97 protein-coding genes, 3 tRNA genes and 1 riboswitch (1 of these 101 running past the window's edge) are annotated in these 115,343 nt (G+C 56.2%); of the genes, 9 read left to right on the forward strand and 91 right to left on the reverse strand.

Features of this window, described 5'->3' with window-relative positions; genetic code table 11:
• Positions 1 to 226: 226 nt before the first annotated feature.
• From ACO5R6_RS00645 to ACO5R6_RS00755, 23 genes are all read right to left on the reverse strand, one after another.
• Positions 227 to 315, reverse strand: a tRNA-Ser gene (locus ACO5R6_RS00645).
• Positions 316 to 372: 57 nt separating this feature from the next.
• Positions 373 to 458 (reverse strand) — tRNA-Ser (locus ACO5R6_RS00650).
• 170 nt (positions 459 to 628) lie between these two features.
• A complete protein-coding gene (gene ispD, locus ACO5R6_RS00655; protein ID WP_485625244.1) occupies positions 629 to 1,321 on the reverse strand; it encodes a 2-C-methyl-D-erythritol 4-phosphate cytidylyltransferase in 693 nt (230 codons plus the stop codon).
• Positions 1,322 to 1,358: 37 nt separating this feature from the next.
• The gene (gene tsaD / locus ACO5R6_RS00660; protein ID WP_485625245.1) at positions 1,359 to 2,390 is read right to left on the reverse strand and encodes a tRNA (adenosine(37)-N6)-threonylcarbamoyltransferase complex transferase subunit TsaD; all 1,032 of its coding nucleotides are present in this window, start codon (positions 2,388 to 2,390) and stop codon (positions 1,359 to 1,361) included.
• 30 nt (positions 2,391 to 2,420) lie between these two features.
• A complete protein-coding gene (locus ACO5R6_RS00665; protein WP_485625246.1) occupies positions 2,421 to 3,350 on the reverse strand; it encodes a ribonuclease Z in 930 nt (309 codons plus the stop codon).
• Positions 3,344 to 3,880: a ribosomal protein S18-alanine N-acetyltransferase gene (rimI, locus tag ACO5R6_RS00670; protein ID WP_485625247.1), complete on the reverse strand. Its 537-nt coding sequence runs from the start codon at positions 3,878 to 3,880 to the stop codon at positions 3,344 to 3,346. Before rimI ends, ACO5R6_RS00665 begins: the two co-directional genes overlap by 7 nt.
• 38 nt (positions 3,881 to 3,918) lie before the next feature.
• Positions 3,919 to 4,653: a tRNA (adenosine(37)-N6)-threonylcarbamoyltransferase complex dimerization subunit type 1 TsaB gene (gene tsaB, locus ACO5R6_RS00675; RefSeq protein WP_485625248.1), complete on the reverse strand. Its 735-nt coding sequence runs from the start codon at positions 4,651 to 4,653 to the stop codon at positions 3,919 to 3,921.
• Positions 4,650 to 5,081 carry a tRNA (adenosine(37)-N6)-threonylcarbamoyltransferase complex ATPase subunit type 1 TsaE gene (gene tsaE / locus ACO5R6_RS00680; protein ID WP_485625249.1) on the reverse strand — a complete coding sequence of 144 codons (432 nt, stop codon included), beginning with the start codon at positions 5,079 to 5,081 and terminating at the stop codon, positions 4,650 to 4,652. The genes tsaB and tsaE overlap by 4 nt, the downstream gene beginning before the upstream one ends.
• 29 nt (positions 5,082 to 5,110) lie before the next feature.
• The gene (locus ACO5R6_RS00685) at positions 5,111 to 7,435 is read right to left on the reverse strand and encodes a Tex family protein (RefSeq protein WP_485625250.1); all 2,325 of its coding nucleotides are present in this window, start codon (positions 7,433 to 7,435) and stop codon (positions 5,111 to 5,113) included.
• Positions 7,436 to 7,471: 36 nt separating this feature from the next.
• Complete coding sequence (glpK, locus tag ACO5R6_RS00690) at positions 7,472 to 8,983, reverse strand: glycerol kinase GlpK (protein WP_485625251.1); 1,512 nt, start codon at positions 8,981 to 8,983, stop codon at positions 7,472 to 7,474.
• A gap of 94 nt (positions 8,984 to 9,077) precedes the next feature.
• A complete protein-coding gene (locus ACO5R6_RS00695; RefSeq protein WP_485625252.1) occupies positions 9,078 to 10,271 on the reverse strand; it encodes a homoserine dehydrogenase in 1,194 nt (397 codons plus the stop codon).
• 69 nt (positions 10,272 to 10,340) lie between these two features.
• Entirely contained in the window at positions 10,341 to 10,784 is a 444-nt protein-coding gene (locus ACO5R6_RS00700) for an ACT domain-containing protein (RefSeq protein ID WP_485625253.1), read from the reverse strand.
• A 91-nt stretch (positions 10,785 to 10,875) separates the two neighbouring features.
• Positions 10,876 to 12,015 (reverse strand): peptide chain release factor 2, encoded by a 1,140-nt coding sequence (gene prfB / locus ACO5R6_RS00705; protein ID WP_485625254.1) that lies wholly within the window; start codon positions 12,013 to 12,015, stop codon positions 10,876 to 10,878.
• Positions 12,016 to 12,059: 44 nt separating this feature from the next.
• Entirely contained in the window at positions 12,060 to 13,262 is a 1,203-nt protein-coding gene (locus tag ACO5R6_RS00710) for a S41 family peptidase (protein ID WP_485625255.1), read from the reverse strand.
• A 111-nt stretch (positions 13,263 to 13,373) separates the two neighbouring features.
• Positions 13,374 to 14,264 (reverse strand): permease-like cell division protein FtsX, encoded by an 891-nt coding sequence (gene ftsX, locus ACO5R6_RS00715; protein ID WP_485625256.1) that lies wholly within the window; start codon positions 14,262 to 14,264, stop codon positions 13,374 to 13,376.
• On the reverse strand, positions 14,257 to 14,943 hold the full coding sequence (gene ftsE, locus ACO5R6_RS00720) for a cell division ATP-binding protein FtsE (protein ID WP_485625257.1): 687 nt from the start codon (positions 14,941 to 14,943) through the stop codon (positions 14,257 to 14,259). Before ftsE ends, ftsX begins: the two co-directional genes overlap by 8 nt.
• The gene (locus ACO5R6_RS00725; protein WP_485625258.1) at positions 14,943 to 16,031 is read right to left on the reverse strand and encodes a PucR family transcriptional regulator; all 1,089 of its coding nucleotides are present in this window, start codon (positions 16,029 to 16,031) and stop codon (positions 14,943 to 14,945) included. The genes ftsE and ACO5R6_RS00725 overlap by 1 nt, the downstream gene beginning before the upstream one ends.
• 718 nt (positions 16,032 to 16,749) lie before the next feature.
• A complete protein-coding gene (locus ACO5R6_RS00730; protein ID WP_485625259.1) occupies positions 16,750 to 17,979 on the reverse strand; it encodes a C40 family peptidase in 1,230 nt (409 codons plus the stop codon).
• Positions 17,980 to 18,237: 258 nt separating this feature from the next.
• A complete protein-coding gene (locus tag ACO5R6_RS00735; RefSeq protein ID WP_485625260.1) occupies positions 18,238 to 19,071 on the reverse strand; it encodes a CvfB family protein in 834 nt (277 codons plus the stop codon).
• Complete coding sequence (locus tag ACO5R6_RS00740) at positions 19,053 to 19,811, reverse strand: acyl-[acyl-carrier-protein] thioesterase (protein WP_485625261.1); 759 nt, start codon at positions 19,809 to 19,811, stop codon at positions 19,053 to 19,055. Before ACO5R6_RS00740 ends, ACO5R6_RS00735 begins: the two co-directional genes overlap by 19 nt.
• A gap of 1 nt (position 19,812) precedes the next feature.
• Complete coding sequence (gene yfbR / locus ACO5R6_RS00745) at positions 19,813 to 20,430, reverse strand: 5'-deoxynucleotidase (RefSeq protein ID WP_485625262.1); 618 nt, start codon at positions 20,428 to 20,430, stop codon at positions 19,813 to 19,815.
• A 59-nt stretch (positions 20,431 to 20,489) separates the two neighbouring features.
• Positions 20,490 to 20,561, reverse strand: a tRNA-Gln gene (locus tag ACO5R6_RS00750).
• Between the two features lie 57 nt (positions 20,562 to 20,618).
• Complete coding sequence (locus ACO5R6_RS00755; RefSeq protein ID WP_485625263.1) at positions 20,619 to 21,266, reverse strand: YigZ family protein; 648 nt, start codon at positions 21,264 to 21,266, stop codon at positions 20,619 to 20,621.
• A 105-nt stretch (positions 21,267 to 21,371) separates the two neighbouring features.
• Here ACO5R6_RS00755 and ACO5R6_RS00760 point away from each other — a divergent pair, with 105 nt between their 5' ends.
• Positions 21,372 to 23,972, forward strand: a complete 2,601-nt coding sequence (locus ACO5R6_RS00760; RefSeq protein ID WP_485625264.1) for a transglycosylase domain-containing protein — start codon at positions 21,372 to 21,374, stop codon at positions 23,970 to 23,972.
• Positions 23,973 to 24,094: 122 nt separating this feature from the next.
• Here ACO5R6_RS00760 and ACO5R6_RS00765 read toward each other — a convergent pair whose 3' ends face one another.
• The 16 genes from ACO5R6_RS00765 to ACO5R6_RS00840 all read right to left on the reverse strand — a co-directional run bounded on the left by ACO5R6_RS00765 (position 24,095) and on the right by ACO5R6_RS00840 (position 43,469).
• A complete protein-coding gene (locus ACO5R6_RS00765) occupies positions 24,095 to 26,224 on the reverse strand; it encodes a glutamine synthetase III family protein (RefSeq protein WP_485625265.1) in 2,130 nt (709 codons plus the stop codon).
• A gap of 159 nt (positions 26,225 to 26,383) precedes the next feature.
• Positions 26,384 to 27,247: a class II fructose-1,6-bisphosphate aldolase gene (fba, locus tag ACO5R6_RS00770; RefSeq protein WP_485625266.1), complete on the reverse strand. Its 864-nt coding sequence runs from the start codon at positions 27,245 to 27,247 to the stop codon at positions 26,384 to 26,386.
• A 179-nt stretch (positions 27,248 to 27,426) separates the two neighbouring features.
• Positions 27,427 to 28,326 carry a glycosyltransferase family A protein gene (locus ACO5R6_RS00775; protein ID WP_485625267.1) on the reverse strand — a complete coding sequence of 300 codons (900 nt, stop codon included), beginning with the start codon at positions 28,324 to 28,326 and terminating at the stop codon, positions 27,427 to 27,429.
• Positions 28,327 to 28,703: 377 nt separating this feature from the next.
• Positions 28,704 to 29,612 carry a diacylglycerol/lipid kinase family protein gene (locus ACO5R6_RS00780; RefSeq protein ID WP_485625268.1) on the reverse strand — a complete coding sequence of 303 codons (909 nt, stop codon included), beginning with the start codon at positions 29,610 to 29,612 and terminating at the stop codon, positions 28,704 to 28,706.
• Positions 29,596 to 29,853 (reverse strand): HPr family phosphocarrier protein, encoded by a 258-nt coding sequence (locus tag ACO5R6_RS00785; RefSeq protein WP_485625269.1) that lies wholly within the window; start codon positions 29,851 to 29,853, stop codon positions 29,596 to 29,598. Before ACO5R6_RS00785 ends, ACO5R6_RS00780 begins: the two co-directional genes overlap by 17 nt.
• 23 nt (positions 29,854 to 29,876) lie before the next feature.
• Positions 29,877 to 30,758: a DNA-binding protein WhiA gene (gene whiA / locus ACO5R6_RS00790; protein ID WP_485625270.1), complete on the reverse strand. Its 882-nt coding sequence runs from the start codon at positions 30,756 to 30,758 to the stop codon at positions 29,877 to 29,879.
• Position 30,759: 1 nt separating this feature from the next.
• Positions 30,760 to 31,635 (reverse strand): RNase adapter RapZ, encoded by an 876-nt coding sequence (rapZ, locus tag ACO5R6_RS00795; RefSeq protein WP_485625271.1) that lies wholly within the window; start codon positions 31,633 to 31,635, stop codon positions 30,760 to 30,762.
• Positions 31,635 to 32,543, reverse strand: coding sequence for a UDP-N-acetylmuramate dehydrogenase (gene murB, locus ACO5R6_RS00800; RefSeq protein WP_485625272.1), 909 nt, complete (start codon positions 32,541 to 32,543; stop codon positions 31,635 to 31,637). Before murB ends, rapZ begins: the two co-directional genes overlap by 1 nt.
• Positions 32,544 to 32,595: 52 nt before the next feature.
• Complete coding sequence (locus ACO5R6_RS00805) at positions 32,596 to 33,990, reverse strand: aminopeptidase (RefSeq protein ID WP_485625273.1); 1,395 nt, start codon at positions 33,988 to 33,990, stop codon at positions 32,596 to 32,598.
• Positions 33,991 to 34,061: 71 nt separating this feature from the next.
• Positions 34,062 to 34,997 carry an HPr(Ser) kinase/phosphatase gene (hprK, locus tag ACO5R6_RS00810; RefSeq protein ID WP_485625274.1) on the reverse strand — a complete coding sequence of 312 codons (936 nt, stop codon included), beginning with the start codon at positions 34,995 to 34,997 and terminating at the stop codon, positions 34,062 to 34,064.
• A gap of 53 nt (positions 34,998 to 35,050) precedes the next feature.
• On the reverse strand, positions 35,051 to 36,925 hold the full coding sequence (gene uvrC / locus ACO5R6_RS00815; RefSeq protein ID WP_485625275.1) for an excinuclease ABC subunit UvrC: 1,875 nt from the start codon (positions 36,923 to 36,925) through the stop codon (positions 35,051 to 35,053).
• A gap of 103 nt (positions 36,926 to 37,028) precedes the next feature.
• Entirely contained in the window at positions 37,029 to 39,206 is a 2,178-nt protein-coding gene (gene ftsH, locus ACO5R6_RS00820; RefSeq protein ID WP_485625276.1) for an ATP-dependent zinc metalloprotease FtsH, read from the reverse strand.
• Between the two features lie 271 nt (positions 39,207 to 39,477).
• The gene (locus ACO5R6_RS00825; RefSeq protein WP_485625277.1) at positions 39,478 to 41,016 is read right to left on the reverse strand and encodes a sodium/proline symporter; all 1,539 of its coding nucleotides are present in this window, start codon (positions 41,014 to 41,016) and stop codon (positions 39,478 to 39,480) included.
• Positions 41,017 to 41,153: 137 nt separating this feature from the next.
• Complete coding sequence (locus ACO5R6_RS00830) at positions 41,154 to 41,897, reverse strand: amino acid ABC transporter ATP-binding protein (protein WP_485625278.1); 744 nt, start codon at positions 41,895 to 41,897, stop codon at positions 41,154 to 41,156.
• Positions 41,887 to 42,621 (reverse strand): amino acid ABC transporter permease, encoded by a 735-nt coding sequence (locus ACO5R6_RS00835; RefSeq protein WP_485625279.1) that lies wholly within the window; start codon positions 42,619 to 42,621, stop codon positions 41,887 to 41,889. Before ACO5R6_RS00835 ends, ACO5R6_RS00830 begins: the two co-directional genes overlap by 11 nt.
• Before the next feature lie 71 nt (positions 42,622 to 42,692).
• On the reverse strand, positions 42,693 to 43,469 hold the full coding sequence (locus ACO5R6_RS00840; protein WP_485625280.1) for a basic amino acid ABC transporter substrate-binding protein: 777 nt from the start codon (positions 43,467 to 43,469) through the stop codon (positions 42,693 to 42,695).
• Positions 43,470 to 43,682: 213 nt separating this feature from the next.
• Between ACO5R6_RS00840 and ACO5R6_RS00845 the strand changes: the two genes are divergently transcribed.
• From ACO5R6_RS00845 to ACO5R6_RS00870, 6 genes are all read left to right on the forward strand, one after another.
• Complete coding sequence (locus ACO5R6_RS00845; RefSeq protein ID WP_485625281.1) at positions 43,683 to 44,354, forward strand: response regulator transcription factor; 672 nt, start codon at positions 43,683 to 43,685, stop codon at positions 44,352 to 44,354.
• Between the two features lie 3 nt (positions 44,355 to 44,357).
• Complete coding sequence (locus ACO5R6_RS00850) at positions 44,358 to 45,578, forward strand: sensor histidine kinase (RefSeq protein WP_485625282.1); 1,221 nt, start codon at positions 44,358 to 44,360, stop codon at positions 45,576 to 45,578.
• A 123-nt stretch (positions 45,579 to 45,701) separates the two neighbouring features.
• Positions 45,702 to 45,819: riboswitch (FMN riboswitch) on the forward strand.
• Positions 45,820 to 45,967: 148 nt separating this feature from the next.
• Positions 45,968 to 46,612: an ECF transporter S component gene (locus ACO5R6_RS00855; protein ID WP_485625283.1), complete on the forward strand. Its 645-nt coding sequence runs from the start codon at positions 45,968 to 45,970 to the stop codon at positions 46,610 to 46,612.
• 200 nt (positions 46,613 to 46,812) lie between these two features.
• A complete protein-coding gene (locus ACO5R6_RS00860; protein WP_485625284.1) occupies positions 46,813 to 47,571 on the forward strand; it encodes a VTC domain-containing protein in 759 nt (252 codons plus the stop codon).
• Positions 47,555 to 48,244 (forward strand): DUF4956 domain-containing protein, encoded by a 690-nt coding sequence (locus tag ACO5R6_RS00865; protein WP_485625285.1) that lies wholly within the window; start codon positions 47,555 to 47,557, stop codon positions 48,242 to 48,244. Before ACO5R6_RS00860 ends, ACO5R6_RS00865 begins: the two co-directional genes overlap by 17 nt.
• Positions 48,231 to 49,904, forward strand: coding sequence for a carbohydrate-binding domain-containing protein (locus ACO5R6_RS00870; RefSeq protein WP_485625286.1), 1,674 nt, complete (start codon positions 48,231 to 48,233; stop codon positions 49,902 to 49,904). Before ACO5R6_RS00865 ends, ACO5R6_RS00870 begins: the two co-directional genes overlap by 14 nt.
• Before the next feature lie 169 nt (positions 49,905 to 50,073).
• On the opposite strand, the gene ACO5R6_RS00875 is transcribed toward ACO5R6_RS00870, so the two are convergent.
• The 11 genes from ACO5R6_RS00875 to ACO5R6_RS00925 form a co-directional block, all read right to left on the reverse strand.
• Positions 50,074 to 51,336 carry a sensor histidine kinase gene (locus ACO5R6_RS00875; protein WP_485625287.1) on the reverse strand — a complete coding sequence of 421 codons (1,263 nt, stop codon included), beginning with the start codon at positions 51,334 to 51,336 and terminating at the stop codon, positions 50,074 to 50,076.
• Positions 51,333 to 52,046, reverse strand: coding sequence for a response regulator transcription factor (locus ACO5R6_RS00880; protein WP_485625288.1), 714 nt, complete (start codon positions 52,044 to 52,046; stop codon positions 51,333 to 51,335). Before ACO5R6_RS00880 ends, ACO5R6_RS00875 begins: the two co-directional genes overlap by 4 nt.
• A 181-nt stretch (positions 52,047 to 52,227) precedes the next feature.
• Complete coding sequence (locus tag ACO5R6_RS00885) at positions 52,228 to 53,424, reverse strand: DUF975 family protein (protein WP_485625289.1); 1,197 nt, start codon at positions 53,422 to 53,424, stop codon at positions 52,228 to 52,230.
• 98 nt (positions 53,425 to 53,522) lie between these two features.
• Positions 53,523 to 55,010: a tetratricopeptide repeat protein gene (locus tag ACO5R6_RS00890; RefSeq protein WP_485625290.1), complete on the reverse strand. Its 1,488-nt coding sequence runs from the start codon at positions 55,008 to 55,010 to the stop codon at positions 53,523 to 53,525.
• Between the two features lie 11 nt (positions 55,011 to 55,021).
• Positions 55,022 to 55,168: a hypothetical protein gene (locus tag ACO5R6_RS00895; RefSeq protein ID WP_485625291.1), complete on the reverse strand. Its 147-nt coding sequence runs from the start codon at positions 55,166 to 55,168 to the stop codon at positions 55,022 to 55,024.
• A gap of 21 nt (positions 55,169 to 55,189) precedes the next feature.
• Positions 55,190 to 57,841 (reverse strand): valine--tRNA ligase, encoded by a 2,652-nt coding sequence (locus ACO5R6_RS00900; RefSeq protein WP_485625292.1) that lies wholly within the window; start codon positions 57,839 to 57,841, stop codon positions 55,190 to 55,192.
• Positions 57,842 to 58,286: 445 nt separating this feature from the next.
• Positions 58,287 to 58,448 carry a FeoB-associated Cys-rich membrane protein gene (locus ACO5R6_RS00905; protein ID WP_485625293.1) on the reverse strand — a complete coding sequence of 54 codons (162 nt, stop codon included), beginning with the start codon at positions 58,446 to 58,448 and terminating at the stop codon, positions 58,287 to 58,289.
• Between the two features lie 58 nt (positions 58,449 to 58,506).
• Positions 58,507 to 60,807 (reverse strand): ferrous iron transport protein B, encoded by a 2,301-nt coding sequence (gene feoB / locus ACO5R6_RS00910; protein WP_485625294.1) that lies wholly within the window; start codon positions 60,805 to 60,807, stop codon positions 58,507 to 58,509.
• Between the two features lie 10 nt (positions 60,808 to 60,817).
• Positions 60,818 to 61,039, reverse strand: a complete 222-nt coding sequence (locus ACO5R6_RS00915; RefSeq protein ID WP_485625295.1) for a FeoA family protein — start codon at positions 61,037 to 61,039, stop codon at positions 60,818 to 60,820.
• Between the two features lie 98 nt (positions 61,040 to 61,137).
• A complete protein-coding gene (locus ACO5R6_RS00920; protein ID WP_485625296.1) occupies positions 61,138 to 61,335 on the reverse strand; it encodes a FeoA family protein in 198 nt (65 codons plus the stop codon).
• A gap of 36 nt (positions 61,336 to 61,371) precedes the next feature.
• Entirely contained in the window at positions 61,372 to 61,626 is a 255-nt protein-coding gene (locus ACO5R6_RS00925) for a heavy-metal-associated domain-containing protein (protein ID WP_485625297.1), read from the reverse strand.
• A 265-nt stretch (positions 61,627 to 61,891) separates the two neighbouring features.
• On the opposite strand from ACO5R6_RS00925, the gene ACO5R6_RS00930 reads away from it, so the two are divergent.
• Complete coding sequence (locus ACO5R6_RS00930; protein WP_485625298.1) at positions 61,892 to 62,266, forward strand: metal-dependent transcriptional regulator; 375 nt, start codon at positions 61,892 to 61,894, stop codon at positions 62,264 to 62,266.
• 180 nt (positions 62,267 to 62,446) lie between these two features.
• Here ACO5R6_RS00930 and pyk read toward each other — a convergent pair whose 3' ends face one another.
• From pyk to ACO5R6_RS01105, 35 genes are all read right to left on the reverse strand, one after another.
• Positions 62,447 to 63,889 carry a pyruvate kinase gene (pyk, locus tag ACO5R6_RS00935; RefSeq protein ID WP_485625299.1) on the reverse strand — a complete coding sequence of 481 codons (1,443 nt, stop codon included), beginning with the start codon at positions 63,887 to 63,889 and terminating at the stop codon, positions 62,447 to 62,449.
• Positions 63,890 to 63,932: 43 nt separating this feature from the next.
• A complete protein-coding gene (gene arcC / locus ACO5R6_RS00940; RefSeq protein WP_485625300.1) occupies positions 63,933 to 64,865 on the reverse strand; it encodes a carbamate kinase in 933 nt (310 codons plus the stop codon).
• A gap of 199 nt (positions 64,866 to 65,064) precedes the next feature.
• A complete protein-coding gene (locus tag ACO5R6_RS00945) occupies positions 65,065 to 66,693 on the reverse strand; it encodes a S1C family serine protease (protein ID WP_485625301.1) in 1,629 nt (542 codons plus the stop codon).
• Between the two features lie 188 nt (positions 66,694 to 66,881).
• The gene (locus ACO5R6_RS00950; RefSeq protein WP_485625302.1) at positions 66,882 to 68,795 is read right to left on the reverse strand and encodes a DUF6020 family protein; all 1,914 of its coding nucleotides are present in this window, start codon (positions 68,793 to 68,795) and stop codon (positions 66,882 to 66,884) included.
• Complete coding sequence (locus ACO5R6_RS00955; protein ID WP_485625303.1) at positions 68,785 to 69,321, reverse strand: GtrA family protein; 537 nt, start codon at positions 69,319 to 69,321, stop codon at positions 68,785 to 68,787. The genes ACO5R6_RS00950 and ACO5R6_RS00955 overlap by 11 nt, the downstream gene beginning before the upstream one ends.
• Entirely contained in the window at positions 69,321 to 70,409 is a 1,089-nt protein-coding gene (locus ACO5R6_RS00960; RefSeq protein WP_485625304.1) for an LCP family protein, read from the reverse strand. Before ACO5R6_RS00960 ends, ACO5R6_RS00955 begins: the two co-directional genes overlap by 1 nt.
• 14 nt (positions 70,410 to 70,423) lie before the next feature.
• On the reverse strand, positions 70,424 to 72,232 hold the full coding sequence (locus ACO5R6_RS00965) for a glycosyltransferase family 2 protein (protein ID WP_485625305.1): 1,809 nt from the start codon (positions 72,230 to 72,232) through the stop codon (positions 70,424 to 70,426).
• Between the two features lie 45 nt (positions 72,233 to 72,277).
• Entirely contained in the window at positions 72,278 to 73,312 is a 1,035-nt protein-coding gene (locus tag ACO5R6_RS00970; protein ID WP_485625306.1) for a glycosyltransferase family 2 protein, read from the reverse strand.
• Between the two features lie 65 nt (positions 73,313 to 73,377).
• Positions 73,378 to 74,316: a glycosyltransferase family 2 protein gene (locus ACO5R6_RS00975; protein WP_485625307.1), complete on the reverse strand. Its 939-nt coding sequence runs from the start codon at positions 74,314 to 74,316 to the stop codon at positions 73,378 to 73,380.
• Positions 74,317 to 74,373: 57 nt separating this feature from the next.
• Positions 74,374 to 76,203, reverse strand: a complete 1,830-nt coding sequence (gene glmS, locus ACO5R6_RS00980; protein ID WP_485625308.1) for a glutamine--fructose-6-phosphate transaminase (isomerizing) — start codon at positions 76,201 to 76,203, stop codon at positions 74,374 to 74,376.
• A 16-nt stretch (positions 76,204 to 76,219) separates the two neighbouring features.
• Entirely contained in the window at positions 76,220 to 77,443 is a 1,224-nt protein-coding gene (locus ACO5R6_RS00985; RefSeq protein WP_485625309.1) for a UTP--glucose-1-phosphate uridylyltransferase, read from the reverse strand.
• Positions 77,444 to 77,535: 92 nt separating this feature from the next.
• Entirely contained in the window at positions 77,536 to 78,894 is a 1,359-nt protein-coding gene (locus tag ACO5R6_RS00990; protein WP_485625310.1) for a hypothetical protein, read from the reverse strand.
• Positions 78,895 to 78,904: 10 nt separating this feature from the next.
• Complete coding sequence (locus ACO5R6_RS00995) at positions 78,905 to 79,951, reverse strand: EpsG family protein (protein WP_485625311.1); 1,047 nt, start codon at positions 79,949 to 79,951, stop codon at positions 78,905 to 78,907.
• A 2-nt stretch (positions 79,952 to 79,953) separates the two neighbouring features.
• Positions 79,954 to 80,694: an ABC transporter ATP-binding protein gene (locus ACO5R6_RS01000; protein WP_485625312.1), complete on the reverse strand. Its 741-nt coding sequence runs from the start codon at positions 80,692 to 80,694 to the stop codon at positions 79,954 to 79,956.
• A gap of 14 nt (positions 80,695 to 80,708) precedes the next feature.
• The gene (locus ACO5R6_RS01005) at positions 80,709 to 81,488 is read right to left on the reverse strand and encodes an ABC transporter permease (RefSeq protein ID WP_485625314.1); all 780 of its coding nucleotides are present in this window, start codon (positions 81,486 to 81,488) and stop codon (positions 80,709 to 80,711) included.
• A gap of 160 nt (positions 81,489 to 81,648) precedes the next feature.
• Positions 81,649 to 82,656 (reverse strand): glycosyltransferase family 2 protein, encoded by a 1,008-nt coding sequence (locus ACO5R6_RS01010; protein WP_485625315.1) that lies wholly within the window; start codon positions 82,654 to 82,656, stop codon positions 81,649 to 81,651.
• Positions 82,653 to 83,465: a glycosyltransferase gene (locus tag ACO5R6_RS01015; protein ID WP_485625316.1), complete on the reverse strand. Its 813-nt coding sequence runs from the start codon at positions 83,463 to 83,465 to the stop codon at positions 82,653 to 82,655. The genes ACO5R6_RS01010 and ACO5R6_RS01015 overlap by 4 nt, the downstream gene beginning before the upstream one ends.
• A complete protein-coding gene (locus tag ACO5R6_RS01020) occupies positions 83,466 to 84,944 on the reverse strand; it encodes a sugar transferase (protein ID WP_485625317.1) in 1,479 nt (492 codons plus the stop codon). It abuts the gene before it with no gap.
• A gap of 41 nt (positions 84,945 to 84,985) precedes the next feature.
• Complete coding sequence (gene glf, locus ACO5R6_RS01025) at positions 84,986 to 86,143, reverse strand: UDP-galactopyranose mutase (RefSeq protein WP_485625318.1); 1,158 nt, start codon at positions 86,141 to 86,143, stop codon at positions 84,986 to 84,988.
• A 142-nt stretch (positions 86,144 to 86,285) separates the two neighbouring features.
• Complete coding sequence (locus ACO5R6_RS01030) at positions 86,286 to 86,570, reverse strand: HPr family phosphocarrier protein (protein WP_485625319.1); 285 nt, start codon at positions 86,568 to 86,570, stop codon at positions 86,286 to 86,288.
• 53 nt (positions 86,571 to 86,623) lie between these two features.
• Complete coding sequence (locus ACO5R6_RS01035; protein WP_485625320.1) at positions 86,624 to 87,859, reverse strand: CdaR family protein; 1,236 nt, start codon at positions 87,857 to 87,859, stop codon at positions 86,624 to 86,626.
• On the reverse strand, positions 87,849 to 88,799 hold the full coding sequence (gene cdaA, locus ACO5R6_RS01040) for a diadenylate cyclase CdaA (protein WP_485625321.1): 951 nt from the start codon (positions 88,797 to 88,799) through the stop codon (positions 87,849 to 87,851). The genes ACO5R6_RS01035 and cdaA overlap by 11 nt, the downstream gene beginning before the upstream one ends.
• Positions 88,796 to 89,740 carry a hypothetical protein gene (locus ACO5R6_RS01045; RefSeq protein WP_485625322.1) on the reverse strand — a complete coding sequence of 315 codons (945 nt, stop codon included), beginning with the start codon at positions 89,738 to 89,740 and terminating at the stop codon, positions 88,796 to 88,798. The genes cdaA and ACO5R6_RS01045 overlap by 4 nt, the downstream gene beginning before the upstream one ends.
• Positions 89,737 to 90,132: a hypothetical protein gene (locus ACO5R6_RS01050; protein WP_485625323.1), complete on the reverse strand. Its 396-nt coding sequence runs from the start codon at positions 90,130 to 90,132 to the stop codon at positions 89,737 to 89,739. The genes ACO5R6_RS01045 and ACO5R6_RS01050 overlap by 4 nt, the downstream gene beginning before the upstream one ends.
• A 65-nt stretch (positions 90,133 to 90,197) precedes the next feature.
• Entirely contained in the window at positions 90,198 to 90,953 is a 756-nt protein-coding gene (locus ACO5R6_RS01055; protein ID WP_485625324.1) for a ComFC family protein, read from the reverse strand.
• A gap of 77 nt (positions 90,954 to 91,030) precedes the next feature.
• Positions 91,031 to 93,256: an SF1B family DNA helicase RecD2 gene (recD2, locus tag ACO5R6_RS01060; RefSeq protein ID WP_485625325.1), complete on the reverse strand. Its 2,226-nt coding sequence runs from the start codon at positions 93,254 to 93,256 to the stop codon at positions 91,031 to 91,033.
• A gap of 133 nt (positions 93,257 to 93,389) precedes the next feature.
• Complete coding sequence (mreB, locus tag ACO5R6_RS01065; RefSeq protein ID WP_485625326.1) at positions 93,390 to 94,388, reverse strand: rod shape-determining protein MreB; 999 nt, start codon at positions 94,386 to 94,388, stop codon at positions 93,390 to 93,392.
• A 309-nt stretch (positions 94,389 to 94,697) separates the two neighbouring features.
• The gene (gene eda / locus ACO5R6_RS01070; RefSeq protein ID WP_485625327.1) at positions 94,698 to 95,330 is read right to left on the reverse strand and encodes a bifunctional 4-hydroxy-2-oxoglutarate aldolase/2-dehydro-3-deoxy-phosphogluconate aldolase; all 633 of its coding nucleotides are present in this window, start codon (positions 95,328 to 95,330) and stop codon (positions 94,698 to 94,700) included.
• Between the two features lie 133 nt (positions 95,331 to 95,463).
• Positions 95,464 to 98,307 carry an excinuclease ABC subunit UvrA gene (gene uvrA, locus ACO5R6_RS01075; RefSeq protein WP_485625328.1) on the reverse strand — a complete coding sequence of 948 codons (2,844 nt, stop codon included), beginning with the start codon at positions 98,305 to 98,307 and terminating at the stop codon, positions 95,464 to 95,466.
• Positions 98,308 to 98,377: 70 nt separating this feature from the next.
• The gene (gene uvrB, locus ACO5R6_RS01080) at positions 98,378 to 100,408 is read right to left on the reverse strand and encodes an excinuclease ABC subunit UvrB (protein WP_485625329.1); all 2,031 of its coding nucleotides are present in this window, start codon (positions 100,406 to 100,408) and stop codon (positions 98,378 to 98,380) included.
• A gap of 198 nt (positions 100,409 to 100,606) precedes the next feature.
• A complete protein-coding gene (gene secA, locus ACO5R6_RS01085; protein WP_485625330.1) occupies positions 100,607 to 103,171 on the reverse strand; it encodes a preprotein translocase subunit SecA in 2,565 nt (854 codons plus the stop codon).
• Positions 103,172 to 103,932: 761 nt separating this feature from the next.
• Positions 103,933 to 104,802 carry a methionyl aminopeptidase gene (locus tag ACO5R6_RS01090; protein WP_485625331.1) on the reverse strand — a complete coding sequence of 290 codons (870 nt, stop codon included), beginning with the start codon at positions 104,800 to 104,802 and terminating at the stop codon, positions 103,933 to 103,935.
• 97 nt (positions 104,803 to 104,899) lie between these two features.
• Positions 104,900 to 105,763 carry a glycoside hydrolase family 78 protein gene (locus ACO5R6_RS01095; protein WP_485625332.1) on the reverse strand — a complete coding sequence of 288 codons (864 nt, stop codon included), beginning with the start codon at positions 105,761 to 105,763 and terminating at the stop codon, positions 104,900 to 104,902.
• 153 nt (positions 105,764 to 105,916) lie between these two features.
• Positions 105,917 to 107,158 (reverse strand): coiled-coil domain-containing protein, encoded by a 1,242-nt coding sequence (locus ACO5R6_RS01100; RefSeq protein WP_485625334.1) that lies wholly within the window; start codon positions 107,156 to 107,158, stop codon positions 105,917 to 105,919.
• Positions 107,159 to 107,170: 12 nt separating this feature from the next.
• On the reverse strand, positions 107,171 to 107,419 hold the full coding sequence (locus tag ACO5R6_RS01105) for a Veg family protein (RefSeq protein ID WP_485625335.1): 249 nt from the start codon (positions 107,417 to 107,419) through the stop codon (positions 107,171 to 107,173).
• A 286-nt stretch (positions 107,420 to 107,705) separates the two neighbouring features.
• On the opposite strand from ACO5R6_RS01105, the gene ACO5R6_RS01110 reads away from it, so the two are divergent.
• The gene (locus ACO5R6_RS01110; RefSeq protein WP_485625336.1) at positions 107,706 to 108,557 is read left to right on the forward strand and encodes a lysophospholipid acyltransferase family protein; all 852 of its coding nucleotides are present in this window, start codon (positions 107,706 to 107,708) and stop codon (positions 108,555 to 108,557) included.
• On the opposite strand, the gene ACO5R6_RS01115 is transcribed toward ACO5R6_RS01110, so the two are convergent.
• From ACO5R6_RS01115 to ACO5R6_RS01140, 6 genes are all read right to left on the reverse strand, one after another.
• On the reverse strand, positions 108,533 to 109,237 hold the full coding sequence (locus ACO5R6_RS01115) for a GTP pyrophosphokinase (RefSeq protein ID WP_485625337.1): 705 nt from the start codon (positions 109,235 to 109,237) through the stop codon (positions 108,533 to 108,535). The genes ACO5R6_RS01110 and ACO5R6_RS01115 overlap by 25 nt on opposite strands.
• A gap of 37 nt (positions 109,238 to 109,274) precedes the next feature.
• Positions 109,275 to 109,544 (reverse strand): hypothetical protein, encoded by a 270-nt coding sequence (locus ACO5R6_RS01120; protein ID WP_485625338.1) that lies wholly within the window; start codon positions 109,542 to 109,544, stop codon positions 109,275 to 109,277.
• Positions 109,541 to 110,335 (reverse strand): TrmH family RNA methyltransferase, encoded by a 795-nt coding sequence (locus ACO5R6_RS01125; protein WP_485625339.1) that lies wholly within the window; start codon positions 110,333 to 110,335, stop codon positions 109,541 to 109,543. Before ACO5R6_RS01125 ends, ACO5R6_RS01120 begins: the two co-directional genes overlap by 4 nt.
• Positions 110,336 to 110,474: 139 nt before the next feature.
• On the reverse strand, positions 110,475 to 111,449 hold the full coding sequence (gene pfkA / locus ACO5R6_RS01130; protein ID WP_485625340.1) for a 6-phosphofructokinase: 975 nt from the start codon (positions 111,447 to 111,449) through the stop codon (positions 110,475 to 110,477).
• A gap of 57 nt (positions 111,450 to 111,506) precedes the next feature.
• Positions 111,507 to 115,034, reverse strand: a complete 3,528-nt coding sequence (locus ACO5R6_RS01135; protein ID WP_485625341.1) for a DNA polymerase III subunit alpha — start codon at positions 115,032 to 115,034, stop codon at positions 111,507 to 111,509.
• A 12-nt stretch (positions 115,035 to 115,046) separates the two neighbouring features.
• A protein-coding gene (locus ACO5R6_RS01140; protein ID WP_485625342.1) for a CPBP family intramembrane glutamic endopeptidase crosses the window boundary here: on the reverse strand, positions 115,047 to 115,343 show its end. It continues 624 nt past the right edge of the window; only the last 297 of its 921 coding nucleotides appear in the window; the start codon falls outside the window, past its right edge; its stop codon occupies positions 115,047 to 115,049.

A 115,343-nucleotide genomic window follows, 5' to 3' on the forward strand; every position in this document is an offset into this window, starting at 1 on the left:
GATTCTCTTAGAATCTTTCAAGGTTGTTTCATTGTTCAGTTATCAAAGAACTTGTTTGCACTCGCCAGAGTTACAACTTTAGAAATATATCATAGCTGCTATTCTCTGTCAACAAAAAGATTCTTCTGTTGAGAGAACGCTCTCGCGCAGTGCATCGACTATAGTATCACCCGTTCATTTCATTGTCAACGATGTTTTTGACAAATCTATGGTGATTTCAGTCGAGCGGAGATGGAGAGATTTGAACTCTCGCGCCGCGTTAACGACCTACTCCCTTTCCAGGGGAGCCCCTTCGGCCAGCTTGGGTACATCTCCAAGAACATGATCGATTCATCAACCATATGTACTTGTCGGATCTTAAAAATCCGCCAGCGGAGAGGGTGGGATTCGAACCCACGCGCCCTTGCGGACAAACGGTTTTCAAGACCGCCTCGTTATGACCACTTCGATACCTCTCCGGATATCTGTGCCTTAACAGCACGAAAGTTATCATATCACAGCATTTTTCAGAGTGTCAACTAAGAAACGTGATTTTTATCGCCTTTTTGCGCAGCTACTAGATCCTGTGGTCTCATCCCACCAGATCCTGCATGAGCGTCCCCCCTTCTCGTGCATTTTGCCGGGAAAATCACGCCCGGGTCCACCCGCGCCTGCCCAGGATGGTCTCTGCCAATATGAGGTCCTCCTCCGTCGTGATTTTGAAGTTCTCGTAACTCCCCTCGATCATAGAGACCTTCTTGCCTGTCATCTGCTCGTAGATCATGGCGTCATCGGTCGCCCCGCTTCTTCCCTCGCCCAGGTATTTCGCATAGGCCTCCCGAATCTCCTCTCGAAAGAAGCACTGAGGGGTCTGCACCTGCCAGAGCCGGCTTCGATCCGGGGTGCGGACGACCAGCCCGGCCTCGTCCACTTCCTTGATGGTGTCCTTGACGGGCATGCCCACGACACAGGCTCCCCCTGCACTTAAGGCGTCCACCGCCGCATTGATCTCCTCTTCTTGAATCAGGGCTCTGGCCCCGTCGTGGATCAGGACCGATCCTCCGCTGACTGCCTCGAGACCGGCGTAGACAGAGTCGTAGCGCTCCCTGCCTCCTGTAACGATCGCAGCAAGCTTCGTCATTGGATACCGGTCCAGGATCGCATCCACTCGCGCCCGGTCCGACGGATCAATCACAAGGACCATCCGGTCCACGGCCGATTTCTCATAGGCCATGAGACTGTACACCAGGAGAGGTCTCCCGAGGAGGGGCAGGTATTGCTTGGGAATCTCGCTTCCCATCCGCCTGCCCCTGCCGGCAGCAAGAATTATTGCGCTTACCATTCTCTCACCTCCTCTTGGAAGGAACGCCAAAAGGCGGTCATCTCTCTCCCAACTTCAAGCCCGGAACGGCGTTTAAGTCCCAGCCGCTCCGAGCCCCTTTTGCAAAGTCATAATAGGCGGCGGCTCCGATCATAGCCGCGTTGTCCGTGCACAGGAGGGGGGACGGGCGATAGAACTTGACTCCATGGCGATCACAGGCCTCCCGCATCGCCTCCCGCAGGGCCCTGTTGGAGGCAACGCCGCCGGCGATCGCGAATTTCTTGAGGTCATACCTCTCCATCGCCATCTCGGCATGGTCGACCAGGGCCCCCACAACGGCCTTCTGGAAGGAAGCCGCAAGATCAGCCCGGTTGACCTCCTGTCCCTGCATCCGCATCCGGTTTAAGTAGTTGAGGACGGCGGATTTGAGCCCGCTGAAGGAGAAATCATACTCGCTTCCGCTGACATGGGCTCTGGGAAATAAGATTGCGTCCGGGTCTCCCAGACGAGCCTCCTTCTCAAGCTTTGGACCGCCGGGATAGCCGAGCCCGATCGCCCTGGCCACCTTGTCGAAGGCCTCCCCGGCCGCGTCATCCCTGGTCATTCCAAGGATCTCATATGCCCCGTAGTCCTTGACCCGGACAAGGTGGGTGTGGCCGCCGGAGACGACCAGGCAGAGGAAAGGCGGGGCCAGGTCCGGATTCTCAATGTAGTTGGCGCTGATATGCCCCTCGATGTGGTGCACGCCCAGGAGGGGAAGCCCCCTGGCAAAGGCCATGGCCTTTGCCATAGACACACCGACCAGAAGCGCCCCGACCAGGCCGGGTCCGTAGGTCACGGCGATTCCGTCCACCCCGTCCAGATCCGTGTCTGCCTCTTTGAGCGCCCGGGCAACCACCTGATTGATCCGCTCCGTGTGAGCCCGGGAAGCGATTTCCGGCACCACGCCCCCGTAGAGGGTATGAATGGGGATCTGGGTGCTGATGATATTGGAGAGCACCCGGCGGCCATCCTCGACAACCGCCGCCGCGGTCTCGTCACAGGAACTCTCGATGGCCAGAATACGATGAATTTCTTTCTTCTCAGACATGATCTCTTCTTTCCGTATGCAGTCCGACCCTCAGATCGATTCAGCTGCGGTCTCCTCGGGGAAATCCAGACTGCAGGACCTTCCGTCTTTGCCCAGACTGGCATTGGGGAAAATCTCTGTCAGCTCGTCCATAAAACGCCCCGGTCCCACCAGAGAGGGGGAGAAGTGGGTCAGCCACAGCTCGCCCACCCGGGCCTCTCTGGCCAGCTCTGCCGCCTCCTGAAAGGTCATATGCTTCTTCTTTCTCGCCTTGGCCTCATCACAGGGATCTCCGTACATGCCCTCGCAGATAAAGAGGTCGGAACCCGCTGCCGCCCTCGCAATCTCCGGGACAGGCCTCGAGTCCGTGCAGTAGGTCAGCTTGATCCCCTTTCGCTCTGGGCCCATGACCATTTGGGGCCGGTAGACCTTCCCGTCCATCTCGACAATCTCCCCCTTCTGCAGGCGGCTCCAGGCCTTAAGCGGAATCTCCTGCCGCCTGGCGGCCTCTGCGTCGAAACGGCCGGCCCGGGGAATGGAAATAGAATAGCCGTAACAGGTCACATTGTGTTTGACCCGAAAGGCCTGAATCTGATAGCCGAAATGTTCTTCCTCCCAGCTCTGCCCCTCGATTTCTATCATCCGAATCTCAAACGGAAGCTCCGGGGCAATGGTCCGGAGAGCTGTCACGACCCGGACCAGACCTCTTGGACCGATCAGGGTCACCGGATCGGTCCGGTCGGCATTGCCCATGGAGAGGAGGAGGCCCGGAAGGCCAGAGATATGGTCGGCATGATAATGCGTAAAACAGATGATGTCAATGGGATTGGGGGAGATCCCCGCCTCCTTCATTGCAATCTGGGTGCCTTCTCCGCAGTCAATCAAGAGGCTATGACCGTTAAATCTTGTAATCAGCGCTGTCAGCCAGCGCCGGGGCAGGGGCATGGTTCCGCCCGTTCCCAAGAGACAGACATCTAACATGTACTCTCCTTCTGCTCTGCTATCGTCAACCGCAACAAGAGGGCATCCTCTCTTGGGTCCCGATAGAAATCCGGCCGCCGTCCCACGGGCACAAAGCCGGTCCTCTCATAGAACTTCCTGGCCGTCCGGTTGCTCCTCCTGACCTCCAGAAAGATCTTTGACAGACCGAGCTCGCTCGCCCGCTTCCGAAATGCCGCCATGAGTTCTGTGGCAAGCCCCTGTCTTCTCGCCCGGGGCCGGCAGGCGATTGAGACAATCTCCCCTTCATCCGCCGCAAAATAGCAGACCAGATAGGCGAGCACGGTCTGCCCCTCCCGGTCCGCTTCTCTCGTCGCCCCTCTCATCCGGGACTTCTCTTCCGATGGATCCCCGGATTCTTCCTCGGTCAAGAGCAGGAGCAGGGCCTGCCTGTTTGCCAGGGCCTCCGCAAAATCCGCTCCGGTCCAGCCGCCGGGGATACTGACCGCCTCAATCGCCGCCATCTGGTCCAGGTCTCTCTCTTCCGCCTCTCGGATCCGCCATTTCTGCATATTTGATCACACATCCTCTGCGCCGACAGGCCGGTCCGTCACTCGTCCTTCCCGGATATCCGCTTGTCTTGAGCCGCCAGCTTCTCCTTCCGCTCCCGCTCGGCCTGAGACAGGCGCAGATACTCGGGGCGAAATTCCTCCGCCGATACGATTTCCCCCATCCCGGCGTAGACACAGGCCAGGGCGGCCAGGCTGGAAGCCCTCTGCAGGGCCATGTGGGAGGGTGCGAAGTTACAGTCGACCTCACACCGGTCCCCGATGGCCTGTCGAAAGACCGGAACACCGTCCCCCAGAAAGGTGACCGGCCGCTTTATATCATTGACTTTCCTGATTATCTCATCGATTCCCATGGCCGTCTGGTCCATGAGGACCGCAAGTCCCCCGTCACGGAAGCGATAGAGTCCGGTGTATACCTGCTTTCTTCTGGCGTCCATGATAGGACAGATCAGCCTGTCAGACCCCCAGCAATTGTAAGCGATTGCCTCCAGGCTTGCGACCGGAATCAGAGGCTTATTAAGTGCCTGTCCCAGTCCCTTGGCCGTGGCTGCCCCGATGCGAAGACCGGTAAAGGATCCCGGTCCGGCCGTCACCGCTATGGCGTCAATCGTCTTTAAGTCCAGATCAATCATAGCCGCCAGCTGATCCAGCATGGGCAGAAGGGTCTGCGAATGTGTCTTCTTATAATTGGTCGTATACTCTCCGATCAGGCGATCGTCTTCTGTGACAGCGACAGAGGCCACCAGACCGGAGGCGTCAATGGCAAGGATCTTCACTCCTCTACCTCCTCCACTTGAATGCTTCGATAGTCTGACCCCCTGGACAGGTCTTTTCGGATCCTGATCTCTGTGCGGCCCTTGGGCAGGATCTCCTCGATGATGTCCGCCCACTCAATCAGGCAAACCCCCCGGCCGTAGATGTAATCATCGAAGCCGATCATCTCCATCTCGTCCGGATCCGAGATCCGATAGGCGTCAAAATGATAGAAGGGAATTCTCCCTCCCGCATACTCCTGGACAATGGTGAAGGTGGGGCTGTTGACCGGTTCTCCGATGCCAAGGCCCTCAGCAAAGCCCTTGGACAGGACGGTTTTACCTGTCCCCAGATCCCCAACCAGGGTAAAGACATCGCCGGGCCTGGCCTGGTCGGCCAGCTTGCGGCCAATCGCCCGGGTCTCCTCCGGACTCCTTGTCTCATACATCATGGCGATTTCCTCTCCCCTTCAGACAGTCTTTACAGCTTGATCTTGGCCAGCGCCTTCTGCAGATCCGAATTGACCGGTTTACTCTTCTCCCTGGCCTGGTCTCTTCTCCTTTTCCCGCGGTCTCCCCGCCCTCCGGCAGAGTTCCTCTTTCGACCGGCTTTCTTCTCCCCGGAAGATTCGACCGTGGGCTTGCCCGCCTGATCCACGTCTCTTCCGATTCGCATGGAAAGGGCAATCCTCTGCTTGTCAAGATCAAGGTCCACCACCTGTACATCGACGATATCTCCCACCGAGACAGCCTCCAGCGGATGCTTGATGAAGCGATCGGACATGCGGGAAATATGCACCAGGCCGTCCTGGTGCACGCCGATATCCACAAAGGCGCCGAAATCAATTACATTTCTGACGGTTCCTTTTAATACCATCCCGGGCTTCAAATCCTTCATGGAGAGGACGTCCTGCCTTAGGATGGGCTTTGGCATGTCCTGGCGGGGATCTCTGCCGGGCTTGGCAAGCTCGGCCAGGATATCCTCCAGAGTCATCCGGCCCAGGCCAAGCTCCTCGGCCATCTTCTGAAGATCCCTCACCTCCTCGGCGATTTTCGCGATTCCGCCGTGGCTGATCTCCTCCGGCTTATGGCCCAGCCTGGTCAGAAGTTCCTCTGCGGCTCCATAGGACTCAGGATGCACGGAAGTAGCATCCAGGGGATTCTCTCCCTGACGGATGCGAAGGAAGCCGGCGCACTGTTCAAAGGCCTTGGGGCCTAACTTCGGAACTTTCAGGAGTTGCTTTCGGCTGGTAAAAGAACCGTGTGCATCGCGATAGTCCACGATGTTCCTGGCCACCGTCATAGAGATACCTGCCACATAGGCCAGGAGGGAGGCGGAGGCCGTGTTCAGATCAACCCCCACCTTATTCACACTGTCCTCAACCACGCCGCCTAAGGCCTCTGACAGCTTCTTCTGGTTCATGTCGTGCTGGTACTGTCCCACACCGATTGACTTGGGATCAATTTTAACCAATTCCGCCAGAGGATCCTGGACCCGCCTGGCAATCGAGGTCGCGGACCGCTGCCCCACATCAAAGTTGGGGAATTCCTCGCTGGCCAGCTTGGAAGCCGAATAGACGGATGCACCAGCCTCGCTCGTGATGATATAAGAGACCCTCTCAGGTATTTCTGCCAGGAGGTCCACAATGATCTGCTCTGACTCGCGAGAGGCTGTCCCGTTGCCCACAGAGATCAGACTGATCCCATATTTCCGAATCATCGCGGCGACGATCTTCTTGGACTCCGCAACCTTATTCTGAGGCGCGGTTGGGAAGATCACCCTGGTATCCAGAACCTTGCCCGTCGGATCCACGACTGCCAGCTTGCAACCGGTGCGAAAGGCCGGGTCCCAGCCCAGAACTGTCCGGCCGGCGATGGGCGGCTGCATCAGAAGCTGCTGTAAATTCTTGCCGAAGACCCGGATGGCCCCATCCTCCGCGGACTCTGTCAGGGCGCTGCGAATGTCCCGCTCGATGGCAGGCGCGATCAGGCGATGGTAGGCGTCCGACAGGGCTGCTGCAAGAAGCGGTCCCGCGCAAGTCTGATCTGGTGAAATATAGCAACCCTCGATCAGACGGAGGATATCCTCTTCCGGAGCATCGATCCTGACGGTCAGAATTTTCTCCTTCTCCCCCCGGTTGATTGCCAGGATTCGGTGGCCGGGCAGACCCTTGAGGGGCTCGCAAAAGTCATAATAGTGCTCATAGACGGTCTTTGCGGTCTCGTCCTTGGCCACAGACCGGATCCGTCCCCGGTCCATCGTCATCTGGCGGATGGACATGCGAAGGTCGGCGTTGTCGGATACCTCTTCCGCGATAATGTCCGATGCGCCGGCCAGAGCCTCCTCGACAGACGAGACGTCCTGATCCAGAGCGACATAGGCGGCCGCCTCAAGCCGGGGATCTCTGGCCGGATCCTGGGCCAGGATGACAGCGGCCAGGCCCGCAAGCCCCTTCTCCCGCGCGATCATAGCGCGGGTTCTCCGCTTGGGCCGGTAGGGCCGGTAGAGATCCTCGACCATGACCAGGGTCTTGGCAGCTGCGATCTTGGATCTTAGCTCCTCGGTCAGCTGCCCCTGTTGCTCGATACCGGACAGAACGCTGGATTTCTTGTCCTCCAAATTGCGCAGATAGCTGAGGCGTTCATCCAGATTTCTGAGGACCTCGTCATCCAGTCCTCCGGTCGCCTCTTTTCGGTAACGGGCGATGAAGGGGATGGTATTTCCCTCGTCAATCAGCTTGATCGCCGCTTCGACCTGGCTCTTTTTGACCCCAAGCTCCTCTGTGAGTTCTAAAGCGATATCCAATCCACTTACTCCTTTATTGTCCTGTCTCTTGGGCGGTCACTCCTCCTCGTCCTCGGATTCTTTGGCCCAGCCAAAAGCGTATTTGACAGCCTTATTCCATCCCTTCCGCTTCTTGGCCCTCTCCTCCTCCTCAATCTGGGGAAGGAAAACCCGGTCCAGCTGGATGTTTTTGACCACTTCCTCCTTGCTGGACCAGAAGCCGACGGCCAGCCCGGCCAGATAAGCCGCGCCCAGAGCCGTAGACTCGACGCAGGAGGGCCGGTTGACCGGACGATCCAGCATATCCGCCTGGAACTGCATGAGGAAGTTGTTGGCAGAAGCTCCTCCGTCTACCTTGAGAGAGCGGAGGTCGATGCCGGAATCCGCCCGCATGGCATCGATGACGTCACAGACCTGATAGGCGATGGACTCCAGGGTAGCCCGAATGATGTGATTCTTGTTGGTTCCCCGGGTGATGCCGACGATGGTGCCGCGAGCGTACTGATCCCAGTGGGGGGCTCCAAGGCCGGTGAAGGCAGGAACCACATAGCATCCATGGGTGCCGCGGGCCTTGGTCGCCCAGTACTCGGAGTCCTCTGCGGAATCAATCAGACGCATCTGGTCCCTGAGCCACTGAATGGAAGCGCCGGCCACAAAGATAGACCCCTCCAGGGCATAGTTGACCTTGCCGTCCAGGCTCCAGGCAATGGTTGTGACCAGGCCGTTCCTGGAGAAAACCGGGGTCTCTCCCGTATTCATCAGAAGGAAACAGCCGGTCCCATAGGTGTTCTTGGCCTCGCCATCGGCATAGCAGGCCTGGCCGAAGAGTGCCGCCTGCTGGTCTCCGGCCGCACCGGCGATGGGAATCTCCGCCCCCAGGAAGGAGGGGTCCGCATAGCCGTAGACCTTCGAAGACGGCACCGGCGTCGGGAGCATGGAAGCCGGAATATCCAGTTCCCTCAGGATATCTTGATCCCATTCCAGACTGTTGATGTTAAAGAGCATGGTCCTTGAGGCATTGGAGTAATCCGTCACATGAACCCTGCCCCCCGTCAGCTTCCAGATCAACCAGGTCTCGACCGTTCCGAAGAGCAAGTCCCCTTTCTCTGCCCTTGCCCTTGCGCCGGGCACCTGGTCCAGGATCCACTTGATCTTCGTAGCGGAGAAGTAGGCATCGATCATCAGTCCTGTCTTCTGACGGAAGCTCTCCTCAAGCCCTCTTTCCTTGAGCTGGTCCGCAATGGCGCTGGTCCTGCGGCACTGCCAGACGATGGCATTGTAGATGGGCTCTCCCGTATTCTTATCCCAGACAATCACCGTCTCGCGCTGGTTCGTGATGCCGATGGCCGCAATATCGGCCGCCTTGGCCCCGATCTTGGACATAGCCTCGACCGCTACCCCCAGCTGCGTGGACCAGATCTCATTGGCATCGTGCTCCACCCAGCCGGGCTGGGGGAACATCTGTCGAAACTCCTTCTGGGCCATGGAGCAGATCCGCCCCTCGGAGTCAAATAAAATACAGCGGTTGCTGGTTGTCCCAGCGTCCAAAGCCATTACATACTCTGCCATGTATACCTCTCTTCCCCGATCACCGGCTCCCCCATGAAACCGGCTTTGTACTCCTTACTCTTCTTTTGCTTTTTTAGTCATCCAAACAGGCCGTTCAGCCCATGCGAATCATGGATATCACATCGATTGCGGCGGCCTTATCCGCAAAGGATTTCTCGCTCAGGGGCTCCGTGACAAAGGCGTGCTCCCCCTCTTTCTGGGCCTCAATCAGAGAAAGCTGCCCAAAGAGGTCTTCAATCCGACGCATGGGAGAAGTGGACCGGACAAAGAACCGGCCGACCGTCTCCCCGGGATCCCCCAGCCGAAGCGGCTTTGACTCCCACGCAATCGGCAGGTTCTTGTCCAGATTCCTAGCCATTTCGACCAGGTCCGCGACAAGGGCGGATGCCGTTGGCAGCTTGCCCGCGCCCGAGCCGTAGAACATCCCGTCGCCAAGCATATTGCCGCGAACGAAAATGGCATTGAAGACGCCATCCACCTTGGAGAGAGGGTGGGTCTCCGGGAGGAGATAGGGCGCCACACGGGCGACATATGTGTCCCCCCGTTTGCGGCTGCTCGCCAGAAGCTTGATGTGCCTCTTTAAGAGTCTGGCGTATTTCATGTCCGTCGCGCTGATCCCCCTGATTCCCTCCGTGGGAATATCCTGATAGTTTACCTGGCGGCCGGCAACCAGAGAGGTTAAGATGGCGATCTTCCGGCAGGCATCGTATCCCTCGATATCGGCCGTGGGGTCCTTCTCCGCAAATCCCCTGTCCTGGGCTTCCCTCAGGACTTCATCGAAGTCCGTGCCATTGGCGGACATCTCTGTCATCATGTAGTTCGTCGTCCCGTTGACAATCCCTGTGATCTCCTCGATCACATCCCCGGTCAGGCATTCCAGGAGGGGGCGGATAATGGGGATGCCGCCTCCGACAGAGGCCTCAAAGAGGAAATTCACCTTGTGGTCCCTGGCAATCCGAATCAGTTCCGCCCCCTTGTCCGCAACCAGAGCCTTATTGGACGTGGCCACGTGTTTCCCCGCCTCAAGCATGGTCTTGACGAAGCGGAAAGCCGGCTCAACACCGCCCATGGTCTCCACCACAAGGTCGACCTCCGGATCTGAGGCGATCCTGAGGTAGTCCCGGACCAGGAGTCTTGCGATCTCCGGATCCTCAAATTCACGCAGGTCCAAGATATACTTGACGTCAATCGCTTCCCCGATCCGCCTTGCGATCGGATCCCGGTTGATCTTCAAGACCTCGTAGACCCCTGAACCTATTGTTCCAAAACCCATAATTGCTGCTTTCATGGATACCTCTTTTCCTTATCCGGATCGCCCTCTCCGGCCGCAAGCGCCTGCCCGAATCCTGATCGCTTCCTATTCCCTGGCCAGGATCTTGACATAATTGATCCCGTTTGTGCGCTCAATCGTACTGATCATATCCGAGAGATCCAGGGTCTGTGGCAGGACCTCGACACTGAGGGTGATTGATGCGATGTTATTGACCGGAATCGACTGGTGCACCGTCAGAATATTGGCCTGGTACTCAGCCACAATGCGGATGACCGCGGACAAAAGCCCCGGCGCATCCTCCAGGGAGATCATCATGGTAATGGTCTTGCCCCGGTTGTTCTCATGGAATCTGAAAATATCGTCTTTATACTTATAGAAAGAAGACCGGCTGATCCCGACCTTGCCTGTCGCCTCCTGAATGGAGTTGCAGCGGCCGGAATCCAGCAGGTTCTTGGCCTTTACAACCTTAAGCAGGACTTCCGGCACCGCCTTCTCCCTGAGGACATAATAAACCGTCTTGTCAGTCATGATAAGAACCCCCTGTCCTTGTCTCATGCACACCTGTGTCACCCTGACGATACTATCACAGTCCGCCGTATCCACGGTCCTATCTGAGGAATCAGTCCTCTGACATGGCATTCCTGTCCGGGCAGCCCAAGGAGAGCCAGCGGAGATAGGCGTTGATGAAGGGGTTGATGTCCCCGTCCATAACGGCTGAGACATTGCCGGTCTCCTCTCCCGTGCGCAGGTCCTTGACCATGGTATAGGGTTGGAAGACGTAGGAGCGGATCTGGTTGCCCCAGGCAATATCCGTGACTTCCCCCCGGATTCCCTCGGCCTTGGCCCTCTGTTCCTCCAGCTTAAGCATATAGAGCTTGGCCTTGAGCATCTGCATGGCCTTGTCCTTGTTCATGTGCTGCGACCGCTCGTTCTGGCATTGAACCACAATGCCGGTGGGGAAGTGGGTGATTCGGATGGCTGATGAGGTCTTGTTGATATGCTGGCCGCCGGCGCCGGAGGACCGGTAGGTGTCGATCCGGATATCCTCATCCCTGACCTCAACATCCAGGTCCTGCTCCAGCTCCGGCATGACCTCGCAGGAGGAGAAAGAGGTCTGTCTCTTTCCGTTGGCATTAAAGGGGGAGATCCGCACCAGCCGGTGGACTCCCTTCTCGCTCTTGAGATAACCGTAGGCATTCTCGCCATTGACCTGGAAGGTGACGGACTTGATCCCGGCCTCATCCCCATCCAGATAGTCCAGTTCCTCGACCTCAAAGCCCTGGGCTGCTGCCCAGCGGGTATACATGCGGTAGAGCATGGCCGTCCAGTCACAGGCCTCTGTTCCGCCGGCCCCGGCATGAAGGGTGACAATCGCATGATTTGCATCGAACTCGCCGGAGAGCAGGGTCTTGATCCGAACCTTCTCGAAATCCGCCTGCATCCGGTCCATCATGAGGCGGATCTCCTCCACCATATCGGCGTCATCCTCCTCATTGGCCATATCAATGAGCATGCCGATCTCCTCCATATCGCTCTCCAGCTTATCGGCAATCTCAACATCATCCTTCAGGGACTTGAGCTCCTTCATCTTTCTGGCAGACAGGTCCGCATCATTCCAGAAGTCCGGCGCCTCCATCTCCCGGTTCAACTCCTCAATTTTCTGGTGCTTGGACTCCAGGTCCAAGGCCCTGGTCACCTCTGCCAGAGGCTCCCGGTAGCTCTCCAGCTCCTGTCTCATGGGATCCAATTCTATCAGCATAACTATCCTTCCGTCGGCCTGTGCCGCTTATCTGCGCGCTTGGTCTATTTGGTCTCCTTCTGCAGGGTTTCAACCGCCCTGGTCACTTCATTGTCCTTCAGTATATCATAGCTGTCCGCATCAATCCCCTCCTTGTGCGTATCCTCCATGGGAATATCCGGACTGATTCCCTTCTTGTGAATGGACTCCCCGCTCGGGGTGTAATAGCTGGACGTCGTGATCTTGATGGCAGATCCGTCGATCAACTGCATGGTCTGCTGGACAATCCCCTTGCCAAACGTGGTCTGACCGATCAGGGTTCCCTTGTGATAGTCCCGGATCGCCCCGGCGAAGATCTCCGCGGCAGAGGCAGAATTCTTGGAGGTCAGGACGGCAGCGGGCATGTGCAGCTCATCTCTTCCGTCCGCCCGGTAGTCCGTTCGCTTGCCTCTCTTGTCAATGATGTAGACGCTGATTCCCTTGGGCAGGATGTGATTTAAGATATCTGTAACCGATGTGACCATCCCCCCCGGATTATTGCGGACATCATAGACAACCCCCTTCATCCCCTGCCGTTTCAGGTCATCCATGGCCGCCAGATACTCCTTCAGCGTGTTCTCGCCGAACTGGCTGATCCGGATGTAACCGATTCCGTCCGTGATCATCCGGTGCGAGACGGTCGGGATCTCGATTTGGCGCCGCTCCACTGAGAGCGTCTTTTGGCTTCCATCTGCCCCCCGCAGGGTCAAGTCCACCCGGCTTCCCTCCCGGCCCCGACAGCGGGCGACGATCTCCTCTAGGGAGAGGTCTGAGATATCCTGTCCATCCACCTGCTCGAGGATGTCTCCGGCGACAATGCCGGCCTCCTTGGCCGGAGAATTGTCATAGACCGTGAGCAGCTTGATCTCTCCCCCCTCCGTCTTGATCATGCCAACCCCAATCCCAACGAAAGACCCGGTCAGGGAGGACATCAGGTCCTTGTACTCCTTTTCCGTGTAGTACTCCGTATAGGGGTCTCCCATGGACTCCATGATCCCCCTGTACATCCCCTTCTCAAGAGCGGCCCGATCCACATCCTGGTAGTAATAGCGGTTGATCATCTTCTCCAGGGCCGCCAGCTTGATATAGCTGGCCGGATTCACTGCAGTCCCCCTGCTGCCAAGTCCCCAGATGACGAGACAGAGGATCAGAATCGTCGCCAGGACTCCTGCTAAGATGCCCTTCAGGAAGGAGCCCCTCTGATTCTTCTTCTCAAACATATTGTCCATGGAATTTTCCTCCCAAGCACAGAAATACATCCCCCGAGAGAAACGGGCGATGTATTTCCCATGATTGCTTCCAGGAAGAGGCGTGCGAACCGTCTCCCTCAACCGCTTCATTTATACCTTCAAGTGCCGTCTTACCGTCATGCGGCTTCCCAGATATCCGATTCCCACACCCAGAATCAGGGATACCGGGACCAGAATGCGGAAAATATCCATGATGGGAATGAAATTCATCATGCCGCTCAAGAAGGCAAACTTACCGGACACATAGCGGATGATTCCCTGGTACATAAAGAAGAGGGCGACTAAGGGGATCAGGGCCCCGAGAAAGCCGATCACCACCCCTTCTACCACGAAGGGAGACCGGATGAAGCGGTCCTTGGCCCCGATCAGCTTCATGATGCTGATCTCCTCCTTGCGGACGGAGATTCCCACGGTGATGGTGTTGTTGATCAGGAAGATCGCCACCGCGATCAGGATGGCCACGACTCCCACTGACACGTACTTTAGAAGACGGTTGAAGTCGGACAGGGTCTTGGCGGCCACCTCTGACTGGTTGACCTGGCGGACTCCATCGACCGTTGTCAGATACTCGACCAGGGACCCCTGCTCGGAGACATCATTGAGGAAGACCTGGTAGTTGGCGGAATTCGCCAGAGGGTTATCCTCCTTGAAGCCATCCGCCAGATTCTCATTGTTCTTAAAATAGTTCTGCTTGAAAGAATTCCAGGCCTCGTCCGCAGAGACATAGCGATAACTCTTGACTTCCGGCCTGCTCTTGATGGCCGCACCGATGGCGCTGACCTGTTCCTCCTTGATCCCATCCACGAAGAAGACCGTGACGGCGACCCCCTGCTCCGCCTGTCTGACCATCTGTGAGAAATTGGTCACCAGGGAATAGAAGACCCCGAAGAGGAAGATGGTGGCTGCCATCGTCGCGATCGATGCCAGGGAGAACATCTTGTTGTTCCAGATATTTCGAAAACCTTGCTTGATATTATACATGCTTTGGACCAGTCACTCCTTCCACATCGCTGACCAGGCAGCCGCGCTTGATGGTAATGACGCGCTTCTTCATCGCCTTTACGATCTCAATGTTATGGGTTACGACCACCACGGTCGTCCCGTCCTGATTGATCTTCTCCAAAAGCTGCATGACCTCCCAGGCATTCTTGTTGTCCAGGTTTCCGGTGGGCTCGTCAGCCAGAATCAGATTTGGGCTGTTGACAATCGCGCGGGCAATGGCCACCCGCTGCTGCTCGCCTCCCGAGAGCTGCCTGGGAAGAGATTTGTACTTGGAGGCCAGGCCGACCAGGGTCAGGACCATGGGCACCCTCTTTTGAATATCCTTCTTCTTGGACTCCGTAACCCGCATGGCAAATGCCACGTTCTCGTAGACATTGCGGTCCTGCAGGAGGCGGAAATTCTGAAAAATCGTCCCGATGCGGCGGCGGAAGAGGGGTACCTGGCGGTGCCGCATCTTGTTCAGATTCTGTCCTCCCACCGTAATGGTCCCCTTGCTGGCCCTTAATTCATTCAACATGAGCTTGATCAGGGTAGATTTGCCGGAACCGGATGCGCCGGTAATGAAGACGAATTCCCCCGGCTTGATGTGAAGACTGATATCATCCAGGGCAGGCACGCCGGCCTCATAGGACTTGCTCACATGTTCTAAAGTGATCATTAGTAGTTCTGCTCCTCCATATATTTCATGTACTTCACGACCATCAGGGCAATCTTGAAGGTGATTGCGTCTGAGAAGACGCGAAGATCAAGACCGGTTGCCTTCTCCAGCTTATCCAAACGATAGACCAGGGTATTGCGGTGGATGTATAGCTGCCGGGAAGTCTCGGATACATTCAGGCTGTTCTCGAAGAATTTATTGATGGTGACCAGGGTCTCCTCGTCGAAGTCCTCCGGGGACTTGTTGGCGAAAATCTCCCGGATGAACATCTTGCAGAGGGGAATCGGGAGCTGATAGATCAAGCGGCCGATGCCCAGCTTTGAATAGGCGATGACCTGGCTCTCCGCAAAGAAGATCTTCCCCACATCAAGGGCCATGCCCGCCTCCTTGTAAGACCTTGAGGCGTCCTTGAGCTCCCCGACAATCGTCCCGTAGGAGACCCTGACCTGCTTGTTCCCGTGCTCCCGGAAGGAATCGATAATCATTCGGGCCGTCTGCTCGATATCAGGGTATCCCTCGTCATCGGCGACTTCTCTTAAGACAACCACATTGCGCTCATCCACAGCGGTGACGAAGTCCCTGCTGTGACCGGAGAAGATAGACCGGACCCGGTCCAGCTCATCACCCTCCTCGCTCCCGCTGGTCTCCACAACCATGACGACCCGGCGGGCGCCGGTCTCAATATGCAGCTTCTTGGATCGATTATAAATATCAACCAGGAGCAAATTGTCCAGGAGGAGATTCTTGATGAAGTTATCCTTGTCAAAGCGCTCCTTGTAGGCCACCATCAATTCCTGAATCTGGAAGCTGGCCATCTTCCCGATCATAAAGACGGCTTCATCATCCCCTTGCAGGATCACGATAAATTCCAGATGCTGTTCATCGAAGACCTTGAAGAAATGACAGCCCAGCGCAATCTGGCTCTCTGCCGGAGAGGCGGCGAATTCCCTGGCCGCCGGAATATAATTCTCCACTTCCTGGATGGTTGTCGCAAGAACACCGCCCTCCGCGTCTATAACGGCCATCGCATGCCTGGTAATCTGCTGCAGGCCGTCGATGGTAGACTGCAGGATTTGATTTGAAATCATCTCTTTCTCCCTCCGCACCTATACAATATGTACAAGTGAAGCCGAAATTTTTATGCTGATTGCATATACACATTCCAAGTCTAATATAAAGTGCGCAGATTGGGAAGATATAGATCGTGCTTTTTTATGCACATTCACAGGGATTTCATTCCTCGGAAATTTCCAACATCTCTTATCCTATGAAGTCAAGTTCAAAAATCCATACTCCCCTTTTTTGACTACTTTCACAAAACAACTGTTTGTTTTTGCCTGATCTGCAGGCCCCCTTTCCGGCCCCTTTTTTGTGGATAATGTGGATAAGTCCGTGTATAAGTCCATTTTTCGGCTTTTTCGTCGCCTGCTCCTGTGGATAATTTATCCGCCTTGGGAGAGGACCCCTCCCTATTTCTCATCATCCCCTCCTCTTCTTGTGCATGCTGATGATTTGACGCTTCAGACCCGCCGAGGCTTGACAGATTGGATGCAATCGCACTCGACTTTTGCCGGGAAGACCTCCTTTTTGTCCTGAATTGCCCTCCCCGGCAGGGGACATTCCTGCGGGCTTTCGGATCTTTTTTCGGATCTTTGGCTCTTAACGATCCGCCTCTTTGGGCAAAGAAAAAAGGGGGCTGTGAAATAGACAGATGCCGGCTGTCTCATGTCGCATCTACATCAAACCTGTATCTGCGCTATGAGGCAGCTGCACCCACATCCTTCACAGCCCCCGGAAAAACTTCTCTTACAATACGCGGCGAACAGCCAGAATCGGCGCATAGTTCACATTGGTGTAAGTAATTCCCTTGCTGGGATTCAAGGCATTGATAATCTTGCCGCCGCCGGCATAGATGCCGACATGACCGCTGTAGCACACGATATCGCCCACCTGCATATCGGACTTGGACACGGCCCGTCCCACACTCCTGTCTGCCGCGGAAGAATGAGGAAGGCTGACTCCGAAATGCTTATAAACAGAGAGGACGAAGCCGGAGCAGTCTGTGCCGGAGGTCAGGCTGCTTCCCCCCCATACATAGGGGTTCCCGACAAACTGTGCCGCGTAGGAGACAACCGCGGATCCGCTGGCGGATGCCTCGGAGGCGGTGGAGACAGCTGCCTGGTTCTCGCTTGCCGCAGTCCCCTGACTTGCTGTTCTCTGTCTGTTTCCTCTCCTGTACGCAGTTCTTCTGGCCTCTGCCTCGGCAGCCTTCTGCGCTGCTTCCTGCTCTGCCTTCTGTCTGGCAACAACGGCATCCACCGTCTCTCCATAGTTGTAATGGGTATCGACATCGACATAGTCATTCGACACGAATCCCTCGGTATCCTGCCCATTCACCTTGGCGCGGACTTTGACCCAGCCCTCTGCCCGCTTGGAGAGATCGACCCCGGTCAGGACGGTGTCCTTGGCAAATCCGGTCAGGATCTCCGAATCAAGGCTTGCGTCAGCCCGAAGGCGAAGGCCTGTCTCTCTGACCTTGACATCGGTTGTCTGCGCATTCTTACAGGTCTGCTCGTCTCCAACGGTAATCCCGTCGGTTCTCACATAACCGTTCACGTCTCCGGAACTGATGTGAAGCCAGCCGTTCTCCTCAGAATCGACCGTCATGGCATTGTTGTCATAGAGATAGCCGACCAGACGGGCGTTGTCGTCTGCGCTCTCTCTGACATTGATAGCTGAATCCGTGTGAGCAACGCCGACCTTGGCATAGAGCGTCTTGTTGACTGCGGAGCCCGCTACCATATCGGTCTTGTTGTTGCTGACCGTAGCCTCTGTAGATGTAGAAAGAATATTGGCCAAAGATGAAGATACCCCGGACAGATTGCCCTCATTGGACTCCTTGCTCGCCTCCATAGCCCGATCTACGGACGTGTCCTGCAGCGTTGCCGCCTGAGAGTTGATCCCTGCGCCGGCAACAATTGCGGATCCTGCGGCAACAATTGCCATCGTCTTCACCGTCTTGCGATTTGCATTCATCTGTATAACCTCACTTTAGACCATCATCTTCTGATGCTTCCTGAAATGCTATAAATGTTACATTTATATTACGCACATGCCTTATTATAAGAGGCAGCTTTTACCCTGTCAAGCCCCTTTCTCTCTCTTGGAGCAATCCCATTGACTCGGCGGAAATTCGGCGTTTTAAGCACTTTTCCAGAATTTTTCTCTCTTGCTTTCTCATAAGACCGCCCTTTTGTTCTTGTGAAAAAGCAATGAATTATTTGTTACATTTCTCTAGATTTTCCGAATCTTCCCGCCTTCCAAGCTGATTCTCCCTTCTTTATAAAGGTGTCCGATCGCCCGCTTGAAGGCATTTTTCGACAGGCCCGTCTCCCGGCGGATCACCTCCGAAGATGCCTTCTCGCTGAAGGGCAAGACACCTGCATAGGCCTCGATCAGCTGCAGGACAGCCTCTGCGTCTTTGTCAATCACCTGGTAGGACTTGCCGCGGATGGAGACATCTAATTTGCCGTCTTCCTTAATCCCGGTCACCCGGCAGGGGACCCGGTCGCCGATCCGAAGCTGCCGGGTGTCCTCATGGCGGGGAATCATTGCCGAGTAGAGATCATCCACTGCGACAAATGTTCCGAAGTCATGGCCGAACTCATAGACCCGGGCGGTTACCTCATCCCCGACCTGATAGGGGGCATCGGTGCGCAGCATCCGGTAGAGGCCTTTCATGGAGGCTGCCAGGCGTTCAGACTTATCCACATAGACCCGGGCAAGGATCTGATCCCCCTTTTCCACCCGGCCGAGCATCTGCCGGTATGGAAGGAGGAGGTCCTTCTCCAGGCCCCAGTTCAGAAAGGCCCCGATCCCGGTCACTTCTCTGACCTCCATGGCGGCATACCGGTCTACCATCGCAAGAGGCCTCGCCATCGTCGCAATCAGGCGGTCGTCGGAATCTTTATATAGGAAAACATCCAGTTGATCTCCGATCTTTGCGCCGGCCGGGACCTGCTTCTTTGGCAGGAGGACCCGCTCATCGCTCTTGGTGCTCTCGGCAAGATAGACTCCGAAATCCACCTCTTTCGCCAGGACCAGCCGGTTTATCCTTCCCAATTGCATCTGTCTTCATCCTTTCTGCGGTCAAATTCCAGGAGGCAGCAGACATCTCCCTGATGAGATGTCATGACCACCTGGATCCGGTCTTCTCCTCCATCCCGCCCGGGGACACAGCTCATCTTCATCCGGAGCCGGTCTCCAAGCATGGCCTGCTTCTTATATTCCACCCGAATCAGCCCCGGTTCAAAGCCCTCCGGGAGCTGTTTCCAGGCAGCCGCCACAAAATGCGTGTTATTCATATGGCCATTGCTGTCTAACTGCAGGGCGGTCACCGTAAATGCGGCGCACTCGGTAAAATCTTCCAGCGGCTTGATCTTTCGGGCCGGCCAGGGATAATCCAGAGCCGGTTCCAGGCCATAGTCGGCAATCATCCGGTCCGGGATCCGGGCCGGAAGCATGCGGCGCAGATCCATATAGACCCAGATGCTGTTGACCCTGGCATAGATACTGCCGTCCTCCCGCAGAACCAGCATGTTGCGCATTCCGAACATCCCCCGAAAGCGATAGCCCCAGGTCTGCAGGCGCAGATGATCCCCGATATAGGGAGTATCCTTCTCAAGCGCCAGCTGATAATCTGTGACGAACCAGCCGCAGCCAACCTCCTTCAGATAGCGGATGTCGTAGCCCAGGTCCTGGGAGTGGAAGGTAGCCACGTCCTGCAGGAGATCAAAGAGGGCCGGCAAGGTCAGATAGCCCTCCCCGTCCACCTGTGAATAGCGAACTCTGGTGCTCATCTCATACATATCATTCTCTCCCCAGAAGCTGATCCAGCGTCTTCCCGTAAGAGGGGAGGAAGATGTCCACGAAGTCCGCCACTTCCGGATACCTGGCTGCATATCTGTCCACGGCAGCCCGGACGGACTCCCTGGCGGTCCGGAACTCCCGATTTCCGGCCTCCTCCTCCTCGATGCACTTGATCAGGGCGGAGAGCTTGTCCGCCGCCTTGACCAGGCCGCGCATATAGGCCTCCTCCCCGTCGCCGGCTCCAAAGAAGAGGTCCTCATAGTCTTCCCGCAGATCCTCAGGGAGAAGGTCTAAGAGCCTGCGCTCGGCTCGGGCCTCCACATCCTTGTATGCGTCCAAAATCCGTTCATCCCCATACTTAACCGGGGTCGGCATATCTCCGGTGATGATCTCTGAGGCGTCATGATAGAGGCCTAGCAGGGCCGCCTTTTGGGCATCTGTCCTGTGGCCGTGACGGCGGTTGGCCAGGATGCAGAGTGCATGCGCGATGATCGCGACATCCAGGCTGTGTTCACTTAAGGTCTCCTCCCGGGCATTTCGCATCAGAGCCCAGCGATCAATGTACTTCATCCGGGATAAAGTCGCGAAAAAGTGGGATTGTGTCTTCTCTGCTTCCATTGGATCCTCCTCTAGCGAAAAGACCTCGCCGATGCAGATCGACGAGGTCTTACATAAAGCTGGCCCACAAGGATTCGAACCTTGAAATGACGGAGTCAGAGTCCGCTGCCTTACCGTTTGGCTATGGGCCAATATCTGAGCTCTTGGAAACTCAACAATGGATATGTTACCGAAGAGGCCCAAAGAAGTCAAGTGTTTTTAGGAAAAACCAATGTCCCATCGACGAGGCCATAACTTATGAGATCTCCCCTTTTCATTCCGGCCCGTCCGACGGTGATATCCAGGATTTTCTCCTCCAGATCCGCTAAGGAATCCGGATCCACCAGAAGCTCCAGCTCTACGTCACAAGCGAAGGTCTCAGACAGGACCGGAAGATTTCGCTCTGCAAGCAGGTGGCTGAGTTTTCCATAGCTGCTGTAGTCGAGAATCAGCGCTAGGGGGATCCCCTGCCGCTTCTCCATAAGGCGACTGGCCCTTAATCCCGCTCTTGCGGCATCCGTATAGGCACGCACCAGGCCGCCGGTGCCGAGCAGGGTCCCCCCGAAGTAGCGAGTTACAACCAGGCATACGTTGGATACCTCTTCGGCCAGGATCAGATCCAGCATGGGCCGCCCTGCCGTCTGAGCCGGCTCTCCGTCATCGGAGCAGTGCATCAGGGGATTCTGATCTCCGATGACATAGGCAGAACAGTTATGTCTGGCATCCCAATATTTTTTCTTGGTCTCTGCAATGAAGGCCTGTGCCTCCTCTGCAGATGCCGCCGGCGCCACATGGGCGATAAAGCGCGACTTCTTCCGCTCGATTTCTGCCTGCCCGCCCCTGTAAATCAGCTTCATAAGATCATTTTCTTTCTGATATAATAGAACTACTTGTGAACTCGATTTATCATAACAGGGGGGGTATCGGCTGACAAGGCGTCTCCCTCCCCATGAGGTGACCCCATGAATTATGGCAAGAAAGAGACACCCGCGCGAATCCAACAGATCTCTGAGAAGAAGGGCCGTGCCGCCCATCACTTTCTCCTGGTCTTCGGCCGCACCATCCTGATCAGCTTTCTTATTTTCCTCCTGATTGCCGGCATCGGCAGCGCTCTCTACATTAGAAATCTGATCCGCAAGCTGCCCGACGCGAGTTCTGTCAACATCAGCCCCAGTGGCTTTAAATCTGTAATCGTGGACCAGGAGGGGCGGGAAATTGACAGTCTGGCTGCCTCCGGTGCCAACCGCACCTATGTGACATTGGACAAGATCCCCGACTCCGTTCAAAAGGCGGTCATTGCCATTGAAGATGAGCGCTTCTACAGCCACCACGGTGTAGATTTCCAGGGGCTCTTGCGCGCTCTTGTCACAGGAATCCTCTCCGGAGGGTCAAGAAGACAGGGCGCCTCCACCATTACCCAGCAGCTCTTGAAGAACAACTATTTCACCGGCTGGACCGCGGAGCGTTCCTTCAAGGACAAGCTGGACCGGAAAATCCAGGAGCAGGTCCTTGCGACCAGAATCGAACAGGTCCGGGACAAGAACACCATCCTGGAGAACTACCTGAACACCATCAATCTGGGACAGAACACCCTTGGTGTCGAGGCGGCGAGTCGGCGCTACTTCGGCAAATCCGTCTCTGACTTGAACCTGTCTGAGAGCGCAGTCCTCGCAGCAACGACACAGAACCCCACCCGCTATAATCCCATCTCAAATCCCGAGCAAAACGCCGTTCGCCGCAAGCGGGTCCTGGACTACATGCTCAAGGATCATTTCATTGATAATGAGGCCTATAAGGAGGCCATCGCAGACACGGACAATGTCTACACCCGCATCGCTGATAACAATGCCTCAGCCACGGCAGCCAATAATGTCAGTTCTTATTTCACGGATGCCCTGACCGACCAGGTGATCCAGGACCTGATGAACCAGGCCAACTACTCCGAAGCCGATGCCTACAAGCTGCTCTACAGCGGAGGGCTGACCATTTACTCTACCCAGGACGCCTCCATTCAGAAGATCGCTGATGAGGAGGTCAATGACAGCTCAAACTATGCCGGCAAGCCCAAGTACTCCTTCTCCTACCGCCTGACAGTGACCAGGGCGGACAAGACCACCCGCAACTTCTCCGATCAAACCATGCTCTCCTACTACCGGTCCGCGAATCCCAACTACAGCCTGCAATTTGCAAGCAAGGAGGCGGCCCAGGCAGCCATCGATCAGTACAAGAGGGACATCATGGAGGAGGGCGACAGCATAGCTGATGGAAACGAAAAGCTGACCTTCACCCTCCAGCCCCAGGTCGCCGTCACCATCATGGATCAGTCGGACGGGAGGGTCCTGGCCCTGGTGGGCGGCCGCGGTGACAAGACGGCCAGCAAGACCCTAAATCGCGCCTATAAGGTCACCCGTCAGCCCGGTTCTACCTTCAAGATTCTCGCCGCCTTCGCCCCGGCTCTGGATGCCGCCGGTCAGACTCTGGCCACGGTGCAGGACGACGCCCCCTATAAGTACAAGAACGGCGCCTCCCTGCAGAATGCCGACCGGACCTACCGGGGTCTGACCAGCTACCGCCAGGCGATCGTCCAGTCGGTCAACATCGTGACCGTCAAGGCCCTGACCGCCATCGGCACGGATCTGGGCTTCCAATACGTCAAGAAGTTCGGCTTCACTACGATCTCAGACCAAGACAATACCCAGGCCCTCGCCATCGGCGGCCTCACCTACGGCGTCACCAATACGGAGCTGACTGCCGCCTACGCCGCCATCGCCAACAAGGGTTCCTACAACCGGCCCCACTTCTACACCAAGGTCCTGGACCACGACGGCAAGCTTCTCCTGTCTCAGGAGGAGGCCTCTCCCCGGGAGGTCATCAAGCCATCTACCGCCTGGCTTCTGACCAGCGCCATGCAGGACGTCATGACAAGAGGCACCGGCACAGACGCCAATGTCAGGGGAATCACCCTGGCCGGTAAGACCGGTACCACCAATGACGAGAGAGACTATATCATGGAGGGTTACTCCGGCTACTATACCGTCGGACTCTGGGGCGGCTACGACGACAACTCCCCCCAGACTTCCTCCGCATACAGCAAGGTGATCTGGAGAAAAATCGTAAAACGGATTCACGAGGGCAAGGCCGACCGGGCCTTTGAGATGCCCGGGGATATTGAGCAGGCGTCCGTCTGCTCCGTCTCCGGCAAGCTTCCGATCCCCGGGCTCTGCCATGCCGACCCCAGGGGAAGCAAAGTCGTAAAGGAGTACTTTGCCAAGGGAACCGTACCGACCGAGACCTGTGACCGCCACGTCAAGATCGACATTGATATTCGAACCGGCCAGATTGCGGCACCCGGGACGCCCGCCGACCAGATTGTCAGCGGCATCTTCATCAAGGATGGCTCCGCGCATACACCGGATGCCCCCTACTCCGTCTCCTCTGCAGCCATCAATAGGACTGCCCCCTCTCCCAAGTTCCGATTTGAGATGCCCAAGCGGCCGGAAGAGGAGAGACAAGAAGAAGGATCATCCTCCCCTCCCTCTGACGGGACGGCAGACCATGAATAGGTCATATCACTTGCTCGACAGAGATCCCCCTCTTGGGCCCTTTTCAATTCACGGCGACCCAAGAGGGGGATCTCTCTGTCCTTATTTCTGATGATGCTCGGCCCTGCGGCCGGGCCCGCGGCTTATACTTCGAAGATCAGATCTCCGTAAGAGGGCATGGGCCAGAGGTCCTTGTCTACAATCATCTCCAGTTCATCCACAGGCTGGCGCAGGGCATCCATCCTGGCCATGACTGTCTCATGGAAATACCTGGCCCGCTTCTCGCTTCCCTTCTGCCGGTTGGCCTCTCCGATGGCCTCCTCCAGATTCTTTAGCGCCTTCTGGGTCTTGACCAGAAGTCTGGAGCTATCCTTTAGAATCTTGCACTGCACGGAAGTGTCCGCCTCTGCACAGGCAGAGGAGACCTGATTGATCGAGTCTGCCAGCCTGGTCGAATAGCGGATGACCGCCGGAACGATGGATTTGGATGCGACGTCAACCATCGTCTTCGCCTCGATGTTGATCTCCTTCGCGTACTGGTCATACTCAATTTCCACCCGACTCTTTAATTCCTCCCGGGTGAATACATGAAAGCGCTCAAAGAGGGCCACGGTTGTCTCACTCGCCAGGGCAGGAATTGCGTCGACCATGGAAGTAATATCCGCCAGACCGCGGCGGGCAGCCTCCTGCCGCCATTCTTCGGAATAGCCGTTCCCGTCGAAGACGATCCTCTGATGTTCTGTCATCAGGTCCTTGATGATCTTCTGAACTGCGGCATTCCTGTCGGTGGCCTCTTCCAGCCGGTCGCAGACGTCCGCAAACTGCTCCGCGACGATGGTGTTCAAAACCACATTGGCCTCTCCGATGGAGTCCTGCGAGCCGCACATACGGAACTCGAACTTGTTCCCGGTGAAGGCAAAGGGGGAGGTCCGGTTGCGGTCCGTCGCATCTTTGGCGAAATCGGGAATCGACTTGACCCCGGTCTGCATTTTCGTTCTCTTCTTGGAGTGGGTGGCCTCTCCTGTAGCCAGGACCTGCTCCATCACATCCGCCAGCTGGTCGCCCAGGAAGACAGAAATCACACAAGGGGGGGCCTCATTGCCTCCCAGGCGCTGATCATTGCCGATATCGGCCGCAGACTCCCGGAGGAGGTCTGCGTGTTTGTCCACTGCCGCCAGAATGCAGGCCAGGGTCAGGAGGAAGAGCGTATTCTCATGAGGCCGCTTGCCCGGGTCGATCAGGTTGATCCCGTCATCTGTCACCAGAGACCAGTTGTTGTGCTTGCCGGATCCGTTGACGCCGGCGAAGGGTTTCTCATGAAGAAGGCACTGTAAATTATGCCGGATTGCAACCTTCTTCAAGGTCTCCATGACCAGGTGATTCTGGTCGACGGCCACATTGCACTCCCCATAGATCGGGGCCAATTCATGCTGGGCGGGAGCGACTTCATTGTGCTGGGTCTTGGATGGAACTCCCAGCTTCCAGAGCTCCTCATTGACGTCCTTCATGAAAGACTCAATTCGCTCCGGAATCGCCCCGAAATAATGGTCATCCATCTCCTGACCCTTGGGAGGCATGGCTCCGAAGAGGGTGCGGCCGGTGTAGATCAGATCCTTGCGCTTTAAGTAGTTGTCCCGGTCCACGAGAAAGTACTCCTGCTCTGCGCCCACAGAGGGGATGGCCTTCTTGGAAGTATTGTTGCCCAGGAGCCGAAGGAGGCGGATGGTCTGTTCACTGATGGCCTCCATGGAACGAAGGAGGGGCGTCTTCTGATCAAGCGCCTCCCCTGTATATGCGCAGAAAGCCGTTGGAATACAGAGGGTCGCCCCTGCCGCATCCTGACGGACAAAGGCATTGGAGGTGCAGTCCCAGGCCGTATAACCCCTCGCCTCGAAGGTAGCCCGCAGACCCCCGGAGGGGAATGAGGAGGCGTCCGGCTCTCCCTTGATCAGTTCCTTGCCAGAGAAGGACATGAGGACCCTGCCATCGGGCATGGGGGCCGTGATGAAGGAATCGTGCTTCTCCGCGCTGACCCCGTTTAAGGGCTGGAACCAGTGGGTGTAATGGGTCGCCCCCTTCTCGATCGCCCACTCCTTCATCTCATGGGCTACTACGTCCGCGGTCTCAATATCAAGGTCCCTTCCCTCCCGGATGGTTTGCTTGAGCTTCTGGTAAGTCTTCTTGGGAAGGCGCTCACGCATCACAGTGTCATTGAATACATTCTCTCCGAATATATCTGTGACACTGCAGTATGTCGTCTCTTTCTTGTCCATGCCTTATCCTCCTGTCGGACTGACATCCCTCGTATCAGCACTGGATTGCGGCTGATACACTCGCAAAAAGGGCCATTCCGAAAAATGTACGGAACGCCCCTTTGCATCATAAATCAGCGGCACGCCATTGCGCCATGAAATCATTCTTCAACGGAAATCTCACGCCTTGCCTACGCAGCCGAAGACTTCACTTCTCTCGCGGCAGACTCTCTTGATGGCCTCAGCGCCGGGAGCCAGGAGCTTACGGGGATCAAAGCCCTTGCCGACCTTGTCCTTGCCCTGCTCAATGTACTCGCGGGTCGCGTCGGCAAATGCCCACTGGCACTCAGAGTTGACGTTGACCTTGGCCACGCCCATAGACACAGCCCTGCGAACCTGATCATCGGGAATTCCGGATCCCCCGTGGAGAACCAGAGGCATGTCGCCCGTCTTCGCCTTGATGGCCTCGAGCACCTGGAACTGAAGTCCTGCCCAGTTCTCGGGATAGGCGCCGTGAATATTACCGATTCCTGCCGCCAGCATATCCACGCCCAGGTCGGCAATGATCTTGCACTCCTCCGGATCCGCGCACTCACCGGTAGAGATCACGCCGTCCTCCTCGCCGCCGATACCGCCGACTTCGCACTCAATGGAGATACCGAGCTTGTGAGAGACAGCGACCAACTCCTTTGCCTTGGCCAGGTTCTCCTCAAAGGGAAGAGAGGATCCATCGAACATGATGGATGTAAAGCCCGCCTTGATGCAGTCATAGGCGGCATCGTAGTTGCCGTGGTCCAAATGAAGGGCTACCGGAACCGTAATCCCCAGGGAGTCGTGCATGGCATAGACCATAGCGGCTACCGTCTTGTATCCGCCCATGTACTTGCCCGCGCCCATGGATACGCCTAAGATCACGGGAACCTTCAGTTCCTCGCAGACGGTCAGAATCGATTTGGTCCACTCCAGGTTATTGATGTTGAACTGAGGTACTGCATAGTGGCCCGCAACGGCTTTTTGAAGCATCTCCTTGGCTGATACGATCATAATTTCCTCCGTTCTTGCTTATCGCAATGACCATGAAACGAACAGCGGTCCGCCTGAAATTCACACCGGCCGCATCTAACCGCATTATAAAACATGGCCCTGTATCTAGCAAGTTTCATTTCCGGCATGGTCCGACCGATTTCTCCCGTCAATCGCCCCGAATCTCAGTGCTTGAAGACCTATGCCTCCTCCAGCAGGGCCGCATCCAAATAGATCCGGGCGAGCGGATCTTCCAATACCGTGAGGGTGCCGGCAGCCGCGAGCAGCTTCACATTTGTCCGGATTCCCGACAGGGTCAGCTCTTCTTCCATCTCCTCCTCTGTCTCAAGACAAAAGGGACAGGTCCCCTCTCTCTCTATGAAGTCCATGGCAGAGGCCTTATTGGAGGCCGGGATCAAAAGGCCCTCCTCCTCCACTTCCTCCATGACCTCCCGCAGGTCTTCCGGTCCCCCATAGACAGGGTCCTGATGGCCGACCCGATAGGCTCCTCTGGCTTTGGGGGACAGCCTGTCCTCGTAGAGAGGATCCGGTTCCATCGCCCGGTCCTCCCTGAGGTCTGTGGGACCTGCCTCCTCTCGGTAGAAAGCGGTCGCAATCGACCGGATGTCATAGTCTGCCGCCTCTCCTCTTACGTCGACAAAATCCTCCTCCATCCCATAGATAATCAGGTCCGACTTCTGCCTTCGTATGGAGTCCGCCAGACAGGACAGGAGCTGGTCGTCATAGCGATACATGGGCTCCAGCAGGAGAAAGTAAGCCGGCCGCCTCCGGCCCTGTCCCAATTCCGGATCCGGTCCCATCTTGGCCCAGCAAGCTCTTGCCATAGCGAAGAGATCCTCTTCTGTAACCGGCGCTCTTGAAGCCGGCTCTGATTTTCTCGTAGAAAGGCCAGCAATCCGGTCCGGGAATTTCCGGCTCCAGGCCCTTGCAATACCAAGGCTCTCATCCTCGGAACTCAGGTCTATGATACAGAGCTTCCAGTCTCCCCACGTCTGGTCCAGCAGGTCCCGGATCGCATCCTCCATATAATCCGCTCCATGATTGACCGGCATCAAAATCAAGAAAACTGGCTCCGCCATCGATGTCACCTCATAAACTTATTCCCCGGAATCTCTTCCGACCGACCGGGTCTTTTTTCTGTAGCCGTCTTCCGGCTGAAACAGGCCCCTTAAACTGCCGCTTTCGATCCCCAGTATAGCATCCGGCCTTCCCTCCTCCAAGACGAGAAAACCCTGTCCGGATCACCGGAACAGGGTTTTCTCTGCATCTATTAAGTTACAAAGGAGTTCTCTTATGTATCTAACAGGTTAGATTTATGGGAGTTTATCGTTGGCATACGATATTTCGATACATAAAGGAACCAACAGGATGGTTAGGTTTCCCTAACTGATGTATATGTTAGACGTTGCTAACTGATTTGTCAATAGCCTTTTTAAAATTTCTTGGGAAAGATTTTCTATGGCAGGATGATCTTGAGGGCCTGCGGCATGTTTTCCACAAGAGCTTCCTTGACCTGACCGCCGAATTCTCCGTCCAGAGTCCAGGAAATGGGCCTGCCGCAGGAGAATCGAATCCGGCTGCTCTTGAGACTGTAAATCATATCACATTGCTTCCGTCTTCCGGTCAGATATGCGATGATCTCATTCAGCTCTCGCGGATTCCTGGGCCGTCGGATCAGGCTGACCTCGAACTTGCCGTCATCCAGATCCACCGGGCGATTGATCAGTCCCCGAAAGCCCCCCACAGAGAGAGCGTTGGTCACCATGCCGTAGATAAACTCATCAAAGATCCGATTCCCGTCGCAATCCAACTGAATATAATAGGACGGCACATCCGTCAGCTCCCGCATCCCCTCCAAGACATACGCCGCATGACCGAAGATGTTCTTCAACTCCTGGCTGGTCTGGTAGGAGGCTCCCGTAAAGAGACCGAAAGCGGCCACATAGACGAAATACCCGTCATTGAATTTGCCGATATCACAGGCAAAAGGGTGCCCTGAGACAGCAATCCCTGCATTCTCCTTCATGTCCTGCGCGAGCCTTAAGGAGGCCGCGAAATCATTGCTGGTTCCGGCCGGGATATATCCGACCGGAATCTCATAGCCTCCCCGCATGATCCCGGATACAACCTCATCCAGGGTTCCGTCTCCGCCGGAACAGACAATCCGGTCGAATTCTCCTCCCCCGGCAAAGGCCTTAACCTCGGCGTCTCCCGGGCACTGGGTCGCATAGATGCTGACCTCATAGCCGGCTCTGCACATAATATCGACAATGTCTGGCAGATTGTCCCGGATCTGCCCTCTCCCGGAGTGGGGATTGAAGATAAAGAGCAGCTTCTTGCCGCTTTTCTCATGCCCCGGCTGCAAGGAAATCCTCTAGGCGCTGAACCGCCTCGAGTTCATCGTCTCCGTCTGCGGCAATCGTGACCTGATCGCCGCTGGTCAGGACGAGACTCATCATCCCCATAATGGACTTGGCATTCACCTTCTTATTTCCGTCCATCTCAAAATAGATGGAGCTGGAGAACTGATTGGCCAGCTGCACGAGGTGGGCAATCGGTGTCGCCTCCATGCTGTGTGGTATTGATACAACTACTTCCTTACGCATATACTCACATCCTCTAAAGTGCTTTAACGCAGACCCTCCGCGATTTCACCGATACGGCGCAGTCTGTGATTGACCCCGGATTTCCCCACCGGCGGATCCAAGAGAGCTCCCAGATCCTTGAGCGACATATCCGGGTATTCCAGACGAATCAGGGCTATTTCCTGCAGGTTCCGTGGCAGATGAGAGAGCCCGATCCGGTCCCGGATCAGGCGGATGTCCTCAATCTGGCGAACGGCGGCATGGACTGTCTTCTCAATATTGGCCGTCTCGCAATTGACCTGCCGGTTGATGTCATTGCGCATCTCCTTGACAATGCGGGCGTTCTCATAGGCCATATATGCCAGAGGCGCGCCCATATAGCCCAGAATCGTGACAATCTGCTCTCCCTCCTTCAGGTAGATCACCCAGTGTCCCTTGCGGGAGATGGTCTTAGCCTCAAGTCCTATGGAGCGCATGATCTCCGCGATCTGTCCTGCCTTGGCCCTGCTCCTGCAGACAATCTCAAAGTGATAGGCCTTGCTCGGATCGCTGACCGAACCCGCGCAGACGAAGGCGGCCGCAAGAAAATACTTCTTGCAGCAGTCCTGCTGAAAGAGGAGGGGGTTTGCCGTCTCCATAGAAACCGCATGCCCGTCATACATCTTCAGCAGGGTCAGAAGCTGCAGGAGGTCCGGCCCGCTGATCTTATCTGCACCATCCCTCATGTTAGCGAGTTTTGCCAGGATTGTAAAGAAAATAGAACGACTTGTTTCATTTTCTGAGAGAAATGTCAGACTTACTTGATCTTCATTAACCAGAACCCGTCCGCCCATCATGAGCATGGCGGCGGCCATGGCCATCCGGTCATGTCTGGCTCTTGGAAGGTGGCGGGCCAGTTCCTCCTTGGTCTCGGATGAAAAAGACATCTTACTTCCCCCTGGCCCGGTCCTTGTCAATATCCCGGTGTTCCCTCTTGATCCCGTAGTTCTTGCCGTCTTTCAGCCGGTCATAGAGCTGGTTGGTCAGGCTGATGGACCGGTGCTTGCCCCCGGTACAACCGATGCAGATGACCAGCTGGTTGCGGCCCTCCTTGATGTAGTTTTCGATGAGGAAGCGGGCCATGTCCGTGAGCTTATCCAGGAAGACATGGGCCTCCGGACAATTCATGACATATTCCTGAATCTCGGGATCATTGCCCGTCTTGGGGCGGAGGGAGGCGACATAATAAGGGTTGGGCAGGAAGCGCACGTCAAAGACCAGGTCCGCGTCCGCCGGAATCCCGTACTTAAACCCGAAGGAGAGGAGGGTTACCATCATACTCTTGTAGTCGGAATCCCCCACAAGAATCTTCTCCATCTCCTGCTTCAGCTCCCGGGTCAGGAGATGACTGGTGTCGATGATGTAGTCCGCCCGACTGCGCAGATTGGACAGGGCCTCTCTCTCCCTTGCGACCCCGGCGGCGATCCTCTGCGACCCGGATAGAGGATGATTGCGCCGGGTCTCCTTATAGCGCTTCAGGAGGGTCTGGTCATCCGCATCCAGGAAAAGGATATCCACCTTCTTTCCGTCCCGGTCCAATTCATCCAGGATGTTGGTGATACCCTCCAGATGTCCCTCACTTCGGATGTCAATGCCGACGGCGACCTTCTGGGCCCGCGGCATATTTTTGGCTGTCAGGTCGACAAAGCTCTTGAAGAGGGGGATGGGGAGGTTATCCACGCAGTAGTAGCCCATATCCTCCAGGAACTTGAAGGCCGTCGATTTTCCGGATCCGGACATGCCGGTCAATAAGAGTAAGTGCATCAGAATTCTCCCACAAAACGGACTTCCGGCTCCAGGTCAACCCCAAATTGTTCCTTGACCTTGGCCCGGACCTCTTCCATCAGCTGCCGGACCTCCGCCGCAGTGGCCCCGCCCCGGTTGACAATGAAGCCGCAGTGCTTCTCCGACACCTGGGCCTGGCCGACCCGATAGCCTCTCAGACCCGCATCCTGGATCAGCTTGCCGGCAAAATAGCCCTGGGGCCTCTTGAAGCTGGAACCGGCAGATGGCATGTTGAGCGGCTGTTTCTCCCTTCTGCGCCTTGTCAGCTCTTCCATAAGGGCGCCGATTTCCTCCCGGTCCCCGGGGCTGAGACGCAGGACTGCGGAGAGGACAATCCCCCCCTCCTCCGAAATGCGGGAATGGCGGTAGCTAAAATGCATCTCCTCCGAAGAGAAGTTCCGGACCTGACCGTCTTCTGTCAGGACCTCAACAGAGGCAACGACATCTGCCATTGCGCCCCCATAGGCGCCCGCATTCATCATAACTGCGCCGCCGAGGCTGCCCGGGATTCCGGCCAGAGCCTCCATGCCGCTTAAGCCGGCCATCCGGGCCTGCCCGGCGATCCTGGACAGAAGGGCTCCGGCCTGGGCTTTGATCTCCTCTTCTCTGACGGTGATCTCCGCCATATTCTCCCCGATTTGAATCACGGCGCCCCGGATCCCCCGATCTCCCACCAGAAGATCGGACCCGTTTCCGATCACCAGAAGAGGGGCTCCTGCCTCCCTTAGGGCCGCAAGCAGGGGAGCGACCTGGTCGCTTCTCGGTTCCAGGAAGAGGTCTGCCGGCCCTCCGATGCGAAAAGTAGTGTGAGCCGCCATGGGCTCATCCCTTCGAATTTGCTTCTCCTCCAGGACCCGCCCGGCGGCTTCAATCCAAGACTCCTGCATGCTGACCTCCTAAGCTGATCTTCTCTCTTGTCCGAATTCATCCTCCGGTGCCTTATCGCTGCGCGGCCAGGAAAGCCCGGTAGCCCAGCAGGGCCTCATAGAGGTCGACTTTGCTGACGATCTCCCAGGGGGCGTGCATATTGAGGACCGCAACTCCGCTGTCAATGACCTCCATGCCGTAATTGCCCAGGATATAGGCGATCGTTCCGCCGCCTCCCTGGTCGACCTTGCCGAGTTCCGCCGTCTGCCAGTACACGGACGCCTCATCGAAAATCCGGCGGATCCTGGCCATATACTCTGCAGAGGCATCATTAGAGCCGGACTTGCCCCTGGCCCCGGTGTACTTATTGATCACCAGTCCCCTGCCGAAATAAGCGGAATTCTTCTTCTCCATGACGTCGGGGTAATTGGGATCGAAGGCGGCGGACACGTCCGAGGAGAGGGCCATCGAGTTCATGAGGGCCCTCTTGGTCTTGATCTCTTCATAGGCCTCTGTCGCCCCAATCAACTCGGCCACCGTGTTCTCGAAGAAGAGGGACTGCATACCTGTGGCCCCCACCGAGCCGATCTCCTCCTTATCCACCAGGAGACAGGCCTGGGTCCTCTCCATGGGCTCTGCCGCAAGGATTGCCGCAAACGAGGGATAGGCGCAGACCCGGTCGTCATGTCCGTATCCCATGATCATACTCCGGTCAATGCCGTAATCTCTGGCATCCCCGGCCGGAACCACTTCGATCTCCGCCGAGAGGAAGTCCTCCTCCTCGATTCCGTACCTGTCCTCTAAGATGCGCAGAACATTGGCCTTGACCCGGTCCTTTAACTTGTCATCATCAAAAGACAGGGGCCGGCTCGCGATCAGAAGGTCTAAGGCCTCTCCCTCAACCACCTTGGCTCCCGGCTTCTCCAACTGCTTGGCTGACAGGTGGATCAGGAGGTCTGATACCCCCAGGACCGGATCCCCGGGATTATCTCCGATATTGACCTTGACAAGGGTCCCGTCCTTCTTGGCGACCACCCCGTGCAGGGCAAGGGGCAGGGTCACCCACTGGTACTTCTTGACACCGCCGTAGTAGTGGGTGTCCAGAAGGGCGAGCTCGCTGTCCTCATAGAGGGGATTCTGCTTTAAGTCCATGCGGGGGGAGTCGATGTGGGCTCCCAGAATATTCATCCCCTCCGCCAGGGACCGGCTTCCTATCACAAAGAGTGCCAGGGTCTTTCCCATATGCTGGCGGTAGACCCGGTCTCCGGCCTTCAGCTTCCCGCCGCCGGCGAGGATCTCATCCAGGTTCCTAAAACCCGCCTTCTCCGCCTCCTCGATAAAATAGGCGGTACACTCCCGCTCGGTCTTATTGGCGGATAAGAAGCGGCGGTAGTCCTCCGCGAATTCCATCAGGGCCGACTGGCGGTCAGCCCCTTGATATTTTTCCCATGCGTTCCTGCGTTCCATCTTCTTCCTTTCTATCAGTCTTCCGGGCTCTTGTCTCCCGCTTTCTTCCCTGACCCGGGTCAGTTGCCGGCCTATTTGACCGCCTGTCCCATATTGTCTTCCATCCGGCGGTAGAGCTCTTCCACGGCGTTGTAGCCCATCTTCTTCTGCCGGTGGTTGACTGCAGCCGTCTCACAGATAACGGCCAGATTCCGGCCGGGACGGATGGGAAGTGAGTGGCAGACCACCTTCTTGTCCAGAATGTCCATATACTCCTCGTTGAGCCCCAGCCGGTCATACTCCTGTCCCGGCTTCCACTCCTGCAGTCGGATCACCAGGTCGATCTTCTGAGAGTCCTTGACGCACTCGACTCCGAAGAGACTCTTGACATCGATAATGCCTATCCCGCGCAGCTCAAGCAGGTGCTTAAGCACCCCCGGGGCGCTTCCCCTGAGGGTGTGCTCGTTGATCTTGCGGATCTCCACCACATCGTCTGCCACAAGCCGGTGGCCGCGACGGACCAATTCCAGAGCAGCCTCCGACTTGCCGACGCCGCTCTCTCCCATGATGAGCAGGCCCTCTCCGTATACATCCACCAGGACTCCGTGAATGCTGGTGGCCGGGGCCAGCTGCAGATTCAGATTGTAGATCAGTTCCGAGGAGAACTGGCTGGTGGCCGCATTTGTCCCCAGAACCGGTATATCGTGCCGGTAGGCCGCTGCCAGGAGCGCCTCTTCCGGCTCAAATCCCCGGCAGAGGATGATGACCGGGATGTCGTGCGAGAGAAGTTTCTCGAAGATATCCGCCCGCTCCTCGGGTGTCTTCTGATGGAGATAGGCACTCTCCACCATGCCGAGAAGCTGGATCCGTTCCGCCTCAAAGTGCTCGTAGAAGTCATTGAGCTGCAGGGCCGGACGATTGATATCCGGCACCAGCACATAGTGCTCTGACAGGTCCATCCGATCGGTAAAATTCACCAGATTCAGCTTTTCAGCGATGTCGGATAGTTTGGCTCCCTTGTTCTTCATATGCCCTCCTCTGCCTCTTTGCCCCGGTCTCAGACCAGTTACAGAATAGCACATCAATGCCTGTGCAAAAAGTCCCAGACCGCCTGGGCGGATGTCCGATTCATGCCGTCAATGGCGGCCAGATCCTCCACACTCTCCGATGCCATGGCCTCGGCGCTGTCGAAGTGCCGCATGAGGACTTTGCGCCGGACCGGGCCGATCCCGGGAATATCATCCAGGAAAGAACGGACCTGGGCCGCCGACCTTAAGGACCTGTGGTAGCTGATCGCGAACCGGTGCGCCTCGTCCTGGAGGCGGGTGATCAGGTGAAAACCCTCCGATGTCTTATCAATCGGCAGCTCTCTGCCATGAAAGTAGAGGCCGCGCGTGTTGTGATGATCATCCTTGACCATACCCGCCACCGGAATATCAAGCCCCAATTCCTCAAGGACCTCCTCCGCAACGCGGACCTGACCCCGGCCCCCATCCATCATCAGGATATCCGGAAATCTTGTGAAGGATCCCATCTCCTCATCCACGCCCCTCTCTCTTAAGTCTCTTCGCTCCTCCATGCCGTGGGCGAAGCGGCGGCTTAGAACCTCCCGCATGGAGGCGTAGTCATCCGGCCCATCAACTGTCTTGAGCCTGAACTTCCGATAGTCAGACCGCTTGGCCTTGCCGTGCTCGAACACCACCATGGACCCAACCGTGGCGAAACCCATGATATGAGAGATATCATAGGCCTCCATCCGCTCCACGCTCCTCAGGCCGAGAAGGCGGGAGATCTCCTGCATGGCCCCGATGGTCCTCCCCTCCTGGCGCCGGATCTTCTCCCTGTCCTGGTCCAGGATCATCTTCGCGTTCCGCGTGGCAAGTTCCATCAGGCGGGCATTTTTCCCTCTCCGGGGATTTTTGAGATAGACCTTCTGCCCCTTCTTCCCGGACAGCCAGTCCTGGGTCAGCCGGGCGTCATCGATTGCGACCGGCAGACAGATCTCTCTCGGGATAAAGGGCGTCCCCGCATAGAACTGATGGACGAATGCCTCAAGGACCTCCTTCTCTTTCTCATCTGCCCTGACATTCACCGCCAGATGGTCTCTGCCGATCATCTTGCCGGACCGGATATAGAAGACGGACACCACGGCGTCCTCCCCGTCAATCGCCGCGGCGATGATGTCCTGATCCTCCTCGTCATAGCGAGTGATCTTCTGCTTCTGGGCCGTATGGGCGATGGACTTAAGCAGGTCCCGGTACTCTGCCGCCCTCTCATAGTCCATGGCGCCGGCGGCCTCCGACATCCTGGTCGTCAGGTCTTTGGTCACAGTTCCCGTATCTCCGTCCAGGAATCGGATGGCCTCTCTGACATGAGCCATGTAGTCCTCCTGAGAGATTTTCCCGTCGCAGGGGGCATCGCACTGATTCATGTGGTAGTTGAGACAAGGCCTGTCCCTGCCGATTTGGTCCGGTAGCTTCCGCTGACAGGTGCGGATCCGATAGAGCTTCTGCAGCAGATCGATGGTCCGGTGGGTGGCGTCGGCGGAAGTGAAAGGGCCAAAGTACTTAGCCCCGTCCTTCTTGACCCTGCGGACAAAGAGGAGTCTGGGATAGGCCTCCTGGAGGGTGACCTTGATATAGGGATAGGTCTTGTCATCTCTGAGCAGGGTGTTGTACTTGGGCCTGTGCTCCTTGATCAGGTTATTCTCAAGGACCAGGGCCTCCAGCTCCGAATCGGTCACGATGTACTCGAACCAGCTGATCTGATCCACCATCTGCCGCTTCTTAATGCCCTCGTCATGGGACGCCTGGAAGTACTGGTGGACCCGCTTGGTCAGGCTTAAAGCCTTCCCCACATAGATGATCCGGTCAGAGGCGTCATGCATGATATAGACTCCGGGTGCATCCGGCAATTTCTTCAATTCCTCATCCAGGATAAACTCGGGACTGCCCATGCCTCCTCCTCCCTATAAGCAGAACCCGGGAGTATCATCCCCCGGGTTCTCTGTCTTCTCACAGAGGGCCTGCGCCCCTGCCTGCTCTCTTCTCTTCCCGGCCTCAGCTCTTCGTCTCCTCGGGAGATTCTCCCCCGGCCGGGTCCTCCCTGCAGTCATCCGCCTTCTTTGCCCCCTCCTCGGCGTCCGCCTCCCGGGGCTGATACTCCTTGACCCTGTCCTGGTATCCTGCCTGCGGCAGAGAGGCGTCGGCAGAATTCTCGGCTTTCTCTCCGGCAGGCTCTTCGACAGCTGCGGCCCGGTCTGCCTCCATCATGGCCATGGCGGTCTCGACAAAGCCGGCAGTCTCCTCCTCCTCGGGCTCAGGCAGACCCTCCAGCTGGCGGAAGATCTTCATAAACTGCTTGCCGCTGATGGTCTCCTTCTCATAGAGGAAGTCCGCGATCCGGTCCAGGGTGTTCCTGTGCTCGGTCAGAATTCGGACTGCCTCCCCGTAGCCCCTGTTGATGAAGGCCAGAACCTCGTCATCGATCTGCGCCGCTGTGTTCTCTCCGCAGTTTAGGGCGGCGCGTCCGTCCAGGTATTGGCTCTCGACCGTGGCCAGACCCATCATGCCGAACTTATCGGACATGCCGAAGCGGGTGACCATGGCCCTTGCGATATTGGTAGCCTGCTCAATGTCATTGGCCGCCCCGGAAGTCATGGAGTGGAAGACCACCATCTCCGCGGCTCGGCCACCCATCAGGGTGACGATCCGGGCCAGGAGCTCATCCTTGGTCTCAAGGAACTTCTCCTCCTCCGGAGTCTGCAGGGTATAGCCCAAGGCCCCCATGGTTCTCGGGACAATGGTGATCTTCTGCACCGGCTCTGTGTTCTTCTGCAGGGCGGAGAGCAGAGCATGCCCCACCTCGTGGTAGGCGACAATCTTTCGCTCCCGGTCACTCATCACCTGGTTCTTCTTCTCCCGTCCCCCGACGGCAACCAGTTCAAATGCCTCAAAGAGGTCCTTCTGGCTGACGAACTTTCTCCCATGCTTGACTGCGCAGATCGCGGCCTCATTGATGATATTGGCCAGGTCCGACCCCACCAGGCCGGCAGAAGCCGTCGCCAGGGAGTCCAGATCAACCGTCTCATCCATGGGGACATCCTTGGCGTGAACCTTGAGGGTAGCCAGGCGCCCCTTCTGGTCCGGCCGGTCCACAATGATGCGGCGGTCAAATCGACCGGGGCGAAGCAGGGCCTTGTCCAGGACCTCGGGCCGGTTGGTCGCCGCCAGGACCAGGAGCCCCTTGGACGTGTCAAAGCCATCCATCTCCGACAGGAGCTGATTCAGGGTCTGCTCTCTCTCGTCATTGCCGCCCCCAAAGCGGGAGTCGCGGCTCTTGCCGATCGCATCGATCTCATCGATAAAGATGATGCAGGGGGCCTGCTTCTGTGCCTCCTTAAAGAGATCACGGACCCGGGAAGCTCCCACACCGACGAACATCTCGACGAAATCGGAACCCGCCAGAGAGAAGAAGGGCACGCCGGCCTCTCCCGCCACGGCCTTGGCCAGGAGCGTCTTTCCGGTTCCCGGAGGGCCGACCAGAAGGGCCCCCTTGGGGAGCTTGGCCCCGATCTCAATATACTTGCGGGGATTGTGCAGGAAGTCAACGACCTCTACCAGAGACTCCTTGGCCTCATCCTGACCGGCCACATCCTTGAACTTGACGCCGGTTGATTTCTCCACATAGACCTTGGCGTTGGACTTGCCGGGATTCATTCCCAGGCCTCCCCCCATCCGCCGCATGAGAAAGGCAAAGAGAATCCAGAGCAGGGCCAGAGGAATCAGCATGGAGGCGATATTGTAGATCAGGGCCGTCGTATCGGAATTGAGTTTTCCTGAGATGACCACATTGTGCTGCTTCATGGCCGGAATCAGCTCGCTGTCCTGGATATAAGCCGTGAAATAGCTGGTCTTGACCTCCTGCCCTGTGGCCTCCTGGATCAGTTTGGAGTTCTCCTGAGCCTTGTCATTCTTATAAGAGGCTCCCTTCTTCAGATTGAATTCGATCCGGTCGCGGTTGATCGTCGCCTTCTCCACCTGATCGGACACAACCAGCTTGTAAAAGTCCGTGTAGGGGACCTCCGTCTTATTGGAAGAGGACCGGCTGTAGACCAGGCTTGTGAAGAACATTGCCACCAGGACAAAGACCAGGAGCAAAATCAAAGGCTGTGGGATCCGACCGTTATTCTTCTTGTCTCCGTCGGGCCCGCCGCCGGGGTTCATATTCTGATTCATAAAATCCTCCGCTGGCATATACAAGGAATGCGGATGCAAACTCCTGACTCTCTCATTTATTATATGGATTTCACACGACGAATCAATGTGAAGCCCTGTCCTGCGAGCTCCACTGCGCGAGGCTCCCGCCCCCCAGCCGCATCTGCCTGCACCGGGCAGCCTGACCAAACAGAAATAGAACGCGCATTTAACTACTCCATGATAGAGCAGATAAATGCGCACTTCAACGACTTTATCCTCTGGCCCTTGAATCTGCGGGAAACAGGGCTGGTCACAGCCCCTTGCAGACCGCGTCGAACTCATCCGTGATCTCCCTGCCGGGGGCGGGTGTGAGAAGACTTACGACCAGCATGAAGAGGGCCCCGGTCACAAAGGCCGGCAGCAGCTCATAGATATCCCATCCTCCCCCAAGGGGGCGAAGCAGGTATTTCCAGATGAAGACCATCATTCCGCCCGAGATCATCCCGGCGATCGCCCCATAGCGGTTGGCTCTTCTCCAGAAGAGGGATAGGAGCATCACCGGCCCGAAGGCGGCTCCGAATCCCGCCCAGGCGAAGGAGACAATGGCAAAAACCGAGGAATTGGGGTCTCTTGCGATGAAGATGGAGATCAGGGCGATGACAATCACCGTGAGGCGGGCGGCGACCACCCGCTGCTTGGCAGTCAGGGGGAGGCCGAAGACCTCCACCAGCAGGTTCTCTGAGAAGGAGGATGAGGCCGCAAGGAGCTGCGAGTCGGACGTGGACATGGTACAGGCCAGAATCCCCGCCAGAATGACCCCGGCGAGCAGGGCAAAGCCCAGGCCGTTGCCGGAGAGGAGGTGGGCAATCCTGACAATGGAATTCTCCGCATCTGCGGAGGACTGTGCTGTGGCAATTGCACCGACCTTGCTCATGGCATTGGCCACGATGCCGATGAAGATGGCCACCGCCATGGAAATCACGACCCAGACGGAGGCAATGCGGCGGGAGACCTTGATCTTCTTCTCATCGCCGATCGCCATAAAGCGAAGAAGGATATGGGGCATGCCGAAGTATCCGAGTCCCCAGGCCAGGTTGGCAAAAACCTGCATAAAGCTGTAAGGCACCGCCGTCTGGGGCGTGTTGATGTTCCCCATCTGGCGCAGGCTCAGGTAGCCGGCGATCCCCCGGGCATTGTCCATCACCCGGTCGAGCCCCCCGGCCACATGTGTTCCGAAGAGGACCACGATGAAGAGGGCAATCGTCATGACAACGGACTGGACCAGGTCGGTCGTGGAAGCCGCCAGAAAGCCGCCCAGCATGGTGTACAGAATAATCACGGCCGCCGCCAGCACCATGGCAAGAATGTAGTCAATTCCGAAGAGTGTGTGAAAGAGCTTGCCGCAGGCGGCGAAGCCGGAAGCCGTGTAGGGGATGAAGAAGATCAGGATCCAGATGGCAGAAATCGCCACCAGGATACGGCTCTTATCCCGAAAACGGTTCGCGAAGAAACTGGGAATGGTGATGGAGTTGTTGGCCTTGATCGTATAGCGGCGCAGACGCCTCGCCACGACAAGCCAGTTCAGATAGGTCCCGAGCGCCAGTCCGATCGCTGTCCAGCTGGCCTCAGCCAGGCCCGAGATATAGGCGACGCCCGGCAGCCCCATCAGGAGCCAGGAGCTCATGTCGGAGGCCTCCGCACTCATAGCCGTGACGATTGGCCCAAGCTTGCGGCCTCCCAGATAGAAGTCATCCGTGCTGGCATTCTGTCTGGAAGACCAAATGCCGATCGCCAGCATGAGAATCATATAGAATACAATGCTTGCGCTGATACCGATTTCCTTGATCATTCTTCTTACTTTCCCAATTCATACAGCAATCCCCCAGGCATATCAGTGTCCGCGGGATTGCATCTGTCTCATTCTGTTCGTCGGGGCATCCCGGCCGAGAGGCCACCCTGCAGGCTGTCGCCGGGCAGCCTGCCGTCTCAAAGCACCTTGGCCAGGAAATCCTTCAACCGGTCGCTCTTCGGCTGATCGAAGATCTGCTGAGGGCTTCCCTCTTCTATGATCTTGCCTCCGTCCACGAAGATCACCTTGGAGGCCACCTCTCTTGCAAAGCCCATCTCATGGGTGACACAGGCCATGGTCATCCCCTCTCTGGCGAGCTGCTTCATGACCTCTAAGACTTCTCCGACCATCTCCGGGTCCAAGGCGGATGTGGGCTCGTCAAAGAGGAGGATCTCCGGATTCATGCACAGGGCCCGGACAATGGCAATTCTCTGCTTCTGTCCACCGGACAGCTGGCTTGGATAGGCCTTGGCCCGGTCAGACAGGTTTACCCGGTCGAGAAGCTTCATCGCCTGCTCCTGGGCCTCGGCCTGGGAGAGCTTTCTCAGTTTCATGGGGGCAATGGTCATGTTCTTTAAGACGGTCATGTTGGGGAAGAGGTTAAAATGCTGGAAGACCATCCCCATCTTCTGCCGGTGCAGGTTGATATCGATTTTGGGATCGGCAATGTTGACCCCGTCTACCAGGATCTCTCCCTCCGTCGGCATCTCCAGAAGGTTAAGCGAACGCAAAAGTGTGGACTTGCCGGAGCCGGAAGGTCCGATGATGACCACCACCTCTCCCCGGTCGATGTCCAGGTTGATGTCGTCCAGGGCCTTGATGAGGCCGCCGCGATAATATTTTTTCAGTCCTCTGACCTGAATCAGGGTATTAGCGCTCATTTTGACGAAGCCTCCTCTCAACCCGACCGAAGACGGTCTCCAGGATAATTACAATCACCAGATAGATGCCTGCCACCGCAAAGAGGGGCATGAAGGCGGAGTAAGTCCGGCTCCGGATGACATCTCCGGCCTTGGTCAGGTCCATAATACCGACATAACCGGCGACGGAGGTCTCCTTGACCAGGGTGATGAACTCATTTAGGAGGGCCGGCAGAACCGCCTTGAAGACCTGGGGCAGAATGATGTAGATCATGGTCTGCGGATAGTTGAAGCCCAAAGACCTGCCGGCCTCGAACTGCCCCTCGTCGATGGACATGATGCCCCCGCGGATGATCTCGGCCACATAGGCGGCGGAGTTCAGTCCAAAGGCGAAGATAGCCACAGCGACGGCGTTCTTTGAGGCGGCGAAGATGATGAAGTAGGAGATCATCAGCTGAACGACAACGGGCGTCCCCCGGATAACGGTCAGATAGATCTTGCAGATGACGTTCAGGACCTTGAGGACATAGTAGGCAGGCCTCTTACGGCGTCCCATCTCCCCTCCGCTCTTATCCCAGGTAGACCGGACTGTCGCCACAAGGGCTCCCAGGACGATGCCCACAAGGACCGCAAAAATCGTAATCTGCAGGGTGATTCCAAGCCCCGACACAATCGATTTCCAGCGATTATCAGTGATGAAGTTGAGGACAAATTGGGCCTTGAGCCCGTCCCACCAAGCGCTCATGTGCTTCTCCTTCCACTCGCCCGACCCGGTCAGTCGGGACCGGTCCGGGCGAGCCGCTCATCGTTTTTCTCTTACTTGTCTACGCCGTACTTGGAGAGAATCTTGTCAATCGTCCCGTCTGCCTTCAGATCCTTTAAGGCCTGATTGATCTTCTTCTGCAGGTCCTCATTATTCTTGTTGATGGCGATGGCATACTCTTCCTCCTCGTAAGCGGTGGGAAGAAGCTTGAGGGCTGAGCCATTGGCCTTGACATACTCCTGGGCCGGCTTGTTGTCGATGATCACGGCGTCCACTTTGCCGGTCATAAGAGCCTGAACCGCGTCGGTTGCCACTGTGTAGCGGGTGATCTTGTCCTCTCCGTAGTCCGTGGTCGCGTCGTTGTCTCCGGTTGTTCCGGTCTGGACCCCGATCTTGTTGACCGTCTTCAGATCGTCCTTGTCCTTGATGGAAGAGTCGCTTTTTACGATAATGGACTGGATCGCATTGATGTAGGAGTCGGAGAAATTAACAGACTGCTTGCGCTCCTCATTGATCGTGATGCCGGAAATGCCGAAATCATACTTCCCGGCCTGGACCCCGGCCACGATGGAACCGAAGGGCACGTTCTGGATCTCCAGCTTGAGTCCCAGCTTATCCGCAATGGCCTTGGAGAGCTCGATATCGACTCCCTTGTACTCATTGCCCTCCATGTACTCATAGGGAGGGAAGTCGGCGGAGGTTGCCGCAGTCAGACTCTCCTTCTTTGCATCCTTCCCTTGATCGCTGCTCTTGGCCGATCCGCAGCCGGCCAGGAGAGAGAGTGTCATTACCGCAGTCAGTCCCAACATTGCAATTTTCTTCATCTTCATCTCATTACTCCTTATCTCTTCTGTCCCGGATCCGATCAGCCCCTTGGGAGTCGGCCCGACTGGTTAGAGAGTATAGCAGGGTCTGTATAATTTTGCAAGCTTTTCTCGTCATTTTGTATTTTTATTCACATCTGCCGAATCTCGTCGAATTCCTCCCTTGATCCTCCTCCCTCCTGTATAATGGTATAAACCCTTCACCGGAAAGGAGTGCCTATGCGCCTGCTCTTAGCTGAGGATGAGCTTGATCTCTCCCGGGCCCTGGTCCGCATCCTGCGGGCCAACCACTATGAGGTGGATCCTGTCTATGACGGCCGGGATGCCCTGGACTACCTGGAGACCGGCGTCTACGACGGAGCTATTTTAGATGTCATGATGCCTGAGATGGATGGCTTCACGGTCCTCAGGAAGATTCGGTCTGCCCATAATGATATCCCCGTCCTGATGCTGACTGCCCGGTCCGAAATCGATGATCGGGTGCAGGGACTGGACTCGGGCGCCGACGACTACCTGACCAAGCCCTTCTCCATGAAGGAACTTCTGGCCAGGGTCCGCTCCATCACCCGCCGCAAGATGCTTGCCACAGATACCAATCTCCGTCTGGGAAGGCTGACCCTGGATCAGCTGACCTGTACCGCTGAGACGCCCGGGGGGAGCCTCCACCTGGCCAAGAAGGAATACCAGATTCTTGAGATGCTCCTGGCCAACCCCGGGCAGATCATCTCCCCCGACCAGTTCATGGAGAAGATCTGGGGCTTTGAGAGCGAGCTGGAGCAGAATGTGGTCTGGGTCAATATTTCGAACCTCCGCCGCAAGCTCAAGTCCATTGACGCCGGCATCGTTATTAAAGCCTCCCGGGGTCTGGGCTATTTCGTTCAGGAGGAGTAATCTATGTTCCGGAAATTGCGACGCAAGTTCATCGGCCTGTCCATGCTCTCCGTCCTGCTCGTTCTGTCTCTGATCATGGGTGCAGTCAACCTGATCAACTACCGGTCGATGACCAGGTCGGCGGATGAGAAGCTGTCTCTTCTGGCCTCACAGGGCGGCCGCTTCGGCGACAAGCCGCCGGGGGGCCGGCCTCCCGGTGATTTCGATGCCGAGACGCCTTTCAGCAGCCGCTATTTCAGCGTCAGCCTCTCCTCCGACAACCGGGTCATCTCCTCTGACACGGATCACATCGCTGCCATTGACGCCGACCAGGCCGTCTCCTACGCGCAGAAACTTGCCGCAAAAGGTCTTCCCAGGCAGGGTTATCTGGGCCGCTACCGCTACCTTCTCAGGGAAGCGGATACGAGCGCAAGAACCTACTACTTCCTGGATACCCAGCCCCAGAGACAGTCCTTCTACAGCTTCCTCTATGGGAGTCTGGCTGCCGGTGCAGGTGGCCTCTTCCTGGTCTTCCTCCTCCTGCTTCCGGCCTCTGTCTGGGCGGTCGGCCCCATCGTCGAGAGCTACAACAAGCAGAAGCAGTTCATCACGGACGCCAACCACGAGCTCAAGACCCCTCTGGCCGTCCTGGCCGCCAACAACGAGGTCATAGAAATGGACTGCGGGGCGTCCGAATGGACCGCCTCCAACCGCCGCCAGATCAACCGCCTGAGCTCTCTTGTGGAAAAGCTGGTCTTCCTCTCCCGCATGGATGAAGAGAGTCCTCGTATTAATATAGAAGAAGTCGATTTCTCGCAGATGGTCCTGGAAGCCGCAGAGTCCTTCGACGCCCCGGCCAGAACCGGGGGACGAAGCCTGACCATCAACGTGACCCCCTCCATTTCTCTGGAGTGCGACCCGGCTTCCATGCAGCAGCTTCTCAGCCTGCTCCTGGACAACGCCCTCAAGTACTCTGACGAGGGAGGGAGCATCGAGGTCTCTCTCTCCTCCACTGCCAGGGGCAAGCTGCTCACCATACGGAATACGGTCTCCTCGATCCCTCAGGGAGACCTGTCCAGACTCTTCGAGCGCTTCTACCGGCTCGACAGTTCCCGCAATTCCAAGACCGGGGGCTACGGCATCGGCCTGGCCGTGGCCAAGGCCATTGTAAAGACGCACAAGGGCAAGATTACGGCCGCCAGTCCCGATGGCAAGTCTGTCATTTTCACGGTTCTCCTGCCATGAACTGCCAGCGGCTCTTTGAACTCGCCCGTCCGGCTTTCCCTCCTCTTTCCCTCTTTCCGTCCTCTTTCCGGATCCCAAATCGTGCTTGACAGGGGACCGGGCCGGACCTAGAATCAGTATGTACACAATCTTTGGGGCAGGTGAGATTCCTGACCGGCGGTGACAGTCCGCGAACCCCTTTGGGGCCGATCCGGTGCAATCCCGGAACCGACGGTAACAGTCCGGATGGGAGAAGATGGATACACTCACAGGTCGAATGTCAGGACTTCCATGAGATGGTTCATCTTATGGAGGTCTTTTTCATGCTTGGGCAAGAATGTGATCCTCCATCCGTTCCGATGTGTATACGACATATGGATTCCCCGATGGGGCAGAATTTGGAGGTTACTATGGACGCATTGATCAGAGAAAATCCCAGCAAGAAGAACAGAACCCGGGAAGAGGCCGGAGGCATCAGCACGAGAAAGCTGGTGATCACCGCCATGTTCTCCGCCTTATCGGCGATCCTTATGCTCTTTGAGGTCTCCCTTCCGATCGCCCCCTCCTTCTTAAAATTCGACATCTCCGACCTTCCGGCCATCCTCGGCAGTTTCATGATGGGCCCCATGGCCGGCGTTGCCATAGCCGCCTTCAAGAACATCTTGAAGCTCTTTTTCCGCGGAACTTCCACCGCCTTCGTCGGTGAATTGGCCAACTTCGCAGGCGCCACAGTCTTTGTTCTCTCTGCCTCCCTGGTCTATCGCTTTAAGAAGGGCAAAACCGGAGCCGCCATGTCGCTTCTCGTCGGAACTCTTCTGACAACCATGGCCTTTGTCATCATCGATTACTTCGCGATCTTCCCCATGTATGTGACCCTCTATAGCATGCCGATGGACGCCATCATCCGGATGGGGACCCTCGTCAATGGCCGCATCCATGATCTCTTCACCATGATGGTCTATGCGGTTGCACCTTTTAACCTGCTCAAGTACGGCCTGGTCTCCCTGATCACCTTCTTCACATACAAACGGCTCAAGCAGATTCTCTTTAAATAAGAGTCTCTTGCATCTTGCTCAGGTCATTCAAGGCAAGAAGACCCTATATCAGGATTGCACCCTGTGCGCTCCCGATATAGGGCCTTCTTTTTTTGTTTTCACAAGCTCAATTTTTATTTCCGAAACTTTAGGTTGACTTTAACTTGTCCCTGTATCCTCTAAGCATCTCAAGAAGAGAGATAAGCTGAAAGGAGGTTCACATGGGAGATCAGATGATTTTCGAGAGATATGAACTCAAGTATCTCCTGTCCAAAGAAAATTATCGGGCCGTCCGCATGGCCATGATGGAACACATGGAACCGGACATCTACGGGAGGAACACCAATCTCTCCCTCTATCTGGATACGCCGGACTTCCTTCTGGTTCGCCGGTCCATCGCAAGCCCCGTCTACAAGGAGAAGATCCGTATTCGAAGCTACGGGACCGCAGGGCCGGAGGATAAAGTCTTCGTCGAGCTCAAGAAGAAGTACCGCAAAGTCGTCTACAAGAGGCGGATCGCCCTGACCGAAGATAAGGCGGATGCCTGGATGAGGGGGCAGTATCTCCCGGCGGACAGTCAGATCGTCCGGGAAATCGACTACAGCCGCAGCTTCTACCGGCAGCTTGCTCCCCGGATCCTCCTCTCCTATGACCGGGAGGCCTTCTATGCGAAGGCGGATCGGGATTTCCGCCTGACCTTTGATCGGAACATTCTCTGGAGGAGGGACCGGCTCAATCTCCACAGCGAGATCTACGGGGAATCTCTTCTCGAAGCAGGACAGGTCCTGATGGAGGTCAAGACCCGGGCGGCCATTCCCCTCTGGCTGACAGAAGTCTTAAGCCGGGAGAAGATCTACCGAACTTCTTTCTCCAAATACGGCAGGGCCTATGAGCAGTTGCTGCAGGCGCCCCGCCACAGGAAAGAGGGCTATATCACCGGGCAGAAAGGAAGGAGGCCTGACAATGACATCGCTGTTTAGCGGAATTTTTGATACAAGTACAAGCACTGTAATCGCACCCGGATACTTCCTCGTCTGCCTTGGGGTATCCTTTCTGATCGGCCTCTGGCTGGCCGGCGTCTACGCCTACCGAAGCCGGCACACCCAGTCCTTCATGCTGACTCTGGCCCTTCTCCCCGCCATTGTCTGCGTAGTGATCATGATGGTCAATGGCAATATCGGAGCTGCTGTCGGAGTAGCGGGAGCCTTCTCCCTCGTCCGCTTCCGGTCCATCGCCGGCAGCGCCAAGGACATCGCCATGATCTTCCTGGCCATGGCAGCAGGGCTGATTGTCGGCATGGGATATCTGGCCTATGCAGCGCTCTTTGCCTTAATCGTCGGCATGGCGCTCATCTTCCTGGTTCAGCTGCGTTTCGGAGACCATCACCGGTCCGGCTGCCGCAGTCTTCGCATCACGATCCCGGAGGACTTAGACTACACGGACCTCTTTGAAGCTATCTTCACAAAATACTGCACCGACTGCCATCTGCTCTCGGTTAAGACAAGCAATATGGGCAGCCTCTTCAAGCTGACCTATGACATCAACCTCAAGGATCCCGCCGCAGAGAAGGAAATGATCGACGCCATCCGCGTCAGAAACGGCAATCTTGAAATCACAATCTCACAAGAGGAGGTAAACAATGAGCAACTTTAAGAGCTATAAGATCCATAATATCCGGCGTCTTGGCGCAGTCGCCATGGCCGGGAGCTTAGTCCTCGGCATGACCGCCTGCGGAGCCAAGACCGCTTCCACGAAGACCAGACAAGCGGCTTCCGCCTCGTCCACTTCCACCGCAGCTTCCGCCTCCGTCTCGGACTACTTCACGGACCGGGACCTGTCCGGGGACTATGATGATGCCTCTGCCACCCACATCAGCCTGTCCGACAGCGGCTCTACCGTCTCCGGCCAGGGAGCGACAGTCAACGGATCCACCATCACGATCAGCGCAGAGGGAACCTATGTCTTCTCCGGCAGTCTCTCCAAGGGACAGATCAAGGTAGAGGCAGAAGACACTGCCAAGGTTCAGATTGTCCTGAATGGCGTCACCATCAGCAACTCCGGCTCCGCGGCCATTTACGTCAAGACCGGAGATAAGGTCTTCGTCACAACTGCCGAGGGCAGCAAAAACAGCTTGACCAGCACCGGCAGCTTCAGCGCCGATGGCGATATCAATGTGGACGGATGCATTTTCTCCAAGCAGGATCTGGTGATCAACGGCAAGGGTTCCCTGGATGTCAAGTCCTCTGCCAACGGCATTGTCAGCAAGGACGACCTCAAGCTGACCGGGTCCAACGTGACCATCAGCGCCCAGGAAAAGGGCTTGGAGGCCAACGACTCCATCCGGATTGCCGATGGAACCTATGACATCACCGCAGGCGACGACTCCGTACATGTTGACTCCTCCGACACGGAGGCCGGCTTCTTCTATATGTCGGGCGGCACGCTCTCCCTGTCCAGCGGCGACGACGGCATTCACGCAGATGGCAAGCTCAATGTCGCCGGCGGCAAGATCCTCGTCAATAAGTCAAATGAGGGCCTGGAGGGCAGCCAGATTGTCATTGACGGCGGCGATATCGATGTCACTTCCCAGGATGATGGGCTCAATGCTGCCGGGGACTCCGGCAGTGCCAGTGACTACTCCATTACCATCAATGGAGGCAAGCTCAATGTCAATGCCTCCGGAGACGGCATAGACTCCAACGGAGATCTCTACATCAACGGCGGCGAGACCTACGTCTCCGGGGCTACCAACAACGGAGACTCCGCCCTCGACTATGGCGAGCGGTGCAAGGCGGTCATCACCGGCGGAACGGTCGTTGCAACCGGTTACTCCGGCATGGCGGAGGCCTTCGACTCCTCTTCCAGCCAGGGAATGATCCTCTACGGACTGACCAGCACCAGCGCAGAGACCGTCACCGTGACGGATGAGTCCGGAAATGTCCTCGCTTCCTATACTCCGCCCAAGAACTACAATGCGGTCTATGTCTCCGCTCCCGGCATGACAAGCGGCAACAGCTATACCATCGCAACCGGATCCGACAAACAGACCATTCGTCTCGACACAACCGTCACAACATCAGGAAATATCAAGAGCCGGGGGATGGGGGGCCCCGGTCAATCCGGCAAGTCCGGTAACATGGGGGCCCCCGGCGGCAAGGGCGGCTCTGATCATTCCGATCATTCCGGCAAATCCGGCAAGTCCAATAAATCCGGCAAGTCCGGCAAATCTGACTCGTCCGATAGGTCCGGCAAGTCCCAGAAGGCAAATAAATCCGGCAAATCTCAGAAGTCTCAGGCAAGTGAGAACCGCTAATTCTCTGATCGGATCGACAAAAATTCCGCACCTGTCCTGTGAGACGTCACAGGACAAGTGCGTTTATCATAGATGAAAATTACGCACAAAAGGCAAGAAAGGGTCACCATCGGCCCTCTCTTGCCCTTTGTATGTCTCGGCCGGGGCCGTTTGCGGCTGCCCGTCCCTCTTACCAGCGCTTGGGGATCGCCAGCACGAAGGCCTTGGTATAAGCCGGATCATTCTCCTCCAGGGTCAGGCGGTAGCCATGCATCTGACTGATCTTGGCCGCGATCGACAGGCCGAGTCCGGATCCTCCCTGGCTGGAGCGAGCGGCGTCTCCCGTAGAAAAGGGTTCGAAGAGTTCTGCCGCAAGCCCCCCGGGGATGGGACTGCCGGTATCGGCGACAATCACCAGAATCCCCTCTTCTAAGAGCGGGTTTGCCTCCGTCGGCCTGACGCCCTCACGGCGCATTTTCTCATAGGATTGTTCTCCTTCTTCTCGCCTGACCGCCTGTGTCTTAATCAGGATCTTCGTCCCCCTCGGATTGTGCCGGCCGGCATTATTGATCAGGTTGCTGATCACGCGGGAGAGTTGGATGGGATCTGCCATAATCTCCCAGCGCTCCTCGCTGATCTGCACCTGCAGGTCCATCCCTCTGGCCTCAACCTCTTCATATAGCAGGGCTGTATTCTCCCGGACCAATTCATTGATATCCTGCGGGCTCTTCTGCAGTCGAAAACCTGTGGAGTGAATCTTGGCATAATCAAAGAGGAGATTGACCAGGTCATTGACCCGGCGGGACTTGGCCTCAATGGCCTTTAGATAGCGTCTGACCATCAGAGGATCCGTAACCATCCCATCTGACAGGGCCTTCGCGTAGCCCGAGATGGTTGTGATCGGGTTCCGCAGATCATGGGCAATGTCGGAGAAAATCAGATTCCTGTCTGCGTCGAACTGCTCGTGCTCCCGCCGCTGCGCCTCCTGCAGGATACGCATCTGTCCGATGACAAAGTGCGCATAGAGGAGGCCTGTGATGATATAGGGCAGGGCGTAGAGGAGGAGTACAAGCGACAGACCCAGGAGAAGAAGAGCTATCTCTCCCCCCGTCAACCCGGGAAGAGGCCCTCCCTTGGGCGGACCGAAGACCTGCTTTGCGATCACATCAAGGATTTGGTCTTCAAAATTCACCAGGGGATCCTGAAGCGACCGAATCGAGCCGACTAAGTGGATCGGGAGGAGGAAGATAAGCCCGAGAAAAAGATAGATGCTCTGCCATACCGTCATTCCGGAGACACCTGTCTGCCCCATGAGCGGAAGAATCAGATTCGACGCAAAGAGGGGGGTGACCAGGTGGCTGATCAAAAACTCCAGTGCCGTCGCCGCCAGCATGGCAACGACAAAGGCTCCGATCAGGCGGGCGGTCATATTGGTCTGCTGCTCAGCTGTCATCTGTTCCTCTCCATGCGATAACCCAGACCGCGAATCGTCCGGATATAGTGATTGCTCTCTGTGTGATCCAGCTTGGACCGAAGCTTGCTGATGCAGACCATAATATTGTTGTCCGCAACGATATATTCCTCTCCCCAGCCCCTCTCATAGATCTGTTGCTTGGTAAAGACCTTGCCGGGGTGGCTCATGAAGAGGTCCATGATCCGGTACTCAACCGAAGTCAGGTCAATCTCCTCCTGCCCCCGATACAGCACACAGGCCTCCCGGTCCAGGCGCAGGTCCTGCACGACCAGATCCTCTCTCTCCCTTTCCCCCATACTGCCCGGAGCAATATCTGCCCCAAGGGCGTAGAAACGCCGAATAGCCGCATTGACTCTGGCCACGGCCTCCAGAGGGTTGAAGGGCTTGGACAGATAATCATCCGCTCCCAGATTCAGTCCCAGGATTTTGTCGGAGTCCCCGTCTCTTGCAGAGAGCATAAGGACCGGCATATTGCTCTTCTTGCGAATCTCCTTGAGCAGGCTGAAACCATCCATCTCGGGCATCATCACATCGAGCACGCACAGGTCGACCTGATCTTCCCTGATCAGCTTCAGGGCCTCAATACCATTCCTGGCCTCCAAGACCCGGTAGGACTCATGGTCTAAGTAGAGGCGGAGAAGCTCTCGTATCTCAGCCTCATCATCAGCCAATAGAATTGTATATCCCATCTTCTACCCTCTTTGCCATCGTATCATAAGCTCTTTTCTCATAAGCTTCCTTGAAATCTCCGCCTCCCATTATAGCAGAAGGATTTTCATAAAGAAGAAGGGCCGCCCCTGTATCCCCGCGCACGACGCTGCCGGGATATAGGGAGTCGGCCCCTCTTCACAAGCTCTTACCATATGGATTTTATTGAAGGCCTTCTCCGTGCACCGGCGGATTGCCCTCCTCTGTCTCCCCGGGCTCTTCCATCTTCGTCTCTGCCTCCCGGGAAGCAGTCTGTCCCATCGGACTGACCGGGGTCACCCGGTCTTCCTCTGCCGGGGAGGTCGGACTGACCGGGGTCACTCGGTCTTCCTCTGCCGAAGAAGTCGGGGGCACCTGTGCCTGCCCGGTCGGAGGAAAGCTTCCCTCGGGTTGGCCGGAAATCACATCGAAAGGACGTTTCTCATCCTTAATCGCCTCATAGAGAGCCGCCCGCGTCTGCATGATATAGGGGTTGGTCCAGAAGAAATTGCTCACGCCGAGGGTCACTGCCCCGAGCAGGCCCCATGGAATGAAGGACAGGTCTAAGACAAAAGACTTGAGCTTATTGCCGTCCATCATGTATCTGGAGATGGCGAAGGCGTCCTCGCTCGGCATATCCGGATACTCCGCCAGGAGGTAGGGGATCATCTGATACTCGTAAGCCTTGATCACCCCCGGGACGACAAAGAGCAGACCCCACAAGGCCGTGAAGAGTTTCCGCAGGAACATGATCTTGACGCCGTTCATATAGTGGCGGTCGAAGCCCTGTCCGAGACTTGAGACCCCACCTTTTCCGTGCAGATTGTCCAGGTAGAATCGATCCCCTCCCACTTCCAGCGGACCGTAGACAAAGATAGTGATGATCAGCTTAATGGTTCCGATTACCAGTGACAGGATAATCCACAAGACAAGCAGAGTCAGCAGAAAAGCAAAAATCCCTGTTCTGATCGCCTCGCTGTCGAGTTGATACCGCCAAGCATATTTGCCGGATCTGTACTTATCCGCGTAGGACCTTCTGTAACGGCTGATGTAATCTTCATCGAGCAGATTTCGGGTCTGATCTGCCGACAGCAATTCTGACTCCTGATGAATCCGATCCAAGTCAGTGCCCGTCTCGGCAGATGCTGTCACGCCCTCCTCACGAGCCGTAGGCGCCACGGACCATAAGCCCGGCAGACGAGCTCCCGTGGACAGAATGGTCACGGCCACCGACGCCGCGGAAATCCCACCCAGACTCTCGCTGACGATTCCCCCGCCTGCCGTCACGATCATAAAGACAACCGTCACCAGAAGCGTGCGCCAGTAGTTGACGCGAAAAGCCTTCTTGGCTCTCTCCTTTAAATCTTTTCTTTGCCACATAAATATACTCCTATCAGAGACTTATTTCTTAAGCCAGATGATAGGAGTATTTCCTTATTCTCACAATAGAAAAACCTTAAGAGATCCTTAAAAATCCCTCATCGGGTCTGCAGGTCGGCATTATTGCGGCGGATGCTGTCCGGATCTGAAGACCTGTCGTTGCCGGGGGCATTGGCCTTACTGTCTGTGAAGCTCTTGTCTCTGTTGGCCGTGACTCCCAGTCCCTCCAGATCCTTCTTGGCGGCTGCCCGGTAACCGGAAGTCGGCAAATCGGTTAAGAGCTTTTCATAGTACTTGACCGCATTGTCCCGGTCTCCCAGCTTATTGTAGGAGGAGGCCAGGCGATAGAGGGCCGCTCCGTTCTCATAGCCCACGCTGTCCTTATCCTCTATCAGGGGCAGGTACTGATTGACCGCCTCCTGCCAGTTTCCGGCCTTGTATGCCGCATTGCCGGCTCCATAGGCAGTCTTCTTCTGAAAGTCCTTCAGTTGATTGCTCAGGGCATCGTAGTCGCTCTTTCCGATATCCCCGAGAAGGTCCCGGTTGATCGACGATAAGGCCTGGCCGGCCCCCGCCCGGTCATTGGCCGCCAGCTTGTTCTTGGCCTCTACCAGCTTCTCATAGGAGGTCACTGCATCTGCCTTCCCGGTGTAGTTCGAAAGCTCCCTCTGCAGGTCCTCCACCTGTTTCTGGAGGGAGGATATACTGGAGTCGGAGGCCTGCTTCTGCTGGTTGGCTGATACCAGGGCATTGGCCGCCTCATGATTTCCCTTCGCTCTGACTGCCGGATAGATCAGGAAGAAGGAGACCAGGATCCCGATCAGGATTCCGATCAAGATATTGACCAGGCTCCCTCTTACTCCATCAAAATAGTCCCATAGCGACCGCCGCGCTTCCAGGGGGATTTCATTACTGCCCAGAAGGGAGGCCGCAGGCAGACGGCTGCTCCTCTTTTGGGATCGGCTCGCCCTCTTAAGCCCCTCCCTTGTCTCCTTGCTGTAGCGAACCGTCACCGGATCCGATGCATCAAGCTTTCGCGCCAGGTTGAGCGCCTTGTCCGCCTCTTCATAATTCGCGTCCGCAATCTGACACAGGGCAAAGAGCTGGTAGGCCTTAAGCATATGGGGATTCATCTCCATAACCCGCTTGAGCTGGATCCTGGCCAGGTCCCGGTTTCCCTCCTTACAGTAGCGAACGGCCTGGTTGAACTTATGCATGGTGGCCGAGATCTTCTCCAGAGCCCCCTGATTCTTCTGAATCTGCCCCAGATACAGGTCCACCCGGTTCGCCTCGGGCTGCAGGTGCTTGCTGATGACCCACTCATTCAGGGCCAGGACCGTCTCTCCGATCTCATAGTAGCACAGGCCCAGCAGATTCCGGGCGTCCGTCAGCCCCTTATCACAGCGCAGGGCCGTCTCCAGATTCTCGATTGCCAGGGAGATCTCCCTGTTTTGAGCCCTGCGCAGGCCCTCATTATAGAGCGCTTGTCCCCTGGCCCTGACCTTGCGGTACTCCCGCAGGTTAGCTCCGCAAATCGGACAGACCTCCTCACGGTCAATCTCATAGCCGCAATAAAAACAATTCATAAGCCGGCTCCTCAGCGACGAAGCGCTCCGCCATTCATGATGATTTCTCTCATCAGATCGGTCAGATCCGTCAGGTCCTTCCCGTGAATGGCATCTTCCGCCTCCTCGATCTCCATGATTGGCTCGTAGTGCTTTAACTCTTCCTCAAAATCGATCATGTGACATCTCCTTGCAGGCCCTTACCCGATGGACTCCAGGCGGGCCGTAATATCCGCCATCATCTGCTCATACTTCGCCAGTTTGTCCCGCTCGGCCGACACCTTATCCGCAGGGGCCTTCGAGAGGAATTTCTCATTGCTTAGCATCCCGTGGGACCGCCTCAGCTCTCCCGCAAGCCGCTTCTGCTCCTTGATCAGACGCTCCTTCTCCTTGTCCAGGTCCACCAGATCTGCAAGCGGCATATAGACCAGGGCATCCGGGATCACCGCGGAGACGACATCCTTTCCGAGTCCGGACTCGTCTGCCTGAACACAGATCTCCGAGGCGTTGGCCAGGCCCGCATAGGCCTCCTGATTTCTCGCAAAAATCTCTCGGACCTCCTCATCTGCCGAGACGATCATCAGCTTGGACTTGCGGCTGTTTGGAACTTCCATCTGCGTGCGGATATCCCGGACGGCCCGAACCAGATTCATCGCCCGATCCATAATCTTCTCCGCGGCCGGATCATCTCTCTCCCCGATATAGACGGGCCAAGCTGCGATCATGATGGACTCCTCCTCCGGGTGCAGGCTCGAATAGATCTCGTCCGAGATAAAGGGCATGAAGGGATGCAGGAGCTTGAGCGCATCCGACAGGACCTCTTTCAAGCAATAGAGGGCGGCATTGGCGGAGACCGGGTCCCGGTCCTTCCGATACATACGGGGCTTCACGATCTCAATATACCAGTCGCAGAATTCATCCCAGATGAAGTCATAGACCTTCTGGACGGCGATCCCAAGCTCGAACTTGTCCATATTCTCTGTCACTTCACTGACCACCCGGTTGATCCGGCTTCGTATCCACCGGTCCGCCGCCTGCAGATCCTCCTCTGCCGGCGTGTACAGGTCAAATCCATCCAGATTCATCATGATAAAACGGGAGGCGTTCCAGACCTTGTTGGCAAAATTGCGGCTGTTCTCTACCCGCTCAATATAAAACCGCATGTCATTTCCTGGGGCATTGCCCGTGATCAGGGTCAGGCGCAGGGCGTCCGCCCCGTAGCGGTCGATGATCTCCAGGGGGTCGATTCCGTTTCCGAGTGACTTGGACATCTTTCTCCCCTTGTCATCTCTGACCAGGCCGTGGATCAGGACATGGTGGAAGGGGGCCTTACCGGTCTGCTCCACAGCGGAGAACATCATCCGGATGACCCAGAAGAAGATAATATCGTAGCCGGTCACCAGGACATCCGTGGGATAGAAGTAATCCATCTCCGGTGTCTTCTTGGGCCAGCCCAGAGTCGAGAAGGGCCAGAGGGCGGAGGAGAACCAGGTGTCAAGCGTGTCCTCCTCCTGGCTAAAGTGCCTGCCGCCGCAGCGGGGGCAGACCTCCGGTGCGCCGCCCCGCCGCACTACAATCTCTCCGCAGTCCCGGCAGTAGTAGGCCGGAATCCGGTGCCCCCACCAGAGCTGGCGGGAAATGCACCAGTCCTTGATATCGGACAGCCAGTGTTCATAGGTCTTGCCGTAATTGGCCGGGACGAACTGCATCTCCTTCCGATGGAAGGAGTCCAGGGCCGCCTGCCCCATCTCCTTCATCTGGACAAACCACTGGGGCTTGATCATGGGCTCAACGGTCGTGTGACAGCGGTCATGTGTGCCGACTGCATGGGTGTGCGGAACCACCTTGACCAGAAGACCCAGCTTGTCCAGGTCCTCGACCATGACCCGGCGGGCCTCGTAGCGATCCATGCCGGCATACTTGCCGCAGCGGTGATTCATGGTCGCATCATCATTTAAGATATTGATCTCCGCCAGCTTGTGTCGCCTTCCGACCTCGAAGTCATTCGGATCATGGGCCGGCGTGATCTTCACGCAGCCGGTCCCGAAGGCCCGGTCCACATATGAGTCGGCGATGACCGGGATCTTCCGGTCGGTCAGGGGCAGAAGAAGCATCTTTCCGACCAGGTCCTTGTAGCGGTCGTCATCCGGGTTGACGGCCACTGCGGTGTCGCCCAGCAGGGTCTCGGGACGGGTTGTTGCGATCTCGACGTACTTTCCCTCTTCTCCCTCGATCGGATACTTAATGTGCCAGAAATTCCCCTCCTGATCCTCATGTTCCACCTCGGCATCGGAGAGAGAGGTCTGGCACTTGGGACACCAGTTGATGATCCGGCTGCCCCGGTAGATATAACCCTTCTCGTACAGGCGGCAGAAGACCTCCTCCACGGCCTCGGAGCAGCCCTGATCCATGGTAAAGCGCTCCCGGTCCCAGTCTGCGGAGCTGCCCAGCTTCTTGAGCTGGTTAATAATGGTCCGGCCATATTCCTCGCGCCAGTCCCAGCAGTACTCCAGGAACTTGTCCCGGCCGATCTTCAGTTTGTCGATCCCCTTGTCCTTTAAGGCGTTGGTCACCTTGACCTCCGTCGCAATGGCCGCATGGTCTGTGCCGGGCTGCCAGAGGGCCTCATATCCCTGCATCCGCTTATAGCGGGTCAGGATATCCTGCATGGTATTGTCAAGGGCATGTCCCATATGCAGCTTGCCCGTGATATTCGGAGGGGGCATCACGATGGTGAAGGGCTTCTTGTCCCGGTTCACCTTCGCGTGAAAATATCCCTTCTTCTCCCACTTCTCATAGAGACGGTCCTCAATCCCCTTGGGATCGTAGGTCTTAGCAAGTTCCCTGCTCATACTGGCTCCTTCCCTCGTCAAAAAAGCTGTGAAATAGCACGATCCCGGCCACCATACTCGCGATAGCCTCCATGTGCCTATGCGATATGTGGCGGTCAGCATGGTATTTCACAGCCTCATCATGCGTCTTCGCTCCGATTGGCTCTATTTCCCTTGATTTTCTGCGCCGAAACCGTAATCTCTAGTCATTTTATGCGGATCTGAGATCCTTGTCAATCCGCCCTTTCCTGCCCGCATCACCGCCCCGCATCACCGAAAGTCACGCGGAATTTCCACGGATTTCCCACAGGTATTCCGCCTCTTTGGACCGGCTGAAGATCCGGGGCCAAGTATTGTCGCAAGACGACGGAGGCAAAAACGAAGACTGGCCTCCGCATCTCACACTCGCATGCTCTATGCGAGTGCAGTCCGCGGCGGCCAGTCCTCCCGTCTCCAAAGAGGGGTCCTATTTCTTTTTATTCTTCTTATCAGCCGTGCAGCAGGAACCGTTTGCGCAGCTTCCTCCGCAGCCGGCGCAGCCCTCCGAATTGCGGATGACATGGATACAGCCGCAGATCAGGGCCGCAATGGCAATAATTGCAATGATACTTCCAAGAATCGTAGGCATATTACACCTCATTTCTTTCTATGGGGATCCTTCTCGAAGAGCAGTCCCCATCTCCGGGTCAGTGGCCCATAGCCTCAACAGAAGTCTGGCTTTTCACTTCCTCCTCCGGGACATAGCCCTTCCTAAAGAGCAGATAGATGACTGCGGCCAGGAAGATGAATCCGACAACCGACGCCGCTGTGAAGGGCACGCCGAAGGCCAGACCGATCACGCGATAGACGATCAGGGAGATGACATAGGCCCAGACGCACATCCAGCCGACTGCCGCCCAGAACCACTTGCGGTTGTTCATCTCTCTGCGGATGGCGCCCATAGCCGCGAAGCAGGGAGCGCAGAGGAGGTTGAAGCACATGAAGGCATAGGCGGAGATCGGTGTGTAGTCCTTGGCCACATTGTCCCAGATCTGCTCGCCGTTTTCCTCCAGGTCATCGTCGCCCTGATAGTTATAGAGGACGCCGAAGGTACCGACGACATTCTCCTTGGCGAGAAGTCCCGTTACAGCTGCGACTGTAGGTCTCCAGGACCCGAATCCGTTCGGCCTGAAGATCGTGGAAATCGGCTGAGCAACCGTTGCCAGAATGGAGGAGTCCATGTAGGAGACCTCATCCTCATCGACATGCATCTTCTCGGCTAAGTCTGAGACGATCTGCGGATTCTCCTCGACCGCATTGGCCCAGTTGTCATCCTGCAGATAGCTGAACTTGCCCTCAATAAAGCCGAAGTTGGAGGCAAACCAGATGATGATCGTCGCCAGGACAATCATGGAACCGGCGCGCTTGACGAATGAGAAGCCTCTCTCCCAGGTGGCGCGGGCGACATTGACGATCGAGGGCACATGGTAGGCGGGCAGCTCCATGACGAAGGGGGCCGGCTCGCCGGCGAAGGCCTTGAATTTCTTTAAGATGATACCGGAGAGGACAATTGATCCCATTCCGATAAAATATGCGGATACGGCGATCATGGAATTCCCTCCGAAGACGGCGCCGGCGATCAGGCCGATGATCGGCATCTTGGCCCCGCAGGGAATAAAGGTCGTAATCATAACCGTCAGTCTGCGGTCACGGTTGTTCTCGATGGTACGAGTCGCCATAATTCCGGGAACACCGCATCCGACGCCGACCAGAACCGGGATGAAGGACTTTCCGGAGAGGCCGAACTGACGGAAGATCCGGTCCATAACAAAGGCAACACGGGACATATAACCGATGTCCTCAAGAATGGCCAGGCAGAGGAACATAACGACAATCTGGGGGACGAATCCCAGAACCGATCCGACACCGGCAATGATTCCATCCTGAATCAGGGAGTAGATAATCCCCCCCTCGGGAAGATGGAGGACGCCCAGAAGCAACATATCCATCCATCCGGGAACCAGCTTCGCAAAGAGGACGTCATTGATCCACTTGGTTGCGATCGTTCCGATCCCGATATGGGATCCGAAATCACCGTTGGCGCCGCCCATGGAGACGGCATAGACGAAGGCCATCACAAGCACAAAAATGGGCAGACCCAGCCAGCGGTTTGTGACGATCCGGTCAATTCGATCGGACATGGTCATGGCGTGCTTGGCGGCCTTCTTCTTGACAGACGCGGATACAAGCTTGGAGATATAGGCGTAGCGGGCATTGGTCACGATGGACTCGGAGTCGTCATCGTAGTGATCCTCACAGGTCTTGACGATCTTCTCAATATCTCCCTCAAGGCCCTTAAACGTTCCAAGCTCCATCACCTTGGCATCTCTCTCGAAGAGCTTGATGGCATACCAGTGGACGAGCTTTGCGTCAACCTTGCCGGAAATCAGCTTCTCGATCTGGTCAATCGCCTCCTGGTCCCGGCCGCTGAAGATCGCAGGCGCATTTGCCGCATTTTGGGCCTTGGCTGCCTTTATTGCCATCTCGGCCGCCGCAGAAGTGGATTCATTCTTCAGGGCAGAGATCTCGATCGCCTCAATGCCCAGATCCCGGGACAGTTGCTTGATGTCAATGGAATCCTGGTTCTTGCGGACCAGGTCCATCATGTTGACAGCCAGAACCACCGGAATTCCGAGTTCCATCAGCTGGGTGGTCAGATAGAGGTTGCGCTCAATATTGGTTCCGTCGACGATGTTTAAGATGACGTCGGGTTTCTCCTCAACCAGGTACTGTCTGGAGATCACTTCCTCCAGAGTATAAGGAGAGAGAGAGTAGATTCCGGGCAGGTCCTGGATGGTCACATCCTTGTGCCCCTTTAACTGACCCTCTTTTTTCTCGACCGTAACACCGGGCCAGTTACCGACATACTGCCTGGATCCGGTCAGATTATTAAACAGCGTTGTCTTACCACAGTTGGGATTTCCCGCCAGAGCAATCTTGATACTCACACTTTCCTCCTCACTCTACTTCGATCATCTCTGCATCCGCCTTGCGGATAGAGAGCTCATAACCGCGCACATTCAGCTCCATGGGGTCTCCTAAGGGAGCGACCTTGCGGACTAAAATCTCCACTCCCTTGGTGATTCCCATGTCCATGATGCGGCGCTTGGTCGGCCCCTCACCATGCAGGCGTTTCACTGTCACTTTCTGACCTACCTTGACATCCTTCAGTACTTTCATATTCTCCTCTTTCTGCATAATAAAATGCCTGCTGCAACTGCTTCAGGCATTGAGTGACACATATCCACAGATTGCTTACCTATATCATGTATCATTACCTATACCATGATCCGATTGGCCATGCCGATATCAATCGCAATGCGGGAAGACTTGACCTGGACGATCAAGTTCTGGCCGTTATCGCTGACCACCATCACTTCCGTACCGGGAACAAAGCCGAGCTCTGACAGGTGGTTGCGGACACTGTCGCGGCCGTTGATCTTGACAATTCGGTTTTTGGTGCACTTTTCTGCCATGGAAAGCGGTATCATAGACATCACCTCGATTCTTGCTCAGAAGGCTCCGAACAGGCCCTTCTTCTTGTACTCCTCTGTCTCGGCCCCCAGGTAGTCATAGCCGGTCTCCCGGATCACTGCCTCAAGAAGATCCAGATCTACCTTCTCCTCTGTCAGAAAGCTGGCCAGCTTCTTCTTGCGGCTGACCGTAAGCTTCTTTGCCGACGGGAGAGCCTTGCGGATTGCCTCCGCAATATGGGCCTCACACATACTGCACATCATACCGTCAATTTGGGCTCTTGTCTGAAACATTCCAGTTAGTCCTTTCTAACTACAGATAGTATAGTTGTAAGGGCATACTTACTTCTACTGGCAAATTGCACAGAATTGTTCTTTTATTAAGGGCGATTTTTTGATATTTTTCCGACCCGACCCGCTTCCTCCCCCTCACTTGCATTTTCCCAGCCGGGGGGCTATCATATTAATTGTGTAAAATTTTTTACGCAGTTCCTCGTTCTTATACCAGAAGGGATCTCTTCGCAGATGCCCTTGAAACCGGATTAGGGGGTAGCATGCTATGAAGATGCAGGAGTCTGCTCAGGATTATTTGGAATCAATTCTCATCCTCTCCCAGAAGCAGGAATACGTTCGCGCTACAGATATTTGCGCCTATTTCGGCTATGCCAGGGCCACGGTCTCCGTCTTCATGAAGCAGCTCAGGGAGAATGGATACGTCAGCATGGATGAGCACAAGCACATCAGCCTGACGGAGGCCGGCCGGGAGGTAGCTAGCGAGATGTACGAGCGGCACAAGTTCCTCTCCTCTTTCTTCGAGCGGATCGGCGTGCCCCAGGAGATCGCAGTCAAGGATGCCTGCCGCATGGAGCACTATATCTCCTCCGCTACCTTTGAGGCTCTCAAAAACCACTTCGGCCAGTCAGCGGACCTGTAAATGATATGCCGGGCGGATTCCGGACTTGCACCGTTAGAAACGTGCGCCGCCGGGCGCACCCCAAAAGCCCCTGTGACCTTGAAGGTCACAGGGGCTTTGTTGTGGACAGGTTATAGGACGGATCTGGCCCGGTCCCGCCTTTTCACTCGGCCGGGGATCTTTGGCCTGTGGAGGCCCACCCTACTTGGCCTGATGCACCTTGAGCAGGTTGGTCTTGCCCGCAACGGCCAGGGGAAGTCCTGCCGTAATGACAGCGAACTGGCCCCTCTCCATTAATCTGGCCCGAACCGCAGCCTCAACGGCGTTGTCGAGCAGTTTATCAATATTGCTCTCTATCCCGATCATGACGGGCGTCACTCCCCAGTAGAGATTCATCTGCCGCATCACCTGCTCATCTGTGCAGCAGGCAATAATGGGGTTAGCCGGGCAGAACTTGGAGATCTGCGTACAGGAATGTCCGGACTTGGTCACATTGATGATGGCTGCCGCGTCAATATCGGAAGCCAGAGTACAGGCCGTGTGGGCAATGGACAGGGCCACTCCGTCCTCCTCCTTGGCCTCAACCGCTGATACGCCGCGGTCTTTCAACCGGTCCTTATAGCTGATGTCATGTTCGGTCCGCACGCAGATGCGCGCCATGGTCAGAACGGCCTGGACGGGATAGGCTCCGGCGGCGGTCTCTCCCGAGAGCATCACTGCAGAGGTCCCGTCATATACGGCATTTGCCACATCCCCTGCCTCTGCCCTGGTCGGTCTCGGATGGGTGATCATGGAATCCAGCATCTGGGTCGCAGTGACGACCAGCTTCCCCTTGGACAGGGTCTTCTTGATAATCATCTTCTGAAGGATGGGGACATCTTCCAGGGGGATCTCAACCCCCATATCCCCGCGGGCCACCATGATTCCGTCGCAGGCATCGATGATAGAGTCTATATTGGCAACGCCCTGATTGGACTCGATCTTGGCGATGATCTTCATTCCGTCGCCGCCATGCTCATGGAGAAGGTCCTTAATGGCCAGGATGTCGTCCGCCGACCTGGTGAAAGAGGCCGCAATGAAGTCGAAGCCTTCCTGGCAGCCGAAGATCAGATCGGATTTATCCTGGTCTGACAGGTAGTCCATAGTCAGATCCACATTGGGAATGTTGACCCCCTTGCGGTTGGACACATAGCCTCCGTTTAAGACTGTGCAGGTGATATCCGTATCCGTCAGCCCGGTCACCTCAAGTTCAATCAGGCCGTCATCGATCAGAATGTGAGATCCGACCGCCACATCTCTGGGCAAGTCCTGGTAGGAGACTGCCACAATCTCGTTCGTCCCCTCGACCGGACGGGTGGTCAGGGTGAAGGTCTTCCCGCTCTCAAGCAACACCTTCTTGTCCTTGAAGTCGCGAAGGCGGATCTCCGGCCCCTTGGTGTCAAGCAGGGCCGCAACGGGGACTCCCAGTCTCTGCCGGATCTCCCTGAGTTTGACCAGGCGTTCCAGCTGCTCCTCATGACTGCCGTGAGAGAAATTAAAACGAGCGACATTCATGCCGGCCTTGACCAGAGCCTCCATGACTCCATCCTTATCTGTGGACGGCCCAACCGTGCAGATAATCTTCGTCTTGCGATTGTAATTCATAATATCCTCTCCTTCCCGAAATCCTCTATCGAATCACGATCTCTTACTTGCCGATCATCGTCCCCCTCTGCCCGGCGATGGAATCCCTCTGATCGTCCAGACGGGTAATCAGGACCTTGCGAATGGCAGAATCCCCGATGAAGTCGATCGCCGCCCGAATCTTGGGCAGCATGTCGTCCGGCCCAAACATTCCCTGGTCCGCATATCTGGCAGCATCCTCGACACTGAGATAATCAAGCGCCTGCTCCTGGGGCGTTCCGAAATGGAGGCAGACCTTGTCGACTGAAGTCAGGATCACAAGCATATCCGCATCTAGCTTCTGGGCCAGCAGGCCTGCCGCCGTGTCCTTCTCAATGACCGCTGATGCCCCCTTGAGATCCCGTCCCTGCTCCAGGACCGGGATACCGCCTCCCCCGCAGGCGATTACCAGCTGGTCGGCATCCAGAAGCGTATTGATCGCATCTACCTCCACAATGTCCATGGGCCGGGGCGTCGCCACAATGCGGCGGTATCCGCCTTCCACGGGAGCAACATGGTTCCCCTTCTTCTCCTGGGCCCTGGCCTCCTCTTCGTCCAGAACGCGGCCGATCAGCTTGCTCGGATGATAGAAGGCCTCATCATAGGGATCCACGGTCATTTGGGTCAGAAGCGTAACTACGTTCTTGTATATGCCTCTCCGATTCAATTCGGACCGAATCGCATTCTGCAGGTCAAAGCCGATATATCCCTGGCTCATGGCCGAGGCGACGGACATCGGGGTGGAGCTATAGGCGCTGTGACGCTTAGAGAATTCGTTCATGGCCGCATGGATCATCCCGACCTGCGGGCCATTGGAGTGGGTAATGGCCAGCTGATAGTCCTGTTCGACGAATGCGGCGATGGCCCTGGCGGTCTTGACTGTCGCCGCCTTCTGCTCCGGCAGGGTTGTCCCAAGCGCCTCATGTCCCAGGGCAATGACAATCCTCTTTTTCTTCACTGCACACCTCCGATTTTCGCTGAAAACTTAATCCTAGAATAGCATATCTATGCCTTGTTTACTAGGGATTATCCCTGCCCGGACGTCCCTTGAAGCGCCCGGAAAATATAAGAAGAGGAGACCTCTCGCATGGCGCTTCTTCCTGCCGTGCGATAGAACTCCTCTTAGAACGCCCTATGAACTTTGCTCCGGTTCCCTTTCACTGTACGGTCGCCAGGGTCACGGTTACGGTCTTGCTCTCGTAGTTATCCTCCCGGGAGGCGAAAGTAATCTTAAGCTGATCGCCGGCCGCCTTGCCTGAGATGATGCCCTTTAGGTCCTGCATGCTCTCAATGGACTTTCCGTCCACCGCGGTGATGATGTCGCCCTTCGCGAGGCCTGCCGCCTGCGCCGGGCCCCCATCACTCACCTGGGAGATGTATATTCCCTTTGGGACATTGTACAAAGAGGCCTGATTGGAACTGATATCCGCGCCAACAATACCCAGATAGGTGCTGCCGGAGGGGAGACTTCCTGAGGACTTGTCGGAGGGATTCTTCCTCGAAGAGCCGGATGACTGATTGGAAGAAGACCTGCTCCCATTCTTCATGAGGTCATCGATGATCGTCTTCGCCTGAGAAATAGGGATCGCATAGCCCATCCCCTCGACGGAGGTATCGGAATACTTGGCAGACACAATCCCAATTACCTGCCCGTTGGTATTGAGCAGGGCTCCGCCGGAGTTCCCCGGGTTCACGGCCGCATCGGTCTGGAGCAGCTTATTGCTGATTGTATTGCCGGAGTCGTCCTTGAGCGTGACCTCCCGGTCTTTGGCCGAGATCACGCCGGTCGTCACGGACTGACCGTAGCCCAGGGCGTTGCCGATAACAATCGCGCTCTGGCCGACCTTGACAGAGTCTGAGTCTCCCAGGGTTGCCACCTTAATTGCGGATACCGTGGAAGAATCCAGGTCCGATGTCTTCACCCTGACCACAGCCAGATCGTGCTGGCTGTCTACTCCAACCACCTGGGCGGATGCCGTCTTTCCGTCCACAAAGGTGATGGTCAGCTCGCTGCTATTGGCAACCACATGGTTATTGGTCGCGATATAGGTATAAGTGTCATCCTGAGATACGATGATCCCCGAACCGGCGGATGTAGACTGCTTGTCCTGGCTCCTCCCGAAGATATTCCGGTACTGCTCAATCGACACATTGGTCACCTGAACGATGGCCGGCATGACGTTGGAGGCAATGGTGGATACGTCCGTCGTCCCGCCGTCCGTCACTGTTGTCTGAGAGAGAGGGCCGGAAGAGGAGTTGACCGTCGCCACGGTTTTCGTCTTGCCGCCCAGCCTTGCCGTCAGGTAATTTGTCCCCGAGAAAACAAGACTTGCCAGCAGGCCAAACACGACGGCTGCTGCGACAACCCTCCCCCAGAAGCCCTCTTTTTTGCTGCTTTTGCTCTTCTTGTTCCCGCCGATTCCTTCAGCTCCCCCGGCAAAGGAGGGGCCTCGGTAACTGTCATAAGCGCTGCCCGCTCTCCTCCTCTCGTCTGCCAGCTGCCACTGATAAATCGGCTGGTCGGCCTGACTATCTGGCTCCTCCCGGGATTCGTCCGCTTGGTCAACCTGACTATCTAACTCCTCCCGGGCCTCGTCCGCTTGGTCGGCCCGGCTGTCCGTCTCCTCCAAAGCCTCGTCCGCCCGGCCGGCCCGGCTGTCTGTCTCCTCCGGATTTCCCGTCGGCTGGTCGGATGGTTCCTCTACATATACATCTAATCTTGCCCCGTTCTCCGTCCCTGACTGTCCGGTCTTCTGATCCTCATTCTCCCATTCGAATTCGCTCATATGTGAACTCCTTATCTTCTCATGAATTTCTCCGATTGCATTTCATCTTACGTATATTCTGTGTCTGATTTGTGTCCAAATAAATAAGGAACAATAACATTTTTTGTCAGAAGAATAAACATTTTTCAGCCAATCGACAGGCATTGAAGGGATCCGTCACTTCCTCAGCAAATCGGTCCGCTTCGTCCTCACTCTGCTCTTCGCAGGAGACTCAAAACCAGGGGCGATGCCGCAACCGCTCCCGCCATATAGCGGAAGCAGTCGTTGACCGGCGAGATCATGCAGGTCATGATCAGGAGGGCAACCGGGATCAGCGGGACTACAGCAAGCCACATCTTCTTCTTGAGCAGATAGCCAAGGAAGAGAATATAGAACCAGGTGTAGAAGGCCAACTGGTCCAAGAGGGCAACCAGGGGCAGTTGATCGGCCGCCCGGGCATAGCGGTCCAGAATATTGCGAAGTGTCCCCGTATGCTTGAGATAGTGAATATCATAGATCCCCCAAAAGGGATAATCTGCGCCGATCCAGCCGAAGATTGTGAGGTTTGCGTTCATATTGCCCGCGTCAACCGCCAGTCGGGGCGTAAATGCGTAGTAGCCGTTGGACTGGGCGACAAAGGCCGCGAGATACTCCATGGGGTACTTGCGCCCCAGAGAAATCCAAAGCTTTAAGAAGGCCTTGTTCGCCCCCGGATTCTGCCAGCGAAGTCTATCCTTGATGGGGTCAGAAATCAGGGGATTGTAGGTTCCCTTCTCGTAGACGGATGGGTCCATGAAGGTATCAATCCAGCCCCTCTCCTCCTCCGTCAGCTGGTCCTTGTGATTGATGATGGTCCTGGCCTCCATCTGGAGGAAGGCAGAGAGGGCCTCTCCTCCTTCTGACTTGGCGACGCCCTCCACCCGGTAGATGTACTGGCTATAGAGGAAGAAGCTGCTGATGGCGAGCAGGAGGACCAGAGTCTGTCTCCAGGCTCGCATGCGGCTAAGCAGGATCAGGCCGATGACGAGGAGGGTGGGAAGGACACAATAGATGAAGTTATTGCGGATCAGAGATGCGAAAGAGCCAAAGAGGCCCAGAAGCAGTATCGTGCGATAGCGAACCCTCTTTTGCCCCAGCTCCTCTACCGTCATGACAGTCAGGAGGACGAAGAAGGCAAAGAGTCCGATCCCCAGGGTGTCCTTAAAGGCGTGCTTGCTGTAAGCACCCCATACCGGAAGGAAGCCGTAGAAACAGATGGCTGCGAGAGAGAGCTTGGGCCGCCCCAGGCGCCGGTCCAGCCAGGCAATCCCGCAGGCGTACATGAGGGCCATTGCCAGATTTCGTACCGCGATAAAGAGGAAGATCCCGAAATTCTCGGAGACAAATTTTCTTCCCAGTCGAAAACAGAAAACCAAGATATTGCTGGCCAGCCAGGGATGATGATTGGATTTGGGCAGAATTCCCAGAACTGTATCCAGCTGATAGGCGACGTCATTGTCCAGGCTTCCCGGATAGTAAATGAGCATCCAGGGCAGCCAGCCTATGAGAATCAGGACAAAGGAGAACCAGAAGACATGCCCCCGATAGAGCGTCCAGACCTTCTGCGCGAAGGCCGGTACCCGATGGGTCCAGCGGACTTTCAGATCCCGCCTGCCGCTCAGGAGGTCGAGGGCCAGGTACAAGAGCCTTCCTGCGATCTGGAAGACCAGGGCCCAGCCGATGACAGGGAGGACGCAGTAGGCTGTGAAGAAACGCCCCAGCCCGGTCGGAAGAGCCCCCGTATAGGAGACGCACATGCCCATGACATTCACCAGACCGAATAAGACGGAGAGGAGAACGAGTCCCTTGTGCCTCTGCCAGGCGGACCGAAAGCCGATCTCCCGCATCCAGTAGATGACAAGAGCCGCGCTGATTGCCATAAAAGCAGGCCCGGGGCCATATCCGTTGAGCCAGAACTGAAGCCGGGTCAAGCCGTCCACCAGAGGATTGGTCTTGCCGTACCAGCCCATCTCCGGGCTGACATACCTGGTCGAGAAGGCGATGGCGATCAGAATCCCCTTGATCAGAGCCCCCACGCCCCGCCGCAGATTGATCTTAAGGTGAATGGTGCTGTCAATGTTCATGGCAGTCCTCTTGCTGGTGTATTTTCTCCTGTATCAGCTCCCGCAAGGCGCGCCGCCTGCGGAAGACCAGGAGCTTGGAGATAAAATAGTTGCTTGCGATGATGACCAGCTGGGCCAGATATTTCATCAGCGTATTGGATAACTCCAGATGATCCACCAGAAAATAGAGAAGCCAGTCCTCAAGAATCAGGGTCAGAAACCGCCCCGCAAAAAATGAGATCATCTGGTTGAAAAAGGCCCCCTTCCCGCACTTGTGGTTGATAAAGACCCATCGGCGGTTGGTCAGGAAGGCGAAGAGCGTCGCGAAGATCCAGGAAATCGAATTGGCCAGGATGACCGGCATTCCCACATCTTCCGTCAGAATCAAGTAAAAGTTGATGCTTAAGAGAATGGTTCCCAGGCCAAAAAGGGCATAGAGCCAGAATTGCCGGTGGGATTCATAGACAGGCGCAAACCAGCGAAGGCACCGATAGGAAGTCATTCGTCGGACGGCACGGTCGAAAATTTCTTGCTTGGGCTCTTCCATCAATACTTATTATCCTGGCTCTGCGTGCTCTTTTCTGTTGTTCCCGTGATCTTGGAGATCTGCTTTGAGATCTTCAAAACGGTCTCGGAGGGGGTGTACTCCTGGTCCTGGAAGAGATACTCGTGCAGCTTCTTGACGTTGGTCTCCAGTGTTGTCGGGATCTCTACCCAGCCGATCCCATTCGGAATGTTGCTCGTGGCAAAATCTTTGGGGAAGCTGCTGGTGTCAACCAGGTTGTAGCTCTTCATGGCCGTTGCCATGGAGATCATATCCGCAAGAGACAGGGAGGTGTCGATGTGCGGGAATACGGAAGTAATCAGGTGGTCCAGCTGGGCCACATTCATGGTCTTGGTCTTGGCGATCATCTTGGAGACAACCTCGCGCTGACGCATGGCTCTGGCATAATCGCCCCCCTCCAGATGGCGGACACGGGCATAGGCCAGGGCCTGGGCCCCGTTGAGATGCTGCTGTCCAACCCCCAGATCACTGGCTCTCTTTCCGGTGACGTTGAAGATCTCAATCTGCAGCTCATTGATCTCCTGGGCCATGAGCTTACTCTCAATATTGACGTCAATTCCTCCGACTGCGTCGACGGCGTCGGCCAGGGCGAAGAAGTCCACCGTGGCATAGTCATTGATCTCCAGGTCCAGATTCCGATTCAACATATTGACCGCAGAGGTGACGCCACCATGGTTGTACGCGTAATTGCACTTGCGGAAGAGGAGCTTGCCGTTGACGTCCAGATAGGTGTCGCGATAGATGGAAACCAGGCGGACTTCCTTGGTGGAGTTATTGATCGAGGCAATCAGAATCGCATCCGAGTTGCCCGTCTCATAGTTGCCCACCGTCCGGTTGTCCACCCCGAAGAGGGCGATATTGGTGTAGCCGGACATGGCCTCTTGAACATGTTCGCTGACCTCGTTCTTCTCTGTCTTGATTTCCTTGTACTTGATCAGACCCGCGCGGGAGAAGACATAAGCGCCGGCGAGAAGCAAAAGGAAGAATATGATCTCGAAGACCAGAAGGACCTTCCGCCTTCTCCGCCTGGACTTCACTACATCTCCGGGATCTCTCTGCGTCTTTGCCATGTTTCTCACCTCAATCAGATTTCAAGATACTTCTTCCAGAAGTCGGTCGATACCAGGTAAGGCTGCGCATCCTGGTATGCTTTGACAATCGAAGCGCGATTTGCCTTGTAATAGCGGTAAGCCTGATCCCACTGCTTCTTCAGGGACCGATACCGCGCCTTATCCATATGACGCTCGACCGCGGTCCTGTTGTCGACGTTTACGGCCAGCATGGAATCCCGGCCCACATAGCGCCCCGGCTGGTAGACATCTGAGAAGAAGACCGGGATCATTCCCTTCTTCAGCGTTCCAAAGGGCCAGAGTCTCTGTCCGTTAAAGGTAATACGGTACCAGAGTGTCTCCAGGGGCTTTCTGTCAAAGTCCTCGAAGATCTCCACGAAATTGACCTCGATCTCCGGCCAGTGATTCATGGGCTCATATTTCTCGTTCTTTTGAACATTCTCCTTGATGATCTTCTCTCCCTGGTCAATCTGGAAGAAGGAGGGGCCCTTGAGGAAGTCCTTAAAGGCGCGCAGGATCAATTCGGCGGCATTGTAGTTGAATTTGAGAAGCTCCGACCGGAAGGCCTTCCTGACATAGTCGGGCGCATTGATGGTCGCGGGCATAGACCCGACCGCATCAACCACCAGGGGATTCCGGCACATCTGATAGCGGTCCATTGCCAGGTTGTACTTGCCGGCAAAACCCATGTGCCAGATGCAAATTCCGTTCATAGTGACGAATTTGGGCTTGCAGCGAAGCCCGAATTCCACATCGTCAAAACGGATGAAGAGAGGAAGGGGCAATCCCTTCTCCCGAATCATATGGGCGGGAATGCAGCAGTACCACCAACCGGCGTAGCGGTGTCCGTAACCGCAGGCCTCCTCCTCATTTTGGAGCAGGCTCCTCTTCTCCGTCATGTCAAAGAGGCCCTTGAGCGAGGTCAGTGTGCACGCGTCGCGAATCGCCCCCACATCCTCATGCTGGAACTGCATCTCCTCATAGAGCAGCATAGCGCCGCTGATGAAGGAGTCCTTATATTCATCTCTCAGGAAGGAGAGAAGGCGGTAGGTTCTTCTGACACTCTCCGGCTGAATTGTGACGTCGTCATCCATCAGGAGGACATGGGTCGCCGGGGGATCCTGCTCCAGGGATTCGATCATACCTCTGGCGTAACCGCCGGAACCGCCGGTATTCTTGTTGGGATGCACCGTCAGATGCCAGGAGTTCATCGCCTCAGCATCCAGAGTCCGGCCGTTATCCACCACATGGATGTAGAAGTGGTCTTTCATATCATCATCTGCATCAAGAATCTCCTCTTTCAGAGAAGCCATATTGCGAGTGATGAATTCTTCCTTTCGCATGGTCGTCGTCGCAATGGAGAGAACGACCTCCTTCTTCTGGCTCTCCCGGTAGCTTCCATACCAGGCTCCTCCGTAGATCGTCACATTGGAGATGGCCCTGAGCTCAAAGCCGATGACCATCTCCTCATTCTCGGGAAAATCAATCGAGAGCTCACTCCGATCCGCAAAATCGAAGTCATAAACCCCGAAGGTCTGGCGAACCGGGCTCTTGACATTCAAATGATAACCGACCAGTTCCACCTGACCTCTTCCTGATAAAAGCACGGACAGACGGACGGCACCGACGGCGGTGTACTCCTTCCACTTGATCAGGGAGAAAGAATTCATATAACTGCAGAAATCCGTCACCGTGGAATCCGCAAGACGCAACCGGCCCTCCTCCATGTCGTACAGACCGCGTCCGCCCAGATAGAAGAGCTCGTAGTTCCCCTCCAGGGCAGAACTCTGTGGGAAAATGATGTTCTGCAATAACTGTTCCATTCTTTCCTCCTAAACCTCATTTGCCTCAGACACGATAGCCCTTCTCTACCACACTTTCATCCTGCGAAGAAGACGAAGGACGGGCGGAACCAGGACCTTATAAACCCTTTCTGACATGTGAATTCGATGAAAGAGCATGAAGATTCGATACTTCTTCCTAACAGCAGCAAGAAGCATGGGGCTTGTCTTCTCCAGCCAGCAGTTGAGCTGGTCAGCCTGCTTCTCCCCCTGGGCCCGGTTCTTGTTGACCAGGAGGGCAATCTGATAGAAACTCACAATCACCATGCTCGTCTTCTTCTTCCAGTAAGAAAATCCCCCCTCCGGGAGCCGGTCCGTCTGACTCTCGAAGGCCTGCAGAGCCTTGATCACCTTGGCCAGATGCCCGATCCGTCTGACCTGATTCTCCCCGGAGACCGACTGATTGACATCACCCAGACGGTAGACGTAGACATAGGCCTCTGAGAAAGAGATCCTCTGGGCCCGGCTCAAGGGAATGGTGGAGTACTCCTGATCCTCATAGAAGACCCCCTCCAGGAGCTTATAATTCTGCTCCCGGTAGAAGTCCGTCCGATACGTGATTCCCCAGAAAGTCATGCAGGCGTGGACCCGGTCCCACTGGTCCATGATCTCCGCCAGGCTATAAGTCCTGTGATAATTCGATAGGTCGGTATGTCTGGCTGTATATTGACGGCTCGCGATATCGTACTCCCGGTAATTGCTGATCACGGCCTGGCTGTCACAGCTGGCCAGCTCTTCAATGAAGGTCTCCAGGCCGTCGGCATCCACCCAGTCATCCGCATCAATCACCTTGAAGAATTTGCCCTGTACCAGTTTTACTCCGGCGTTGATCGCGGATCCGTGCCCTCCGTTCTCCTTGCGGAAGAAATGAAAGGTATCCGGATATTGAACCACATAGGACTTGGCAATCTCATCGGTGCGGTCCGTTGCCCCGTCGCTGATCACCCATACCTCCAGCTTTTTTCTGGCCTCCTCGGAAATCAGGAAGGAGTCCAGGCCCTTGTGGAGAAAGGCCTCCGCGTTGTAACTTGGGATAATTAAGGAGAGTATCTTCTCTTCCATATGCTTGGTCCTCTTCTAAAGTTCTTCCTGTATCCTGCCCGCGGTCTGCCCGACTTTACCGGCCTTTAGCGATGGCAGTTCTTATACTGCTCTCCTGCCTGAACCAACTGCATCTCGAAGTCCTGTCGGTTCTTTCTGGCTATGGTCTGCAGGATCAGGCCGGAGAAGAAGGAGATAACGGCTGCGATAACGGCAAAGCCGGACACAATCAGGGTCGGGAGCTTTGCGACCATACCGGTTCGGATAAAATTCCCGAAGACCGGAATCATGAAGCCGATTCCGAGGACCAGAAGAATCAGGCCGATGATCGAGAAGAAAGCCAGGGGCTTATAGGTCTGAAAAAGTCTCGCAATCGTCATCAGAACCTTGAAGCCATCGCTGTAAGTATTGAGCTTGGACTCGGAGCCCTCCGGGCGATCGCGGTATTCGATCACCACATTCTCGACGAACATGTTCTTATCGGAGGCGTGGATGGTCATCTCCGTCTCAATCTCAAATCCCTTGGACAAAACGGGAAAGGTCTTGACGAATTGATAGGAGAAGGCCCTGTAACCGGTCATGATATCCTTGATATTCGTGTGAAAGAGCTTGTTGATGGAACTTCTGACAATAGAATTGCCGAAGTTATGGAAGGGGCGCTTATTCTCCTCAAAGTACGTGGAGGACAGACGGTCTCCGACCACCATGTCCGCATTCCGCTTCAAGACCTTGTCCGCCATCTCCCTGGCAGCCTCCGCCGGATAGGTGTCGTCGCCATCCACCATGATATAGCAGTCTGCGTCCACATCCCGAAACATGCGGCGGATCACATTGCCCTTGCCCTGCTGGTACTCATAGCGGACGACCGCACCGGCCTTCCTCGCGATCTCATCCGTGCCGTCCTTGGAATTATTGTCGTAGACGTAGATCACCGCCTCAGGCAAGACCTTCTTGAAGTCTGAGACGACCTTGCCGATGGTCTTGCTCTCATTGTAACAGGGGATTAATACTGCGATCTGGTCCATTTGATACTCCTCATACTTGAAACTTGGTCATTGGCCTTGCTCCGCCCGGTCAGCCGATCACTCAACCGTAACAGACTTGGCCAGGTTTCTCGGCTTGTCGACATCCAGTCCCTTGCCCACTGAGACATAGTAGGCGAAAAGCTGCAGGGGGATAATCGCCAGGGAATTCGTAAAATAGGGGTTGGTCCTTGGAATATAGATCACGTAATCCGCGGCCCTCTCAATCTCTGTATTGCCCTCATTGGTAACCGCCAGAACAAAGGCCCCCCTGGAGCGGACCTCCACCATATTGGACAGGGTCTTCTTAAAGAGGTCCTCCTGGGTGGCCACACCGGCGACCAGGGTCCCCTCCTCGATCAGGCTGATGGTGCCATGCTTCAGTTCCCCGGCCGCATAGGCCTCGGAGTGAATATAGGAGATCTCCTTGAGTTTCAGAGATCCCTCCAGAGAGATTGCGTAGTCGATGCCGCGTCCGATAAAAAAGACGCTCTTGGCCGCCACATAGCGATTGGCGAACTTCTGTATCTGATTCTGATGGTTGAGCAGAAGGTCAATCTGATCGGGCAGTCTCTTTAAGTCCTCGATATAGGCAGACACCTGGGCATCGCCGATCTGGTCTCGCACACGAGCGAACTTAATGGCCAGTAGGTACTCCGCGATCAACTGAGCGCTGTATGCCTTGGTGGTTGCGACGGCGATCTCCGGCCCGGCCCAGGTGTACATGACCTTGTCCGCCTCTCTCGCAATGGATGAACCCACTACATTGACAATGGCCAGGGTCATGATGCCGCGGTTCTTAGCCTCGCGCAGGGCGGCCAGGGAATCGGCTGTCTCACCGGACTGGCTGATGACGATCACAAGATCCCGCTCTCCCAGAATGGGGTTCCGGTAGCGGAATTCACTGGCCAGGTCTACATTGACCGGGATCCGGGCCATTCCCTCGAAGATATACTTAGCCGTCACCCCCGTATGCTCCGCCGATCCGCAGGCCACGATGTGAATCCGTTCGATCTTCTTGATATCCTCATCCGAGAGGCCCAGCTCCTCGATGTTGATCCGACCTCCCTCAATCCGCGGGCTCAGGGTATCCCGCACGGTCTTGGGCTGCTCGAACATCTCCTTGAGCATGAAGTGGGCATAGCCCCCCTTCTCTGCCGCGTTCTCATCCCAGTCGATGTGCTTGGGCTCCTTGGCAAGTTCCTGTCCGTCCACGTCAAAGAAGTGAATCTCCTTCTCCGTGAGGACAGCGATCTCATCATTCTGGATGTAGAAGACATCCCTGGTGTACTTGAGAATTGCCGGCACATCCGAGGCGATCAGGCTGCCCGTCTTGCTGCCCCCCACGATCAGGGGGGAGTCCTTGCGGACCGCATACACCCGGTCCGGATGGTCGACGAAGAGGATGCCCAGGGCATAGGATCCCTCTACCCGGTGAATGACCTTGGCAATTGCCTCCAGGGGGTTCTTCCCGTCATAATAATAATCCAGCAGGTGAGCGACCACCTCCGTATCCGTCTCGGACACAAAGTGATAGCCCCTCTTCTCCATCTTGTCCTTGAGCTTGAGGTAGTTCTCAATAATTCCGTTGTGGACAACGGCAATGGTCTTCTTCTCGTTGAAATGGGGGTGGGCATTGGTCTGACTGGGTCCCCCGTGCGTGGCCCAGCGGGTATGCCCGATCCCGGTATGACCCGGGAGCAGTTCCCCGTCATGCGTCTGCTCGCGCAGAACAGAGAGACGGCCCGGCGCCTTCTGGTACTCAATCCGGCTTCCGTCACAGACAGCAATTCCCGCGGAATCATATCCGCGATACTCCAGCTTGGACAAGCCATCCAGGAGAATGGGAGCCGCCTGGTCACGTCCTACATATCCGACTATTCCACACATAGGTGACTCCTTACTCTTAGAGCTCGATACCGTTCTTCTCCAGAAGTTCCCTTGCGGAATCAAGAGAGTCCACTCCGTGGAGATTCTTGATGGGCGCAAACTCCTTCTCTCTGATCACCTCATAGGGGAGAGTATTCTCCATCATGGCAACCAGATCGACCGCCAGGGTCTCGAACTTATATCCGTTTGGCTGCTCCGGCTTGTGATAGTTGCCCTCGGCATCGATATAGGGGATCTTCTTCTCGACCACATGCACCGGCATGCTCCTGGCCATAACTTCCTCCAGCTTGGAAACTGAGAAGAGGTAGTTCAGGATGACGCCGAAGGCGTATTTGAGCTTGCCCTTCTCATCCCTGGCCTCGGCCATCTCTGGCGTCAGCTCATAGTACTCGACGACAGCCGGCACGCCGTCCTCGGCGCAGATAACTCCCATCTTCTCATAGGGATCCACCTTGCGGACTACCTTGGAACCGGAATTCTTCCCGCTCAGGATCGTAGCTCCGATAAATGCCGGATCCGCAATCCGCTGCAGAACATTGTCGACGGCAAAGACATTGAGCCACTCCACGCCCCGCCGGTGCAGATCCTCGGTCAGCCCGGCCTTGGCCAGGGAGGAGAACCAGCCCCCGTTGCCATTGGGAGAGGTCGCAAGACGACCCGGGGCCTCTTTTAACAGCTTGCCCCGGTAGTCAACCGCCGCCGCCATCTCCTGGACGTAGAAGCTCACATCCTCCTTGGGATAGCCGAAGTAGTTGTTCTCCGCGAAGAAACGACGCGTCTCCTCATCATTCTTCTCTGAGGTCATGACGTAGAGCGGCAGGGTCGTTCCCGCCATATCCGTCACCTCCTGCAGGTTCATAATGAGGCGCTGGAAGAGGTAAATGGTCTTGTTGATGCCGACATTGAGCTCTCCCTTGGGCTTGTCAAGGCCCAGACGAGTCCCCATGCCTCCGGCCAGCAGAACGGCTCCCACCTTTCCATGGCGGATTGCCGCAAGTCCGGCCTCTGTGAACTCGCTTTTTCTGGTCTCGATCTCGTCGATATCCACGGTCGGCAGCTGGCGAATCTCTCCCAGCCCCTTCTTCTCCTCTTTGCCTGCCATGGCGACTATATTCCAGTCCACCTTGGAAATCTGGTCGAGCAGAGTCTCCTGCTCCTGCGCGCTCAAGTGATCAAAGCCCTCCAGAACAGCTTCCTGTCCCTTTTCCGCAAGAAGTCTGCTCGCCTCTTCGTAAGTCATATTTCCTCCTTATACTCCGGCCCCAAATAAGCTCAAATGATCTCTGAAAATTCTATCACACCCTGCCGGGACTGTCTATTTTACCGCATCTCTCAGGCCTCGGCATAGATTGCCCCAAGGACATCCGCCCCGGCCGCATCCAGATCGGTCATGGTCCGGTCGATTTCCATGTAGCGGGCTCCTCCTCCGGCCACCGACAGGACCACGGGAAGCCTCTTCCCGATCTTCCTCTTTGCGCTGTCGATATCGCAAATTTCCACCTGAATCCCCTTGTCAGACAGGGCTTGCGTCAGCCTCTGATTCTCCTTCTCGATGGTCTTTCCGACCAGGATCAGTTCCAGCCGGTCAATCCCCCGCAGGTTACAGGACCGGCAGATCTGCCGGGTCGCATCTTGAAGGGCTGTCGCTTCGCTCGCATCCCTGCCGTGGAAATAGCGATAGGTCCTCTTAGAGAAGACCAGTCTGCGGAGGCCCCGCCCACTGCGCTGCATGCTCTTTCCCAGAACCGGCAGATCCCAGATCTCCTGCAATTCTTCCGGCTCACGCAGGGTCTTGGAGAACATCAGGCGAAGGCAGAGCAGGGCCAGGTCGGCAATAGCCCCCAGGAAGGCGCCGATCACAAACTGACGGGGGTCGGGCCCTGGCTTCTCAGGTGCCTTTGTGACGATATCCTGCCGGTTCTCCACGTACATCTGATAGAGCTTGGACTGGTCGTCGGACAGGCGGGCCCTGAGCTCCTGAGACTGCTGGGTCATCTGCAGGAGGAAGGCCTCCCCCTCTACCTGGGACCGGGCCAGGTCCTGGTCGACCCGGATGGTCTCCCGGTCTGTGCTGTGCTCCAGCTGATAGTTGTCCTTCATATAGGCGTCAATGACCTCAACGATCTCCCCCCGCAGGGACTCCTCGGTCAGCTTGACTCCGATGGTCAGCCCCAGCTCGCCCAGTTCATCGAAGTCTCCTATCTTGACATCAAGCAGTTCCTGTACATAGCGGGAGTCCGAATGGGAATAGATCTTAGCGAAGAGCTGTACCGCCAGGCGGCTCTTGAAATCCTCTGAGCGGAGGCTCGATACCAGTTTGGCCGAGCTGAGTTTGGAGGGGATCAGATAGTGGATCTCCAGGTACTCCTCGTGGTAGGGGTCAATCCGGTTGACCAGGCTCTGTCTCTGGTAGTTGATCCGCTCCTGCAGGTGGGTGTTCAGATCCAGCGCCCGCATGACGTCTCCCTTCTCCGAGGCGGACAGACGGGCCTCCAGGTCTGATTTCTGGACCCTTCCCGCCTTGGCCGCCTGGATATGATAGGCGTCCATCCTGGTCTGATAGTCGGTCAGAGTCAGGGCGCTGCCCAGGACCAGGCAGGCCAGAACCAGGGCCTTCCAGTGAATGCAATACTCTCGAAAGAGGGCGGTCAGGCTGATTGCGCGACCATTTCGACTTTGGTTTTCTCTCATCACAGTCACCTCATGGCATAAAGAAAAGCCTGTAAGGGGTCAAATTCTTCCACTGCATGGACAGGTTGCTGGCAAAAAGAGCCAGGGCAATGATCAAAAAGAGCAGGGTCATCAGCTGCCGGTTCTTCTCCCGCGGCACATGAAGGACCTGGGGGATCGCCAGGCACTGTGCCTGGAGGAAGTAGTAGCCCAGGCGGTAGCCCTGGGTCATATTCTGCGTCAGATTCAGGACGAGCACCCCCACCGCCAGGATCCGCATCCAGGGATTCTTCAGAGCCCTGGGGCAGGCGTAGCAGGCCACCAGCACAGCCAGATTGATCCCCAATACCTGCAGGGGGACATCCCATCCTCCGCTTCGCATGGCATTGCCCTCGGTAAAGAAGTAGTGCTGGTAGGTCTGTGGGACAAAGAGGAGGATCGTTCTCATATTCATGGCATAGCCGAAGAGATAAGTTCCCAGGAAAATGACTAGGGCCTGCCAGAAGCTGAAGCGGATCCAGATCATCAGAAGACCCAGGAGAAAAATCCAGGCTGTCTGGTGAAAACCGACGGCAATGATCATACAGAGGGCCGCCCTGATATATTTTCTATCGAGGATCATGTCCACCGCCAGGAAGCAGAAGCTCATGGCGATACACTGGCGCATAATATTGAAGATCTGGTGATAGAAGTAGAGTCCATAGTACAGGGCCATGGCCCAGAGGGCATACTCGGTGTATTTTTCGAACAGGTAAGCCATGGGGATGACGCAGAGCAGGGCGGTCAGGATCAGGATCCACTGATAGTTCCCTCCCAGGAAGATTACCAGTTTGTTCATCCACACATAGAGCGGTTCCACCCAGGATCCCAGGTCCTTCCCCACCAGAAGGAAGTTGAAATAGCGGTGGTAGCCGTCTGCGGCATCCAGGCCGATGCTGTTATTGCGAAGACCCGCCAGAAGCACAAGAAGCGCAGTCTCACTGTAGAGAAGCTGCGCCTTGGTTGCCCATGTGAATTTATATTGATCTGCCAGCCAGGCGATGGCGAAGAAGGCGATGAATATCCCTATGTATATCATGCTCACTCCTGCTGGGACTGAAAATAAGCGTCACAGACCTCATTGACCTCGCCGGCAATCATTGCCCGTCCCTTCTCGATCCAGAGGGCGTGGTCACACATACGTCTCACATCGTCGATATTGTGGGATACGAAGAGGAGGGTTGTCCCCCCTCCCAGCATTTCATTCATCCGCTCCATGCACTTGTGCTGGAAATGCATGTCTCCGACCGCCAGAATTTCGTCGACGATCAAGATATCGGGACGAACAATGGTCGCAATCGCAAAACCGATTCTGGCCTGCATTCCGGAGGAATAGTTCTTGACCGGCATATCCAGGAAATCCCAGAGTTCCGCAAAATCAACGATCTCGTCAAAGTGGTCTTCCATGAACTTTCGGCTGTGGCCCAGAAGCGTCCCGTCCAGATAGATGTTCTCTCTGGCCGTCAGATTCATGTCCAGTCCGGCTCCCAGTTCAATCAGGGGGGCGATGGTTCCCGCCACCTTGACACTGCCCTTATAGGGCTTTAGGATGCCGGAGATCAGCTTGAGCATGGTGGACTTGCCGGAACCGTTGGTCCCGATCAGGCCCCAGGCCTCTCCCTGTCTGACCTTGAGGCTGACGTCCTTGACCGCTAAGAACTCCTCAAACATCAGCTGATGCTTGATCAATTTAATGAAATACTCTTTCAGATTGTCGATGTTTTCCGATGCCTTATTGAAGCGGACGGTGACATGATCGACGTCAATGATGTAATCTTCCATCTTACTGCCTCGCTTTAGATGTAGAGAATGAACCTATCCTGCGTCTTAGAGAAGGTGAAGCTTCCGATTGCCATAGCCAGGGCGGAGAAACCCAGCCCCATCAGAAGGAGGCGATAGCCCGGCAAGTGCCCGTAGATGATCACATCCCGGAACTGGGTCACATAGGAGTAGAGCGGGTTGATCAGCTTGATGATGATCTTCAGATTCCCGGGCAGAAGCTCAAAGGGGTAGAAGATCGGCGTTGCATACATCCAGGCTGTCAGAAGGGCGCTGTAGATGTACTGAATATCCCGAAAGAAGACATTGGCCGCGCTCATGAAGAGGCCGACGCCCAGGCAGAAGAGATAGAGCTGGGCCGCCACCAGCGGAATGGCCAGCATGGACCAGTGAAAAGGGGTTCTCGTGAAAACGATGACCAGAAACATAGCCCCCAGGGAGAAGAGGAAGTCCAGCATCCCGGACGTCACCTTCGACAGGGTAAAGATATACTTGGGGACGTAGGTCTTCTTCAGAAGACTGGCGTTATCCGTAATCGAGTAAATGCTCTGGGTCGTCGATGCGCTGAAGAAATTGAACATCATCTGGCCCGAGATCAGATACACCGGATAATAGGGGATATCCCAGCGGAAAATATTCGAGAAGACAATGTACATGATCACCATGATCATGAGGGGGTTTAGGACACTCCACACATAGCCCAAGAAACTTCTGCGGTACTTGAGCTTAAGGTCACGCGATACCAGCTCCTTCAGAAGATCCCGGTATCCAAACAGTGTTTTCTGATTCGGATTCATGCTTAACCTTTCTTCCGGCTCCCCGGAGTCTTGGAATCTTATCCTGGGCCTTTTGCCCCGCACTGCGCTTATGGCGGCTAACTTGGTAAATATACACCAGGCACCTGTGATAAGCAACTTGCGGCGGCACAAGATTTCCCGCAGCCGGCATGGACCTCGGTCAGGAAAAAGCGGCTGGTTTCTTGATCCTGAGAGCCAGATAACCAAGGGGCAGGGCCAGGTAATTGGTGGCGCGCAGGAGGCGGATGCTCTTCTTGTCCGTCGCCCGATAGATCGCCGGATGTTCTCTCAGGACCCTGCGGTCAAAGGACCGGAGGCGGCTTATAGAGGCAAAGCGATTTCCCATGCTGATATAGATCTGAAACTCGTTCTCCAGAACCTGCGCGCAGCATCGCGCGATATAGGAGCGCCTGGCCTTGCTCATCTCCGGCAGGCCCTCATAGAAGTCCGCCAGGCTGTCGAAGACCCTCCGGTGCATGCGATGATTCCTCTGCATGCTCTTTAAGTTCATGGACTGGCCTCCCCTACCCAACCGGTAGCAGTAGACCTCACTCCGGTCATAATAGACATCCTCGGCCAGGGGAATGGGATAGGCGATGTACTCGGCATCCACATAGAAACAGTGTTCGTCCATCCGCTGCTTCATCCCCTGAAGGAGGCAGGTCTTGATGGTCATGGCATGCATCTTGATGACAAGGTCCACCCGGCCGCTGTCGAAGCTTATCCTGTGACCGTAATTCTCCTCCCGCTCGGTGGGGGCCTTTGAGGAGAGGAGTCGGTCCGTCCGGTCCTCGATGCAGCGATAGGGAGATGCGACGATGTCCGCCGGCTCTCTCTCCAGGAGGTCCAGGAGCCCCGGCAGGGCCTGGCTTAAGAGCCAGTCATCCCCATCTACAACCTTGAAGTAGCGCCCCCTGGCCCTCTCGATCCCGTAGTTAATCACCGAACCGTGGCCCCCGTTCTCCTTGTGGCAGAAGAAGAAGCTGTCCGGGTACTTCTCGCAGTATTTCAGGGCCAGGTCTCTTGTTCCGTCCCCGCCCCCGTCATCGACAATGAGGACCTCAAGCCGGTCCATGTCTTTCGGATCCGCCAGGCACAGGGAGGACAGACAGCGGTCAATATAAGCCTCGACATTGTAGGCCGGGACAAGAACGGTCAGTATTTTCATCGGCGTAATCCTCTCTGATAGACCAGCTTACGGAGCGTCTTTGGAACAAGGGTTATGAGGGCCGTTATCAGGACGGCCTTGACATAGGAGAGACCTGACAGGAGGCCCAGCTCTCTCTCTCTCCTGCGCAATTGCAGGTAGTGGAGGAAATAGGCCAGTCCTCCTCTGCGCTTGTAGGTGGAGTCCTCCACCCGCATCCGCACAAGCACCTCGGGCAGGTTGTAAAAGCGGTCTCCTGCGGCCAGCATGCGAAGCCAGAGGTCATAGTCCTCTAAGAGGGGGTCGTGGCGATATCCCCCGGCGGCCTCCACCCTCTCCCTGCGGAAGACAACCGTCATGTGATTGATTGGATTTCGAAACCTCCCATAGGAGAGGATTTCCTCCGCTGTCATCGGCATTTTCTTGATCCGCCCCTCCCCAGGGCGGTCCGTCTCAAACTCCTCGATCCAGGCTCCCAGGACAGCACACTCGGGATGTTCTGCCAGATAGGCCATCTGATGCGCAAAGCGATGGGGCAGGCAGATGTCATCCGTGTCCATCCGGGCAACCAGGTCATAGGAGCAGTGCTTGAGGCCGATCGCCAGGGCTCTTCCCAGGCCCACGTTCTTGGCCAGGGGCACATAGGAGATGGCCGGATACTTCCTGCAGAGTTCTGTCACCGCCGCAGACAGGCGGGCAGGCAGAGGGCCATCCCCCACCAGGATCAGCTCCTCCGGGGGGAGGGTCTGGTCCATGGCGCTGGCGATGGCCTCTTTCAGATACTGGGGTTTTTCCTGTCCGTAGACGGACATGAGAAGACTAAATTTCATCTACTTCTCCTCACCGGTCGGCAGTGCGTCCGCATCCTGCTCATTGGAAACGGCCTCTGCCGCCCTATCTTCCTGCTTTCCTTCATCCGTTCTCATCCCGAGCACATTGGCGTTGGTGGCTCCCTCTTCCAGTCCCTGGGTGGAGTCCTTCATGAAAATGATGCAGATCGTCATGAGAATCAGCTGTAAGTCTAGGATCAGCGACTGGCGCTGAACATAGATGATGTCCAGCTTGAGCTTGTCATAGGAAGTGGTATTGTAGCGGCCGTAGATCTGGGCATAGCCGGTCAGTCCCGCCTTCACGTGGGTTCGATAAGCGAATTCCGGAATACTGTCCTGGTACTCCCGAATGAGTTCCGGCCGCTCCGGGCGGGGGCCCACGATGCTCATGTCTCCCATAAAGATATTGAAGAGCTGGGGGAGTTCATCCAGACGGGTGGCCCGGATGAACTTACCGACGGGCGTTATCCGGTCATCGTGCTCGGCGGCCAGACGGGCCTTGCCGTCCTGCTCCGCATTCTGGATCATCGACCGGAATTTGAACATCTGAAATTCTCTCTCCCCTCTGGTACAGCGGACCTGCTTGTAGATTGCGGGACCGTGATCGTAGAGGCGGATCGCTATGGCAACCGCAAGCATGATCGGCGAGCTGATCAGGATGCCGATGGCGGACAGGCAGATATCGATCAGGCGCTTGACGAAGCGCTGGGGCAGCGACATGCCCAGGTTCCTGCAGAGATAGAGGGGGGTGTCCACCACATTGACCTCTGCGGAGTACTTGACCAGGATGTCGGAGATCTTGGGCGTGAAGTAGACCCTCTTGTCCAGGTCAAAGCAATACTTGAGGATCTTATTCTTGACTTCTGACGGAATGTCATTGATCAGGACCGCGTCATAGCGCTTAATCCGGGTGAATATCTCGGCCAGGTCCTCTGTGTAGGAGACGGAGTCCACAATATGGTACTTGTCATCTCTCAAGTTCATCTTGTGCGGCAGGGTGTTCCGGTACTTGCCGTAGATCTGCAGGATCTCAAAAGGGGGGAAGATAAGCCGGTAGAGGTCCGTGACAATGATGGTGTAGACCAGGAGCTCTGACAGGTTGACCAGCATGATGACCAGGTACTGGCCCAGAATATACTGGATGTACTGTACCTGTCCGACCACCAGGGTGGTGATGCCTAGGGCAACAAGGTTGGTCATGAACATGGCCACCGCCTGGCCGATCAGAAGAGCGGATTTGCGTCCTCGCCCGAAACCGAACCCGCCCAGGCCCATGATGAAGGAGAAACTCAAAAGCGCATAGATGCCTTCGATTAATAAGTTTCCCTTATTTAAGAATGCGATGGACTGAAGCATGTTCAGACGGACCCTCCAGAAGAAGGAAAAAGTCCAGGTAAACATGAGCACCATGAGCACATCAAAGAAAGCGCGATAGACGTACTTCCATGTCTGTCTGTTGATGCCTCGCACATTTTGCATAGCTAACCCCTCCGCTGCCTCAGACAGATCAAATCCGACGCTTACTCGCCGAACTCCTCTTGAACGCAGTCGAGGGCAGCCGCCAGATCCTTATCCATATCGTAATACTTGTACTGGCCCAGACGGCCGCCGAAGATCACATCTCCCTCCGCTGCCGCCTCTTTGGCGTACTTCTCATAGAGGGCATTGTTCCTGTCATTATTGACGGGGTAGTAGGGCTCGATTCCGGGCTTCCACTCGGTTGAGTACTCACGGGAAATGATGGTCTTGGGCTGCTTGCCGAACTCAAAGTGCTTGTGCTCAATGATTCGGGTGTAGGGCACTTCTCTCTGGGTGTAGTTGACTACGGCATTGCCCTGGTAATTCTCCATGTCGAGCGTCTCTGTCTCAAAGCGAACGCTCCGGTACTCCAAGGGGCCGAACTTGGAGTCGAAATACTCATCAATCTGTCCCGTGAAAAGGATCCTGTCATAGCTGACCTCGGAGCCGTCAGACAGTCTGGCGGTATAGGTCCCTGCAGCGTCCTTTGAAGCGGTCTTGCGCAGATCATAGAAGTCCTCTGAGGTCTTCACATCGATTCCCGCTAGCATCTTCTCGATGATCTGCGTATAACCGCCCATGGGAATGCCCTGAAAGCGGTCATTGAAGTAGTTATTGTCATAGATAAAGCGGAAGGGCAGACGCTTGATGATGAAGGCGGGCAGGTCCTTGCAGTCCCGTCCCCACTGCTTCTCGGTATAACCCTTGATCAGCTTCTCATAGACATCTCTGCCCGCAAGGGACAGGGCCTGTTCCTCCAGATTCTTGGGCTCTTTGATGTCCATCTGGGCGATCTGCTCCTCGATCTTGGCCTTGGCCTCCGCCGGCGTCTTAATATTCCACATCTTGGAGAAGGTATTCATGTTGAAGGGCAGGTTGTAGAGTTCATCCTTGTATACGGCAACCGGACTGTTGATGTAATTATTGAACTCGGCGAACTGATTGATGTAGTCCCAGATCTCCTTGTTGGACGTGTGGAAGATATGGGCCCCGTAGATGTGCACGTTGATCCCCTCTTCCTCCTTGGTGTAGATGTTTCCGGCAATATGGTCCCGCTTGTCGATCACAAGGCAGGTCTTATCTCTCTTCTTGGCCTCATAGGCGAAAGTCGCGCCGAAGAGTCCCGCTCCTACCACAAGATAATCATATTTCTTAACCATTGCATTCTCCTTATCTCACGTCTTTTGTCCCGGATCTCTGTTCCCCGGATCTCCCGGATTCCCTCCGGCAAGATGCCCCTATTATAGCACATCAGACCCTCTCTCCTGCAGAAAGCCCATCCCGGGAGAGGCTGCCCTGATCTTACTTGGATTCCTCCTCCCGGTCGGAAAAGCCTCCCGCGACCAGGCCAACCAGGGCGGCCAGCGCCTCCTTCTCATCCTCTCCGTCACAGATGATGTCAATGACATCTCCGAACTGCGCCCCGGCCCCCAGAATAGAGAGCATGCTCTTGGCATTGGACTGGATGTTGTCATCCAGGTGAAATTCAATATGGCACGGATAACGCATGGCAAGCTCGCAGAATTTGCCGGCCGGCCCGATCTTCATTCCCTCCGGGTTTACAATTTCGACTGTCTGATGAACCATCGCTTATAACCTCTTGTATCTCTTTGCCAACTCCCCAAAAGTCCGTCCCTGTCCTACTGCTTGCTGATCACCAGCTTGGTCGTGAGGGCCGGCACCAGGATATCCTCTTTCAGATTCAGCTTGACGCTGACAATATGACTTCCCTCGGAGAGTCCGCTGGCATCGACGCTTCCCGTGATATTCTCGGCGCTCAGACCGTTAATCTCGGACTCGCTTCCTGTGACGGCGACCGTGACAGAGTCTCCGCCAAATCTCCCCTGAAATCGGCCGGACAGGTTCCGAATGATCAGATTGGCGGTCGGAACCTGGAGTTGCCTGGTCACCTGCCCCTCCAGCGTTACGATGACGGACACCTTGCTCTGGTTGGGGTCCGCCGGTTTGATGCCGCTTGGCAGGTAGGACGTGATGTCCACGGAAATTTCACCGGTCGCTGTGATCTTGGACAGATCGACGGCAGAGGCGGGGATCGTGATCCCGGTCAGCTTATTCAGATCGGCCGCATTGCCCATAACCTGAATGCTCTCGGGCGCCGCCGTGACACTGACCAGCTTGAGCCCGTTGGCAGGACTGCCTGAATATTTCACCGTGATCGGAACCGCCTTGGTCGCAAAGACTTCAGCGCTCACGTCCACAGAGCGGACGGATGTCGTCAGGTTGGTTGTGTCGACGGCCTCTCCGTCGCTGTTTAAGTACCTGAGCGCGACGTTTTTCGTGACCATCTTATTGGCCTTGCTGACATCCAGACCGGCCTCAACAGAGGCGATGGAAGAGACGATGTCCTCCGGTCCGCTGACGGTCACGACGCCGGGCTCCGACTTGATCTCACCTAAAGCGTAGCCATCGGCCGGAGTTCCCACGGTTTTGGCCTCGATCGTAAACTGGGCCGTCTTGGCGCTGGTCACCTTGACGTCGACATAGTAGTTCTTGGCTCCGACAGCAACCTGATTGGCATAGCGATTGACCGTTATCTCAACCGGGACCTGGCTGTTGTTCTCAATGCGGGACAGGTCTGCCGTCGCCGTGAAATCAGCGCTGGAGAGCCGGTCGATGACAGAGCGCTTGGCAGATACCCGCACGCTGATTGTGTCGGAATTCTTCAATACCGTGTAGTACTTGCCGGCCGCCGTCAGAGACGCCTCATTCTGCATGGTCACAGGCACGGAGAAGGATTTATACTGAATCGGATCGCTGACACTTGTGACCATCCACCAGAGGAGGATGGAGAAGAGGAGGGCCAGCAGCTTGATGACGATATTCTTCAGAAAGAGGTCTTTCAGTTTATTGACCATGATCTGCCTCCTTCTTATGGGATTTCACCGGCCTCATGCGGCTTGTGTCTCCCCCGGCCGCCCTGGCCAGGTCTACCGGCGCTCGATCCGGCTCCCTCTCTGTCCCCGCCGGATCCTGCAGGGCCTGCATGCGGGCCAGTTCCTCCTGCAGCTGGTCCGGAGTCAGATTTCGCTTGAGCTGACCGGACCTCGCCACGGAAACGGCCCCCGTCTCCTCAGAGACAATGATGACCAGGCCGTCACAGACCTCGGACATGCCGATCCCCGCCCTGTGTCGGGTGCCCAGGTCCTTGGAGAAATCCATATTCTCAGACAGGGGCAGATAGCAGGTCGCCGCCACGATGCGGTCGCCGCGGATAATCACAGCCCCGTCATGCAGGGGGGTATTCTTCTCGAAGATATTGATCAGGAGCTGACTTGTGACAAGGGCGTCCAGATCAATTCCCGTCCGGATATACTCCGTCAGCCGCACATCTCCCTCGATGACAATCAGAGCTCCCGTCTTGACGGCTCCCATGGCAAAGGATGCCTTGGTCAAGTCCGTAATCAGCTTATCTCCAAAGCGCTTGGGATTGGCCTTCGTAATTCGAAGGGCCTCTAAGACTCTGCGCAGGTCATTCCTTCCCAGGGTCTCCAGAGCCCGACGCAGCTCCGGCTGGAAGACAACCACCAGGGCGATCACGCTGGCATTGATCAGGCGCTCGCCCAGCCAGAGAATGGTGTTCATCTGCAGGATGGCAGCCAGAAGAAAGAATATGACAATGACAATCAAGCCTCGAAAAAGCATCCAGGCTCTGGTGTTCTTGATCCAGATCAACAACTTATATAGAAAGAGAGCGATCAGGAGGATCTCGATCACATCCGTCACATTGACGCCGGGCAGGCCGGTGCCAAAATACTCGGTTAATCTCCCGTAAATACTGTCCAGGATCCGACTCATTGCTCGGCCTCCTCCTCATCCGGTCCTTGGGTGATACGCTTGATTTGCTTCTTCTCCTCCGCCAGGCGGATCTTCGGCACCGCAGTGACGTAATAGAAATACTCGTCATCCTCGAAGTTGACTCTCTCCACCCGGCTGTAATCCAGATTCTTGATAAATACGCTGAGCACCATGCCCAGGGCGAAGAGAATGACATTGACGACACAGAGGCTGATAATGCGTCCCTTATTGCCGGTCAGAAGGTATCCCACCATCATGATCAGAAATTCTGTCAGAATCCCGCTTGCCACCGCCAAACGCCAGCTCTGGTGCACCGCCCGCTCCCTGACCGTGTAAGTGACCATGAACATGAGCATGAGCGCCGCCATATAGAAGTAGAAGAGGTTGTTGCTGAACATATTGCTCATCAGAAGCCCCGGGATCTGCCCCCCCTTGCCGCCCTCCATGAGGAGTGAGGAATTCCTTCTGACAACCAGGAAGAAATAGGACAGGATACCCCCGCTGACAATGCCGGTCACCTCCTGGATGCCCCCGGTCAGGGCCGAGATCATGGGCAGGGCATAGGGGATCTGCAGGGGATAGGTCAGGGGCAGGAGAACAATGTTATGGATGTGCTTGGCCCCATAGAAGTTCGTGATAAAGAAGGCGACCAGAAACAGGCCGAGCCCCACCAGGCCGACCTGGGTCGACAGGGCAAAGAGTTCCAGGAGCAGTAGCCCCATAATGACAAGGGAGCTTGCGCTCAAGGGGATCAGGGCACAGAAGATGGTGAGCCCGATGATGATGAGCGGCGATCCGAAGTAGGGCAGATAACCGAAATAACTGTTGATGACCAGAAGGCTGGCCAGGGTAAGAGCCCCGCGCATGAGGCGAATGGCCCCCCACTCGTGCCGGCTGATCAGACTGTTGATGCGGGATTCCAATTGAATTAACGGTTTCATTCTTCCTCCCTCTGATAAATCTCTGCCAGACCCTCAAGCTGGTCCTTGAAATAGGCCAGCTTCTCCATGCCCTCGTTGTAGTGCTTTCTGGCCCTCTGTCCCACATTGCGCAGGTAGAAGTAGAGGAATACCAGGTAGACCAGAAGTCCCAGAATCACCATGAGAATCAGAGCCGTGGAATTGACTCTGGAGATCACAAAGACCAGAAGAAGCGCAATGCAGACGCCATAAGCGATGGCATAGAAAAGAGTCCCCGCGATCAAAGCCAGGAGGATTTTCGTGTGGACGTAATCATCTCTTGTGTATGCCTGTGTTCGGGCGTATTCCCGCAGTTCGTTTTTCTCGAACATCGCCAGCTTGGTCATATAGCTGACCCGATCGACATTGAGCATAGAATGCCCCTTTCATTTCTTTTCATAACAAACCCAGTCTTCTGCGATTATATCATACGAACGCCTCAAGCATCGCCCCGGCCGATACAAATCGTCAGAAGATAGACCGCCTCCGCCCCGCCGTCGAGCAGGACCCGGCTTGCGGCGTCACAGGTGCTTCCGGTCGTGTAAATGTCATCTACCAGGAGGATGCGGCGACCTCTCACCGCAGCCCCCATCCCGGACAGGGCGAAAGCGCCTTCCAGATTGGCCCGCCTCTTCTCCCGGGTCAGGGTCTTCTGCGGAGCTGTGTTTCTGGTTCGGATCAATAAATGAGAGGCCTGGGGGATTCCTGTCATCTCAGACAGGCCCCCTCCCCAGACAGCCGCCTGATTGTAACCCCTCTTTCTCTCCCTGGCCGCGTGCATGGGCACGGGAATGATCAGCTGAACCCCGCTTCCGGCCAGCCAGCCATCTCCGGCCGTCTTTTGCGCCGGGCGCATCCGCTCCGGTGCATACCGCCGGATCGCCTCCGCGGCAAAAGACCTGCGGTAGGCCAATCTCCGGGAATATTTAAACCGATACATTGCCTCCTTCATGGGGCCCTGGTAGACAAAGAGGGATTTTCCCTGGACAAAATTGTGCTCTTCTCTCCTGCAGTCAGAGCAGCGGTCCAGGCTCTCGTCTTCGATGGGTTTCCCGCAGATCTTGCAGCAGGGCTCTGCCGCCGGGATGATCTGCGCAAGACAAGAGGCGCAGAAACCCCTTGTTCTCTCCTCCGTAAGAAGGATCCTGTCGCAACCGGGACAGCGGGGCGGATAGATGATGGATCTCCATTCCATAATGATGTTCTCACATCTCTCTTTTCACCTATGATTTTAGCATTCCCGGTCCGAAGAAACTATTAAGTTTTTCGAAATCAGGACAGCAAATCCCCCGCCCTCTCCCGGATCCGCTGACAGAGGCCTGCATACCGGCGGGCCTGAGTGTTATTGTCACACATCTGCCGAAAGACTTCTTCCTTGCCGACTAAGGTGACGCAGGACTTGGCGCGGGTCACTGCCGTGTAGATCAGGTTCCGATTCAAAAGCATGCGGGGGCCGTCCAGGAGAGGAATGACAACCGCCGGATACTCTGACCCCTGGGACTTGTGAATCGTGATGGCGTAGGCCAACTCCAGTTCGTCCAGCTGTTTGAAGGGATAGGTCACGAGCCGGTCCTCATCGTAGCGGACGGTCAGGCTTTGGCTGAAGTGATCGACCTCTTCAATGATCCCGGTGTCCCCGTTGAAAACCCCCGTCCCCTTGTCAATGGCCAGGCCATAGGCGCTTCTGACCTCCCACTCCAGCTGGTAGTTGTTCTTAATCTGCATGACCTTATCCCCCTCACGGAAGATCCTCTCTCCGCTGCGGCACTCCCGGCTCTCCTCTCCCTCGGGGTTCAGGTATCTCTGCAGGATCTCATTCAATCGCTCTACGCCCAGAAGGCCTTTCCTGGTTGGGGTTAAGACCTGAATATCGAAACTCTCTGTCCCCACATAGGCCGGAAGCTTGTCTCGCACCAGCTGCAGGATCACGCTGATGATATGGTCTGCATCCGCCCGCTTCAAGAAGAAGAAATCCCTGCTCTTGTTGTCCAGGATCACCGGCTCTCCCCTCTTGATCTTGTGCGCATTGACAACGATGTCGCTGGCCTCTGCCTGGCGAAAGATCCTGTCCAGCTGGACCAGCGGAAATGCCCCCGAGTCAACCAGGTCCCGCAGGACATTGCCCGGCCCCACGCTGGGCAGTTGGTTGGTGTCTCCGACCAGGACCAGACGGGTCCGGTCGGCAAGCGCCCTTAAGAGAGCATACATGAGGGGGAGATCCACCATGGACATCTCATCAATGATGATGACCTCCGCCTCCAGCGGGTTGAACTGGTTGCGCTCAAATCGATTCGGAGACACCCCATCCTCTCCGATTTCTCCGCCGACTTCCAGAAGGCGATGGATGGTCTTGGCCTGGCAGCCCGTCGCCTCTGTCATGCGCTTTGCCGCCCGCCCGGTGGGCGCGGCCAGTTGGACATTAAACCCCTGGTCCAGGAAGTATTTCAGCATCACCCGGATCGTTGTGGTTTTGCCGGTTCCGGGTCCTCCGGTCATCAGACAGACCCCGTGCCGAATTGCCGTGGTGACCGCCTCTTTCTGCTGAGGGTCCAGCTTCATTTGCTCCTTCTTCTCTGCCCCGGCGATGATAGCATCTACCTGCTCATCCTCCACGAGATAATTCCGGTTCAGGGCCAGCATCATGCCTGCAGTCTCTTCCTCCATGTGATAGAATCGCTCGGCGTAGACCTGCGGGTCCTCCCGGCCTCGAATCACAATCTTCTTCTCCATGACCATATTCATGAGGTTGGATTCGATGTCCTCGGATGTCAGGCCCAGCAGCTGGGCCGTATTCCGCAGAAGGATGCTCATGGGAAGATAGGTATGGCCGGACTGGGCCGCCCCGTTCAGCACATAGAGCACGCCGCAGCGGATTCGATACTCCGAGCTTGCGCTGATTCCGAGCTTGGACGCGATCTCATCGGCGATCTTAAATCCGACACCGCTGATATCTTCTGCGATCCGGTAGGGGTTATTGGCGATAATGCTGTAGACTTCCGCCCCATACTGCCTGTACACTTTCATGGCCAGATTGGAGTGGATTCCATACCGATCCAGAAACACCATCGCCTCGCGGGTATCCCGCTTCTCCATGACCTGCTCGCAGATATCCATGGCCATTTTCCTGGAGATTCCCTTGATCTCGGCCAGGCGGTCCGGCTCCTCCTCCATCACCCGAAAGCTGTCTTGCTTGAATTTCTTTACTATGCGAGATGCGAGCTTGGGACCGACCCCCTTGATCGCTCCGCTGCCCAGGTAGCGTTCCATGGCTACAGCGTCCTCGGGCGGGCGGATCTCATAGGAGACCGCCTTGAACTGCTGCCCGTAAGAGGCGTGAGTGACATATTCTCCCTGCAGAACCAGGTTCTCCCCCTCGCTGATCCCGGGAAACACTCCTACGACTACTTCTTCTGTATCTCCCGCCACGATGGACATCACTGTATAGGCATTCTCTGCGTTGTGATAGATAATATGCCCTACATATCCGCTTATTTCCATGTCTGCTCCTCTTCGCCGGCAGAAAGGCCCCCCTTCTCTTACGCGGGGCAAGAAAAATCCCACGCTCAGTCCCGCTTATGGAGCGGACATCTGCGTGGGACTCCTTATAGGATCACTTTGTCGGATCGCGCGATCAATCTGCCGTCACCCTGTCGCCGCTCAGAAGCTCCACGTACTTACCTGTACCGATCGCGACGCAGGTCATGGGCTCCTCGGCAGTCATCGCATTGATGCCGGTGCGCTCTTCCATCAGTTGCTCCAAGCCGCGAAGCAGGGCCCCTCCTCCGGTCAGGATGATTCCCCGGTCTGCGACATCAGCCGCCAATTCCGGCGGCGTCTTCTCCAGGACGGAGTGCACAGACTCCACAATCTGCACCGTCGGCTCATGCAGGGCCTCCTCCGTCTCCTCGGATGAGACCGTAATGGTCTTGGGAAGACCGGTCACCAGATTCCGTCCGCGGACGTCCATGGTCTCTGTCTCAGCCAGAGGATAGCAACTTCCGATTTTGATCTTGATATCCTCTGCCGTTCGCTCTCCGATCAGGAGATTGTGCTTCTTGCGCATGTAGCGCACCAGAGCCTCGTCGAAATTATCGCCGGCGATCTTGGTGGATGTGCTGACCACAGACCCCCCAAGAGAGATCACCGCAATATCCGTGGTGCCGCCTCCGATATCAACAATCATATTCCCGCAGGGCTTGGAGATATCAATCCCCGCGCCGATGGCAGCTGCAATGGGCTCCTCAATGATAGCCACCTCTCTGGCCCCGGCCGCATAAGTCGCGTCCTCAACCGCCCTCTTCTCAACTTCCGTCACACCCGAGGGAACACAGACCGAGATCCTGGGCTTGCGGTAAGTTCTCCTCCCGATGGCCTTCTGGACGAAATACTTGATCATCTTTTCCGTGACTGTATAATCGGCAATGACTCCCTGGCGCAGGGGACGAACGGCCACAATATTTCCGGGCGTGCGCCCGATCATAAGACGGGCCTCTTCGCCGATCGCCTTGATCTTATTGGTGTCGCGGTCAAATGCGACCACCGAGGGCTCCTTGAGCACAACCCCCTTGCCCTTGACATATACAAGAATACTGGCCGTACCAAGGTCAATTCCGATATCCGTTGAATGCATGCTGACTCCTTCCCCATTCTTCTATCGACAGGCCGAGAAAAGCGCTCCGAAAGTGTCGCGGATCCGGCCGTTTGCTTCATTCTTCTCTCATCCGCGCCAAACGGGCGGATTACTTAAATATTATAGCGAATCATCTGCGTATTTCAATCAAGGCCCGGGCCGCTTCGGCATATTTCTGCGGGCCGGGTCCGATCTGTCCCCCCGGATATGCAAAAAACCTCGGACCGGACGGGTCCGAGGCAAACGAACAAAAAGTTCACATCTCTCATGTGCACTTGTGCAAAAACAACCCTGTCCTTCAAGTCCGCTTCATCGGGTCAGTTCACGGGCCTCCTGACAGGCCTTGCGAATTCCGTCCCAATCCCCGGCCTGAACCATGTCCTTCTTGCAGACCCAGGTTCCGCCAACTGCGATAATCTTATCGAAAGCCAGGTAATCCTTGACATTCTGCGGATTTACACCGCCGGTCGGCATGAACTTCACCTGAGGGAAGACAGAGGCGAGCGCCTTGATCGTCTTTAAGCCGCCATAAGCCTCTGCAGGGAAGAACTTGACCATGGGGAGGTTGTAGCGGAGGGCGTGTGTGATGTCCGTGGGCGTGCAGGTCCCGGGGCAGTAGGCAACACCATGGCCGAGAGCGTACTGGGCAACCTCGTCAGAGAAAGAGGGGGACACGATAAACTGTGCACCCGCCTTAACCGCTTCTGCGCACTGGTCTCTATCCAGAACCGTGCCGGCTCCGACGGTCACTCCCGGAAGCTCCTCAGCAATTCTGGCAATGGACTCGGCAGCCGCTTCCGTGCGGAAGGTGACCTCCGCCATGGGAAGTCCCCCTGCCTCCAGAGCTTTAGCCAGAGGAAGGGCGTCCTCCGCCCGGTCAATGACAACAACAGGGCAGACTTTGATGTCTGCCAGCTCCCGCATGAACTCTTCCTGATTCATTCTTGCCTCCTCATAAGAACTGCTTCCTGAATATTCTGAATGGTCCAATCGTAGCATCCCACATACGGAGATGCGATCCGCAAACTTGCTTATTTATTTGCAAATATTGCGCAGGTGGGGCTTTCTTGCTCCATCACCCCTGAAGATAGGGGGCCAGGTATTGTCCGGTATAACTGCCCTTGACATGGACGATCTCCTCCGGCGTCCCTTGGGCGATGACCCTGCCGCCTCCGTCTCCGCCCTCAGGCCCCAAATCGATGATGTAGTCCGCGCACTTGATCACATCCAGATTGTGCTCAATGACAAGAACCGTATTGCCGCCTTCGGTGAGCTGACGCATGATTTTGACCAGCTTATTGACATCCTCAAAATGCAGGCCGGTCGTCGGCTCATCCAGCACATAGATGGTCCTGCCCGTACTCCGCTTGGACAGCTCCGTTGCGAGCTTGATCCTCTGAGCCTCTCCTCCGGACAGTTCCGTGGAGGGCTGGCCCAGGCGCAAATAGCCGAGGCCGACATCATAGAGGGTCTGGATCTTCCTGCGAATGCTGGGGACATTGGCAAAGAAGCTAAGCGCCTCCTCCACCGTCATATCAAGCACATCATAGATGCTCTTGCCCTTGTACTTGACCTCCAGGGTCTCCCGGTTATAGCGCTTGCCGCCGCAGACCTCACAGGGCACATAGACGTCCGGCAGGAAGTGCATCTCGATCTTGATGATTCCGTCCCCGGAGCAGGCCTCGCACCTGCCTCCCTTGACATTGAAGGAGAAGCGTCCCTTCTTATAGCCCCGGGCCTTGGCATCCGCCGTTCCCGCGAAGAGGTCCCGGATCATATCGAAGACCCCCGTATAAGTGGCAGGATTGGACCGGGGCGTCCGGCCGATGGGTGACTGGTTGATATCGATGATCTTGTCCAGCTGTTCCGCTCCCTCGATCTTCCCGTACTTGCCCGGGACCAGGCGGGCCCGGTTGAGCTTCTTGGCCAGTGCCTTGTATAGGATCTCATTGACCAGGGAGGACTTGCCGGAGCCAGAGACTCCGGTCACAACCGTCATAATCCCCAGGGGAATCTCCACATTGATATTCTTTAAATTATGCTCGGCCGCCCTCTTGATTCTGAGCTTTCCGCTGGGCTTCTTGCGCTCATCCGGGAGCTCGATCCTCCGCCGTCCGGCCAGATAGTCCCCGGTGATCGACTCCGGCGCCCTCATAATATCCTCGACGCTGCCGGCAGCCACAAGACTTCCCCCGTGCTCCCCGGCTCCCGGGCCGATGTCCACCAAAAAATCCGCCTGCCGCATCGTATCCTCGTCGTGCTCCACGACAATCAGGGTATTCCCCAGGTCCCGCAGCCCGCGCAGGGAGGCCAGGAGCTTGTCATTGTCCCTCTGGTGCAGACCGATGGAGGGCTCGTCCAGGATATAGGCGACTCCCACCAGGCCGGATCCGATCTGGGTAGCCAGGCGAATCCGCTGAGCCTCTCCTCCGGACAGGGTGGCCGTCGCCCTGCCCAGGGACAGATAGTCCAGACCGACATCGTTGAGGAAGCCCACCCGGCCGCGGATTTCCCTCAGGATCACATCGCCGATCTTATGCTGCTGGGCGGTCAGCTGACCATCGATTCCCCCCAGGAAGGCCGCCAGATCGCGCACCGGCAGATTGGTCATCTCATAGATGTCCTTGCCGGCCACGGTGACCGCCAGAGCCTCTTGCTTGAGCCGCCGCCCGTGACAGACCGGGCAGTCGCTAAAGCGCATGTAAGTCTCGTACTCCGCCTTCATGCTGTCGGATGCGGTCTCCCGGTAGCGACGGTTCATATTGGCAATGAGGCCCTCGAAGCGGATGTCGTAATCACCCTCGCCCCGCATCCCCTTGTAGTGCACGCTCACACTCTTTGGGAAGCCCTTGATGAACATATCCCGGATCTTCTTGGGCAACTTCTCATAGGGGGTGTCGAGGGAGAAGTGATAGTCCCTGGACAGGGCCTTTAGAATGGCATTGGTAAAGGACTTGCCGTCGTTGGCCGACTGCCATCCCGTGGCCTGCACACAGCCCTCATTGAAGGAGAGGCTCTTGTCCGGAATCATCAGGTCCTCATCAAACTCCATCTTGTAACCCAGGCCGAAGCACTCCGGACAGGCGCCGAAGGGATTGTTGAAGGAGAAGGTTCTTGGTTCTATCTCATCGATGGAAATCCCGCAGTAGGGGCAGGAGTAGGACTCGCTGAAGCGAATCGGGTCTCCCCCGATCACATCGACGATCATGAGGCCGTTTGCCAGCTTCAAGACATTTTCAATAGAATCGGTCAGGCGCTTCTCAATCCCCTCTCTGACCACCAGCCGGTCCACTACAATCTCGATATTGTGCTTGATATTCTTCTCTAACGGGATCTCCTCAGACAGGTCATAGGGGTTTCCATCGACGATGACACGGACATAGCCGGACTTCCGGGCCGAGTGAAAGAGCTTCTCATGCATGCCCTTGCGGCCGCGCACCACCGGAGCCAGAAGCTGAATCCGCGTGCGCTCGGGCAGGGTCAGGATCTGGTCCACCATCTGGTCCACAGTCTGCCTGTGGATTTCCCGGCCGCAGTTGGGGCAGTGGGGAATGCCCGCCCTTGCATAGAGCAGGCGGAAGTAATCATAGATTTCCGTCACCGTTCCCACCGTAGACCGGGGATTGTGACTGGTCGACTTCTGGTCGATGGAAATGGTCGGGGGCAGGCCCTCGATCTTCTCCACATCGGGCTTTTCCATCTGTCCCAGAAACTGTCTTGCGTAAGAGGAGAGGGACTGCATGTACCTCCTCTGCCCCTCAGCGAAGATGGTGTCAAATGCCAGAGAGGATTTTCCCGATCCCGACAGGCCGGTCAGAACGACAAAGGCATCTCTTGGAATTTCCAGGCTCACATTCTTCAGATTGTGCTCGTTGGCGCCTCGGATCTTAATGTACTTTCGATTCTTCTTGTAGGCCATATTTCCCTCACTCACCGGCAGGCGCATCGGCTCCTTGCTCCGGCCTTTCTCCCGCCGCATATTCTCGGTCTTAATGCCGGCTCCCCCTCCCTCTCCGGGGAGAGGTCCTGCCGGTCCCGCCGGCATCCTCCTGGTGCCTGCGCAGGTCAATCAGCTGGTCCCGCAGGTCCGCCGCCCGCTCGAAGTTCAAGTCCGCCGCCGCAGATTCCATCTTCCTGCGGACCTCCTCGATCTGCTTCTTGAGTTCCTCCACAGACATATCCTCCGGAGACTTGCTGAAGGAGAGGTCCTCTTTGGCCAGTTCCCTGGAGATGGCGATGACTTCCTGCACCTTCTTCCGGATGGTCTTGGGGCTGATTCCATGCTCCTTGTTATAGGCCTTTTGGATCGTCCGCCTGCGGTTGGTCTCATCGATGGCAAGCCGCATGGAGTCCGTCACCGAATCCGCATACATGATGACATGGCCCTCTGAATTGCGGGCAGCCCGTCCAATGGTCTGAATCAGGGATGTCTCCGACCGGAGGAAGCCCTCCTTGTCCGCATCCAGAATGGCCACCAGACTGATCTCCGGAATATCCAGGCCCTCGCGGAGCAGGTTGATTCCCACCAGAACGTCAAAGATATCCAGGCGCAAGTCCCGGATGATCTGAGCTCGCTCCAGGGTGTCAATGTCGGAGTGAAGGTATTTGACCCGGATGCCCAATTCCAGCATGTAATCCGTCAGGTCCTCAGCCATCCGCTTGGTCAGGGTTGTGATCAAGACCTTGTGCCCCTTCTTCGTCTCCCGCCGAATCTCCCCGACCAGGTCATCGATCTGCCCCTCTACCGGACGCACACAGATCTTTGGATCCAGAAGGCCCGTGGGCCGGATCAGCTGCTCGGCCCGCATCAGTTCATGGTCCGCCTCATAGTCGCCGGGGGTCGCCGAGACAAAGAGCATCTGGTCGATTTTACTCTCAAACTCCGCGAAATTGAGCGGGCGATTGTCCAGGGCGGACGGGAGGCGAAAGCCATAGTCTACAAGAGACCTCTTCCTGGCCTGATCTCCGTTATACATGCCGCGAATCTGCGGCAGGGTGATGTGACTCTCGTCAATGATCATAAGGAAATCGTCCCCGAAGTAATCGATCAGACAGTAGGGCGCCTCCCCGGGCTTGCGGCCGGTCAGATGTCTGGAGTAATTCTCAATGCCGGAGCAAAAGCCCGTCTCCCGCAGCATCTCAATGTCGAAGTTGGTCCGCTCCGCGATTCGCTGGGCCTCCAAGAGCTTGTCGTTCTGCTTGAAGTAGCGGATCCGCTCATCCAGTTCCTCCTGGATGCTCTTGCAGGCCGCATCAATCTTCTCCTGGGGCACAACGTAGTGGCTGGCCGGGAAGATGGCTACATGCTCCATCTCGCGTCTGGCCTCCTGGGTCAGGGCATCCAGCTCGAGAATCCGATCAATCTCATCGCCGAAGAATTCCAGCCGATAGACATAGTCGCTGGCCACTGCGGGAAAGATATCCAGGACATCTCCCCGGACCCGGAAACTGCCGCGGGAGAAATCCAGGTCGTTTCTCGTGTACTGCATATCGACCAGAGACTTGATTGCGTCATCGCGGTCTATCTCCATGCCGGGCCGAAAGGAGACCATCATATTCTCATAGTCCTCCGGGGAGCCGATCCCGTAAATGCAGGAGACGGACGCCACAATCACCACGTCCCTGCGCTCCGCCAGGGCCGCCGTGGCGGACAGACGCAGCTTGTCAATCTCATCATTGATGGCGGAATCCTTGGCGATGTAGGTGTCGCTCTGGGGCACGTAGGCCTCGGGCTGATAGTAGTCGTAGTAGGAGACGAAATACTCCACGGCATTCTCCGGGAAGAACTCCTTCATCTCACTGTAGAGCTGGCCGGCCAGCGTCTTGTTGTGACTGATGATGAGGGTTGGCTTATTCAATTCCCGGATGACATTGGCCATCGTAAAGGTCTTTCCGGAGCCCGTCACCCCCTGTAACGTGGCGAACTGGTCCCCTTCCCTGAAGCCCTTGACCAGAGCCCCTATGGCCTTGGGCTGGTCTCCCGTCGGCTGATACTTGGCATGTAATACGAAATGGTCCATCTCTTCCCTCAAATCCGGCATCCCGGCGCATTCCCCGGGCTCCGTGTCATCGAACGTATATTCTGGTCTGCCTATTATAGCACGACTGTCTCTTAGCTTCCATGTCCATAAGGAAAGGGAAGCCAAGCGGCTTCCCCTCATACACATTCTGATAGCCCCTTCCCAGGAGACAGTCCCGTCCACCGGGCGTCATAATGATCACCGGCTTGCGCCGTGACAGTACTTGTACTTCTTTCCGGACCCGCAGGGACAGGGATCATTGGGATAGACCTTGGCGTGCTGACGGACCTTGGGGCCGGAGGCGGATACGGACAGGTTGGTGCCGGTCTCCTGGGCCACTTCTTCCCGCTCGACCGGACGCTCAATCCGGATCCGATAGAGCATCTGCACCGTCTCCTCGCGGATAGCCCGGTTCATCTCATCGACCATGTCATAGGAGATCCGCTTGTATTCGTCTACCGGATTGCGCTGCCCATAGCCCTGCAGGCCAATTCCCTGGCGCAGCTGGTCCATGTCATCAATCTCCTGCATCCAGTGCTGGTCAATCACCCTGAGGAGGACCACCCGCTCAATCTCGCGGAAATCATCCGGATTCTCGAACTCCGCCTCCTTCTTCTCATAGAGATTCAGAGCCTGCTCCCTCAGATACTCCTTGAGTTTGTCCACCCGCTTGATGTCTTTCAGACTCTCTCTTGACAGATTCTCCAGGGGGATGACCGGCAGGAGTGTCCTCTTTAGCTCATGAATATTCCACTCCTCACGATCCAGTTCCGGACCGATCACCGTATCCACAAGCGCATCGACATTGCTTGCGATCATATCGAGGATGTTATCCTTCATATTCTCGCCGTCCAGAACTCGCCGGCGCTGTTCATAGATGACTTCGCGCTGCTCATTCATTACCTGATCATACTCCAGCAGGCTCTTTCGGATGGCGAAGTTGTTGGACTCAATCTTCTTCTGGGCGTTCTCGATGACGAAAGAGAGCGCCTTGTGCTGAATGGGCTCATCCTCCACACCCAGGGACTCGAATACCCCCATCATTTTCTCTGATCCGAAGAGGCGCATCAGGTCATCTTCCAGTGAGAGGAAGAACTGTGACTCACCGGGGTCTCCCTGACGGCCGGAACGACCGCGCAGCTGGTTATCGATACGGCGCGATTCATGGCGCTCCGTGCCGATGATCTTGAGACCACCTGCCGCCTTTGCGTCCTCATCCAGCTTGATATCGGTACCACGACCGGCCATATTGGTCGCAATGGTCACTGCCCCATGCAGTCCCGCATTGGCGACGATCTCCGCCTCCTTCTCATGGAACTTGGCATTCAGGACATTGTGAGCAATGCCCTGGCGGGAGAGCATCTTGGAGAGGAGCTCGGAGACATCAATATTGATGGTGCCGATCAGGACAGGCTGTCCATACTCATGGGCCGCCATCGCCTCCTGAATCACAGCCTTGTACTTCTCCTTCTTGGTCTTGAAGACCACATCATCGAGGTCCACCCGGATCACCGGCATGTTGGTGGGCACTTCCACGACGTCCATCCCGTAGATATCCCGGAACTCCTGCTCCTCTGTGAGAGCGGTACCGGTCATGCCGGCCTTCTTATCATACTTGTTGAAGAAATTCTGGAAAGTGATGGTGGCCAGGGTCTGGCTCTCCCGCTTGACCTTCACGTGTTCCTTGGCCTCAATGGCCTGGTGCAGGCCGTCAGAGAAGCGGCGTCCGGGCATAATACGGCCGGTGAAGGAATCTACGATCAGGACCTCGTTGTCTTTGACCACATAGTCCTGGTCCCGGTGCATCAGGTGATGGGCCCGAAGGGCCAGGATCACATTGTGCTGGATCTCCAGGTTTTCAGCATCCGCCAGATTGTCCAGATGGAAGAAGCTCTCGACCTTCTTGACCCCGTCCTGGGTCAGACTGACCAGCTTGTCCTTCTCGTTGACGATGAAGTCTCCTGTCTCCTCGGGCATTTCTCCCATCAGGGCGTCCATCTTGGAGAGCTCCGGCATATCCTCGCCCCGCTTCAGCTGATTGGCCAGGACATCGCAGGCCTCGTAGAGACGGGTGGACTTGCCGGACTGGCCCGAGATGATCAGAGGCGTCCTCGCCTCATCAATCAGGACGGAGTCCACCTCGTCGATGATGCAGTAGTGAAGTCCGCGCTGGACCATTTCGTTCTCGTAGACCACCATGTTGTCTCGCAGGTAGTCGAATCCAAGCTCGTTGTTCGTAATGTAGGTGACATCATTTTCATAGGCCTCGCGGCGGGCATCCTTATCCATGTCATTTAAGACACAGCCGCAGGTCAGCCCCATAAAGCGGTGCACCTGCCCCATCTGGTCCGCGTCACGCTTGGCCAGGTAGTCATTGACCGTGACGATATGCACCCCCTGGCCTGTCAATGCATTGAGATAGGCAGGCATGGTCGCCACCAGGGTCTTACCTTCACCGGTCTTCATCTCGGCAATGCGGCCCTGGTGGAGGATGATAGCGCCGATCACCTGTACCTGGAAGGGCTTCATACCCAGAACCCGGTAATCCGCCTCCCGCACAGCGGCATACGCCTCCGGAAGCAGGTCTTCCAGACTCTCTCCGGCGGAATAGCGATCCTTGAATTCTGTCGTCTTGGCTGCCAGTTCATCATCCGTCAGATCCTGCATGGCCTTGTCATAGGACTCGACCTTCCTGACAAGAGACATGATTCTCCTGACCTCCCGCTGGCTGTGTGTGCCGAAAATTTTACTTGTTAAGCCCATAGGATCTCCTGATTAAAATCAAACACTTCTTCATTTATTCGCTGAATTTATGCCTCTTCTGTCACAAGTCCCCTCGAGGAGAAGGCGGAGGTCCGACATGGGCTCCCGCCACGCTACCCGACATTTTAGCACGAATCAAAGATTGTGCACAAGTTTTCCGGATGTTATATTGTCAGAATTTTTTACAATTTTATTGTTTAATCCCCGTAAACTATTCTGAATATTATTTGTTTGCAGTTTTCTTCTTGACAATCCCTTCATGCCCCTGTATGATGAGATCACAAAGAAACAAGAAGAACCGACCGGTCAACATCACTTCTTACTTCTTTTTCAATCATAAACGATGATCAGATTGGAGGTACAGTCCGAAGGGCCACATACGAACTACCCTAACCGCAATCAACCGGTATAAGTTGATAGAATCTTTCTGATCCATACGCATCCGACTTTCAAATAGAAGCTATTTCAGCTTAGGTTCCATGAGGTGAACCGAAGAAGACAAGACGAAGAGATGACGGGTGACTCAAGTATGAAGATATCAGATGATTCGGATGAAAAGGCGTGCGAGTCGATCTCGCCGAATGGAATCAAGAGACAGATAACCGAAAGGTGGTAACATTCCATTGGACAACTTAATTGAAGCGAATTCATAGGCGGGGATCCTGGTCGAAGAGAAAGGCCAAGGTCCTCGCTTACTTTTTGTTTTGCCTCAAAGACAGGTCCGGGAGGCCTGCCCTTCTTGTATCATTCTTCTCCGAGGATCACCAGGAAATCAGCTCATAGCCGTCCTCTGTGACAAGGACCTGATACTCCCACTGGGCAGACAGGGACCCATCCAGGGTATAGATCTCCCATCCATTCTTCTTGTCGGTGTAGACCCTGTTGGACCCGGCATTGATCATGGGCTCAATGGTGAACATAAGCCCCGGAGCCATCACCATCTCTGTCCCCCGCCGGGTCGTAAAGCCGACCCAGGGATCTTCGTGGAAGCCATTGCCCACCCCGTGGCCGCCGATCTCCCGAACCACCTGATAACCGCAGGACTCGGCATAGTCATTGACCGCCTGTCCGACATCACCCAGAAAGCCCCAGGGCTTCACCTGCTCTAAGCCCAGATCACAGGCCCTCTTGGTGGCTTCGACCAGGTCTCTGGCCTCCTTGCTGACCTGACCGATCATAAACATGCGGGAGGAATCCGCATATTTCCCGTTTAAGATCGAGGTGCAGTCCACATTGATGATATCCCCCTCCTTGAGGATCACATCCGCGGACGGGAAACCGTGACAGACCTGGTCATTGACCGAAGTACAGACGCTGTAGGGGAAGCCCTCATAGTTGAGCGGGGCGCAGATCGCGCCATAGCCGGCCGTCTTCTCCGCGACAATTCGGTCGATCTCTAAGGTGGACATTCCCGCGCAGATCTTCTCCTCCACCTCATCCAGGACCGCCCGATTGACCTTAGCCGCTTCCCGGATCATCTCAATATCTCTTTGGGTCTTGATCAGGTCATGTCCTGGGACAATATGACCCCTGCTTTTCAGCTGGTCCAGCTTCTGATCAAATGCCAAATGGCACTGCTTGTACTTGCGTCCGCTGCCACACCAGCAGGGCTCATTTCTTCCAACTTTCATCTTCCACTTCTTTCTTCTCGATTCACGAAAGCCCGGCCCTCTTCTTCTTGACCGGGCCAAGATGAGCCGGTCCTTCTCTTCTTCCGCAATTCTCCTCTCAGAACTCAAATCTGTCAACTGATCCCTGCGATGGGACCTCGCCTTCCGTAACCTGTACCGGCAGCCAGTCCTTCCCCTTACTCCCGCGGTAGAGCCAATCCGGCCCCGTCGCAATCAGATCCTCTGATCCGTCTGCCCGCCTGATGTAGACTTCTCCGATCACGGCAAAGGCTCTGTCCGACGATCTCTCCCGGGAGTCCGCATCTTCTTTCTTGTGCTCCGCCCCCTGGGCCAGCGGCAGAATCTCCAGGAGATTCTCGTCGGCCAGATAATTGGAAATATTGCAGGTCAGATAGGATCCCTCCATATCGCTTCCGATCTGCGCGATCGGGCTCCCATTCAGAAGCACTTGTGCCGCTTGGCTGCAGGCCACATAGAGGCGGCCTGACAAGATCCTGCGGCCCGCATCAGGGGCATCTGTCCTTGTATCCGGATCCTGACCCGGGTCATAGTCGTCCTCTGCCCCTGCCAGGGAGAAGAGCCGGAGAAAGCCCCTGTTCTCCTCTCCCTCTGCAGCCTTAATCCAGACGCCCTCCCAGGCTTCGTCCATCTTGCAAGTCTCAAATATCGCCGGTTCGCTCTCAGCCGCCTCCCGCTCCTCGCTGACCGCCTGCAGCTTGACATAATAGCGGGTCCTTGGGGCCAGCTCCAACTTCATGACTTGTCCCCCGGCCTTGAGTTGTTCCCCCTGCAGGGCTCCGATCTCATGCTTCATGCCCGGATCCGAGTAGACAAGAAGACGGGTCAGGATCAGGCGCTTGGCCCGCATCTGCTCAATCTTCCAGGAGAAGAGGACCTGACCCTGCGGAGAGATCCCCACCGGGTTCTCATAACCATTGACCTTCAATTCGCTGATCTTCATTTGCTTCCTCTCCGATGGTCTGTTTTCGAAAGACAGAAGCCGGCCACTATCATCGCCTCGATACCCAATGGAAGTTCGCGATCGATAGTGGTCGGCTTCTGTCATTCAAAACCAACGCTTCAATTTCAAAACCGGATTGCCCCCAACCGGCAACTAGACACCCAGTCGACGGATTGCCGTAACTGGACCGGCCCACTGGTTGTAGCGGCGGCCATAGCGGATACCCGCACTGGGATTCTGCGCTTCAACGACGACGCCTCCCCCGGCATAGATAGCGACATGGCCCGGATAGCAGATGATGTCCCCCGGCTGCATATCACTCTCAGACACAGGCTTGCCCACATTGACCAGAGTGGCGGATGTATAGCCGTGGCAGTTGGCCTGAGCCTGACTGAGCAGGCCGAAGTGAGCCATGACCTGGCCGACGAAGCCGGAGCAGTCTGCCCCATTGGTCAGGGAAGTGCCTCCCCAGACATAGGGACGGCCCACAAACTGGCAGGCATAGGCGACGATGGCGCTGCCGCCTGTATAATGCGCCGTAGTTGTCTTTGGCTTCTGTAAGGATCCATTGTTGGGTTTGTTATTGTTATTGTTGTTGTTATTATTCTTGGTCTGTGGATTGCCTCCGCTGTTATTGGAAGGCTGGTTCCTGTTGTTTTGATTCTGCCTTTCCTGGTTGATCCGGTTCTGTCTCTGAATCTCAGCCAGTCTCGCAGCGGCCTCGCGCTCCTGCCTCTGCCGCTCCAGTTCTGCCTGTCTGGCAGCCAGTGCCTTGGCCTCCTCCAGCTGGGCAGACAGGTTGCTGGCCTCACCCTGCTTGGAAGAAATCATGGTGTTGAGATTGGTCTGCGTCGCCTTCAGGTCTCCCTGACGGGCGCCCAGCTCGGCCTTCTCCGTCTCCAGAGCCTTCTTCAGGGCGGTGATCTCCTCTACCGTCGCCTTGTAAGATCCCAGGAGGTTGCGATCATATGTGTAGAGCTGACTGGAATACTCAACCCGATTGACCAGGTCCGCAAGACTTCCGGCCTCTGCCATAATTGCCAGGAAGGAATTGCTGTCTCCCGACTCATACATGCTCTTGATCCGAGCCTTCATATCCTGATACTGCTGATCTGCGGAAGCCTGCGCGGCCTTGATATTCTCCTCTGTATCGGCAATCTCCTTCTGCTTGTCTGAGATCTGTGTCTGCAGATCTTCCAACTGCTTGACGACCTGCACCAGATTGCTGTCAAGAGAGGCGAGTTCACTCTGAACCTTCGCCTGCTGCGCCTCGATTTCGCTGATCTCCGCCGCGTCCGCCTGAGAGTGCGAATTCGGCAGTGTCATAGCGAGTGAGGCTAAGACCAGTGAAAGAGCAATTCCCTTGGCTGCAAGCTTATAAATACGTCTGCGCATATTGAAAACTCCTTATTCCTCACACAGCTGCATGCGGATCTCTTTGGTGATGATATCTGTATAGCTGAAGCTCAAGAGCTGAGCCGGCTTCTTCTCATCCCTGTCATCCACCAGAATTGTGAAGACGCTGGGATAGGCCTCCTGAATAATTCCCTCCTGAATATCGATCTTATTTCTTCCACGGTCCAGTTGAAGTCGAACCCTGCTTCCGCAGCTCTGAGCAACGGAAGCCCGTACCTTGTCGAAATCTGAAGTTTCCATCTGTCATCCTTCCTGGTGCCGGATCCACTCGATAGACAGCAGGGCGGGAAACCCCGGATATAGCGGACCACATTTTGGCTAATAATAACATCTCAGAGCTATTTTGTCAAAGTTCTGTAACATTTATTTGACTTTTCTCTGTGAACTTTGTTTGACTTATGAATCGCTTCTTTTGGGCTCGGCAGAATCTTTTCCACCACCTTGTGCTATGATTACAGACAGGAACTATTGATGAAAGTTACTTTAATCCCTCTGGCCCACGCCGGCTTTTCCCAAGGAGACCCCTATGATCCGAGGCATCATCACCATTCTCTTCCTACTTCTCTTTCTGCTCCTGACAAGCCCTCTGCTTCTTGGCATCTGGCTCTGGCGCAAGCTGTCCCCGGAAGGCGCCTGGCGGCTGGCCCACCGGATCCTGTCCCCGACACTCAAGTTGATCCAGAAGCTGGTGGGAGTCAGACTGATTGTCCGCGGCCTTGACAATATTCCCCGAGACAGGGCAGTGATCTATATGGGCAACCACCGCAGCTTCTTCGATGTCATCTGCTCCCTCCCCTGTCTTCCCGGGCCCACCTCCTATATCGGCAAGAAGGAATTCTCCAAAATTCCCCTCTTGTCCGCTTGGATGTCCTGCCTCGGCGTCCTCTTTCTGGACCGCAGGAACCCGCGCGAGGGCCTGAAAATGGTCTTAGAGGCCGTCGACCTGCTGGGCCGCGGCCGCTCCATCTTCATCTACCCGGAGGGCAGCCGGTCCAGGACCAACTCTATGCTCCCCTTCCACGCTGGGAGTTTTAAGATCGCCGGGAAATCCGGAGCTCCCATCGTTCCGGTTGCCATTAGCAACAGCTCCAGAGCCCTGGAGGACCGGTTCCCCCACTTCCCTTGGACGCGTAAGTCCACCATTATCCTGTCCTTCGGTCCCGTCATCGAGACCGATGGCTTGGACCGGCAGGAGATCCGCCGCCTTCCCGACCGGGTGCGCGCCTGTCTGACCGACATGCTCCTTGCGAATGGCGAACTCTGGCAGCAAGAGGCCTCAAAGCGAGAACTGAGGGAATACGCCTCCGGAAAGGCCTCTCCCTCCAACCCTGGCATAAGTTCGGATGATGTGGATCAGGGGGCTTGGGAGAGGAGCTGATGGCCTGTGCCTTCTTCCTCCTGCTCTTCCCCGGTCGTTTCCTCCCGGTCCTTCTTGGCCGCCCGGATGGCCTCGTTGAGAGAGAGCATCTTTGCGTCCAGCATGGAGACGAAGTCCGCGCACTCCCGCAGATCCCTGCTGATATAGGCCGGGGCCTTGCCCTCGAACTTATAATAGATCTTGTGCTCTAAGGAGGCCCAGAAGTCCATCGCCATGGTCCGAATCTGAATCTCCACCTTGGTATCCACCACTCGGTCGGACAGGGAGATCGGGATAGAGACCAGGAGATGATAGGACTTGTAACCGGACTCCTTGGGTCTTGATATATAGTCCTTGACATGGAGAATCTTCAGGTCATTCTGCCTTTGAATCGACTCCACAATCCGGTAGATGTCCGATGTGAAGGAACAGACAATGCGGATTCCCGCGATGTCGTTGCAGTAGCGGACCATATTCTGGATGGTGGACTCGTAGCCGTTTCTCTTGAGCTTGGCCACGATGCTCTCCGGCGTCTTGATTCTGGACTTCACGTATTCAATGGGATTGTACCGGTGCACATGCTGAAACTCATCGATCAGGATCTCCACCTTGGTGTTGATCTCCTTGAGCGCCGAGTTGTACAGGAGCATCATGGTATTCCAGCTGTCAGGGCCTTCCCCGATCACTTCCAGTGCTTCCATCTCTTACCTCCCCCAACTGAAACTCACTCCTTTTATTCTAGCATAGATCCTCCTCGATCACCCGGACCTCCAGATAATCAAAGGGGACCTCCTCAATGAAGGATTCCCGGCCGAACCGGGTCCTGGCATGCCGCCGGAACTCTCTGATATTCTTGTCGAGCCAGATCGGCTTTGGCAGATCCAGAGCATAGCAGGCCTCCTCCAGGGCCGCATAAATCTTCCTGGTCCGGCTTCTTACGCTCTTATCTTCAACCGTATAGTCCGCGATATACTTGCCGGAGGCAATCTCCCGAACGTCAATCCTCATTTGCGTCCTTCCCTTCTCTGCCTCGCAGCCTCATACATCAGGATTCCCGCCGCCATGGCCGCATTGAGAGACTCCAGCTGTCCTCCCATGGGGATTCGAATCCTGACATCCGCAAGCGCTGCCGAGGCCTCCCCCAGTCCCTTGCCCTCGTTGCCGATCAGAAAGCCGCAAGCCCCCCTGTAATTGGCCCGGTCATAGTCACAGTCTGCCCGTAAATGCGCCGCATAGAGGCAGACCCCCTCTTCCTTCAGCCGCCGAAGGCAGGAGACCAGATCCTCCGCAACCAGCCAGGGGACCCGGTAGAGGGAGCCCATGGTAGACCGTATGACCTTGGGGGAGAAGAGGTCCACCGTGTCCTCGCTCATGATGATGCCGGTCACCCCCGCTCCCTCCGCGGTCCGAAACATGGTCCCCAGATTGCCGGGATCCTGCACATGATCCAGAATGAGGAGCTGGGTCCTGTCTGCGTCCAGCAGGTCAGGCCAACGGTAGGAGGGCTTACGCACCAGGGCCAGAATCCCCTGGGGTGTCACCGTGTCGGACATATGGGTCATAACCGCGTCGGAGACTTCCACCGGCATCCGGCTTTGAAGCTTACCATAGGTCTCATCAGACCCGTGTTCTGCCAGAAAACGCTCCGAGACATAGACCTCTTCCAGCAGGGAATCCGGGGTCTCTGCGACCATCCGCAGGCCCTCCGCCACGAAGACACCCTCTTTGCGGCGGGCCTTGGCCTTCTTCTGCAGTTGGAGGATCCGCCTGATGCGGTCATTGGATGTACTTGAGATCATTTTACTCCTCGCAAAAGGCCTCCCGGCTCCTGCATTCGGCCGGAAGCCGCCTGTGAAGGCCCGGAAGGTCCCCTCACAAGAAAATAGAGAAAGCAGCCCGCTGCCTCCTCTATCTCTTGCTTCTTCCTGCTATTTCTCCCTAGTTGGACAGGACCCGACAGATCTCCAACTGGTACTTGTCCAGATCCTTGTTCATTGCCAGAGCCTCATCGATATCAAAGTCCTGGAACTCTCCGTGGTTATATCCCACAACCCGGTTGGTCTTGCCCTCACAGAGGAGGTCCACTGCCATAGCGCCCATGGTGGAGGCATATACCCGGTCCTTGGCAGAGGGAGAGCCGCCGCGCTGCATGTGACCCAGGATGGTCGCGCGGGTCTCGATCCCGGTTGCAGCCTCAATCCTCTTGGCCATGGATGCAGAGTGTCCGATCCCCTCGGCATTGACAATGATGTGATGCCGCTTGCCACGGCGACGGTCTGCGATAATATGATCTACAATCGACTGCTCATCATAGTTGTAGATCTCCGGGAGAAGAACATCCTCCGCTCCGTTTGCAATGCCGCACCAGAGGGCAATATAGCCGGCCCCCCGTCCCATCACCTCAATGATCGAACATCTCTCGTGAGAGGTCGAGGTGTCACGGACCTTGTCAATCGCCTCCATAGCCGTATTCACTGCCGTATCGAAGCCAATGGTGTACTCCGTGCATGAGATGTCCAGGTCAATCGTTCCCGGAAGACCGATCGTATTGATCCCATGTGCGGCCAACTTCTGAGCTCCCTTGAAGGATCCGTCTCCGCCGATGACGACCAGACCGTCGATCCCGTGCTTCTTGCAGATATCAGCCGCCCTCTTCTGGTACTCCTCCTGGGCGAACTCCAGGCAACGGGCCGTCCGAAGAATGGTTCCGCCCTTTCCGATGATATCGGAGACGCTGTGTCCGTTCATCTCCTCAATCTCCTCGTTGAGCAGGCCCGCGTAGCCGCGGTGGATTCCCTTGACCTGCTTGCCGGCCGCAAGGCTCCTGCGGACAACGGCCCGAATCGCCGCATTCATTCCGGGCGCATCACCACCACTGGTCAATACGCCGATGCAATTAATCTCTTTCGCCATGGATTTGTCCTCCGTAGATATATACCAGAGTTATTTTACCGCCCATCTCATTTCTTTTCAATAGAGGCTCTGTGTCAGCCGCTCTCTGCCGAAGGAATACCTGCCGCAGACAAGCCGGACATTCTCCGGTCCGAAGAGGTCCCGAAGGCGGTCTAAGGAGTCCCGGTCGGTCCCTGTCTTCCAGTCCTCAGGCATCCGGCGGACGGCCTTGTCCGCCTCGCGGTAAATCACCAGGCAGGCAGGCCTCTCCCCGCTTGTATCGGGGGCCTCCCGGGCGACGTGACAGAGCCCACCAAGCGCCTCTTCCTTCGCCTGATAGTCCGCTTGATCCCGGATCCGGAGCCAGACCTCCATGGGAACGCGGTCGAAGGGAATGATGTCTTCCGCCAGGAGCTTGGCGTCCTTGTCAATCTCAACGCCGGTCCTGCCGGAGACAAGAAGCTTGGCATCCTCCTCCAGAAGCCCCCGGACCCGCTCGTACACCCTCGGGAAGACCACAACCTCCACGGACCCGTACAGATCCTCGAGACTCAGGATGGCCATGGGCTGATTGCTACGGGTAAAGCGAACGGTCTTGGAGCTGAGCATCCCGGCCAGAACCACCCGCTTCTTATCCTCGATGGGCGCCTGCCCCTTCTCCTCATCCAGGCGGAACTCCGGACTTGTGCTCGTAGTGTTTTTTCGAATCAATTCCAGATCGTCTTCCAGCGGATGCCCGGAGACATAGATCCCCAAGACCTCCTTCTCAAATGCCAGAAGCTGCTGCCTGTCAAACTCCCCAACCCTGGGCATCTGAAAGGCAAACTCCTGCCTGACATCCTCCCCCGCGATATCAAAGAGGCTCATCTGCCCTGCCATCGAGTGCTTCTTCTCGGAGGACACCCGGTCCATGATCGTGGGAAAGATGTAGGTCATCTGCCGGCGGTTCCCGTCCAGGGAGTCGCAGGCTCCCGCCTTGATCAGATTCTCAACCGACCGCTTGTTGATGGCCTTATCGGCCATCCGGGTCAGAAAGTCCTCAAGGGTCCGGAAGGGGCCCCTGGCCTTCCTCTCCGCGACAATCGCATCAATGACCGGATGGCCCACGCTCTTGATGGCATACATGCCGTAGTGGACTCCCCTGGCGTCAGCCAGAAAGCGACCATCTCCCGAGTTGATATCCGGCGGCAGAACCTCGATTCCGATCTCCCTGCAATGAGCGATGTACTGGGCCACCTTGTCCGAATGATTGATGAAGGTGGTCATCAGGGCGGCCATGAACTCCTTGGGATAGTGGTATTTGAGATAGGCTGTCTGATAAGTGATCACGGCATAGCAGGCAGCATGAGACTTGTTAAATGCGTAGTTGGCAAAATCCATCATCTCATCGAAAATCTTGTTGGCCGCCGCCTCCGGCACTCCCCTGGCAAGGCAGCCGTCCACACCCTCTTCCCGGTTTCCGAAGACGAAATTATGGCGCTCTCTCTCCATCTCGTCCGCGTGCTTCTTGGACATGGCCCGACGGACCAGGTCCGCTCTTCCCAGAGAATAACCGGCCAGCTGCTGGACAATCTGCATGACCTGCTCCTGGTAGACAATACAGCCATGGGTGGACTCTAGGATTGGCTTTAACTGAGGGCAGTCGTAGACAATGGACCCGGCCTCCTTCTTCCCCCGTATATAGCGGGGAATGAAGTCCATGGGGCCCGGGCGATAGAGTGCGATTCCCGCAATAATATCGTCCAGGCTGGCCGGCTTTAGCTCCTTCATGAAGCTCTTCATGCCGTCCGACTCCAGCTGGAAGACTCCCTCACACTGGCCCCTGCCGATCATGGCATAGACGTCCGGATCATCATAGGGGATCTTCTCGATGTCCAGCGCAAGCCCCGGATGGTTGGCCCTGGCATTGGAGACCGCATCCGTGATGACGTTCAGGGTCCGAAGGCCCAGGAAGTCCATCTTGAGCAGGCCCAGTTCCTCCACCTCAATCATGTTGAACTGGGTGACAATGTTTCCATCCGTGCCCCGGGCCAGGGGCACATACTCATTCATGGCCTTGGCGGCAATCACGACACCGGCGGCGTGGGTAGAGGAATTCCTCGGCAGGCCCTCCAGCTTCCGGGCTGTATCAATCAAGTTCCGGATGCTCTCATCCTCATCGTAAGACTTCTTCAACTCCGGATTTGCTTCCAGGGCCTTGTCAATCGTGATTTTCAGCTCCTGGGGAATGGACTTGGCTACCCCGTCCACCAGACCATAGGGGAGGTCCAGGACGCGTCCGACATCACGGATGGCATTCCTGGGCGCCAGAGTTCCGAAGGTGATAATCTGAGTAACCGCATCCTCCCCGTACTTTTGGGTGACATAGCGGATGACGTCCCCCCTGTGCTCGTAATCGAAATCCACGTCAATATCGGGCATGGTGACCCGTTCCGGGTTCAGGAACCGCTCGAAGATGAGCTGAAAGCGGATGGGATCGATGTCCGTGATCCCTGTTGTATAGGCCACAAGGGAACCTGCGGCGGACCCCCGGCCCGGGCCGACTGCGCAGCCATGGGTGCGGGCATAATTGATGTAGTCCCAGACGATGAGGAAGTAATCCACATATCCCATCTTCCGGATGACTCCCAATTCATACTCCAGCTGGGGTCTGAGTTCCTCAGCCTGATCCCCGTAGCGGCGGACCAGTCCCTCAGAGCAGAGCTTATTGAGATAGGTCCAGGCATCATAGCCCGCAGGCACGGCGTAGTGCGGCATCTTGGTCACACCGAACGAAATGGTCACCTGACAGCGGTCAGCAATCTTCTGTGTGTTCTCAATAGCCTCCGGGGCAAAGGGAAAGAGCTCCCGCATCTCCTCCTCGCTCTTGACATAGTACTGGCCGCCCTCATAGCGCATCCGGTCGGCATCGCCGATCTTCTTGCCCGTCTGAATACAGAGGAGAACATCATGGGCCTCCCAGTCCTCGGCCAGGGTATAGTGGCAGTCATTGGTCGCCAGCAGGGGAATTCCCGTATCCTTGGACAGACGAACCAGTTCCTGGACGACACGGCCGTCAATGGCCTGGCCGTGGTCCTGCAGCTCCAGGTAATAATTGTCGTGGCCGAAGACCCCCTCATGCCACAGGGCGGCCTCTCTCGCCGCTTCATACTGGCCCCGCGCCAAGTACTTCTGCACCTGGCCGGCCAGGCAGGCGGAGCTGCAGATCAGGCCCTCGTGATAGCGTTCCAGGATCTCCCTGTCAATACGGGGCTTGTAGTAATAGCCATCCACGAATCCGGCGGAGACGATCTTGATCAGGTTGGCATAGCCCTGATTGTTCTCGGCGATCAGAATCAGATGATAGTAGCGGTCCTCTCCGCCAGCGCTCGGGTCTCTGTCGAAGCGGGAACCGGTCGCCACATATACCTCACAGCCGATCAGGGGTTTGATTCCCTGGGCCAGGCACTCCTTATAAAATTCAATCACACCGTACATGACCCCATGGTCTGTGATGGCTGCCGCATTCATTCCCAGCTCCTTAACCCGGCTCACATAGTCTCGGATCTTATTGGATCCGTCCAGGAGACTGTACTGGGTATGCGTGTGAAGATGGACAAAGGACATGGATTACTCCTCTCACTCCACCTCTACAATTCGAGGGGAACTGCCGCGAACCAGAAGTATGATTCCCGCATACGTTGCGATCATCCCTCCGAAGAGGCAGACAAAGAAGCTCACCGGGTTATCTGACGAGATGACAAGGCCCGGAAGGAAGGCACTCGCGGCATTAAAAGCCATATGAAGAAGAATCACCAGGGTCAGATTCTGCGCCTTCTCCTTGACATAGCCCAGGGCCAGGCCAAGGAGAAAGGCCATGGAGCCCTGGAGCATGTTCATGTGAAAGAGGCCAAAGAGGAGGGCCTGGATGATATT

The sequence above is a fragment of the Shuttleworthella sp. genome, assembly GCF_057251025.1.

Bases quoted from the DNA above. Each gene is read 5' to 3' on its own strand.
- ACO5R6_RS01005 (WP_485625314.1), bottom strand. From the start codon at position 81,488: ATGAATCCGAATCAGAAAACACTGTTTGGATACCGGGATCTTCTGAAG.
- ACO5R6_RS01045 (WP_485625322.1), bottom strand. From the start codon at position 89,740: ATGAAACCGTTAATTCAATTGGAATCCCGCATCAACAGTCTGATCAGC.
- ACO5R6_RS00865 (WP_485625285.1), top strand. From the start codon at position 47,555: ATGACATCGCTGTTTAGCGGAATTTTTGATACAAGTACAAGCACTGTA.
- tsaE (WP_485625249.1), bottom strand. From the start codon at position 5,081: ATGATGTATGAGACAAGGAGTCCGGAGGAGACCCGGGCGATTGGCCGC.
- ACO5R6_RS01030 (WP_485625319.1), bottom strand. From the start codon at position 86,570: ATGGTTCATCAGACAGTCGAAATTGTAAACCCGGAGGGAATGAAGATC.
- ACO5R6_RS00930 (WP_485625298.1), top strand. From the start codon at position 61,892: ATGAAGATGCAGGAGTCTGCTCAGGATTATTTGGAATCAATTCTCATC.
- ACO5R6_RS00850 (WP_485625282.1), top strand. From the start codon at position 44,358: ATGTTCCGGAAATTGCGACGCAAGTTCATCGGCCTGTCCATGCTCTCC.
- prfB (WP_485625254.1), bottom strand. From the start codon at position 12,015: ATGCTGATAGAATTGGATCCCATGAGACAGGAGCTGGAGAGCTACCGG.
- cdaA (WP_485625321.1), bottom strand. From the start codon at position 88,799: ATGAGTCGGATCCTGGACAGTATTTACGGGAGATTAACCGAGTATTTT.
- ACO5R6_RS00945 (WP_485625301.1), bottom strand. From the start codon at position 66,693: ATGAGCGAATTCGAATGGGAGAATGAGGATCAGAAGACCGGACAGTCA.
- rimI (WP_485625247.1), bottom strand. From the start codon at position 3,880: ATGCAGAAATGGCGGATCCGAGAGGCGGAAGAGAGAGACCTGGACCAG.
- ACO5R6_RS00895 (WP_485625291.1), bottom strand. From the start codon at position 55,168: ATGATCGATTTTGAGGAAGAGTTAAAGCACTACGAGCCAATCATGGAG.
- ACO5R6_RS01020 (WP_485625317.1), bottom strand. From the start codon at position 84,944: ATGCAAAATGTGCGAGGCATCAACAGACAGACATGGAAGTACGTCTAT.
- ACO5R6_RS00975 (WP_485625307.1), bottom strand. From the start codon at position 74,316: ATGGACCAGATCGCAGTATTAATCCCCTGTTACAATGAGAGCAAGACC.
- ACO5R6_RS00825 (WP_485625277.1), bottom strand. From the start codon at position 41,016: ATGATCAAGGAAATCGGTATCAGCGCAAGCATTGTATTCTATATGATT.
- ACO5R6_RS00995 (WP_485625311.1), bottom strand. From the start codon at position 79,951: ATGATATACATAGGGATATTCATCGCCTTCTTCGCCATCGCCTGGCTG.
- ACO5R6_RS00730 (WP_485625259.1), bottom strand. From the start codon at position 17,979: ATGAATGCAAATCGCAAGACGGTGAAGACGATGGCAATTGTTGCCGCA.
- ACO5R6_RS01090 (WP_485625331.1), bottom strand. From the start codon at position 104,802: ATGAAAGTTGGAAGAAATGAGCCCTGCTGGTGTGGCAGCGGACGCAAG.
- whiA (WP_485625270.1), bottom strand. From the start codon at position 30,758: ATGTCTTTTTCATCCGAGACCAAGGAGGAACTGGCCCGCCACCTTCCA.
- murB (WP_485625272.1), bottom strand. From the start codon at position 32,543: ATGCAGGAGTCTTGGATTGAAGCCGCCGGGCGGGTCCTGGAGGAGAAG.
- ACO5R6_RS01135 (WP_485625341.1), bottom strand. From the start codon at position 115,034: ATGTCCTTTGTCCATCTTCACACGCATACCCAGTACAGTCTCCTGGAC.
- ACO5R6_RS00765 (WP_485625265.1), bottom strand. From the start codon at position 26,224: ATGGACAAGAAAGAGACGACATACTGCAGTGTCACAGATATATTCGGA.
- ACO5R6_RS00890 (WP_485625290.1), bottom strand. From the start codon at position 55,010: ATGAATTGTTTTTATTGCGGCTATGAGATTGACCGTGAGGAGGTCTGT.
- ACO5R6_RS00725 (WP_485625258.1), bottom strand. From the start codon at position 16,031: ATGATTTCAAATCAAATCCTGCAGTCTACCATCGACGGCCTGCAGCAG.
- ACO5R6_RS00665 (WP_485625246.1), bottom strand. From the start codon at position 3,350: ATGTTAGATGTCTGTCTCTTGGGAACGGGCGGAACCATGCCCCTGCCC.
- ACO5R6_RS01095 (WP_485625332.1), bottom strand. From the start codon at position 105,763: ATGAAGATCAGCGAATTGAAGGTCAATGGTTATGAGAACCCGGTGGGG.
- ftsX (WP_485625256.1), bottom strand. From the start codon at position 14,264: ATGTATAATATCAAGCAAGGTTTTCGAAATATCTGGAACAACAAGATG.
- ACO5R6_RS00900 (WP_485625292.1), bottom strand. From the start codon at position 57,841: ATGAGCAGGGAACTTGCTAAGACCTACGATCCCAAGGGGATTGAGGAC.
- tsaD (WP_485625245.1), bottom strand. From the start codon at position 2,390: ATGTCTGAGAAGAAAGAAATTCATCGTATTCTGGCCATCGAGAGTTCC.
- ACO5R6_RS00775 (WP_485625267.1), bottom strand. From the start codon at position 28,326: ATGGCGGAGCCAGTTTTCTTGATTTTGATGCCGGTCAATCATGGAGCG.
- ACO5R6_RS00860 (WP_485625284.1), top strand. From the start codon at position 46,813: ATGGGAGATCAGATGATTTTCGAGAGATATGAACTCAAGTATCTCCTG.
- ACO5R6_RS01100 (WP_485625334.1), bottom strand. From the start codon at position 107,158: ATGCGCAGACGTATTTATAAGCTTGCAGCCAAGGGAATTGCTCTTTCA.
- ACO5R6_RS01105 (WP_485625335.1), bottom strand. From the start codon at position 107,419: ATGGAAACTTCAGATTTCGACAAGGTACGGGCTTCCGTTGCTCAGAGC.
- ftsH (WP_485625276.1), bottom strand. From the start codon at position 39,206: ATGAATCAGAATATGAACCCCGGCGGCGGGCCCGACGGAGACAAGAAG.
- uvrB (WP_485625329.1), bottom strand. From the start codon at position 100,408: ATGGACCATTTCGTATTACATGCCAAGTATCAGCCGACGGGAGACCAG.
- ACO5R6_RS00960 (WP_485625304.1), bottom strand. From the start codon at position 70,409: ATGGCAAAGACGCAGAGAGATCCCGGAGATGTAGTGAAGTCCAGGCGG.
- ACO5R6_RS01125 (WP_485625339.1), bottom strand. From the start codon at position 110,335: ATGATCTCAAGTACATCCAATGACCGCATCAGGCGGATCCTCCAACTG.
- ACO5R6_RS01110 (WP_485625336.1), top strand. From the start codon at position 107,706: ATGATCCGAGGCATCATCACCATTCTCTTCCTACTTCTCTTTCTGCTC.
- yfbR (WP_485625262.1), bottom strand. From the start codon at position 20,430: ATGGAAGCAGAGAAGACACAATCCCACTTTTTCGCGACTTTATCCCGG.
- ACO5R6_RS00870 (WP_485625286.1), top strand. From the start codon at position 48,231: ATGAGCAACTTTAAGAGCTATAAGATCCATAATATCCGGCGTCTTGGC.
- ACO5R6_RS01000 (WP_485625312.1), bottom strand. From the start codon at position 80,694: ATGGAAGATTACATCATTGACGTCGATCATGTCACCGTCCGCTTCAAT.
- ACO5R6_RS01055 (WP_485625324.1), bottom strand. From the start codon at position 90,953: ATGGAATGGAGATCCATCATCTATCCGCCCCGCTGTCCCGGTTGCGAC.
- ACO5R6_RS01120 (WP_485625338.1), bottom strand. From the start codon at position 109,544: ATGAGGATTGACGTTCGGGAGATTGCCTCCGGCAAGTATATCGCGGAC.
- ACO5R6_RS00700 (WP_485625253.1), bottom strand. From the start codon at position 10,784: ATGACTGACAAGACGGTTTATTATGTCCTCAGGGAGAAGGCGGTGCCG.
- pyk (WP_485625299.1), bottom strand. From the start codon at position 63,889: ATGAATTACAATCGCAAGACGAAGATTATCTGCACGGTTGGGCCGTCC.
- ACO5R6_RS01015 (WP_485625316.1), bottom strand. From the start codon at position 83,465: ATGAAATTTAGTCTTCTCATGTCCGTCTACGGACAGGAAAAACCCCAG.
- ACO5R6_RS00805 (WP_485625273.1), bottom strand. From the start codon at position 33,990: ATGGAACGCAGGAACGCATGGGAAAAATATCAAGGGGCTGACCGCCAG.
- ACO5R6_RS00950 (WP_485625302.1), bottom strand. From the start codon at position 68,795: ATGAACATTGACAGCACCATTCACCTTAAGATCAATCTGCGGCGGGGC.
- ACO5R6_RS00880 (WP_485625288.1), bottom strand. From the start codon at position 52,046: ATGGGATATACAATTCTATTGGCTGATGATGAGGCTGAGATACGAGAG.
- secA (WP_485625330.1), bottom strand. From the start codon at position 103,171: ATGGGCTTAACAAGTAAAATTTTCGGCACACACAGCCAGCGGGAGGTC.
- uvrC (WP_485625275.1), bottom strand. From the start codon at position 36,925: ATGGGCAGTCCCGAGTTTATCCTGGATGAGGAATTGAAGAAATTGCCG.
- mreB (WP_485625326.1), bottom strand. From the start codon at position 94,388: ATGCATTCAACGGATATCGGAATTGACCTTGGTACGGCCAGTATTCTT.
- uvrA (WP_485625328.1), bottom strand. From the start codon at position 98,307: ATGGCCTACAAGAAGAATCGAAAGTACATTAAGATCCGAGGCGCCAAC.
- ACO5R6_RS00970 (WP_485625306.1), bottom strand. From the start codon at position 73,312: ATGGAAGAGAAGATACTCTCCTTAATTATCCCAAGTTACAACGCGGAG.
- pfkA (WP_485625340.1), bottom strand. From the start codon at position 111,449: ATGGCGAAAGAGATTAATTGCATCGGCGTATTGACCAGTGGTGGTGAT.
- ACO5R6_RS00965 (WP_485625305.1), bottom strand. From the start codon at position 72,232: ATGGAACAGTTATTGCAGAACATCATTTTCCCACAGAGTTCTGCCCTG.
- ACO5R6_RS00875 (WP_485625287.1), bottom strand. From the start codon at position 51,336: ATGACAGCTGAGCAGCAGACCAATATGACCGCCCGCCTGATCGGAGCC.
- ACO5R6_RS00695 (WP_485625252.1), bottom strand. From the start codon at position 10,271: ATGAAAGCAGCAATTATGGGTTTTGGAACAATAGGTTCAGGGGTCTAC.
- ACO5R6_RS00785 (WP_485625269.1), bottom strand. From the start codon at position 29,853: ATGCGTAAGGAAGTAGTTGTATCAATACCACACAGCATGGAGGCGACA.
- ACO5R6_RS00835 (WP_485625279.1), bottom strand. From the start codon at position 42,621: ATGAGCGCTTGGTGGGACGGGCTCAAGGCCCAATTTGTCCTCAACTTC.
- ACO5R6_RS00915 (WP_485625295.1), bottom strand. From the start codon at position 61,039: ATGAAAGTACTGAAGGATGTCAAGGTAGGTCAGAAAGTGACAGTGAAA.
- ispD (WP_485625244.1), bottom strand. From the start codon at position 1,321: ATGGTAAGCGCAATAATTCTTGCTGCCGGCAGGGGCAGGCGGATGGGA.
- glmS (WP_485625308.1), bottom strand. From the start codon at position 76,203: ATGTGTGGAATAGTCGGATATGTAGGACGTGACCAGGCGGCTCCCATT.
- ACO5R6_RS00830 (WP_485625278.1), bottom strand. From the start codon at position 41,897: ATGAGCGCTAATACCCTGATTCAGGTCAGAGGACTGAAAAAATATTAT.
- ACO5R6_RS01010 (WP_485625315.1), bottom strand. From the start codon at position 82,656: ATGAAAATACTGACCGTTCTTGTCCCGGCCTACAATGTCGAGGCTTAT.
- ACO5R6_RS00885 (WP_485625289.1), bottom strand. From the start codon at position 53,424: ATGTGGCAAAGAAAAGATTTAAAGGAGAGAGCCAAGAAGGCTTTTCGC.
- ACO5R6_RS00735 (WP_485625260.1), bottom strand. From the start codon at position 19,071: ATGCAATTGGGAAGGATAAACCGGCTGGTCCTGGCGAAAGAGGTGGAT.
- ACO5R6_RS00985 (WP_485625309.1), bottom strand. From the start codon at position 77,443: ATGACTTACGAAGAGGCGAGCAGACTTCTTGCGGAAAAGGGACAGGAA.
- ACO5R6_RS00845 (WP_485625281.1), top strand. From the start codon at position 43,683: ATGCGCCTGCTCTTAGCTGAGGATGAGCTTGATCTCTCCCGGGCCCTG.
- eda (WP_485625327.1), bottom strand. From the start codon at position 95,330: ATGAATCAGGAAGAGTTCATGCGGGAGCTGGCAGACATCAAAGTCTGC.
- ACO5R6_RS01035 (WP_485625320.1), bottom strand. From the start codon at position 87,859: ATGGTCAATAAACTGAAAGACCTCTTTCTGAAGAATATCGTCATCAAG.
- ACO5R6_RS00740 (WP_485625261.1), bottom strand. From the start codon at position 19,811: ATGTATGAGATGAGCACCAGAGTTCGCTATTCACAGGTGGACGGGGAG.
- ACO5R6_RS01050 (WP_485625323.1), bottom strand. From the start codon at position 90,132: ATGCTCAATGTCGATCGGGTCAGCTATATGACCAAGCTGGCGATGTTC.
- fba (WP_485625266.1), bottom strand. From the start codon at position 27,247: ATGATCGTATCAGCCAAGGAGATGCTTCAAAAAGCCGTTGCGGGCCAC.
- ACO5R6_RS00760 (WP_485625264.1), top strand. From the start codon at position 21,372: ATGAATTATGGCAAGAAAGAGACACCCGCGCGAATCCAACAGATCTCT.
- ftsE (WP_485625257.1), bottom strand. From the start codon at position 14,943: ATGATCACTTTAGAACATGTGAGCAAGTCCTATGAGGCCGGCGTGCCT.
- recD2 (WP_485625325.1), bottom strand. From the start codon at position 93,256: ATGGAAATAAGCGGATATGTAGGGCATATTATCTATCACAACGCAGAG.
- ACO5R6_RS00955 (WP_485625303.1), bottom strand. From the start codon at position 69,321: ATGGAAGAGCCCAAGCAAGAAATTTTCGACCGTGCCGTCCGACGAATG.
- ACO5R6_RS00710 (WP_485625255.1), bottom strand. From the start codon at position 13,262: ATGGACAATATGTTTGAGAAGAAGAATCAGAGGGGCTCCTTCCTGAAG.
- glf (WP_485625318.1), bottom strand. From the start codon at position 86,143: ATGGTTAAGAAATATGATTATCTTGTGGTAGGAGCGGGACTCTTCGGC.
- rapZ (WP_485625271.1), bottom strand. From the start codon at position 31,635: ATGCACTTACTCTTATTGACCGGCATGTCCGGATCCGGAAAATCGACG.
- ACO5R6_RS01115 (WP_485625337.1), bottom strand. From the start codon at position 109,237: ATGGAAGCACTGGAAGTGATCGGGGAAGGCCCTGACAGCTGGAATACC.
- ACO5R6_RS00905 (WP_485625293.1), bottom strand. From the start codon at position 58,448: ATGCCTACGATTCTTGGAAGTATCATTGCAATTATTGCCATTGCGGCC.
- hprK (WP_485625274.1), bottom strand. From the start codon at position 34,997: ATGAAGAACAAGGGAGCCAAACTATCCGACATCGCTGAAAAGCTGAAT.
- ACO5R6_RS00920 (WP_485625296.1), bottom strand. From the start codon at position 61,335: ATGGCAGAAAAGTGCACCAAAAACCGAATTGTCAAGATCAACGGCCGC.
- glpK (WP_485625251.1), bottom strand. From the start codon at position 8,983: ATGGCAGAGTATGTAATGGCTTTGGACGCTGGGACAACCAGCAACCGC.
- ACO5R6_RS00990 (WP_485625310.1), bottom strand. From the start codon at position 78,894: ATGAGAGAAAACCAAAGTCGAAATGGTCGCGCAATCAGCCTGACCGCC.
- ACO5R6_RS00855 (WP_485625283.1), top strand. From the start codon at position 45,968: ATGGACGCATTGATCAGAGAAAATCCCAGCAAGAAGAACAGAACCCGG.
- ACO5R6_RS00925 (WP_485625297.1), bottom strand. From the start codon at position 61,626: ATGTTTCAGACAAGAGCCCAAATTGACGGTATGATGTGCAGTATGTGT.
- ACO5R6_RS00840 (WP_485625280.1), bottom strand. From the start codon at position 43,469: ATGAAGATGAAGAAAATTGCAATGTTGGGACTGACTGCGGTAATGACA.
- ACO5R6_RS00755 (WP_485625263.1), bottom strand. From the start codon at position 21,266: ATGAAGCTGATTTACAGGGGCGGGCAGGCAGAAATCGAGCGGAAGAAG.